This window comes from Fundidesulfovibrio agrisoli, from assembly GCF_022808715.1.
Lineage (GTDB): Bacteria > Desulfobacterota > Desulfovibrionia > Desulfovibrionales > Desulfovibrionaceae > Fundidesulfovibrio > Fundidesulfovibrio agrisoli.
Map to the genome: position 1 here is coordinate 1 of NZ_JAKZKX010000004.1, position 112,277 is coordinate 112,277.

Consider the following 112,277-nt stretch of genomic DNA (forward strand, 5'->3'; position numbering starts at 1 on the left):
CGAACTCGGAAGTTAAGCCCTCCTTCGCCGATGATACTGCCAGGACCGCTGGTGGGAAAGTAGGTCGCTGCCAGGATCCTTTTCCCAAACAGAAAGGCCCGTCGAAAGACGGGCCTTTCTGCGTTGGAGCGGCAAAATGAAGGCGCTGGCGCGGTGAAGGCCGCAGGCGGCCGGAACGCTCATGCCGGGTGGCAATGCGGCAGGGCGTCGCCTTTTCCGACCTGCGGGGGCCTTAGTTCGAGCCAACAAAAGTTGGCACCCGCCGCCGCAGGTTCGACAAGCCATTTGATTCCATCGCTACCCATTATTTTTTGTCTTTCTTGCGCTACGGCACCAATCAGAGAAGATTTTCCCGCTTTATCGCCGCCGCGATACTCCCCTTTCCCTTCCCGGGTTAGACGTCCACCATACAAACCCGCATCCGCGGTTCGACAGGAGGTGACGCATGGCCAACGGGTCCGTAGAGACCGTCAATTCGTGCAGGGGAGGGCTCGGGACCTACATATCCGAGAACCTCAGCCAGTGCGGGCAAAGCCCCCTGACCACCTGGGGCGGGTACGCCGCCGCCTGGGTCCTGTTCTTCCTCATCCAAAACGCGCTGCCGCTGCCCGAGGGTCTCAAGCCCGAGGGGATGTCCGTTCTGGCCATCCTGGTCTGGGCTTCCATCATGTGGGTCACGGAGGCCATGCCGGTCGGCATCACCGGCATCTCGATCCCAACGCTGCTGGTGCTCACCAAGGCCCTGCCCTGGAACAACGGCAACCCGCCAATGGGACAGGTGTTCTCGGGCTTCACCACCCATGAGGTCTGGCTGTGCCTGTTCGCCTTCTTCGCCGGGGCCATCATCCAGCTCTTGAGGATGGACAAACGCATCGCCCTGGCCATCCTGGACAAGATCAAGGCCTCCAACGTTGGCCGCATCATCTGGGGCATGTTCTGGGTGAACATCGTGCTGGCCTTCCTGATCCCGGCGGCCAACGCGCGCGCCGCCACGGTGATGCCCGTGGTCCAGGGCATCACCAACATCCTGGGCGACACCCCCCGCGAGCGCGAGGCCAAGAAGGCCATCGTGATCCAGTCCATGGTCTACGCCAGCATGATCTCGGGCATCTTCATCCTCACCGGTCACATGCCCAACCTCATCATGACCGGCCTCTTCGAGAAGAGCGGCTTCCGCAACCTGGGCTACTTCAACTGGATGCTCCTGCACCTGCCCTACATCGGCATGTTCGCCCTGACCCAGTGGTGGGTGCGCTTCCACTTCAAGACGGGCGGCGTGGTCATCGCTGGCGGCCATGAGGAAATCCACCGCCAGCACAAGGAACTCGGCCCCATGACCCGCTCCGAATGGGCCATGCTCGCGGTGTTCGGCCTGGTGGGCGTGCTGTTCATGACCGGCAAGGGCAGCCCCGTGGTGCTGCACGGCTACCAGTTGGGCGTGATCGGGCTGGTGGGCATCATGATCCTGTTCATCCCGGGCCTGTTCCCCTTCAAATGGAAGGCCGTGCAGGACCGCACCATCTGGGGCACTTTCCTGCTCCTCGGCGGCGCCATCACCATGACCGACGCCATGAGCAAATCCGGCCTGGCCGGATGGATGGCCGGGCACATCCACGTGATGGTGGAGGGCATGGGCTGGTGGCAGACGCTCCTGGTTATGATGCTCGGCACGCAGGTGCTGCGCATCGGCATGCTCTCCAACGTGGCCGCCGTGGCCATGCTCGCCCCCATCGTCTTCGCCATGGCCCCCAAGGTGGGGCTCCACCCTGTGGCCTTCACGCTGCTCATCTGCAACGTGGACACCTTCGCCTACCTGCTGCCCACGCAGATCACGGCCGCCGTCATCGCCTACGGCACCGGCACCTTCTCCACGGCGGACTACGCCAAGGCGGGCTGGGTGTGCATCCTGCTGGCCATCGCCTTCGGCATCTGCGTCATGGCCCCCTGGTACGCCCTGTTCGGGCTGCCCGTCTGGAACCCCAACGCCCCCTGGCCCTACTAGGAGGACCCACACATGCCACGCATGGTACAAAATCCCACCAACCTGGACGCCGTCGAAACCGTCCGGGTGGACTGCGACATCCTCATCATCGGCGGCGGCAACGCCGGGTGTTTCTCCGCCGTGGAGGCCGCCAAGATCGACCCCTCGCTCAAGGTTGTCATCATGGAGAAGGCCCAAATCATGCGCTCCGGCGCGTGCTCGGCGGGCATGGACGCCATCAACACCTACATCCCCGAAGGCAAGACCCCGGAGGACCTGGTGCGCTGGTGCCGCTCCCAGGTCGGGGGCGGCCCCATCCGGGAGGACCTGGCCCTCTCCAACGCCCGCGAGCTCAACGAGTCCGTTGACGACCTGGAGCGCTGGGGCCTGCCCATCCTGCGCGACGCCGAAGGCAAGATCCGCTACCGGGGCGGCTGGGACATCTCCATCCACGGCGAGCAGCTCAAGCCCATCATGGCCGAGAAGGCCATCGAGGCCGGAGCCGAGATCTACAACCGCGTGGCCTGCACCCAGCTGCTCATGGACGGCGGGCGCTGCGTTGGCGCGCTGGGCTTCGGCGTGCGCGACGGCAAGTTCTACGTGTTCAACGCCAAGGCCACCATCAACGCCACGGGCGGCGCCGCCGGGCTCTACAAGAGCTACACCGCCGACGCCACGGACAGCCACCACCAGATCTGGATGTGCCCCTACTGCGTGGGCACCGGCTACGCCGTGGGCATCCGCCAGGGCGCGGAGATGACCTCCATGGAGCAGCGCTGGGTCGCCACGCGCACCAAGGACTTCTGCGGCCCCGTGGACACCATCTCCGTGGGCTACAAGGCCCCCATCATCAACGCCAAGGGCGAGCGCATCATGAAGCAGCGCTACGCCCACCTGGGCGCGGACAAGGCCCCGCGCTACATCCGCGCCAACGCCCCCATGGAGGAGTGGCTGGCCGGGCGCGGCCCCACCTACTGCGACACGCGCGGCATGGCCCCCGAGTTGGCCCAGCAGATGATGACCGACTACCTCAACGAGCGCCCCAGCTTCGTGCTCTTCCTGGCCAGCCGCGGCCAGGACCCCGTGAAGGAGCCCATCGAGATCTACGGCTCCGACCCCTACATCGTGGGCGGGCACACCCAGTCCGGCTTCTGGGTGGACATGGAGCGCATGACCACCATCCCCGGCCTGTTCGCCGCGGGCGAGACCGCCGGGGGCAACCCCAACAAGTTCGTGGGCGGCTGCGCGGCCGAGGGCAAGCTGGCCCTGCGCGGTGCGGCGGCCTACATCAAGGGGCTCGAGCTGCCCGAGCCCGACTCCGCGCAGATCGAGGCCGAGAAGGCCCGCGTGTTCGGGCCGCTGCTGCACGGCGAAGGCTTCGACGGCCTGCGCGCCCTGGAGATGGAGGAGCGGTTGCAGCGGCTCATGGACGAGTACGCGGGCGGCACCAGCCAGTTCTACCGCACCAATGAGGAGCGGCTGGACTATGCGCTCAAGCACCTGGTCATGCTTCGAGAGCAGACGAAATACCTGGCGGCCACGGACCTGCACGACCTTATGAGCGTGCACGAGGTCATCGACCGTATCGACGTGGCCGAGGTGCTCTGCCACCACCTGAAGTTCCGCAAGGAGACCCGCTGGCAGGGCTGGCAGACCCGCGCCGACTACCCGGAGGTGGACCCCGCCTACGATTGCCACGTGGAGAGCCGCAGGAACATGGCCACGGGCGAGATAGAGACCTTCACCCGGCCCTACGAGCAGCTGGTGCCCGGCGACCGCTACAAGCCGTAGGAAGAGGAGAGCGGGGGCCAGCCCCCGCACCCCCGCCAGGGGGATGATCCCCCTGGACCCCGCAACAGGGGGCAATGCCACCCGGCGGTTCAGCGGGAGAACCGCGAGCCCAACCAACCGCCGGGGTCTAGGGGGAGGCACTCCCCCCAGCGGGGCATGGGGCGGAGCCCCATCTAGAAACTATCAAGGAGGACGCCATGCCGCCTATTGTCGATCCCAAGAAGTGCAACGGCTGCGAAGGCCGCGAGGAATCTTTCTGCGAGGAGGCCTGCCCGGGCGACCTGATGTACGTCGGGGCGGACGGCAAATCCCATTGCCACGCCAGCCGCGACTGCTGGGACTGCATGTCCTGCGTGAAGATGTGCCCGCGAAACGCCATCGAAACGCGCATCCCCTACCAGCTGGGCTACCACAAGGCCACGCTGAAACCCATCATGGGCAAGAACAGCATCACCTGGAAGTGCACGGACATCCACGGCCAGACCGTGACCTACAAGTACCGCAACCGCCTGGACATCGAGGACTGAGAACGGAAGGGGCCGCCTGCGGGCGGCCCCTTGACCTCCGCAGCGGCGGGACTATGCTTGGCGTATGCCCCCCGACACTCCCCATATGGACTGGCACCTGATAAAAGGCGGCTTCTTCGACGGCCTGGAGCGCGAGTTCGAGGCCTTCAGGGCCTTGGCCGCCACGCGGCGCGTGAAGAAGAACGACATCATCTTCTTCGAGAACGACCGCTGCACCCGCTGCTACTACCTGGACCAGGGCTCGGTGAAGATCTTCCGCATCTCCCTGCACGGCAAGGAGCCCACCTTCTTCATCCGTTCCCCGGGCGAGATGTTCGGCCTGGCCGAGATCGTGGGCGGGGAGACGCGCAAGTGCTCGGCCCAGGCCATCTCCGACGGCGTGATTCTTGAGATCGGCCGCAAGGAGTTCCTGGACCTGATGCTCGAGCACCCGTTGCTGGCCCGGCGCGCCATCGAGGTGCTGGGGCGGCGTATCCGCTACCTCACGGGGCAGCTGGAAAACCTGATGACCTGCGGCGTGGCCACCCGCCTGCTCAAGCTGCTGGTCTGCCTCTCCCACGACGAGATCGCCCAGGCCAAGGGCGGCCCCGTCGATGTGCCAGCCAAGCTCACCCAGGGGCAGATGGCCTCCATGACCGGCTCCTGCCAGCAGACCGTCAGCGAAACCCTCGCCTCTTTCGAGGAGCGCGGGCTCATCAAGGTCACGCGCCGCAGCATCACCCTCCTGGACCCCTCCGCCATCCTGGAGGAGCTCTCCCGCATGGAGAACTGAACCCCGCAAGCCGCTTCCGCCCGTTTCAGCTTCCTTCCCCTCGGGATCGAGACTTTTGCTTGCGCCCTGCCGCCGCGATGCTAGAAGCGGTATAGGTGTCAGGTCATCTTTCCAACAAATGGGGGAAATACCTATGAGCCAGAAGATGAAGGTGCTGTTCCTGTGCACCGGCAATTCCTGCCGGAGCCAGATGGCGGAAGGTTTCGCGCGGGCCTTGCGCGGCGAAGAGATCGAGCCCTGGTCCGCCGGGATCATGAAGCATGGAATGAACCCCAGGGCCGTCGCGGCCATGGCCGAGGCCGGGGTGGACATCTCCGGCCAGGCCTCCAAGACCGTGGAGGAGCTGCCCGTGAAGGAGTTCGATTTCGTGGTCACCCTGTGCGACCACGCCAAGGAGAACTGCCCCATCCTGCCCGGTGCGGGCAGGATCATGCACGCCCAGTTCGACGACCCGCCCTCCCTGGCCGCCGGGGCCTCCTCCGAGGAGGAGGTCATGGGCCACTACCGCCGCGTGCGCGACGAGATCAAGGAGTTCATCCTGAACTTCCCGCCCGCTGGTTGAACCAGGCACGGCCAGCCGTTTGAAAAGCCCCCGCCTCGGGGGCTTTTTCGTTCGGGGCAAGCGGGCCGGCGGCCCACCCCGGCCAGGAGGCCGGGAAAGCCTTGGCGCCGCGTCTTGCCCTGGGCGGTCAACTCCCGTAACAGCCCGGGAATGAGGCTCTTCCGGTCATGAGCACGCGCCCCCGCGCTTCGTCGCCCCGGGCGACCCTCGCCTGCGCCCTGCTGTGCGCCCTGCTGTGCTGCGGCTGCGTGGGGGGGGAGGCCCCGCCCAGAGCCAGCCAGGGCGTGCTGGATCTCTCGGGCCGGGGGCTGGTCGACGGTGAACCGCTCCGCCTGGACGGCGAGTGGGAGCTCTACTGGAACCAGCTGCTCACGCCGGGCGATTTCCGCGAGCGCCCCGCAGGCGCGGCCGCGCCCGCCCTCACGGGCTACCTGGAGCTGCCCTCGGCCTGGCACTCGTTCGAGCTGGACGGCAAGCCCCTGCCGTCGGCGGGCTGCGCCACCCTGCGCCTGGTCGTCCAATCCGGCGCGGCGGGGCGTGAGTTGGCCGTGCGCCTGGCCTCGGTCAATTCGGCGTTCTCCCTGTGGGTCAACGGCCGCCTGTGCGCGCAAAGCGGCGTGGTGGGCCGCAGTGCGGAGGCGGAAGTGGCCACCCCCTCCGTGCTCCTGGCCCCCCTTCCGGCGGAGGGCGGGCCGTTGGAGCTTGTGCTGCAGGTCTCCAACCACAGCTACCGCGAGGCCGGGGTGCTGGCCCCCGTCAGGGTCGGGCAGCGCGCGGCCATGGAGGCGGCTCAGACCAGGCAGTGGTGCGTGGCCCTGTTCTTCGTGGGCAGCCTGCTGGTGATGGGCGTCTACCATCTGGCGCTGTTCTGGTTCCGCCGCTCCAACCGCTCGCCCCTGTACTTCGGCTGCTACTGCCTGGCCTGGATGGTCAACTACGCCCAGTCTGACTCCAGCGGCTGGGTGGCCCGCCTGTTCCTGCCGGGCGTTTCCGCCACCTTGATGGACAGAATCTCCGTGATCGGCTTCATCGTCTCCGTGCCCATCGGCTTCACCTTCTTCCGCACCCTGTACCCTCGGGAGTTCCCGCGCCTGCCGCAACTGGCCAGCATCGCCCTGGCGGCCGTGTTCGCCCTGGCCACCGCCGCGCTGCCCATGATGGCCGCAAGCGCCGTGCTGCCGGCGTACTACTACGTGTCCATAGGGCTGATCCTCTATTGCCTCGGCAGGCTGTTCGCGGCCTGGCGCAGGGAGCGGGAGGGCGCGGCGTTCATTCTGGGGGGCTTTGTGGTGCTCGGTGCGGTGGGCATCAACGACATGCTCACGGACATGGGGCTCATCCGCAGCGTCTACCTGATCCCGGTGGGGATGTTCGTGTTCATCCTGTTCCAGGCCTTCGCCTTGTCGCTGCGGTTTTCGCGGGCTTTCGCCTCGGTGGAGAAACTCTCGGTGGAGCTTGAGCGCAAGAACGCCGCCGTGGAGCGGGAGATGGCCGAGCGCACCCGCCTGGAGCGGCGCATCGTGGACATCAGCGAGGAGGAGCGCAGGCGCCTCAGCCACGACCTGCACGACGGACTCTGCCAGCAGCTCACCGGGGCCAGGCTGCGCTGCGAGGTGCTCACGCGCAAGACCCCGGAGGGCGACGCCGCCATCCCGGAGCTCAGGCAGTTGGCCGGACTGCTTGAAGAATCCGTGAACCAGGCCTACGATCTCTCCAGCGGGCTGTGGCCCGTGGAGCACGGCCCAGGGTGCTCCGGCCCCTCCCTGGAGGAGCTGGTGCGCCGCGCGGCCGACTCCAGCGGCATCGCCATCGAGTTCAGCCAGCAACGCGGCTGCGAGGGGGGATGCCGCGAGGGGCTGGTCACCCAGCTCTACCGCATCGGGCAGGAGGCCATGGCCAACGCCGTGAAGCACGCCCGGCCCGGGCGCATTCAGGTCGATTTCACCTGCCGGAAGGGCGGCAGCGTCACCCTGGCCGTGCGCGACGACGGCATCGGCAGGCAGGCGGCCGCACGCGGCCAGGGCGGGCTGGGCATGGGCATCATGGCCCACAGGGCCCGGATCATCGGGGCGGAACTGACCATCGAGGACGCCCCCGGCGGGGGCACCCTGGTCCGCTGCACGGCCCCGTGCAGGGCGGCCGAAGCCGGGACCGGGGAATGAGCACCCCGGAGCACGTTCAAGAGGGAGCGCAGACGTGGAGATGAAAGCGGCCATGCGGGTCTTCCTGGTGGACGACCACCCCGCGGTGCGCCAGGGCCTGGCCCTGCTGCTGGGGCAGGCGCGGCACGCTGTCTGCGGCGAAGCCGGCGGACGCGCCGAGTATCTGGAGCGCATCGGGGAGTCAGGGGCGCAGGTGGCGCTGGTGGACCTCTCCCTGGGCGAGGAGAGCGGGCTGGCACTGCTGGAGGACCTGCGGCGGCGCGGCATCCCGGCACTGATCTACTCCATGCACGAGGACGCGGAGACCATCGAGCGGGCCTTCGCGGCCGGGGCGGGCGGCTACGTCACCAAGCGCGAGGTGTCGGGCGTGCTGCTGGACGCCCTGGCCGAAGTGGCGGCCGGGCGGCGCTACGTGAGCCCCCGCGCGGGCAGGAGCCTGGTGGAGCGGGTGGCCCCCGGCGGGGACGTCCGTGGCGCGGCCCAGGGCGGGTCCCAAAGTGTGGCCCAGAGTCTGGACGGACTCTCGGAGCGCGAGGGCCAGATCCTCGAACTGCTCGGCAGGGGCGAATCCACCCCCGACATCGCGGCCGCGCTCTCCATCAGCGCCCGCACCGTGGAGTCCTATTGCGCGCGCATCATGGATAAGCTCGGGCTGGGCGGCATGAAGGCCTTGAAGAAGCACGCCATCCAACGGACGAAATGACACTCCCCACCAGTTGAATCGCGCCGGCCCGACCGGCGTTCCGCATCGCCGTGCCGGGGAATACCCCTACGCGGTTCAGTGAATCCCCCCACATACGCGCCCCACGATTGGCGGTATAGCCCCCCGAGCCCGGGCGTTTCCGGAGCGGCGGGGGCTTGCACTCCTCTGCGTCCGAAAACCGGCGGGTCTGTTCGAAACCGCAACATCCGGAGGTTCCATGCGATCCAGTTCAGTCTTGAAAGCAACGGGCCGCGTGGCGGCGCTCCTGCTGCTGGCCTGCTGCCTCGCCGCCGGCTTCCAGGCCCCGGCGAAGGCGGCCTCGAAGATCCCCATCGAGCTCGATATCGACAGCTCCGGAACGGCCGCCGGGGATTTCGGCCAGCTCATAGAGCGCTACATCCGCTCCACCGATTTCTACGTGCTGGACAAGAAGCGGGTGCCCCGGGTGGGGGTCAGCGTCAACGCCAGCAGCAAAGGGGACAATCCCCTGGTCACATACTCCATCGTGCTCACCGTGAGCACGGGCAAGTGCCCGCAGGCCTTCGTGGGCACCATCTTCGGGGACAACACCGGGGAGGAACCCAAGGCCCTGCACATGAAGCTGGAAAAGGCCATCATGAGCATCGCCAAGGAATTCAACCTGTAGGTTGGACGGGGGCGCGCCCCAAATCTGTAACGTTTCGGGCCCGCGGGCGGGCGAGGCCCGGAAGGAGACGGCTGCATGTTCATCAGGTCCTTGTTCCTCACCCTCTGCATCGTGTTTTCGTCCTCGGCCTGCTTCGCCTACTCCGATGTGGTCAACTGGTTGCGGCAGCAGAGCTTCAACAAGTGCAAGAAGTACTACATGGGCCACATCGTGGACAATTTCCTGCAAAACCCCCGCTGGGAATCCGGCGAGACCGCGGACGGCGAAGTGGTGGTCAACGTGCGCGGCAAGATGGACTACGCCGGCAAGACGGTGAACGCCCTGCTGCAGTTCACCATCAATTCCCACAACCGCAGCTGGAACATGAACGCCCTGGAGTTCAACGGCGTCCCGCAGGACAAGGACATGCGCACGGCCCTGGTCGAGGCCATGTGCGAATCCCGTTAGGGGCGGCTTGGCGTTCTCGGGCTGAAGACCGGGCTGATAGCTCCTCGGCGGAAGTCCGGCAGGCCCGGCCCAACCGGCCGCGTCCGCCAGGATAGGGCCGGGGGGGGCCATGGCCGGGCCAGAACCGGGCGGAAAGTACCTGAATAATCAGGGCGGCCAGCGCCCCGCGCACGGCTCGTCGCCCCCTTCAGGATGAAGGGGGCAGCCGCTCTGGCGACGGAGTGCCGTCTCCGATCGTCATTTCCACGGGCAGCAGCCGTGGGTTCGGCAGCGGTGCGCGCCGCGCCGCGTTCCAGGCGAGCCTCCCGCCCGGAGCGCGGCGCACAGCGCGCTCCCGCGGGCGATGGCCGGGGCTGCCGCATGCGCTCTCCCTGGTGCCCCAACCGGGGCGGGCATGCGGGTTTATCGTTTTTTGTTCCCATCTCACTGGATTCGTACTGGAATATCCGCTCTTCTTGCGGCAAGGTGGCATCTTGAGCATGATTCCGCCATTCGCGAGGAGGAAGCGGGCATGGACCATACAAGAGCGACTGAACCCGCGCAGGCGGGCGGGGGCAGGCCGGGCCGGGTGGCCGCACTCATCCTGGCCGCCGGGTTCTCCACGCGCATGGACGGATTCAAGCCGCTGCTGCCCCTGGGCGGGGTCAGCGTGCTGCGCCGTTGCGCGGGCCTGTTCTTCCATGCCGGGGTGGAGCGCATCATGGTTGTGGCCGGGCACCGCGCGGACGAAGTGCTGGCCGAGGCCACGCGCTTCGGCATCGAGGGCGTGCGCAACCCCAACCCGGAGCAGGGCATGTTCAGCTCCGTGCAGGCTGGGGTGGCGGCCCTTCCTGACGATACCGAGGCCTTCTTCCTGCTCCCGGTGGACATCCCCCTGGTGCGCGTCTCCACGGTGAAGACGCTGCTCTCCCGCTGGCGTCCCGATGGCCCCGGCGTGCTCCATCCGGCCGTCAACGGCAGGCGCGGGCACCCTCCGCTGATCTCCATGGGCCACGCCCAGCGCATTCTGAACTGGCGCAAGGGCGGCGGCCTGCGCGCCATCCTCGAGGGGCTCCCCGGGGTGGACGTGCCCGTGCCCGACATCAACATCTTAAGCGACATGGACACCGGGGAGGACTACCGGGCCGCCCAGATCAGGCTGCGGCGCTCGGGCATCGCCACCCTGGAGGAGGCCAACGCCCTGTTGGACATCCTGGGCATGGGCGAGCGCGGCAGGGTCCACGGGGAGGCCGTGGCCAAGGTGGCCCTGTGCTTCACCAAGGCCCTCAACACCGCCGGGCGCACCCTGGACCCGGAGCTCGTCCGCACAGCGGCCCTGCTGCACGACGTGGCCAAGGGCAAGCCCGACCACGAGCGCGAGGGGGGCGTCCTGCTGCGCGGCTACGGCTTCAACGATACCGCGGCCATCGTGGCGGCGCACCGCGACGTGTCCTTGCCCGAGGGCGAGCTGCTGGGCGAGCGGGAGGTGGTCTACCTGGCGGACAAGCACGTGCGCGGCGGGAGCCTGATCCCCCTGGAGGCCCGCTTCCAGGAGAAGCTGGACGAATACGCCGGGGACGAGGCCGCCGTTGCCGCCATCACCCGGCGACTGAACAACGCCAGGAGCGTGCTGGCGGCCCTGGAGGCAGAGGCCGGGCGCGGCGTGGACGACATCCTGGCCGAATGCGGGGTAGGCTCTTAAGGGGAACCGACACTTTCACCCGCCGCATCAAGACCGCCTTGACCCTGGCCCTGACCCTGGAGGCCCGTGCCTGCCCGCCCCTCCGGGCAACCCCGATTTCACTCCGTCTGTACGCTCCTCCGGTCTCACGCGCATGGCGGAGCCCTGAGTTCAGATCCAGCCCCGCTTCCCGGTTGCCTGCCCGGCCCCGCTTGGCTACACCTTGGCCATGCGGATTCTGTGCATCGACGGACACTTCTTCCTGCGGGCCTTCCGCGAACTGGGGCACGAGGTGCTGGGCATCGGCCCATCCTGCCTCATGGACGTGCCGGTTGACCGCGTGCTCTCGCTGAAGGACCTGCACGACATCCTGGACGCCCGGGGCTTCACCCCCGACGCCGTGCTCTGGGCCGACACCTGCAAGCCGCCCCTGGTGGCCGGGCTGGAGACCCTGCCCTGGCCCACCCTGGCCTACTCCATCGACCAGTACCTCAACCCCTGGCATCAGTCCTATTCGGCGGGGTTCGACGCCGTGTTCGTGGCCCAGAAGGACTACCTGCCCATGTTCCAGGCCGAGCACCCCCGCCCGGCCGTGTGGTTGCCGCTGTTCTGCGACCCTTCCGTTCTGGCGGGCCTGGAGCAGGGGGAGCGCGACATCCCCGTGGCCTTCGTGGGCACGCCCGACCCCGGGGCCAACCCGGCGCGCAGGCCCTTCCTGGAGGCCTTCGAGCGCCTGGTTCCGCTCGCCAGGGTCTGCGGGGAGTACGCCCCGGTGTTCGCGCGCAGCAGGCTGGTGCTGAACCAGTCCGCCGCCGGGGAGCTCAACTTCAGGGTGTTCGAGGCCATGTGTTGCGGGGCCGTTGTGCTCACCGAGGATATCGGCAACGGCCTGCGGGAGCTTTTCACTCCGGGGGAGGATCTGCTGCTCTATCCGCGCGGGGACGCGCCCGCCGCAGCCAACGCGGCGCTGGCGGCCCTGGCCGGGGACAAGCTGGAGGGGATCGCCCGTTCGGGCCGGGAGAAGGCGCTGCGCAGGCACACGGTGGAGGCCAGGGCCAAGACCATCCTGGCCTGGGCCGCACGGCTGGCCGCGCAGGGCGCGCCCGCACGCAGGCTGCGCGACATCGCATCCGTGCGTGCGCGCATGGCCAACGCCTACGCCATCCTGGCGCTGGATGAACACCTGCCCCTCACGCCGGAGCACCGTCAGTTCTACCTGGAACTGGCCGGGTCCAACCTGGGCTGAGACGGCCTGAATTCATATGCGCTTCCAAACAGCGGAGGGTTCATTGGCCGCCTGGGCATTCGTTGTCGTGGACCCAAGTCCTGGCTGGCCCTGGAGCGCCGGGCCTGCATTCAAACGCCAGTTTACCACCAGCACCCAGGCAGCCGCATCCCCATGGCCAACAAAACGCCCCGGAAGCACTTCACCGCGTCCGGGGCGCGCTTTTTCAAGCGGCGGAGCGCCGCGTCAGATCAGCGGATAAAGGAAGGACGATTGCATCACCAACGGTGCGGTGCGTGCGCGCACATCGCCCAGGGCCAGAATTGTGTGGTAGTGCAGGGCGATGTAGAGCCGCGCTGCCAACGATTGCTGGTCCCCCAGGTGGGAGGCCACCAGTTCGTGCAGGGCAGCGGCCTGCTGCGGGTCGGGCTCGGAACCGGCGGGGGATTCCAAGGGGTCGAGTCGGGCGACCGTGAGCAGCAGTTCGGCTGTATTGTCGTCCAGGGCGCCCTTGTTCAGGAGCACCTTGACCTCAGCCAGCACCTGGTTGGCAATGTCCTGGGACTGATAGGTCAGGGCCGAAACGGTCTCCAACAGTCTCACGTGCTCTGGTCTTTGAAACATGGTGGCCTCCGGTTGGCTAGGCATGGCGCAGGAACCTCCCTCCGATCGTCTTTGCATAGACCTCGGCGATGACGGCCTCGCCCAGGGGGGACATGTGGCAGAAGTCGAAGAAGTGGGTGTCCTCGGGACCCAGTTCCGCGAATACCCTGGGGAAGTCGATGAACTCATAGCTGCGGATGGTCACGTGCTGGGCGAAGAGGTCGTAGACGTTCTCGGTGGCCCTGATGCTTTGGGCAATGCCGTAGTGGGCGATGATCCGCTTGATTTCCGATGCCTCCAGCTCCGAGAGTGCCTTCTTGTTCCTGCTGATGGGCTGCAGGCCCCATATAACGTGGGCTCCGGCGGAGGCTGCATGATCTAGAAACTGCTTCTTACGCTCCACGTAGGCGTGGATGATGTTGTTTGGCAGGTTGAAATCCGCGAAGGCGACACTCTCCACAGAGGCCGGGCCGCAAACGCTGGGTCCATAGAGCCTCTGAGGCCAGGATTCCATGACGTAGGGGTGCGTCATGCGGTGTTCGCGCAGCAGGTAGGTGTCCGTGACCAGACCGTTGTAGAAATCGTTGAAACCGTCGTGCCCGATGACAACGTCAGGGCGTATCTTCTCGCAGAAAAGCAGGTAGAAGATGTGCTGGTTGAGCACCACTGCGTTGTGGATGCCAAAGTTGAGCACGATGAACTCTGTTATTTCCCCGCGCTCTTGGCTGGCCTGGTTGAGCAGTAGTTCCAACTGGTGGCAGAATGTCTCGTGGTGCATCACAGTGGTGCCCCAGGTTGAGGAACCGCCGAACACCGCCACGACCTTCTGATGGGACTCCCGGGTGCGGAGGGCGTTCACGTCCCGGTCGATGCGGAAGCCGAAGGCGTCTGTGGGTCCGCTGCCCACGGGCTGGGAGTAGGCATAGCCCACGGGCATGAAGGCGAAGCCCGAGTGGGGCGAGGCCAAGAGCTGCCTGCCAAAGGTGTGGCTGGCCAGGGCCGGGGTGTCCTCAGGGTGGGGCTTGCGGTCGGCATGCTCCAGGGTGGCCCGGGTGATGTTGGAGATAATGAAGCACTGGGCCTTGGTCTCTATCTCCAGACCCTCGTCGGGCTGGATCACCACCACGTGGCCGAAGTCCATGCCCGTCGCCTCTTCCAGGCTGGTCAAGGGGTAGGCTGCGGGCAAGTTGCGGTGGATCGCCCGGGTAGTCGGGGTGACGACGAACGTTGCGCCATCCACGGGCATGGCGTAGGCGCAACGCCGCACGATCCGTTCCAGTTCCCCAGGGCTGACCGGGCACGTGGGCATGATGAAGGCTACAGACATATCACGTCTCCTCTACGCAGGAGGAACGGCCCGACCGCGAGGTAGTCGAGGTGGCTCCACGTGAAGGTTCTGATGGCGTCGTAGGGCGTTGCCACGATGGGCTCACCCCGCAGGTTGAAGGACGTGTTGAGCAGCACGGCCACGCCGGTGAGCTCGAAAAAGCGCGAGATGAGCTTATGGAACAAGGGGTTGGTCTGACTACGTACGAACTGCGGCCTGGCCGAGTTGTCCACATGGGTCACGGCCTCTAGCATCCTGCGCCCGTAATCGTTGACGGGCACCACGGCCAGCATGAAGTCCTGCAGGGGCAGCACGTCCAGGCCCTCGGGCAGGTCGAAGTACCTGTGGGCTTCCTCGGCCAAGCAGGCAGGAGCGAATGGCCGGAACGGCTCGCGGTACTTGATCTTCATGTTCACGAACTCCTGCATGCGTTTGCGCCTGGGGTCCGCCAGTATGCTGCGGCAGCCCAGCGCCCGCGGGCCCCACTCGAAGCGGCCCTGTGCCCAGCCGATGGCGTTCTCCTTGGCGAGCAGTCCGGCCACGCAGTCCACCATGTCGTCTTCGCGGGCGAACTCCTTGTAGACCTCGTAACCAGCCTTCTTGATAGCCTCGGCTGCCTCGGACTTGCCGTACTCCAGGCCCAGATAGGCCGAACGCTGGAAGCCGGTGCGCCCGATTCCAAGTATGCCGAAGGCGTGCCACATGGCCGCGCCCAGGGCTCCGCCGGAATCCCCCGCTGCAGGCTGGATGTAGATCCTGCCTTTGAGTGCGCGCTGGAGCTTGCCGTTGGCGCTGCTGTTGAGGGCCACGCCGCCGGCCATGCACAGGTTGGCGGCGCCCGTCTTCTCCAGAGCGGCCATGGCCAAGCGGGAGATGGCCTCCTCCGCCACCAATTGGATGCTGGCCGCCAGGTCAGCATAGCGCTTGCAGCGCTCGGCCCCCGGCCCGCTGACGGAGAAGGGCTCCTCTGGCCTGCGCGGCGTTCCGAACAGTTCCAAAAAGAGTTCCGTCACAGGCAGGTCGCGCCCTGAGGTGAAGTCGAAGTAGCGGGTGTCAAGCTGGAAGGTGCCGTCAGGGTTGTAACGGATGAGCGTGCGTACCGTGTCCGAGAAAGAGGGCTCACCGAAGGCTGCCATGCCCATGACCTTGTATTCGCCCTCGTTGACCTCGAAGCCCAGGAAGGCAGTGAAGGCGGAGTAGAGCAGGCCGATGGAGTGGGGAAAGCGTACGCTGTAGAGCTTCTCAATGCGCGAGCCCCTGCCGGAGTAGACGGCCATGGTCTCGTATTCGCCGATGCCGTCGATGGTCAGGATTGCCGCCTCCTGGAAGGGCGAGGCGAAAAAGGCGCTGGCTGCGTGGGCCTCGTGGTGCTGGCAGAAGTGGATTTTATCCGGCGCGATGCCTAGGTGCCGCCGGACCTTGAGCGCGGGCAGCAACTTGCCGCGTGAAAGCCAAGTGGCCAGTGCGGCTGTGCCGTATGGCCTGTTGGGGTTGTCGGCCACGTAGGTTTCCAGGATGCGGTTCATCTTGCGCAGGGGGTCCTCGTAGAAGACCACGGCGCCCAGCCGCTCCGGCCCAATGCCTGCGATGCGGAGGCAGGCGTCCACGGCATTTTGGGGGTATGAGGAGTCGTTCTTCTTTCGGGTGAAGCGTTCCTCCTCGCAGGCGGCCACGATCTCCCCGCCTCGCAGCAGGGCCGCGGCAGAGTTGTGGTAGTCGAAGGAGAGTCCGAGGATGTAGGTGTTCTCGCTCACGTATGGCTCCCTGTGCTGTTGGCTGCGTGCCGCCGTTTCCGCGGTCCGCTCACGAGGCGGAGGCATCGCCCGCAGCGTCCTGGGCCTCCAACTCCGCCCGGCGCTCACAGAAGTGCTTCTCGTAATCGAAACCGGGTATGTAGAAGTCGATGCCCTGCTGTTCGGTAATCTCCCAGAAGAGCCGCTCCAGGCTCTCGAAGAGGATCTCCGACTTGGCGGTCACCTCCTCGCACTCTTTGATAAGTGGGAAGGTGTCCGGTGGCAGGGTGCTGTAGAGCGCGAAGGTGCGCACCAGACCCATGATCTCCTCGTTGGTGATCTGGGGCATCTTGAGGGTCGGCTGCCAGGAGAGCCTGCCGTCTCGGATGAATCCCGGGTCCAGGTAGCCCTTCTCCACGCAAAGCCTGCGCAACTCAGTGCCCCGGTAGGGGGCGAAGACGTTCACGTTCAGGCTCTTGGCATGACAGCGCCTGGCCAGTTCGATGGTGGCGAAGATGTCGCTGCGGGCCTCATAGGGCACGCCCACGATGATGTTGCCCGAGGTGCGGATGCCGTACTTGTGCATGATCCTGAAGGCCTTGATGGTGGCGTCGCGGGAGGTGCGGCGCTTGTAGACCTCACTCAGGATGCGCTCGCTGCCCGTCTCGATGCCCACGGAGATGGACACACACCCGGCCTCGCGCATGATCCTGATTTTTTCGTCCGTGATGTTGTTGGCCTCGGCCTGGCACCAGAAGGGTACATTGACGCGCTCCAGGTAGAGCTTCTTGAAGAGGGTGAGTTCCTCCACGTTTCGCAGGGTGAAATCGTCGTCAGTGAACTGGAAGAAATTGAATCCGTAAGTGTTCTTCAGATGCTCCAACTCGTCGATGAGCCGCCCGATGCTCTTCTTGCGCAGGTAGTGCTTGATGTGCTTCTTGTAGGCGTCCAGAAACAGCTGGTTGCAGCAGTAGGTGCACCGCCTCGGGCAGCCGCGCTGGCCCTCCACGAAGGTCATTTTGTAGACGTTGCCGCCCATGGGACTGTAGAAATGGCGGTGGTCGATCCCGGAGAGGTCCGGGAAGGGGATGGAGTCCAGGTCCGTGGGCGGAGCCACCTCCCGGCGGATGAAGGATCCATCCGGGGCCTTGAACCAGAATCCGTCCACGTCGTGGAACGCCTCGGCCTTCTGCAGGCGGGCCAGCAGTTCGGGGAAGCAGTTTTCGCCCTCACCGATACAGACCGCATCCAGCGCGGGCTGAGAGAGCACAAGCTCCGGCTCGGTCATACAGAAGACGCCACCCGCGACGAAAAAGGCCTCCTTGGCCGCTTCCCGTGCGGTCTGGAGGCACTCGAAGCCGAAGAGGGAGGTGTCCTCCGTAAGGGTGATGGCCACCACGTCCGGCCTGAACTCCTCGGCCCTGCTGCGCAGGCGGGCCTGGGCCTCGACCTGGCTTACGTGCTCATGCTTTACGCCCCAGGGCTCCAGGTCCAGCTGGCGGAAGTTGAGCAGTTTGCCCCGGATGTTGATGTCGTGCTTCTCTATGTCGATGCCGAAAAACGTCATGTCGAAAAGTTCAACAGTATGCCCGAGCTGCTTGAGGATGGTCAGCAGATAGACGCAGCCGAGTGGAACTTTTTGGTTGCCGGTGTTGTTGGGGTAGACGAAGAGTATGCGCATGTGTCTCTCCTAGTTGAGACCGGTGATGCAGTCGAGGGTGCGTTCCAGGGCGTTGCCGTCGTTGAAGGCGTTGTAGAGTTCCAGGTTGCCGAGCATGCCCACGGCCTTGCGCCGCAGTTCGGAATCGGTGACGAGCAGGCCGATCATCTCCACGCATTCCGCGGGGCTGGAGGCCCCCAGGCAGAGCCCGTCCGCAACGAAATCGATGGGGCAGGGCGCGCCCGAATAGTTGAAGCACAGGGAAAGCTTGCCCATGGCCGCGCCCTCCACGATCAGGTTGCTGCCGAGCGTCACCAGCAGGTCCGAAGTATTTAGAAGGGCCAATACGTCGCATTTGTCAACAACGACTATGTGCTTAGGGTTACCTGCGCGCTGCAGGGCGGGGGCCACCAACTCAGGCGTGTCGGCCGGGTGCAGCTTCACCACCACGAAGAGGTCGTCCCGGCGGGCCAGGGCTTCCAGAGTGGGGTTGATCTCCAGGAGTTGCCGGGGCCTGTGTTCGGTGGCGATGACCACCAGGGGCCGCCCGTCGCGGTCCGGCAGCAAACGCCCGGTGTATTCTCGGTCTGCCTGGGCGTCGCGGGCGGTGCTCCGGTCGAAATAATAGGAGCCAACGTGGCGGATTGACTGCGGCTCCACTCCTGCGCGTATCATCAACTGGGCGTGCTGCGTGCCGTAGGCCAGATGCAGCGCAGTGGGGAACAAGCGGCAGGTGGGGTGATCCATGAGCAGAATCGTGGGCACACCCACTGTGCGCAGGCCTGCTGCCTCTCCGATGCTGGAGACAGCCGAGCATACAGACAGAGATTCGTTGACGCAGGCCGCCGTGGTGACTCCCAAGGCCGCCGCCGTGTGAGCGGCCTTGGCAATCTGGTGGAAAATCGCAAAATAATTGCAGATTGTTGCAACACATGCCAGGGCCACGAGGCCCAGAAACTGTGCTTGCGAGCCCACCAGAGCGTCCGCAGGGGCACTCCAGGGGCCGGGGGGCACGAGCCCACGCCCGGATGCGTCCGCCAGGCTGTCCCGCAGCACCCGCACAGTGTTGGCCTGGGCCAGCACAAAAGCCGCCTGCCCCAGTGCGTGGCCGGGGTCCACGGGGCAGGCCAGCACGCCGATGTCTTCCGGGAAGGGTGAGGGCCGCCCCACCAGGGAGAGGATCAGCACCTTGAAGCCCCGCCGCCTGAGCCCCAGGATCAGGGCCTCGGCCACAGTGCTATTCACGCCCGAACCAGAGTCGTCGTAGCAAACCATTACGGTGCTGCGGTCGCAGAAGCGGGCCAGGGCTTCCGTGGCAGGCGAGGGAGCCTCCTCGGGGCGAAGGTGCGTTGTGGCCTCCCGCAACAGGGCGGGGGGAATGTCCCATATGGAGCGGAATTTCTCGAGGCTCTGCCGCTCGACGGGGAGGATCAGGAGGAGGTCCTCCCCGGGGAAGGCCTCCAGGCAGGCGCCGTGGATGAAATGCAGCATGAACAACGAGGCCACATCGTGGTGCAGGCCGTGGAACGAGCAGCGCGTCAACCCGTCGGCCCCGCAGTGCGCCAGGGTGGTCAGGGCCATGTCGTAGGCGGGTTCCCAATAAGCCTTCTCCTGTTCCTGGGAGAAGATGTCCCGGTGGAAGAGGTGCTCGAACCCCGCTTGGACACCCCTGAAGCCCTCATGGAGGTTGATCACGCGGGCCCGGGGCCGCGCGGCAAGCACCACAGCCGCGTCCTTGAGGACACGGCCGATGGGTTGATTGCCCGCCACCCAGAATGTCTCCGCCATGTAATGCTCCATTCTTGGCTATCACCGGTTCCCGGCGCGTATCGTCAAATTATTGACGTCACCCGGATTGGGCCGCCCAGGTCTATGCAAAAAACGGTGCAGTGTTTGTTTATAATTCGAAATCGCAGGATAAAGGAAAGTGGGGTCTCATACTCAGCATGACCTGAGGCTGCCGCCGAGCAGCAGCCGGGCGGGGGCCAGGCGGCGTGCGGAGACGTTACGCAGCACGTAGCCGAACTCCCGTTCCAGCGCTTCGCTGACCACGGCCACGCCCGGACCCTCGAGGGTTTCATACAGCCCGTAAACGCCCGTGTCGCTCGGCCCCTTGAAGGGCACGTCCACGGCCACCAGGGCGAAGCGGCCCGTGGGATAGAGCGCGGCCAGGGCCTGGGCGCAGGCTTCTGCGTCTCCGGGCAGGCCCAGCACGGGGAGCGGCTCCCCGGCCTGGATGCGGGCGTGGGCCAGGGCGACGCCCAAGGCCCGGCGCAAGGCTTCGGCCCAGGCGCGCAGGGTGTCCGCGAGCCCGGCCAGCATGGCGGATTCGGATTCCAGGTGGAAATATCTGTCCAGCTCGCCGGTGCGGCGAAGCGACTGGGCCAACCCTTCGAGTTCCGGCACGGGCCGCCCGCGCTCCTCGGCCTCGCGGGCAATGCTGGCGGCCGTCTCCACGTCGCGCAGGCGCTCACGCAGGGCCTGGGCCAACTCAGCTGCGCGTACGGGCGGGACGGCCCCGGCGGCTGAGGCGAAATGTTCCCGAAAGGCGGCGCGGTCCAGGTCCGGCAGGGCGGCAAGGGCCTCCAGGCCGCCGGGCAAGAACACGGAGGCGTCCAGGATGCCGGTGTCCGAGAGGCGGTGGAAGCGCATGCCGCGCTCACGGCCCAACTGGCGGGCCACATCCTCAAGTTCGGCGGCGATGCCGAAATAGTTGAAGCGTGTCCAGACCTTGCGCCCGCTCATGTCCGCGATGGGGAATACGGCGTTGGGCTCCAGCAGGTCGGCGTCCAGGCGGTGGCTGCACACCAGGGGCACATCCCGGTGCTCATCCGCTGGGGCCGCCTGCCCAGTGGCTTCGGGCGAATAGTACAGCTCCGCCGAGGCCTCGCCCGGCCAGGAGTGGTCCACCCCGGCCAGGAACACGTCCGGAGCGCCCAGGCACTCGGCCAGCCCCAGGCAGGCGATGGCGCAGCCCGTCCAGGATTCGCGCAGCCGGTAGGGGTCGGGCAGCAGCGAGGTGTTGAAGGCCTCCATGAAGAAGACTCCGGCGTAGTCCCCGGCGGCGTCGGAGATGTTGGCCCCGGAGAGGCTCACCAGCCAGGTGTTCTCGAGCTTGCGGCCCGGGCGAAGCAGGTGCGGGTAGCGGAAATCGGTGTCCAGCTGGAGCACGAAGTCCGGCTCCACGCCGTTTTCCAGGCAGAAGCCCAGCGAGAGCGAGATGCAGCCGATGAGGCAGGTGCGCTTGAGTTCCTCCAGCGCGGGCAGCACCAGGGGCAGGCTGGGCGAGGGGAAGAGCCAGGCCAGGGGCGCGCCCGCCCCCTTGCCTTCCAAGGTGCGGCACAGGGGCCAGCGCAGGTGCAGGGGATGGTTCCGGGCCAGGGCGATCTCGCGGTAGAGCAGCGCCGGGGCGTCGCCCTGGGGGCGCACGCCGAGCTCGTCCGGCACGGAGGGGCTGGTCTGGGGCAGGTAGACGTACTTGAGGTAGCGCCAGGCCAGGTTCTTCTGGATGGCCTCCACCCAGGCCGGGTGGCTGTCGTAGGCCTCGTCTCCCACCACCAGGGTCACGCCGCTCGCCAGCAGGGCGGGGTCCAGCCCGCGAACGGCCTCGAACACGGCCTCGTTGGCGCTCGGGAACCACAGCCGCCGTTCGCGCGGCACGGCCTTGTCCGGCGCGGTCCCCAGAAACACCACCAGGGAGCGGTCCCCCGGGCGCAGGTGGTAGCCGCCTTGCTGCGTGAGGAACATGCGGCCCTAGTTCCCGGACTTGTCGAACACGCGGTAGTAGTCGGTGTGGGCGCGGTCGAAGTCGGGGCGCTGGCCGATGTCCAGCCAGTACTCGTGCACCGGGAACACCGAGGGCTGGTCGCCCTGGGAGAGCAGGGCCTGGAACAGGTCCGGCATGTCGTAGGGCATGCCCCTGGGCACCAGCTCGATGAGCTCCGGGCGCAGGATGTAGATGCCCGCGCTGACGAAGAAGCTCTGCAGCGGCTTCTCGTCCAGTGAGACCATGCGCGTGCCGTCCTTGATGCGCACCACGCCGTAGGGCACCTGGAAGGAGTACTCCTTCACGGCCATGGTGGCAGCGGCGCGCTGCTGCTCGTGGAAGTCGAGCATGTGCCGGAAGTTGACGCGCGTCAGGATGTCGCCGTTCATGACCACCAGGGAGTGCTGGGGCTTCTCCGGCAGCAGGGAGAGCGCCCCGGCGGTGCCCAGGCGCTGCGTCTCCCAGATGTAGTGGATGCTCACGCCCCAGCGGGAGCCGTCCCCGAAATATTCCTTAATCATCTCGCCCTTGTAGTTGAGCGAGATATAGAATCGCTTGAACCCGTACTCGATGAAGTTCTCCAGGATGATCTCCAGGATGGGCTTGGGGCCGACGTTGAGCAGGGGCTTGGGGCAGTCCCGGGTGAGGTCGCCCAGACGGGTGCCCAGCCCCCCGGCCATGAGCAGCACGGAGTTGGGCATCAGGTTCAAGTGCAAAAGGTCCGAGAGGGTCTCCAGGCCGATGAGGGTGCCGTCCTGGTCCACCACGGGGATGTGGCGGATGAGCTTCTCCTTCATCTTGAGCAGCGCGGCCAGGCGGCCTTCATCCTTGAGGATGGTGGTGGGCGAGCCTTCCATGACGCGGCTCACCGGGCTGTCCAGCGGGATGTTGGAGAGGATGGCCCGGCGCACGTCCCCGTCGGACACCGTGCCCATGAGCCTGCCGCTGCCGTCCACCACCAGGGCGATCTGCTGCGCGCCGGACTCGATCTTGCGGATGGCCTCCAGGAAGGGCAGGTCCGGGGCGATGGCCAGGGCGCGCCAGTCGAACGGGATTCTTTCTTGTTCGGGCATCATGGGCTGCATGGGGGGCCTCCGCTCACAGGTCGTGAAAGGTCTTGAATCCGCGCGGGGCTGCGAGCCAGGCCTTCATGGCGGCCAGCATCAGGGCCACGCCGCCCTCGCGGTGATAGGGGTTTTGCACGTTCCGGGCCAATTCGCGCATCTCGGGGCTCGTGGCCCGGCGCAGGGCGCTCTCGATCTGGGTGCGCTCCGGTTCGCAGTGGATCACGTTCTCCGGCCGGATGCGCCCGAGCTGCCGGTTGCCGATGTCCACGGCGGGCACGCCCATGGAGGGCGACTCCAGCAGCCCGCTGGAGGAGTTGCCCGCCACGGCCAGGCAGCAGCGCATGGCCGAGAGGTAGCGCAGACGCCCCAGCGAGGCGAAATGCCGCCAGTTGGCCGGGTGCGCGGCCACGCGCTCCGCGATGAGTCGGGCGTGCTCGCGGCCGTGGGCGTCGGCGTTGACCCCGGTGAAGACCACAGCCAGATCAGGGGCCAGCTCCGGCAAAGCCTCCAGGGCGTCCAGCAGGGCCTCGCACTGCGCGGCGGAGCTGTGCCCCTCCTGCGTGACGGGGTGGAAGGTGACCAGCAGGAAGGGCTGATTCTCCCCGATGTCCAGGGTCTTGGCCACCTCGGCGCGGGTGAGCAGGCTCTCGGGGCGCAGGCCGTCCAGGCCGGGGTCGCCCGTGGTGAACACCGTGTCCGGGTGCTCGCCCATCTGGATCACCCTCCGCCGGTAGGGCTCGGCGCTGACGAAGTGCAGGCGGGAGAGTTTGGTGATGGCGTGGCGGAAGGCGTCGTCCGTGGCCCCGTAGGTCAGCTCGCCCCCGGCGATGTGCGCCACGGGCACGCCCATGACCACGGCGGCGGCCGCGGCGCAGAGCGCCTCGTAGCGGTCGCCCAGCACCACCAGCAGGTCAGGGGCCAGGCGGCCGAGCGCCGGGCCGTAGCCCGCCAGGGCCAAGCCCATGCCCGCGCACACGGCCTCGGGGCTGTCGGCCTCCCCGAGCATCTCCACGCATTCGTCCGGCTCGAAGCCGTCGGCTCGTATCTCGGAGACGGTCATGCCGTGCGCCGGGGAAAGATGGCTGCCGCTGACCAGCAGGCGCAGGGCGCAGTCCGGGTCGGCGCGCAGGGCCTCCAGCAGCGGTTTCAGCAAGCCGTAGTCGGCCCTGGTGCCGGTGAAGACGCAGACGGTGTGCTTGGCGGCGTTCACGGCAGCTCGATCTGTTCGTCGGGTCGGTAGTCCCTGGAGGCCGCGCGCCCGATGACCTCGTCCCAGCGCATGGGGGAGAGGCCCGTGCCGGGGCGCTTGGCGGTCAGGTTCTCCTCCGTGAAGGCCTCGCCCGCGAGGATGGCCCTGGCTGCCACGATGCTCTTGCGGGCCACGGCGCGGTTGGGCAGCTCCGAGGCGGTGGGGCGCTTGCGCCCGTCGCCCATCGCTCGCTCGATGTTGCGGATGGCGCACACCATGGACGCAAGCTCCTGCGGCTCCAGGCTGGCGGCGTGGTCCGGGCCGGGCAGGAACCTGTCCAGGGTGAAGTGCTTCTCGATCACCGTGGCGCCCAGGGCCACGGCCGCGATGGGCACCTCGATGCCTTTCGTATGGTCGGAGTAGCCCACGTTGACCCCGGGGAAGGCGCTGGCGATGGTGTTCATGGCCCGCAGGTTCACCTCGTCCATGGGGGTGGGGTACTGGGTGGTGCAGTGCAGCACGGTGATGCGCGAGAGCTCCACGCCCCGGGCTTCAAACACGGCCAGGGCGGCCTCGACGTCGCCCAGGTCCGCCATGCCCGTGGAGAGCAGCACCGGCAGCCCGGCGTCCGCGACGGCCCGCAGATAGGGCAGGTTGGTGATCTCGCCCGAGGGCACCTTGAAGATTGGCGAGCCCAGGCGGCGCAGCAGGTCCACGCTCTCCAGGTCGAACGGGGAGGAGAGGAAGGCCACCCCGCGCAGGGTGCAGCGCTCGATCAGGGTCTCGTGGGCGGCCACGTCCAGCTCCAGCTTTTTGAGCATCTCCAGCTGGGATTCGCCGGAGCCGGTGCGCTCCTTCTGGTAGGCGGCCTTGGGCGCGGACGCCGCGGCCAGGCGCTCGGCCTTGAAGGTCTGGAACTTGATGACGTCCGCCCCGGCCTCGGCGGCGGCGTCCACCATGTCCAGGGCGCGGGCTATGTCCCCGTTGTGGTTGACCCCGGCCTCGGCGATGACCAGCACGCGGCGGGCAGGGCTGGCAGGCGTGTTCATGACGGCCCCCGGCAGGTTGTGGGCGTGAGGCGGGTTCCGGGCGAAAGCGGGGCGAGCACCTTCTCGCCCATGCCCACGAAGCAGCCCGCGCCGATGGAAATGTTGTCGCGGCAGACCGCGCCGCTGCCGATGAAGCAGCCCTCGCCCACGCGCGTGCCGCCGTTGAGCACCGCACCGGTGGAGATGTGGCAGAAGTCGCCCACATGGGCGTCGTGCTCTATGAGCGCCCTGGTGTTCACGATGCAGTGCGCGCCCACCGTGGCTCCGGCGTTGACCACCGCGAAATGGTGCACCACCGTGCCTTCGCCCAGGCTGGCGTGGGGCGAGACCCTGGCCAGGGGCGAGACCACGGCCGGAAGGGTGAAACCCAGTTCCTTCAAGCGTTCCGCCAGCCATCTGCGGGGCTCGGGGCTGGCGACCTGGCCGATGGTCAAGAGGGCGTTGGGGCACTCGCGAACCAGCCGGGGCAGATCCTCGTCCGTTCCGAGCAGCGGATGGCCCAGGACGTCGGAAAAGCCGCAGCCGGGCCTGTCCACCACGCCTCGGATGCGCCAGCCCGCCGCCTCCAGCACGTCGATGACGGAGCGGCAATGGCCGCCGCCGCCTACGAGCAGGATGGCTTCCGGGTCCGGGGTCATGGCTGGTCCGTTCAAGGTGTTATGTTGCGGAAACTGCTGGGAATGTTCACCAGCCTGTCCGCGATGTCCAGGGAAATGTCCAGGGGGCCGCGCGGGGCCTGGGCGTACATGGGCAGGGTGTGCAGCGGCTCCCAGACGGGGCGCGTCATCACGCCTGAATCGTTGGAGAACTCCAGGAATGCGTCGCGCTGGTCACGGTCCTCCAGGAAGAGGGCGTTGAGCCAGAAGTTGGGCGTGGTGCCCTCACGGGCGTCCACGAAGGCCAGGGGCAGGCCTTTGAAGGCCTCAGCGTATTCGCTAGCCAGGGCGCGTTTGTCCGCCAGGAAGCCGGGCAGGCGCTCCAGTTGGGCGCAGCCCAGGGCGGCGTTCAGGTTGGGCAGGCGGTAGTTGAAGCCCAGCTCGTCGTGGCGGTAGAGCCAGCGGTGCGGCACCTTGGCCGTGGTGGTGACGTGCTTGGCGCGGCGGCCCAGGGCCTCGTCATTGGTCAGGATGGCCCCGCCGCCCCCGCAGGTGACGATCTTGTTGCCGTTGAAGCTGAGCGTGCCCATGAGCCCGAAGGTGCCGGTATGCCGCCCGCCCGAGGCCGAGCCCAGGGACTCGGCGGCGTCCTCCACCAGGGGGATTCCCCAGGCGGCGCAGATTTCCGCGATGGCCTCGATGCGGCAGGGGTGGCCGAAGGTGTGCATGGGCACGCAGGCCGCCACGCGCCGCCCGCTTGCTTTCTCGCGCACCTGGCCGCCCGCGCGTTCGCAGTTGGTTTCCAGAAAATCCCGCAGGGCGTCGGGGGAGAGCCCCAGGGTGTCGGCGTCCACGTCCGCGAAGGCCGGGGAGGCCCCGCAGTAGGCGACGGCGTTGCAGGTGGCCGCGAAACTGAGCGTCTGGGTGAGCACGAGGTCGCCCGGCTCCACGCCCGCCAGGCGTAGGGCCGCGTGCAGGGCCGCCGTGCCGTTGACCGTGGCCACGGCGCAGGCCGCGCCGGTGATGTCGCGCAGCATGGCCTCGAAGCGGTCCACGAAGGCCCCCACGGAGGAGACGAAGGTGGAGTCGATAGTTTGCTGCACGTAGGCCCCCTCGTTGCCCCCGAAAACCGGGGCGTGCAGGGGGACGAAGCCCTCCGGGGCGCGGTGCGCGGCCCGGACGATGCGGACGATCTGCTCGAAGGAGTCCATGGTGTATTCTGTGCGAAACCTTTTGTGTTTGAGGCTTCCGCCCCTGCCTTCGCCGCGCCGGGGACGTGGATATATTTGAAGAATATCCCCGCTCCCGGCGCGGCGAAGGCAGGAGCGGAACCCGGCAAGGTTCACGGCGGGGGCATGGCCCGGCCTTCATGAACGCTTGTGCTGAAATATCCGGCTGTGGGCGCGAAGCGGAATGGGATTCCAAAGGGAGGAACTCCCTTTGGCCGCCGGAGGCATCCCTTTCACCCATCTCATCCCCTAAATATTGTACCTGTCCGCCTTGTAGAGCCGCAGGTTCTCCGGGTCGGTGAACCAGGCCGCGGTCTCGGCCAGGCCGCGCCGGAAGCCCTCCAGCCCGCCGTATTCCGGCTGCCAACCCGCCACGCGCAGGGCCTTGGCGTTGTCCGCCCAGAGGCGCTCCACCTCGCTCTTGGCCGGGCGCAGGCGCTCCTGGTCGCAGAGCACCTCCACGTCCGCGCCCATGACCTCGGCGATCAGGCGCACGGTGTCCCCGATGGAGACCTCGAAATTGGAGCCCACGTTGACCACCTCGCCCACGGCCGCGTCCGCCTGGGCCACGGCCACGAACCCGCCCACGGTGTCGGCCACGAAGTTGAAGTCCCTGGTGGGGTGCAGCGCGCCGAGCTTGATGGATCGGCTGCCGCCCGCGATCTGGGTGATGACGGTGGGGATCACCGCCCTGGCCGACTGGCGCGGGCCGTAGGTGTTGAAGGGCCGGATCACGCTCACCGGGGTCTCGAAGGAGGAATAAAACGACAGGGCGATCTGGTCCGCCCCGATCTTGGAGGCCGAATAGGGCGACTGGCCCTGGAGGGGATGCTCCTCGGTGATGGGCACGAAGCGGGCCGTGCCGTAGACCTCGCTGGTTGAGGTGTGCACCACGCGGGCGACGCCCAGGTCCCGCGCGGCCTGGACCACGTTGAGCGTGCCCTTCACGTTGGTGTCCACGTAGGTGTCGGGCGAATGGTAGGAGTAGGGGATGGCGATGAGCGCGGCCAGGTGCAGCACCACGTCGCAGCCGCGCATGGCGGTGCGCACGCCGTTGGGGTCGCGGATGTCGCCCGCGAACACGTCCAGGCTCCTGCGGATCTCGGCGGGCGAGGAGTCCAGCCAGCCCCAGGAGTTGAAGGAGTTGTAGAGCACGAAGGCCCGCACGTCGCAGCCCATGCGCACCAGGCGCTCGGTGAGGTGCGAGCCGATGAAGCCGTCGGCCCCGGTGACCAGGATTTTCTTGCCAGCAAGCTGCATACGCGTCCCGCCCGTTTTGTGGCCGCCCCCGCGTCCCCGGAGTTCGCCCCAGGGGGATGCGTGCGCCATGAAGACCGTTGAGGGTGATTCCCGCGCTAAAGGGTCCAGCCGTCGTCCACCACGATGTTCTGCCCGTTCACGTAGGCCGAGGCATCGGACAGCAGGTATACGATAGTGCCCATGATGTCATCGGGGTCGAGCATGCCCTTGCTCATGCCGTGGCGGTTGTAGGCCGCCAGGAATGCCTCGGGTTGGGCGTCCAGGATGCCGCCGGGGCTCAGGCAGTTGTAGCGGATACCGTTGCCCCTGAAATACTTGGCGAAGTATTTCGCCAGATGCTGGAGCGCCGCCTTGATGGCCGCGTATTCCACGGGCATGGTCATGGGCGTGCCGTCGTAGATTTCGAAGCGCGGGGCCATCACCCCGTAAATCGAGGAGAGGAACACCACGTTGCCCCCGCCCTGGGCCTTGAAGGCCAGGCTGAAGCGCTGCGCCGCCAGGAAGTAGCCCCCCAGGTGCAGGGAGACGTTCTCGCTGAAGTCGGCGTAGGTGACGTCCTCCAGCTTGCGGCCGTAGTTCTTGTTGCGGGGGTAGGCTGTGCAGACCAGGGCGTCGATGCGCCCGCGCAGGCCTGTGACCTGGGCGACGGCCTCGTCCAGGGAGGTGGCGCTGGTCATGTCCACCTGATGGCAGGAAATTTTGTCCGCTGGAAACTCAGCTGCGACAGCCTCGGCCCGGGCCAGGTCGAAGTCGGCGATGGCCGCGTTGCCGCCTTCGCCCAGCACGGCCGCGACGATCCTGCGGCCCAGAAGGCCCGCGCCGCCCAGCACCACCACGGTCTTGTCCTTGAGCATCATATTGAATCCTTGCTTCGTCTCACGCCGTCCGGCGGAAATTTTACGTATCATGGGCCGAAGGCTCTTTCGGAGCGGTTTGCAACCCCACCCACCGGTTTCGGATTCTTGTTCAGCCGAGCATCACGCGGGACGGGCTCGCGTTCTTGTCCAGCCGCCCCGCCGCTATGAGCCACAGCAGGTCAGGCCATCACGTGGGGCGACTTAGCGTTCTTGTTCAGCCGACCTGCCGCCGTGAACCGCGCTGGCTCCGCTCTGGGCCTGCTCCGGGCCGGGCATGACGATATTCTTCAAATATATCGGCTTGCCCGGCCCGGAGCAGGCCCAGGGCGGAGCCTACAACCAACGGAAGCATCTGCGGTTCCGGTACGGCGAAATAAGTCATCCCGGCGCTGCGGAGGCCCGGCCCGGAGACTACAGCCAACGGGAAGCCTCCGGCGGCCAACGGGCTGCGCCCTTTGGAATCCCAATATATGCCCCGGGGGGCGCGTGCGGCCCCCGGGGCAATAGAAAACCTAGGTCAGCCGCTTGAACCCGGCCTGGATCACCCCGCCCTTGAGGCGCTTCTCCAGGCTGCCGTCCTGCTGGGCGGCGCGCAGCTCCGCGAACACGATGGCCGAGTCGGCCACGAAGCGGTCGATGATGGCCTCGTCGTAGGCGTTGGTCATGTAGACCGCCGCGCCCAGCAGATAGCCCTTCTCAAGCATCTGCTGGGTGTAGAAGGTCTGCGCCGCCGGAGCCTCCGGGCAGGTGAACCCGATGTGCGTCAGCGGCGGGATGCCGTCGATGTGCACGCCCACGCCGGTCTCGGCGGCGATGCGCTCCCAGCCCGCATTGAGCCTGAGCCCCAGCTCCGTCAGCCGCGCGGGCACGTTCAGCCTCTCCATCTTCTCCAGGGTGGCCAGGGCGGCGGTGTAGCCCACGCGCTCCGTCCACATGGTGGAGCTGATGAAGCTGGACTGCGCCGCGTCCATGGCCTTGCGCCTGCCGATGATGGCCGCGATGGGGTAGCCGTTGCCCAGGGCCTTGCCGAACACGGCGATGTCCGGCTCCACGCCGTAGGTCAGGTGGATGCCGCCCATGTTCACGCGGAAACCCGACGTCACTTCGTCGAAGATCAGCACCGCGCCGATGCGGTCGGCGATGGCCCGCACGCCCTCCAGGAAGCCGGGGGCCGGGGCGTTGCCGCGCTGGGGCTCCATGATGATGACGCCGATGTCGTCGTGGCGCTTGGTCAGGGCTTCCAGCTCGTCCAGGCGGTTGTAGTTGAAGGGGAGGTTGCTCTCCTTGAGGCCCCGGAACAGGCCCGTGGGGGAGAGGCCGGGCAGCAGCTGGCCGTCCAGGTTGCTCTCGTCGCCGATGTTGGCGGCCAGGTACCAGTCGTGCCAGCCGTGGTAGCCGCAGAAGGCCACGCGGCCCTTGCCCGTGGCGGCGCGCCCGATGCGCACGGCCACGGCGCAGGCCTCGCCCCCGGTGCGGGCGAAGCGCGCCTGCTCGGCCCAGGGGTGCAGCCCGATGAGCCGCTTGGCCAGGGCCACCTCCTCCGGGGCGTTCAGGGTGCACATGCTGCCCTTGTTCACGGCCTCGATCACGGCGGCGTTCACGTCGTCGTCGGCGTAGCCCAGCACGCAGGCGCCCACGCCCATCTGGGCGAAGTCGTAGTAGTGGTTGCCGTCCAGGTCCCAGACTTCGCAGCCCTTGGCCCGGTCGTAGTAGGCGGGCCACAGCCCGGGGAGGAAGCGCTCCGCGCGCTTGGAGAGCAGCTGGTTGCCCCCGGGGATGATCTGCTTGGCTTCCTGCCAGAGTTTCTGTCCTGTGTTCATGGCTTTATGCCTTCTCGGCGGAGCTCGCGCTTTCCTGTTCGCGTTCGCTGTTGAAGTTGGCCCAGTATTCCTCCACGCGCGTGGCGTTGAGGCGGGTGAGGCCGCCCGCGAGCATGTGCCCCACGATCTCGGCGGCGGTGGCCTTGGCCACGCACGGCCCCATGCCCTCGATCACGGCGCGGAAGAGGTCGGCGTCCTCGGCGTAGTCCAGGGTGAGGCGCACGGCGTCGCTGTTGCCGGGCACGGTGAAGGTGACGGTCTCGAAGCGGTCGAAGTCGAAGATGCGGCCCCAGCCGGTCTCAAGCTGCTCGCCGTGGTGGCCCTCCAGGCTGTCGGCCAGCATGCCGGCCGCGTAGCCCCAGGCGTTCATGCCGAAGGGCAGGCCCTCGGTCTTCACGCCGGGCGCGCCCTGGGCCAGGCCGTCGTACACGGCGCGCATGGCCTCGGGCGCGCAGAGCACGTCGTCGCCGTCCACGGAGACTATCGCCGAGAGCTTCAGGGCCTGGGCCGCCTGCAGGTGGCGCAGGGGGATGTTGCCCTTGCTGCCCGCGAACACCGTGACGCCCTGGGCCTCGAAGGCCTTGAGGGCCTCGTTGTCGGGCTCCGGCGTGGTGGCGATGACCACTACGGCCCGGCCCGTGGCCAGCTCGGAGGCGAACTCCCCCTGGATGCGCCAGAGCAGCCAGTGCAGGAAGGGGCGGCCCCCGGCCTCCAGCAGGTGCTTGCGCTTGAGCCGGGTGGAGCCCAGCCTGGCAGTGACCAGAATGCCGATGGTGCCGGTATTCATGGCTCAGCCCGCGAAGTCGATGGGCACGAAGCGGGATTCCCGGTCGGCCTGTTCGATGGCGAAGAGGGTCTTGAGCACCTGGTGGTCGCGCTCCATGGTGTTCACGAAGGAGCCTTCGCCGCGCACGGCCTTGAGGAAGCAGGCCACCTCGTCGATGTACATGTTCTCGCCGATGTTGGCGTTGTAGCCTTCCTGGGCCTTGCCCATGCTGTAGGGGATGGTCTCCCAGGCGTTGGCGGCGGGGTCGAAGATCTTGATGGCGTTCTCGTCCCAGTCCCAGCGGAGCTGCTTGGCCTCGCCGTTGATGACCATGCGCCTGGTGGCCGCGCGGGAGACAACGTCCACGCAGAGGTTCAGCATGAAGTCGCCGTAGTCCAGCAGGGCGTTGTAGGTGTCGTCGATGCCCTCGGCCCCCTCGATCTCGATGGTCTTGCGGAACATGCCCGCCACGCGCTTGGGGAAGCCCAGCACGTCAACCAACCAGGTCAGCTCGAAGGGCACGATCTCGCGCCCGCCGCCCGTGGCCGGGTTGGAGACGTAGTACTCTCGCACGTGCTCGTAGGTGTGCCAGTCCGGCAGGTACTGGCCGGAGTGGTAGAGGATGTTGGAGATCTTTCCGAGCTTCCCCTCGCGGATGATGGCGGCCACGGTCTGGATGGCGGGGTGGAAGTACAGCGTGGAGGACGGCGCGGCCACGATGCCCGCCTGGTTGCACAGGGCGATGACCTCCTCCATGTCGGTGTCCACCACGCTGGCCTCCACGAAGAAGGGCAGGCGCAAGGCGGCGGCCTTCTTCATGTAGATGTGGTGCGCGTCGGGCGGCACGGAGATGATGAGGGCGTCGGGCTTGTGGGCGGCCACGGCCTTGTCGAAGTCGTCGTAGGTGGCGACGCCGTGCAGGGAGGCGGCCTCCTCGCGGCGGTCCTGGCGGGTGTCGAAGCCGGCGATGTCCGCCGGGGCGAAGTCGAGGGCCTTGAGGCAGCGGATGCGGCGTTTGCCCATGGACCCCAGTCCGATGACGAGCGCTTTCATGGAAATATCCTCCCTCACGCGGGGTGTGGCGTAAGCGTCGCGTCAGTTGGCGGCGCGACCGCACATGGTGTCGTACACGTTCATGCGCCTGGCCTGCTCCTCGATGGTGCAGAAATCCTCCAGGCGGCCTTCCAGAAAATTGCGGACCTCCAGGTAGAGGCCGGGCTTGAATTCGGTGTCCAGGGCGTCGTCGATCTCCACGCGGTTCACGGCCACGGAGCCGATCTCCTGCACGTGGAGCTGCTCCATGGGACGGAAGATGTAGCGCCGTTTGGCCGTGAGCACCTCCACGCCCCAGCGGCCGGGAGCCGCCCAGTTGGCGTGGTAGGAGAAGGGCGCGCCGCCCTTGGCCAGGCCCGCGCCTGCGAACACGGCGCAGTCCGGGTGCCAGTCCAGCGTGCCGGAGGTGAAGCAGGCGATCTTCTCGGGCGCGCCGCCCAGGAAAAAGGCCGTGTCCACCACGTGGGAGGAGTTGGCCAGGAACCAGTTGGCCATCACCTCGGCGGGCTTCTTGAGGGTTGCGATCACGTGGCTCCACTCGGTGAACTCGAACATGAAAGAGGTGGGGCCGCCGTCCTCCGCGATCATCCTGCGCGCGGCCAGCACCGGGGCGTAGAAGCGCCGGTTGTAGCCCAGCACCACGTCGGCCCGCAGGCTCGCGGCCAGGGCCGCCACCTCGCGCACCTGGGCGGAGTCCACTCCGCCGGGCTTTTCCAGCAGAATCTTGCGCACGCCCGCGCGCAGCAGGGCCTTGGCCGTGGGGGCAAGCTGCTCCACTCCCACGCTCACCACGGCGGCGTCCGGCAGCTTGGCGCCCGAGGCGATATGGGCATCCAGCCCGCCCTGGACCACGGGCACGCCCGTGGCCTCCTCGAAGGCCTTGGCCGAGGCCGCGCCGCGCCCCACCACCGTGGTGGGGGCCTCCAGGGCCTTGAGGGCCTTCATGTAGTCCTGGGCCATGAGGCCCGAACCGATAAGCCATATGGACATGGTGGTTTCCTTCTCGATCAGGTGATGGGGCAGCTCAGGGTGGAGCGGCCGCATTTGCGCAGGTGGCCCAGCAGGGCGTCCAGCATGCCGGTGTGCAGCAAGGCCGAGGCCTCGTAGTCCGGCAGCTCGCAGCGGCCCTCGGCCAGGATCAGTTCCAGGAACAGGTGGGAGAGCTCGCTCTGGTAGGGCAGGCGCACCTCCAGGGCTTCGGGCTTCCAGCCGTTCTCCGCCCGGCGGACCGTGCCGCTGGCGTAAATCTCGTCGATGACGGCCGAGGCGCGCTCGCCCAGGATGTTCAGCACCGGCGGCGCGGAGGAGCCCGCCCGCGCGTGCAGCGCGACCTCGGTGCCCCCGGCGCTTTGGGCCGTGAGCGTGCCGGAGAATTCGATGTAGCCCTTGCGGGAGCTTTCGTGGATCCGGCAATCCAGCCCGGAGGCGTCCCAGGTGAAGCGGGTCTCGCCGGAGAGGTAGGCTGCCAGGTCCGCGAAATGCACGGCGTTGCAGCCCAGGCCCCACATGCCGCCTTGCTGCGCCACGCGCACCGGCCCGCCCAGTATGGGCCTCAGCTCCTTGTAGAGCGGGTACATGCGGCGCGGGCAGTTGACCCAGGCCGGGATTTGCCTGGAGGCCAGCAGCTCGCCCACGGAGGCGTAGTCCTCGATGCGGGTGAAGAGCACCTTCTCGAATACGACGGCCCCCACGCCGCAGCGGGCGAGCAGCTCGCTCGCGACGGCCGCGCGCGGCCCGGAGGAGGTGGCGATCACGGCGGCCTCGTAGTCCTTCCCGGCGGGGATATCCGGCAGGAAATTCGCCTTGGAGGCGCTGGAGGCGGCCACCTCCTGGAAGCGCGAACGGGCCACGTCCAGGGATTCGGGGGAGGGGTCCACCACGTCTATGTCCAGCGCGCGGGCGGAGCGCGCCAGGCCTTGCAGATGCCTGCTGCCCAACTGGCCCGCGCCGATGAGGATTATTTTGTGCGCCATGTATGTGATTCCTGTGTGCTTTCGTTTCGTGAGGAGTGTCAGGCGGCCCCGCCGGTGAATTCCTCGGCCACGGCCTTGAGGCGCTTCAGATAGCCCGGCTCGGTGTGGCCGATCATGGCGGTCAGATAGCGTTGCAGGCGCTTCTGGCCCATGGCCTTGAAACCGGGGGCAAGGGCGCGGGTCAGGGCCTGGTCGAAGTCGTCGCCCCAGCCCAGCATGACGGCGGGGCTTAAGTCGAAAAAGGGGTGGTCGATGGGCGGGTCGCGCAGGATGAGCGCGGGCAGCCCGACCATCATGGCCTTGAGCGAGGTGTAGGACATCACGGAGATGGTGGCGTCCGAGGCGGCCAGCATTTCCTCGTCGGACTCGCCCGGCAGGGAGAGCTTGGCGTTGGGGTGGCGCAGCAGCCCGGCCATGTCCCAGGACTTGTGGCGCGGGTGCGGCTTCACCGCGAAGACGGTGCCGGGGTTGTTCCGCACGGTCTTCTGGATGAGCTGCGCGAACCTGAGCCCGGTCTCCTCGTCGTGGGGCAGGAAGATGGAGACCACCGGGGCTTCCTGGCCCATGCCGGCCCGCTCGCGGAGCTTGGCGGCGAGCTCCTGCCTGCGCTCCATGACCGCCTGCATGCGGTCGAAATCGTAGCAGCCCACAACGCGCATTTCGGCCTTGGAGCCGTTGCGGCGGCAGATGTCGGCCCAGAACTCGCTCCAGACCGCCAGCACGTCGCAGGACTCGGCACCGTAGATCTTGGGGCGCTCCCCTGGGAAGCCCTCGTGCAGGTTCAGGAAGGCGGGCTGCACCGTGAGCAGCTTGATGCCGTATTTCTTGGCCGCTGCCGCGGCGATGATGTGCACGTCCAGGGCGTCGGAGGGCGAAATGAGGATTTCGGGGCGCACGGTGGCCAGGTAGCGGTCCAGCTCGACAAAGAGGGCCTCGGTGTCGTCCATGCCCCTGTAGACGGTGTTCGCTGTATAGAGCGAAGCGCTTGGGTATTCGCCGGGGGGATAGTCCCAGGAGGTGTGGATGCTCGTATCCCGGATGACCAGATAATGACAGGCCACGTCGGTCCATTGGCGGGCCATGTCCACGAACAGCTTGTGGGAAAAGTAGTCGTAGGTGGGTATGAAGGCGACGGTTTTCAAAGTGACCTCGGTGCTTTTCCCTTGGCGGGCCTGCGGCGCTCCCTGTGTGCCCCTGGCCCGTGCCTGTTTACTGGACAAACGGTATCGAATTCATGTGATACAAATAACATGCCAGCGCACGCCAATTCTGGGTCGGGCCGCGCCGGGCTTTGTCCTCAGCCCTTGGGGGCGAACATGCTGCGTGCGTTTTTGAGGTCCTCGTCGAAGTCCACCTCGATGCAGCGGTAGTCGGAGACGTCCATGGGCACGAAGGTCACGCCGCGCTCGATCACCAGCTCCATGCCGCGCTCGAAGTAGTCCTTGTCGCCGCACTCGCGCAGGGCTTGGCGGAAGGCCTCCAGGTGGTGCGCGCCGATGGTGTTGATGCCCACGGCCTCGCCCAGGGGCTCGGCCACGGTCTTGGAGATCTCCACGATGCGCCCGCGCTCGTCGGTGCGGTACTTCACTTCCTCGTCGCCGCACTTCTTGCGGTCCACGGCCACCACGTTGCCGCCCCGGGCCATGATGTCGGCGATGATCTGCTCGTCGAAGACCACGTCGCCGTTCAGCCAGAGGGTGTCCTCGCGCTCGATGTGCTCGAGCGCGCAGAGCAGGCTCTTGGAGGTGTTGGTCAGGTAGAACTCGGGGTTGTACTTGAAGAGGACGCTGGGGAAGTATTCCATGAGGATGGCCATCTTGAAGCCCACCACCACGATGATCTCCCGCAGGCCCTGCTCGCGCAGGATGCGGATCTGCCTGCCCATGATGGTTTCGCCCGTGGGCAGCTCGGAGAGCGCCTTGGGGAAGGGCCTGCCCAGCCTGCTGCCGACGCCCGCTGCGAGAATGACCGCTTTCATAGTTGCCTCGCGAGTTTATGGTTGGAAAATTGGTTCCACGCCGCCGCTCCGGTTCAAGGAGAACGGCTGGAGAAACGGAAGCACTCTGCGATAATGGGGGATTCCAAAGGGCGCAGCCCTTTGGCCGCCGGAGGCCCCCAACTCCTTCATGCTTTCACGTCCTTCCCCGCGAGTTCGCGGGAAAGATCCGTCAGCGCCTCGCACAGCCTGGCCCCGGCCTCGGCGTCGCGGTGGCTGAAGGCCACTTCCGCCAGCTTGGCGCGCTCGGCGGCGTGGGCGTCCTGCCCGGAGAGCAGGGCCTCCATGGCCGCCAGCAGCGAGGGGGTGTCGCGCACCTTGGGGCCGGGGGTGAAGGCCTCGTAATTGTAGAGCAGCTCGCGGTTTCGCGCGACGTAGTTCTCCAGGTCGTAGGGGAAGAACAGCAGCGGCTTGCCCGTGAGCAGGAAGTCGAAATATATGGAGGAGTAATCCGTAATCAGCAGGTCCGCCAGGCGCAGCAGCGGGTAGGGGTCGGACTTGGAGTCGCAGAAGCGCAGGCTGGGCACGTTGCTGCCGGCCTTGATGTCCTCGTAGGGGTGGAACTTGCACACCAGGATGATGTTGCGCTCCTGGGCGAAGGCGGAGAGCTTGCGCAGGTCCAGCGCGCCGTCGCTGACGGCGTTGCCGCCCACGTCGCGGAAGGTGGGCATGTAGAAGGCCACGCGCGCGCCGTTTTTCTTGGCGCGCTTGAGTTCGCTGTACAGGGCCGCGTCCACGTTTATCATGTCCAGCTTGTCCGGGGCGCGCAGCAGGGCGTCGTTGCGGGGGTAGCCCAGCTCCCAGAAGGCATCGGCCCGGAAGGCGCGGGCGAAGGCCGTGCGCGTGAAGAAGGGGGAAGTGGAGAGCACCGCGTTGTACCCGGAGTAGGCCTCCGTGAGCTCCCGGGCCTTGTCCGGGTTCATGTTCACGGAGGACTCGATCTCGGGGAAGCCGATGGCCTTGAGCGGGATGCCGTGCCAGAGCTGCACCAGGAAAGCCCCGTGGGCGATGGCCCCGGCGGGAGTCCGCGTCTTCCACCAGAAGTCGTCGGAGACCACGATGGAGGCCTTGGCCAGGCGGGAGGGGCCGTCCGGGTCCTCGAAGCAGAAGGCGGGCAGGCCGTGTCCTTGCAACTCGCGGGCTTCGGGGCGGTTGAGTGTCATGAAGGTGCTGCTCAGGTGCGGGGCGTGCCTGTGGGCGTGCAGGAAGGCGTATTTGACGTTGTCGATGAACAGGCCCTTGGCCCGGCCCACGAAGACGACGTTGCCCGGCTCCTTGGGCAAGTTGGCTACAACGCTCGTCAGACGTTCCATTGCTGTGGTCTCGGACATGGGCATGTTCCTGTGCGTGCGGCTTTATGGTCGTCAAAATTCCAACGCCGCCGGTGTCGGGCGCTGTTTGGCCGATGCCGTGCAAATGCCGGGCCGAGCGAGATTCTGACAGCCTCCGGGAAGGCGCGGATGCAAAGATCGGCCGAATGCCGTACTGGCCGCTCGGGTCTGTATCGGGCAAGGGCCCCTGCGGCCGCGTCCTAGCGTGGCCCCTTGCGGGCCGCATCGAGGTAGACCTGGGCCAGCGGGGTGTCGGCCAGGGCCTGGCTCCAATGCAGGTAGAGCGGTTTGAGCACCTGGGCGTGGATGGCCCTGGCCTCCCTTCTGCGGCGTTCGAGCAGCTCCGGGGCGGGCTGGCCCGCCAGCCAGGCCGCGAAGGCCGCGGCGCGGTTGCGGGCGCGGTGCAGGGCGTCCACCTTGGCCTGGCCGGCGGCGGCCACGCGCTCGCGCAGGGGGGCGTCGGCCAGCAGGCGCTCCGCCAGGGCGCACAGGCCCTCGAAGTCGCCGGGATCGTAGAGGAAGAGCTCCTCGCCGTGGGTGAACATATCCACCAGGCCGTGCCCGATGCGCGGCGTGAGCAGGCAACTGCGGCAGGCCAGGGCCTCGAAGATGCGGAAGTTCATATCCCCGTGGTCGGAGTAGTTGAACACCAGCCTGGCCGTGGGGAACATGGCGCGGTAGTTGCCGGTGGCGCAGCAAAAACCGGGGAATCGCCGCCGCAGTTCGGCCAGCACGGCGCTGCGCCCGGGCGTGAGCAGGGGGTCGTCCTTGCCCACGAAGATCATGTCCAGGGTCTTTTCGGCGGGTATGAATTCGTCCTCGTCCCAGGCGAAGGGCGGAGACCAGAGCACCCGGGAGGCGTCCAGCCGGGGGCCGAGGAATTGGGGCAGGTGGTCGCGCAGGTTCACCGTGCAGAGGTCGAAGGCCTGGGCGTAAAGCGGATACCAGGAGTGCACGTGCGAATCCACGCAGGCGAACACGGTCAGGCACGGGTAGGATTCCAGCCCCAGCAGCGCGGGCGGGGAGCTGTTGTCCCCGAAGACGAGCACGTCCGGCTGGAACCCGGCCAGGGCGGTGACGTCCTCCCAGGCGAGGATGCGCGGCTTGTGGAACGTGACTACCGTGGTCTCGAATTCGCGCGGTTCGGGCAGGCGGTTGACGATGCTGCCGAAGAGGGGGTTGCCCAGCCAGAGCAGGCGCTTCATGCCGGACACTAGCCGCGCGGCGCGAACAATGTCAAATGTGCCGGCAGCTAATGGCCCGATACTTGCTTTGAGCGGGGGCAATGTGCACGGTGAGCGGGCCGCCATCCAGATTCAGGCCCATGCAGGAGGAGTCAGGCTCATGTCCGGGACGAACAGAACCAAGGCCAACCGCACGGACCGCGAACTCGCCTCGCTGGATGCGGAGGGCGCCTGCAATTACTATCTGAATTTCATCAACAACTTTCAGAACAGCAATGAGATGGCAGCGGCCTTCTACAACCGCGTACTGGCCGATCCGGCGGCCCGGGGGGCCGAGTTTCCGCAGAGCCTGGCGGGGCACGCCCACAAGTGGTGCTCCTGCTTGACCCCGCTGGACGAGGGCGTGCTGGCAGCCCAGGCCTCGCTTGGGGTGCGCCAGGCCCAGATCGCGCTGGAAATCTGCAGGGCCACCAATTCCGATCCGCAATCCCTGGAGGAATTGCGGAGCGCGAATTACAGGCTCCAGGCCGACGAGATACGCGACATCGCCGTCAAGCTGCTCTCGCAGGGTCCGATGAACGTGCTGCTCGCGGACCTGCTCCTGAACCTGGACTTCTGCCAGGGACACCACCCCGACGGTTGGCTGGGGGGCTTCAAGTGCCCCAAGGCCATACAGCCCCTATGGAACGTGCGCCTGTTCCAGCATTACGCCGGGTTGGGGGCGACGGAGCAGGCCATGCGCTTCTGGGACGAGGCCTACGTTGACCGAGAGGACCCCGTGACCCTGAACCTGGCGGCGGAACTCTTCCGCAGGGCCGGGGACACCGGGCGCTGCCTGGGCCTGTACGAGCGCTCCCTGGCCCTGGACCCCCTGCAATACCCGGTGGAGCTGCGCCTACGCGAGCTGCGCGAGCCCTTCCGCCCGTCGCACCGGCTGGTGAGCGAGAAACAAGTCTGCATCTATCTGTACTGCTACAACAAGGCCCGCTCCCTGGCGGAGACCCTGGAAAGCCTGGCCGCATGCGACATCGGGGCCGCGAAGATCAAGATACTGCTCAACGGCTGCACGGACGACAGCGCCGCGTCGGCCGCCAGGGCGACTGAACTCTTCCCCAACAACGAGGTGGAGGTCATCACCCTGCCCGTGAATATCGGCGCTCCGGCGGCCAGGAACTGGCTCATCAGCCAGCCCGCCACCTGGGAGTCGGACTATGTGGCCTTCCTGGATGACGATGTGGAGCTTCAGCCCGACTGGCTGGCCCATTTCCTGACCGTGGCCGAGGCGGACCCCAGCGTGGCCAACGTGGGCTGCAAGGTGGTGTTCCCCGGCGAGCACAGAATGATCCAGTACCTCTACCGGTATGTGTCCGTGGCCAATTCGCAGATGGTGCGCGTGAGCATCCCCACGCCAGGCGTTGTCTTCGATGTCGGCCTGTACGACGTGGTGCGCCCCACGCGGGTGGTGATGGGTTGCCAGCACATGATGCGCGTTTCCGCCCTGAAGGAGGTCCCCTGGTTCGACATCCGCTATTCGCCCTCCCAGGTGGACGACACGGACCACGACCTGCAATTCTGCCTCAAGGGCTATTCCGTGGCCTACTGCGGCACTGTTACCTGCGTGCACAAGCACAGCTCGGGCGTGTCCATGCGCAGCGGACTGGACTATGACCGCCAGGGCAACGTGAACGGCAACGACGTGAAGTTCTTCTATAAATATCTCGGCAGGCTCGCCGAGATGTCCCGGCTGGACAGCCTGAGCCTCAACCGCTGAGCCCGGCGGCCCCGGGCGGGACGCCCAGCGCCGCCCTGACAGCCCCGGTGGGGTCCTCCCGTTCGAGCGCAGCCAGGAAGCGGGCCTCGGCCCCCGAGGCGGCGGCGCATCCGTGGGCCAGTTGAAGCTCCTCCAGCCCTTCCCGAAGCCGGAAGGCGCGCAGGTTGACCAGGCCCAGGCGCAGGCCAAGGCGCCAGTTGTGCCTGTCGTGCAGGGAAAGCTCCGAGAGCAGGGCCAGGCGCGTCTCCTCCACCCCGGAGTAGCCGCCCAGGATCGAATCCACGGCGCGCACCAGGGCCAGGTCCTTGGGGGCGAGGGTGTGGGCGAGCATCAGGGCCTCGAACGCGGACTGGGGCGCGTGGCGCGAGCTGTCGTAGACCATGCCCAGGCGGATCTCGCGGCCGGTGCGGGCCCAGGCGGCCGCCCAGGAGCGCGCCAGCCCGGCCGGATCCTCCAGAAGGGCCGGGGGCTGCCCCGTGGCGCGGCGGTGGCGGTGCCAGAACAGCCGGGCCATGTCCCACTTGCCCAGGGCCAGTGCGGCCAGCGAGGCCGAGGCCTCCACCTCCTGATTACCGGCGAAGCGCTCCCCGGCCAGAATTCCCTCCAGCAGGCTCGAGAGCCCGGCCCTGTCTCCGAAATAATAATGCAGGCGCATGAGCCCCACCGCCGCCTCGGGCATGTCCTGCAGGGCGAGGAGCCCGGAGGCCACGGCCTGGGCGGACAGCTCCAGGCGTTCGGCCTCCAGCAGGTCGAGCAGGGTCAGGTGGAACATCAGCGCGGCCGTGCTCCCCTGGGCGGCTGTGCGCTTAAGGTCCTCCACGCGGCGCATGAGCTCCCGGGCGCGATGGACAGGCAGGTGGCAGGCCAGCACGCGCTCCCGGGCCTGAAGGCCCATGCGCTCCATCTCAGCCGGGCGGGCCAGCCAGTGGCGCAGCCTGTCGTCGAGCTCCAACACGTTGGAGTAGGTCTCCACCTCGCGCCCGGGCTCGAACAGGGTCTCCAGCCCCTCGCAGCGCGGGTTGAGCACCACGCTGCCGTGGGACGCGGCCTCGAAGAGCCTGAAGTTGATCTCGCCGGCGATGGACTCGTTGGGCACGATGCGCGTGTCCCCGAACAGGGCGAGCATCTGCTCGTAGGGCAGGTTCTCCTCCAGGCGGGCCGCAAAGCGTTCGTGCAGGAAATCGGCGAACTGGCGGCGCAGGGGGCGGCTTGGGCCGATGCGCCCGCAGAAGGAAACGTCGTGCCCGCGCGCGGCGAACGGCTTGAACGGCGCGATGCTGCCGAACCAGGGCAGGGGGAACACCTGGGGCAGGCCAAGAGCGCCCAGCCGGTGGACCCAGGCGGGCTGCGTGGTGGCCACGGCGTCGAAGAGCCTGCCGTAGTGGGCGTGCCAGAAGGCGTTGAGGTGGGAGTCGATGGACCAGAAGACCTTGATGCAGTCCAGGTGCTCAAGCCCCGCCAGGATCACCCGTGCCCCCAGCACCTCGGTCTGCACCAGGAGGTCGGGGCGGAAGCCGGACGGCTCCAGGGCCGTGCGGACGTCCGTCACCCCGGGCGCGGGCAGCACCTCCAGCACCTCGTGCCCGAGGTCCCTCAGGCTTGGCCCCAACTGGCCGTTTATCAGGCAGATGCGCATGCGTTGAACCCGTTTGGCGGCGTGGCGTTTCGCACGGGCTTATCGGCCGGACGGCCTGCGGCTTTAGACGCCCGCGCGCCCGTCCAGGTTGGACGGGACGCGCGGGTGAAGTCAAGCGTTTCGGCGGCTAGGCGCGCTCGCCGGTCATCAGGAATATGGTGAAGGTCCGCTCCGCGCCGCTGTCGGTCTTCTTGGCCAGGCGGTGGGCTTCCTGAAAGGCGATGGAAGTGAACCCGGCCTGCTCGAACACGGCCTTCAGGGCCGCGCGCTCGAACCCGGGGTGATGGGCGTGCATGGCCGAGCCGTGGAACTCCCCGCCGTCGGAGTCCAAATCCGCGAAGGCGATGCGCCCGCCGGGCTTGAGCAGGGCGTGGAAGGCCTTGGCCGCCGCCGGTACGTCGGCCACGTGGTGCAGCACCATGGAGCCGGTGATCACGTCGAAGGCGGGCAGGGCGTCCGTGGGCTGGTCAACGCTCCAGCGCACGGGGCGCACATTGGCCGCGCCCGTGGCCGCGATCTTGGCGCGCAGCACCGAGAGCATGCCCTCGGATTCGTCGGCCGCCGTCACGCTGCCCACGTGCGGGGCCAGGGCCAGGCTGACCAGCCCGGTGCCCGCGCCGTAGTCCAGCAGGCTCATGGAACGATCCAGCGGCAGGGCCCGGATCATGGCTGTGGCGATGGCGGCGGCCACGGCGGCCTTGCGCGGGTCTTCGTCCCAGGTGGCGGCTTTGGCGTCGAAATCCGAGGGCATGGGGTTCTCCCCGAAGGCTAGTGGTTGTGGCACTCGTGGCCGTGGGCCATGCACAGCTCCTGGCGGTCCTTGAGCTTGCCGTCAACCCAGGCCGCAACGGCCTCGCGCACGGGGCCGCTGGCGCCGCGCACCACGGCGATGCCGCTCTGGCGCAGCTTCATCACCGCGCCCTCGCCCATGTTCCCCGCGATGAGCTGCTTGACGCCCATGGACGAGAGGGTGCCCACCAGGTTCGACTTGCAGCCGCACTGCGGGGGCGGGGTGAAGCGCTCCTCGGCGGTGATGGCCCCGGTGTCGTCCAGGGTGATGATGGTGAAGGATTCGCAGTGGCCGAAATGTTCGTCCACCATGCCCCCACGGGTGGGGATCGCGACGATGTTCATGGGTTGCCTCCGTTGCAACGTTTGTGTGGCTGTCACAGTTGCCCGTCCTCCCGCCGCTTGGCGCAACAGCCCTGAGCCTTGCTCATGGCGCAGCGAGGGCAGCGCGCCGCCCGGCAGCCCGACTCGGGCGCGGGCCCGGCTATGCGCAGGGTCAGGCCGCGCACCAATGCCTCCGCCACCTTGGACCGGCCGGACGCCACGATGCGCCCGAAGGTCTGGCGGGAGACGCCCATCCTTGCGGCGGCCTCCTCCTGGTAGAGCCCTTCGTGGTCGGCCAGGCGGATGGCCTCGAATTCGTCCGGGGAGAGCAGGGGGCCGTCCGCTGTGGCGGCGGCTTCCTCCACTGGGCCGAAGGCGGCGCAGGCGGACCTCCCTGTGATTCTGCGGCAGCAGCGTGGGCGCGGCATGTGTGCTCCTTGAACGCCAATTATGAGCATATGCCCATAATAGTCAAGGGCGCGCTTGTGTGAACCTTTTGTCACACTCTTTCCATAAGGGTGCGCTGCCTATTCCCCGGCGTTTCGCTTCGTGCTAGAGGGGGGCGTGTCGGAAAAGGAGGCTGCATGAGGTCTTTTCTGGCGGCATGTCTTGTGTTTGGCTTGGCGGGCGCGGCCTGCGCCCAGGGCGGTGACGCCATCGTCGGCGGTGCGGCCTCCGCGCACGGCTACAGGCTCTACGGCAACGACGGCACGTATCGTGGCCGCATCGAATCAGGCAGAATCTACGGCGCGGACGGCACCTACCGTGGCCGCATCGAATCCGGCGCGATCTACGGCGGCGACGGCACCCGGCAGGACAGCCTGCGCCTGACCAGCCGGAGCGCTGCCCAGCCCGGCCCCTCGGGCCAGCAGCAGGGGCGGATCACTCCCGCCATGGGCCGCTAGCGGCCCGGCCATCTCCACGGCCCGGCAACGGCCCGACATCCTTATCCTTAGCCCGCTGGCGGCCCGAAATCCTTCCCATGGCCCGGTACGGCCTGTTTATCCTCCATAGCCTGCTGACGGCCGGGTTTCTGCCCGGAGCCCGCCGGAGGCCCGGCATCTCGTCCTTCCCGGTTCAATCCTCCTCATCCGCATGCGGGTGCGCCATGGCGTAGGCGTCCACCAGCCGGTCGAACTCCTCCTCGTTCACGAAGCCCAGCTCCAGGGCCGCATGCTTCAGGGCGACGCCGCGCGTGTGGGCGTGGTGCGCCACCTGCGCGGCCTTGTCGTAGCCGATGCTGGGCGAGAGCGCGGTGACCAGCATGAGCGAATCCTTGAGGAAGGAGTCGATCCTCGCCCTGTTGGGCTCCAGCCCGTCCACGCAGTATCGGGCGAAGTTGAGGCAGCAGTCCGCGAGTACGGCGATGCTCTGCATCACGTTGTATATCATCAGGGGCTTGTAGAGGTTGATCTCCAGGATGCCGCCCGCCCCGGCGGCGGCCACGGCCGCGTCGTGGCCCATGCACTGCAGGGCGGCCATGGTCACGGCCTCGCACTGCGTGGGGTTGACCTTGCCCGGCATGATGGAGGAGCCCGGCTCGTTGGCGGGGAGGATGATCTCGAAAAGGCCCGCGCGCGGCCCGCTGCCCAGAAGGCGCACGTCCCCGGCGATCTTGCACAGCGACACCGCCAGGGTGCGTATCGCCCCGCTGGCCATCACCAGAGCGTCGTGCGCGCCCATGGCCGCGAACAGGTTCGGGGCCACGCTGAAGGGGTGGTCCGTGAGGGCCGCGATCTCCGCCACGGCCAGCCGGGCATAGCCCGGCGGGGTGTTGAGCCCGGTGCCCACGGCCGAGCCGCCCAGGGCCAGGCGGCCCAACCCCGGCAGCACGGAGCGCAGGCGTTCGGAGGCCTCGGCCAGCATGGCCGCGTAGCCCGAGAACTCCTGCCCCAGGGTCATGGGCACGGCGTCCTGCAGGTGGGTGCGCCCGATCTTCACGATGCCCCCCCATTGGGCCGCCTTTGCCGCCAGCGAGGCCCGCAGGCGCTCCACGGCGGGCAGCAGCCCGCGCTCCAGGCCCAGGGCCGCCGCCATGTACATGGCCGCCGGGAAGGCGTCGTTGGTGGAGTGGGACATGTTCACGTGGTCGTTGGGGTGCACGGGCGCCTTGGAGCCCAGCGGCTTGCCCGCAAGCTCGGAGCAGCGGTTGGCGATCACCTCGTTGACGTTCATGTTGGTCTGGGTGCCGCTGCCGGTCTGGTAGATGCGCAGGGGGAAGTGCTCGTCGAACATCCCTTCCGCCACCTCTTTCGCGGCCCGCTCGATGAGCTCCGCGCGGGCCGCGTCCAGCTTGCCCAGGGCGCGGTTGGCCCGGGCCGAGGCCAGCTTGACCAGGGCCAGGGCGTGGACCACCTCCAGGGGCATGCGTTCCCGGCCGATGCTGAAGTGCTCCAGCGAGCGCTGCGTCTGCGCGCCCCAGTAACGGTCCTCGGGCACTTCCACGCTGCCCATGCTGTCCGATTCGATGCGCGTCGCGGCCATGCGGCTGACCTCCGTGGCGGGATTCCGGTCCATGCCCGCCTTGTCGTCCGGGGCGGGGTTTTCGTCAAGCAGCGCGCGGCGCAGTTGCTTCTTGGGTTCGCCGGGAAAATGGGGTAACAATGCCTGAAAACCGGCCCGACCGGACGGCGGAGGCCGGAGCACCCGAAACGGCAATCCAAGCACAGGAGCGAGCACATGGCGGATAGGGAAGCACGCAAGCAGAAGGTGATCGAGGCGCTGAACACGGCCAGGGCCATGGAGCTCTTCGCCATCACCCAGTACATGAACCAGCACTACAACCTGGACAACATGGATTACGGCGAACTGGCCATGAACATGAAGCTCATCGCCATCGACGAGATGCGCCACGCCGAGCGTTTCGCCGAGCGCATCAAGGAACTGGGCGGCGAACCGTGCAGCTCCTTCGACGCCGTGGTGAACAAGGGGCAGGAGGTTCGCGCCATCTACCCCTTCGACTCCAACCTGGAGGACGACACCATCGACGCCTACAACGGCTTCCTGGCCGTGTGCCGCGAGATGGGCGACAACGTGAGCGTGAAGCTGTTCGACGCCATCATCGAGGAAGAGCAGCTGCACTACAATTACTTCGACAACATCAACACCCACATCGCCACCCTGGGCGACACCTACCTCTCCAAGATCGCGGGCACGCCTTCCTCCACGGGCCCCTCCAACAAGGGGTTCGTGCTGAACCAGGGCGCGGCCTAGCGCCAGCGAGACTGACCCGCCTTGAACCGCAGCCCGGCGCAGCCCGCAAATGCGGGGCGGCGCCGGGCGCGTCTTTTTCAATCGTGGAGACGCGCCGCCGGGGCGCAACGCCCCCAGGCCCGGTTTTCAGGCTGGATTTCGGGTGGCGTATTGGCTATGCCTTGGGAAGAATTTCGCATGGCATTCGGACTACTTCTCGAGGCTTGGAAACCGGTTGCGGCGAATCCGCATCCGCCTGTGTCATACAGCTGTCCCAGGATTCATGATGTTCCGAACCGGCCGTATCGCCTCCATGACCCGCCGTACTCTGCTGACGGGGCACATCGGCCGAGGGCTCTACCTCGTGGCGGCCGTGGCCGCTGCTCCTGCCTTGTTCCTCCTCTTTCTCATCTCCATTGAACAGGTCGAATATTTCACTCAGGATACCCTGCAGGATCTGTATAACGTCTCGGAAGCGGTCGTCGTGATGCAGCGGCAGATGTCCGACAAGACAAAGCATCTGCTCACAGCTATCGACTCCATCCTGAAGTCCGTCGACCCGGACGACGTGGAGCAGCAGAACCAGGTGCTGCGCGAGTTCCTGCAATCCAACAACGAATACCTGACGTTCGCCGTGGCGGACAAGGACGGCATCCTGCGGGCGGGCGCCAAGCCGGTGCCGCAGGGAGCCTCTGTGGCCGAGCGGCTCTACTGGACAACCCTGCGCGAGACCATGGGGTTCAGCGCGGGCGAGTTCGCCTACAGCATGAGCACCAGCCAGCCCTCCTTCCATTTCGCGCTGCCGCGCTTCGACAAGGAAGGGCGCTTCAACGGGGCGGTCATCGCCACGCTGCGCATGGTCCTGCCCGAGCAGTACCTCGACCGCATCCAGCTGCCCAAAGGCACGGCGGTGGTCCTTGTGGACAACAAGGGCATCCGGCTCATGCGCCGCCCGGCCCTGCCCAACCTGCCCGAGGGCACCCCCATCGCGGCCAACATCATCGCCCGGCTGGACCAGGGGGGCTTTTCCGGCGAATTCACGGAGATCGGCGCGGACAACAAGCTCCGCCGCTTCTTCTTCAGACGGCTCTCCCTCACCGACACCGGCCCCTTCTACGCCACGCTCATCCTGGCCATCCCCGAGGCCGACCTGCTGGAGCGCAGCGAGCGCAGCTTCCTGCGCAACCTGACGTTCCTGGCCTGCGCGGCGGCGGTCTCGCTGGCATTGGCCTTCGTGCTGGGACGCTACAGCCTGGGCGGCCCGGCCTCCAGGCTGGTGGGCGCGGCCAGGCGTCTGGGCGGGGGCGACCTCTCGGCCCGCACCGGGCTGGACACCCTCGGCGGCGAACTGGGCGTGCTGGCCGGCACCTTCGACGAGATGGCCGGGAACCTGCTTCGCCGCGACAGCGAGCGCCGGGCGGCGGAAGCTGCCCTGCGCGAGAGCGAACAGAAATTCCGCACCATGTTCGACCACTCCCTGGAGCTTTTCGGGCTGCTCAGCCCCGACGGCAGGCTGATCGCCGCCAACCCCGCCGCGCTGGCCGCGGCCGGGGTGAGCCTGGACGACGTGCGCGGCCAGTACTTCTGGAACACCCCCTGGTGGAGCGACGACCCCAAGAAACAGCTCCAGATGCGCCAGGCCGTCAAGGAGGCCGCCGCCGGCGACCTCGTGCGCTTCGAGACGAGCCATACAGGCCCCGGGGGCAGGCTCCTGCAGGTGGACTTCACCCTCAAGGCCGTCATGAACGACGCGGACGAGCCCGTGCTCTTCATCGCCGAGGGGCGCGACATCACGGAGCGCAACGCCATGGAGGAGCGCCTGCGCCACATGGCCCTGCACGACCCCCTGACCGGGCTCGCCAACCGGACACTGCTGCTGGACCGCATCGGGCAGGCCCTGGCCTGGTGCAAGCGCAACCCCGGGGAGCGCTTCGCAGTGCTCTTCGTGGACCTCAACCGCTTCAAGGTCATCAACGACAGCCTGGGGCACGCCGCCGGGGACGCAATCCTGAAGGAGGTCTCCGCCCGGTTCCGGGAGATACTCCGCGAAGGGGACACCCTGGCCCGCTACGGCGGAGACGAATTCATCGTGCTGGTGCGGGGCATCGCCTCCGCGCGGGAGGCCGTGCGTCTGGCCTTCCGGCTGTTCAACGCCCTGGACGCCCCGGTGCGGGTGGACGGCATGACCGTCTCCACCAGCGCCTCCATCGGCATCGAGATCAACCCCGGGCCGCGCTCCACCCCGGACGAGCTGATCCGCAACGCCAACCTGGCCATGCACAACGCCAAGGAGTCGCGCAAGAAGTGGCCCAAGGTGTTCACCAAGCGCCTGCTGGAGAACATCAACGCCGTGCGCTTCCTTGAGCAGGAGCTGCCCCTGGCCCTGGCAGAGGGCCAGATGCGCCTAGCCTTCCAGCCCATCGTGGACGCGGGCCGGGCCGACCGCGTGGTGGGCTTCGAGGTGCTCTGCCGCTGGCGGCACCCCGAACGCGGCGACATCTCTCCCGCCGAGTTCATCCGCACCGCCGAGGAGACGGGGCTCATCGTCAAGCTGGGGCGCTGGGTGCTGGAGACGGCCTGCGGCACACTGGCCCAGTGGCGCGGCTCGCTGCCGGCCAGCGAGGAGGTCTTCCTCTCCGTGAACGTGTCCCCCAGGCAGTTGGGCGACCCGGGCTTCTTCGGCCTGGTCCGGGAGGTGATCGACCGCTACGGCCTCAAGCCGGGCCAGCTGCACCTGGAGATCACCGAGACCGCCATCATGGACAGCAGCCCCCAGGCGGTGGAGCGCCTGCGGGAGCTCTCCCGCATGGGGGTGCGGCTCTCCATCGACGATTTCGGCACGGGCTACTCCAACCTGGCGCTCATGACGCGCCTGCCCGTCTCCGACCTGAAGATCGACCTCTCCATCGTCATGTCCATGGAGCAGAGCCCGGCCAACCTGGCGGTGGTCAAGGCCATCGTGACCATGTCCCAGGCCTTGGGGCTGGACGTGGTGGCCGAGGGAGTGGAGACGCGCCGCCAGAGCGAGCTGCTGGTGGAATTGGGTTGCGGGCTGCAACAGGGCTACCTGCACGCCAGGCCCCTGGAGCAGGCCAGCGCGCAGGACATTCTGGCAGGGATGGCCGGGTAGGGCTTGGCAGCCTGTTGAAAAATCCTCGCTGGCTGTGTTGCCGCAAAAAAGCCAAACCCTCACGTATGCCAACTACGCTTCGGCCTTGGCTTTTTCTTGCGCCTTGCCAGCGATTTCATTGAACAGGCTGCAAGAATCGGCTTTTGCAGCGGGCTGTTAGCTGGCGGGGGATTGGGAGGAGCGGAACCTGCCCCCCAGCAGGTAGTAGACCGTCTTGGGGAACTCCAGCATCACCATCCGGGCGGACTCCTGCCCGCTCCACCAGGCGGTGCGCAGCGCCTCCTGCGGGGCTCCGGCCACGCGGATCTCCCAGCCGGGAAGCACATCCTTGAAGATCATGCGCGCCCGCCGCACGTGCCAGGGCGAGGTGACGACCAGCAGCTTGCCCGGGCCGGGGCCTATCTGCGCCTGGAGGGCTTCGGCCTCCTGCACGGTGGAGAGCAGGTCGTCCCCATAGTATTCGATGGCCGTGGCGGGCACGCCCTTCTTGCGCAGCACCGCGCGGTAGACCTCCTCCTCGCGGGGGTAGGCCACCAGGTTCTGGTCCAGGGCGCGCTCGCCCGGCTTGCGGTGGGTGCGCCCCACGTAGACCTTGTCCGCCATGCCCAGTTGGTAGAGCTCCGCCGCGTAGATGGGGCGCAGGAAGTCGCCGCCGAGAACCACCATGGCGTCCGAGTGTTCGGGCGTGTCCCCGGCCTGGAGCCAGTACCCGGCGGTGAGCAGCAGGGCCACGGCGGCGATGGCGCCCGCCAGCAGCAGGTGCTCCGCCACGTGGAATACCGCTCGCAGGGCCGGGCGCTTCACTCGGTCCCTCCGCCGAAAACGCCACGCCAGTGCGCGTGGTAGGCCTCGAAGCCGCCCTGGGCGATGGCCTCGCGCGCGCCGCGCGTGAGTTCCAGGAAGAAGTGCACGTTGTGGATGGAGTTGAGCCGGTAGCTCAAAAGCTCCTGGGCCACGAACAGGTGGCGCAGGTACGCGCGGGAGAAGGTGCGGCAGGTGTAGCAGGAGCACTGGGGGTCCAGGGGGGAGTCGTCCTCCTTGAACTCGGCGCGCTTGATGTTGAGTTGGCCCTGGCTGGTGAACAGCGTGCCCGTGCGGGCGTTGCGCGTTGGCAGCACGCAGTCGAACATGTCGATGCCGTTGGCGATGCCCTCCAGGATGTCCAGGGGCTTGCCCACGCCCATGAGGTAGCGGGGCTTTTCGGCCGGCAGCAGCGGAGCGGTGTGGGCCATGAGCTCGTACATCTCGGCCGTGGATTCGCCCACCGAGAGCCCGCCGATGGCGTGGCCCTCGAAGCCCATGGAGCAGATGGCCTCGGCGGAGCGCTCGCGCAGGTCCTTGAAGAAGCCGCCCTGCACGATGCCGAAGAGCAGCTGCCCGTTGCGGCCGGGCTCGTGGTTCTCGCGGGAGCGTTTGGCCCAGGCGTGGGTCAGGTCCAGGGATTTTTCGGTGTAGGCGTGGTCCGCGCCGTAGGGCACGCACTCGTCCAGCACCATCATGATGTCCGAGCCCAGGTTGCGCTGGATGTCCAGCACCTTCTCGGGGGAGAAGAAGTGCTTGGAGCCGTCCAGGTGGGAGCGGAACTCCACCCCGTCCGGGGTCAGTTTGCGCAGCGAGGAGAGCGAGAACACTTGGAACCCGCCCGAGTCGGTGAGGATGGGGCCGTCCCAGCGCATGAACTTATGCAGGCCGCCGCGCCGGGCCACCAGCTCGTCGCCGGGCCGCAGGTAGAGGTGGTAGGTGTTGCCCAGGATGATCTGGGAGCCCGCCTCCCGCAGGTCCTGCGGGCAGAGGGATTTCACGGTGCCGAGTGTGCCCACGGGCATGAAGGCCGGGGTGCGCACCACGCCGTGGGCGGTGTGCAGCTCGCCCAGGCGGGCGGGGCCGTCCTGGGCGTTGACGGTGAAGGTTCCGGGTGTGCTCATGAATATCGCTATTTGGGGTTCACGCCGTTTTTCGGGCAGATGTCGTTGAGTTCACAGGCGGGGCATTTTGGCTTGCGCGCGTCGCAGACCTCCCGTCCGAAATAGACCAGCAGGTGGTTGATCTCGCCCCAGTGCTCGCGGGGGTAGAGGGGCATCAGGTCGCGCTCGATCTTCACCGGGTCGTCGGACTTGGTCAGGCCCAGGCGGAAGGCCAGCCGCGTCACGTGGGTGTCCACCGCGATGCCCTCGTGGATGCCGAAGCTGTTGGAGAGCACGATGTTGGCCGTCTTGCGGGCCACGCCGGGCAGGGTGGTGAGCTCGGCCATGCTGCGGGGGACTTCCCCGCCGAAGTGCTCGGTGACGCGCTTGCCCGCGGCGATCAGGTTCTTGGCCTTGTTGCGGAAGAAGCCCGTGGAGCGAACGACCTCCTCCACATCCTCCTGGCTGGCGGCTGCGATGTCCGCCGGGCCGGGCCAGCGCGAGAAGAGCACCGGGGTGACCATGTTCACGCGGGCGTCGGTGCACTGGGCGGCCAGCACCGTGGCCACCAGCAGCTCCCAGGCGTTGTGATGGTCCAGCGCCGGGACGGTGGAGGGGTAGCGAACGCGCAGGCGCTCGAAAATAATGGGGGCGCGTTGTTTGGCCGTCATGGGGGAGGGGATACCCAAAACCCGGCGCGGGGGCAATGGAGGTTACTTCTGGGGAGAGTTGGCCATTTTAATTGGAAAGCATAGCAGATATGCAGTACCTCTTCGCCGAATAGCGAAGGCGAAATGTCTGACTTGCTTTGGAGGAGGATGACATGGGTAAAGAGCTAATAAGATTGAAAAAGAGGAAATTACTTCAGAAGCAAATGGCCGATATGTTGGGGCAGTCGGATCACGTATTAATTGTGCACTACTCGTGTGAGAGTTTCTATGAAAAAGTTGACGGTGTGTCCCCGCGAGTGACAGCCATAGCTGTGAGGAACTTTGGATCAGGGCAGACGGTTTCTTTTTCATTAACGCTCATCGCAGAGGAAGAACATATTGATTTTTCGTCTATAGATTCTGAATATGACAAGCTTGAAAAGGAGCTACTGCGTAGATTTTATGAATTCATTAAGACGCATCAGCATTGTCAGTGGGTACACTGGAATATGAGAGACGTCGGCTATGGTTTTGCAGCTTTAGAGCTTAGATATAGGGTTCTTGGTGGGGTTCCAGAGCTTGTCGCAGAAGAAAAGAAATTTGATTTGGCTCGCGCAATGGTGAGCTTATATGGAGCTAATTATGTTCAGCATCCAAGGCTGAATTCAATAATTTCATTGAACGACATCACGACAAAAGATTACTTGTCTGGAGCAGAAGAAGCAGAGGCATTTGAGCGGCGAGAATTTGTTAAACTTCATCTCTCAACGCTTCGTAAAGTAGATACCCTCGCTAACTTGTTTGAGCGTGCCGTGAATGGAACATTGAAAACAAATACATCATGGTTCCAACACCATGGATTTACTCCGGAGGTGCTTGTCGAGCTTGTCAAGGATCACTGGATTTACTCGCTGTCTGGCATTGTTCTTCTTGTCTTGTCGTTGTTTATAAAATTCGAAGAGCTGTTTGGTATTATCAAGAAGATGTTGTAGGCTGAATGGAGAGTGTTTCTGAGCCGGGTACCTATTTACATAGTTAACCCTTCCCCCACTTCCGGCGTCAAGAACACCCCTTCCTCCACCCCATGCTTTTTAAGCGCCGCCCGCAAATCCACCAGCGGCTGGCCGATCCCTTCGTCGGTGAGCTTGAACACCCCGTGGTGCAGGGCGATCGCCCGCCTCGCGCCCAGGTCCCGCATGGCCAGCACGGCCTCCTCCGGGTTCATGTGCGCCCCGGACATGAACCATCGGGGCTCGTAGGCCCCAATGGGCAGGAGCGCCAGCCGCACATCCCCGAACCTCTCCCGTATCAGTCTAAATGCCTGGCCCTCGCCGTAGCCCGTGTCCCCGAAGAAGACGAGCGGCCCGCCCGGGGCCTCGATCACGAAGGAGCCCCACAGGGCGTCGCGCCGATCCAGTATGCCCCTGGCTGACCAATGGTGCGCGGGCGCGGCGTGCACCCGCACCCCGGGGGCAAGCTCCACACCCCGCCACCAGTCCAGCTCGGTGCAGTCCATGCCGCCGCTCCCCTGCGCCATGAGCCCGCAGTTGCCCAGCGGCGCGATGAAGCGCGGGGCGTGCAGGCGCTGCAAGGCCGCCAAAGTTTTCAGGTCCAGGTGGTCGTAGTGGTTGTGGGTGACGAGCACCGCGTCGATGGGCGGCAGCGCCTCCAGGGGCAGGCCCGGTTCGCGCGTGCGTTTAGGCCCGAACACGCCCAGCGGCCCGGCGTGCTCCGACCAGACCGGGTCCGTGAGGATGTTCACCCCGCCTGTCTGGATGAGCACGGTGGCGTGGCCCACCACTGTGACGCGCAGGCCCTCACCGTGCACGCGCTCAGGCGGGACGTGCCGCACCCGGACGGGCACCCGCGCAGGCCACGGCACGGACCCGCGCGAGAACATCCAGCGCAGCAGGTCCGGGAAGGAGCGCTCGGCGTCCCCCCAGGGGTTGCGGAAGCGTTTGCCGTCGAAGTGGTCCGTGACGGGCCCGGGCTGGCCGCCCGCACATGAACCGGCCTTGGCCGTGCCGTTCTGGGCCGGGGCCGGGCCGGGCTGGCCGCCCGCACCCGAGCCGGTCTTGGGCGTTCCGCCCTGGGCCGGAGCTTTGGGGCGCTTCAGCCTCCCGAACGGGGTCAGCCGCCCCAGGCGGGCCAGGGCGACCCAGGCGGCGTTCAGCAGGCAGAGGGCGGTTTTCATGGCTGCGCGCTCCAAACGAAAACGCCCCGCGTGTGCGGGGCGTCGTCGTTTAATGGGTTGCCCGAGCCTAGGGCAGGAAGACCACCGCGGAGATGGTAGTGGTCCACATGCCGCTCCTGCCCTGCGTGACGCTGGGCAGCGAGGTGGATTCGATGATCTTGCCGGACATCATGTAGATCTCGCGGCGTTCGTCATAGGCGGACTCGGGGTCGAAGTCGATGCCCATGGTGGTGGCCAGCATGGTGGAGGCCAGATCCTCGGCGAAGTCGCCGATTTCCTTCTCTTCCTTGCCGAAGGCGGTGTGCTCGGAGATGTAGCCGTAGTGGTCCTTGCTGGCGGGGAAGGCCATACCCACGGCGGAGCCGACCAGGCGTCCCTTCTCGTCGGTGGCGTTGCGGGCCATGACGCAGAAGGTGATCTGGCCAGGGTTGAGCAGCGTCACGCCCTCTTCCATGGTCAAAAGGGTGCAGTTGGGCGGGTATATGCTCGACACATAGACCAGGTTCAGTTTTTCGATGCCCGCGTCGCGCAGGGCCAGCTCGAAAGACTGCAGCTTATTTTTGTGACGGCCAATGCCCTTGGTGAAAAAAGCCTTGGTCGGGACAAACGTTTGTCCGAACATTCATCGTCCTCCATGGGAGAGCCTCCCCGCTAGCGGGGGAGCCGTCTCATAAGTTTTTTTTCTCGCGAAGTATAGGCTTTTTTGCGCCCGCCTTATCCAGGGAGGATTTGATCTCGGACTCGGTGCCCTTGAGCGTCGCAACCACCCGCCAGACGGTCTTTCCGCCCACGTGGGCCTCCTGCACGGAGGCCTTCAGGCCCTTCTTGGCGAAGCGGTCGGCTTCCTCCTGGGCCTGGCTCTTCTTATCCATGGAGGCCAGCTGGTAGACGCAGCGCAGCGTTCCGCCCTCGGCCTTGGCGGCCTTCTCGTCCTTGCCCTTGGCCTTCTCGTCCTTGCCCTTCGAGGGCTTCTCGTCCTTGGCCTTGCCGGCCTTCTCATCCTTGTGCTTGCCCGCGTCCATGGGGGCGGCCTTCTTGTCCGGTTGGGCCGGGGCCGTGGCCACCTGTCCCTTGGGCAGGGGGGCGGGGGTCTTCTCCAGGGTGGAGGGCGTGGGCGCTACTCCCGGAGCCTGCGCGGCCGGGGGCTGCGCGGGCTGTTCCGGGCCCTTCTTGGTGGAGTCCACCGTGACGGTCTCGGGCGGCTTCTTGCCCTGGAGGCTGTCCATGAAGCCCAGCTCCTCGGGCTTGAGCACCTGCGGCGGCTCCTTGTTCTCGGGCTGCTGGGCCTGGGGCTGGGCCGAAGGCATGATCTGGGCCACCTGCGGCACGGCGTTCTCCGGCTTGTAGCCGCGCCCCACCAAGACGCCCAGGATGAACACCCAGATGATGCCCAGCCCGGCGACCACACCATAGGACACCAGGCTCGATACCGTGAATTCCTTGACGAATTTGCGGGGGCCTTCGTCCTGGGACTTCTGGGCCTTCATGCGGTCGACGACCTTCATGCAATGCTCCGTCTACATTTTTTCCGGGGCGGCCACGCCAAGCAGATCAAGGCCGTTGCGCACGACCTGGGCCACCGCCGCCAGGATGAGCATCCTCGCGGCCATGAGCTCCTGGTCGGGAGCGGCCAGTACCGGGTGGGCCGTGTAGTATCTGTGCAGCAGGCCGGCCAGCTCGCGCAGGTAGAAGCTCACCACGTGGGGGCTCATGGTCTGGGCGGCGCTGGCCAGGGTGTCGGGATACTGCTCCAGCATGCGCAGCAGGTCAAGGTCTTCGGGGGTGTCCAGCCGGGCCAGCAGCTCCGGGGCGGGTTTGGGCATGGCCACGCCGCGCTCTTCGGCCTTGGCGAACAGCGAGCAGATGCGGGCGTGGGCGTACTGCACGTAGTAGACGGGGTTGTCCATGGTGCGCTGCTTGACCAGCTCCAGGTCGAAGTCCAGGTGGCTGTCTGACTTGCGGGAGAGGAACATGAAGCGCGCGGCGTCCACGCCCGTCTCGGCGCAGACGTCGGCCAGGGTCTCGAACTGGCCCGCGCGCGTGGACATGGCGATCTGCTCGCCCCCGCGCAGCAGGTTGACGAGCTGCACCAGGATCACCTTGAGGTCTTCGGGGTCGCGGCCCATGGCCTGCACGGCGGCCTTCATGCGGGGCACGTAGCCGTGGTGGTCCGCGCCCCAGATGTCCACCACGGTGTCGAAGCCCCGGCGGTACTTGTTGGCGTGGTAGGCGATGTCGGAGGCGAAATAGGTCAGCTCCCCGGTGGACTTGCGCAGCACGCGGTCCTTGTCGTCGCCGAACCGGGAGGTGGCCATCCAGAGCGCGCCCTCCTGGTCGTAGGCCAGGCCCTTCTCGTGCAGTTCGGCCAGGGTGGACTCCACCTCGCCCCCGGCCACCAGGGACTTCTCGGAGAACCAGACCTGATGCTCCACGCGGAACTCGGCCAGATCCTTCTTGATGCCGTCCAGGATGGACTTCATGCCGTACTCGTAGCAGATGTCCTGGGCCTTCTCGGGGTCCATGTCCGCGATGGAGGGCCCGTGCAGGGCGATGACCTCGCGGGCCAGGTCGATGATGTAGCCGCCCTTGTACCAGTCCTCGGGGTAGGTGACGGGCTTCTCCAGCACTTCCAGCAGGCGAACCCAGATGGACATGCCGAGCAGGCGCATCTGGCGGCCCGCGTCGTTGATGTAATATTCGGTGGAGACCTCGTGCCCGGTGGCCCGCAGCAGCCTGGCCAAACTGTCGCCCACGGCCGCGCCGCGCCCGTGCCCGATGTGCAGGGGGCCGGTGGGGTTGGCGGAGACGTACTCCACCTGCACCTTGCGGCCCTTGCCCGTATCCTGCTTGCCGTAGGCGTCTGCTTCCCCGAGGATCTGCGTCACCGTGCTATGCCAGAAGGCGGGGGCGAAGGTGACGTTCAAGAAGCCCGGCCCGGCCACCTCCACCTTGGAGAGCGAGGGGTCGGCCGCCAGCAGGGCCGCGCGCAGCTCCTCGGCAAGGTCGCGGGGCTTTTTGTTAAGCTTCCCCGCCGTGAGCATGGCCACGTTGCAGGCCATGTCGCCGAACTTCTTGTCCTTGGGGGGCTCGATGCTGGCTTTCTCGGGCCAGGCGGCGCCCATTTCGGAGAGAATGGATTCCAGAAGCGACTTGAGATGGGTGATTGCGCGCATGGTGCTCGGTGTCTCGTTGTATGCCCGCGGGGGCGCTCACGTTGTGCGCGCGGCGGGAGCGTTGGCTCCGGCCGCGCGCGGGGCTGCGGTCAATTCCGGGCTGGGCCGCCTCAGCAGGGCTGGTAGGCCTGCGCGGCCTCCAGGCCGGCCACGGAGACGGCGCTGAAGTCGTCCTTGCCCTCCAGGTTGGGCTTGACCATCTTGGTCAGCACGCCCTTGGGGCCGATCTCCACGAAGTGGCGCGCGCCGTCCGCGTAGAGGGCGCCCACGGTGTCGATCCAGCGCACGGAGGAGGTCATCTGGCGGGAAAGCAGGCCCTTGAGCGCCATGGGGTCGGCCTCGGCCGCGCCCGTGACGTTGCAGTACACCGGCACGGAGGGGGCGCGCCAGTCGGCCTTCTCCAGCACCTTGGCCAGCTCGGCGGCGGCCTCGGCCATCATGGGGGAGTGGAACGCGCCGCTCACCGCCAGGGGGATGGCCCGGCCCTTCACTTCCTTGCAGAGCCCGGCGGCCTGGTCCACTGCGTCCTTGCGGCCGGAGATCACGTACTGCCCGGGGGTGTTGTAGTTGGCCACCAGCAGGGTGCCGCCCGTGGCTTCGGCGGCGCGGGCCACGATGGACTCCACGTCGGCCAGCGACACCTTGAGGATGGCGGCCATGGCCCCGTCAGCGCCCCCGGCCTCGGCCATGAGCCTGCCGCGCAGGCTGACCAGCTCCAGCACCTGGGCGGCGGGCAGCGCACCGGCTGCGGCCAGGGCGGCGTATTCGCCCAGGCTGTGCCCGGCCATGCCCATGGGGGAAATCTTCTTGGCCACCGCGCGCCAGAGGTTCAGGGTCGTCACCGTCATGGCTGGCTGGAGGTTGCGGGTGTCGGCCATGGAGGCGTCGTCGCCGTCCCAGTATATGTCGCGCAGCTTCAGGCCGGAGACCTTCTCGGCGGTCTTCCAGAGCTCCATGCTGTCGGCGTCGGCCTCGGCCAGGTCGCGGCCCATGCCTTTTTCCTGGGAACCCTGTCCGGGGAAGAGAACTGCGGTAGCGCAGGGGGTGGTGGTCACGGTTGCAAGCTCCTTGCAGGCGGTGTCGGTCCGCCGCGTTGGTAGAGCATCCTTTGACGGGCGTCAATTCTTGGGCCATACCCCGGCGCATGCAGCATGGCAATCCCGACCCCAGGCAAGTGGCCCAGGCCGCCCAGGAACTGGGCCGTACCCTGGACGAAGCCCAGGCTCAGGCCCTGGCCGCGTATCTCGGCCTTCTGGAGAAATGGAACGCCCGCACCAACCTGGTGGGCCCGCGCACCTGGCGGGCCATGCTGGAGGAGCTGGTGGCGGACAGCTGGCACCTGGCGGATCTGCTGGCCGGGCTCGACCTGCCCGAGAACCCCGTGACCCTGGATTTCGGGGCCGGGGCTGGCATCCCGGGGGTGCCGCTGCGCGTGTTCTGGCAGGCGGGGAGCTATGTGCTCATCGAGCCCAGGGCCAAGCGCGTGGCCTTCCTGCGGCAGTGCCTGGCCATGCTGCGCCTGCCGCGCACCGAGGTGTTCGAGGGGCGCTGCGAGGCCCTGCACCGCGAGGCGGACGTGTGCCTCTCCAGGGCCTTCCAACCCTGGCCGGAGTTCCTGGGCACGGCCGCGCGGCACGCGCGCGGCGGGAAGCTCCCCCTGGTGGTGGTCTTCTCCAATGAGGAAACACCGGACGGCCCGATCCCCCACGGGTACGGGCTGGCCTTGTCGCGGGCCTATCCCAGCCGTGGGCGCACGGGCTACTGCTGGGTCTTCTCGCCGAACATCTCCTGAAGGGAATCCTTGAAGATGAGCTTGGTGGCCAGCACGTCTGCCTGGTCGGCCAGGTTCATGAGCTTTTCCAGGAAATCCAGGATGCGCCCGCGTTTTTCCTCGTCGGCGTATTCGAAATCCATCTCCAGGTCGCCCGAGGCGAAGTAGGCCTCCAGCTTGTCCAGATATTTCGTGTCGAACATGGGCATGGCTGCGTGTCCTTATTCGTGCTTATTTGTGCCTAATCGTGCCTAGTCGTGCCTAGTCGTGATGGTACGGGTGTTTGGCCAATATGGTCATGCCCCGGTAGAGCTGCTCCAGAAGGACCACGCGGGCCAGGTCGTGGGGCAGGGTGTAGGGGCCCAGGCTCATGGTTTCGTCGAAGCGCTCGCGCACCTCGGGGCTGAAGCCGAAGGGGCCTCCCACAACGAAGCAGGGGGCGCGGCCCGGGTCCTCCAGCCAGGTGGAGAGCTTGGCCGAGAGCCCTTTGGAGCCGTGGGCCCTGCCGCCCTCGTCCAGGCCGATCACCCGGTCGCGCGCGGTGACGGATGCGAGCAGGGCCTGGCCCTCGCGGCGCATGCGCTGGGTCTTGTCCTTGGCGTCCTTGACGTCGCGGGTGCAGACCACCTCGCAACGCACGTAGCGGTTGAGGGCCTCGAGGTAGTGGCGGGCGGCTTCGGCGGCCCAAGGGGCCTTGGCCTCGCCCACGAACAAAAGTTTCAAGCGATTCATCGTGTTCAGGCAGGCTATCGCCGCCGATGGCTGTTGTCAAAGCCCGGCCCATGCGCTAGGCAAAGTGGGGGCGATTGCGCCAGAGAAAACCGCGGGAATGTCCATGCGCCGAATCGTGCTGTTCCTCTTCATGCTCATGGTGTCCGGGCTCGCCGCCTGGCCCGTGACGGCGCACGCGCAGCGCATCACGCTCACCAACCTGGTGGTGGACAACCAGGAAGGCCGCGTGAAGGTGCGCTTCGGGCTGGACATCAAGGCCGAGGAGGCCGTGCGCGAGGCCCTCACGCGCGGCGAGGTGCTGGCCCTGGAGTGCAAGGCGGTGCTTGGCCGCAAGCGCGATTACGTCTGGAACAAGGACGTGGCCCGGGCGGAAATGTCCAGCGAACTGGTGCTGCACGAGGGCGGCCCCTACCAGATCGTGCTGCCATCCAGAAGGCAGGAGCACTATCGCGGGCGCGACGTGGGCCTGCTCATGAAGGAGGCCTGGGGCACCCTCTCCATGGACCTGGGCGAGTGGAGCCAGATGGAGCGCGGCTTCACCTATTCGCTCTCCCTGGAGATCCGGCTGGTGCGCCGCGAGGTGCCCGAGTGGGTGAAGAGCACGGTCTTCTTCTGGAATTTCGACGTGGTTCCGCCGGTGAAGTACCAGCTCGACTTCTCCTATTGAGCATCCGGCCCCGAGGGCCGGGCGAGGCGTGGAGGGGCACGGACATGGATGCGAGTTCGAAACGCGTGATCGTAGCCGGCGGCAGCGGCTTCATCGGCCGCGCCCTGTGCGCTGCGCTTGCGGCCTCCGGCTGGCGGGTGCAGGTGCTCACGCGGGGGGCGTCGCGCCCCGCCTCGACCGGCCGCCCGGAATTCGTCACCTGGGACGGGCTCACCGCGAACGGCTGGGGGCATCTGGCGGACGGTGCGGCCGCCCTGGTGAACCTCACCGGCGAGAACGTGGCCGCGGGCCCCTGGACGGCCAAACGCAGGAAGTCCATCCTGGAGAGCAGGGTGAACGCGGGCCGGGCCATGCTCCAGGCCGCGGAGCATGTGAAGCGCGCCTCGGGCGTGCTGCCCGGCGTGCTGGTTCAGGCCTCGGCAGTGGGCTACTACGGCGACACGCGCGATGCGGCGGTGGACGAGTCCCACCCTTCGGGGGGCGGCTTCCTGGCGGAGGTCTGCCGCCAGTGGGAGGCCGCGAGCGCGCCAGTGGAGGCGCTGGGCGTGCGCCGCGCCGTGATCCGCTCCGGGCTGGTGCTCGGGCGCGGCGGCGGCATCCTGGCCAAGATGCTGCCGCAGTTCAGATTTTTCGCCGGGGGGCCGCTTGGCGACGGGAGCCAGGGCTTCCCCTGGATCCACCTCGAGGACGAGGTCCGCGCGATCATGTTCCTGATGGAGCGCGAAGAGGCCTCCGGCCCCTTCAACCTCGCCGCGCCGCGGACCGTCAGCAACCTGGAGTTCTGCCGGGCTCTCGGGGCCGCGCTCTCCAGGCCGTGCTGGCTGCCCGCACCCGCGCCGCTCTTGCGCCTGGTGTTCGGCGAAATGGCCGACGACGTTTTTCTGGCCGGATGCAGGGCCGTGCCCGCGCGGCTCTCGGAACTGGGCTTCACGTTCAAGCATCCGGACCTTGCCCGGGCGCTTAGGGAACTTGCAGGCTAGGAGGCAAAATGGGCAACAGGCGCATCCTGGTCGTCGAGGACGAGGCCATCGTGGCCCTGGACATCCGCAACAGGCTGACACACCTGGGCTATCAGGTGGTGGCCATGGTGGGCACCGGGGAAGAGGCGGTGGCCCGCTCGGGCGACATGCGTCCGGATCTGGTTCTCATGGACATCATGCTTCCCGGCGGCATGGACGGCATAGAAGCCGCGACCCTCATCCGCGAGAATTTCGACATTCCGGTGGTCTACCTCACGGCCTACGCCGATCAGCAGACCCTGAGCCGGGCCAAGATCACCAACCCCTTCGGCTACATCATCAAGCCCTTCGAGGACCGCGAGCTCCAGACCACCATCGAGATGGCGGTCTACAAGTACGAGACGGACTGCAAGCTGATGCTCTCCGAGCGTTGGCTGGGCACCACGCTCAAAAGCCTGGGCGACGCGGTGGTCACCACCGGCCCGGCCGGGCTGGTGCAGTACATCAATCCCGTGGCCGAGCAGATGCTCGGCACCACGCTGGAGCAGGCCGTGGGCAAGTCCGTGCCGGAGCTTTTCAGGCAGGAGGACTGCGCCCTGACCGCCACGGGCAGCCACACCTGCACGCTGAGCTGCGTGGACGGGGCGGAGCTGCCCATAGAGGCCACGGTCTCCCCCATCCTGGACGACTGGGGCGCGCGCATCGGCACGGTCATGGTCTGCCGCGACATCTCCGAAAGGGTTCGCGCCGAGCATAAGATGCACGAGTACGTGGCCTCGCTCAACCGCACGCTGGAGGCCACGGTCTCGGCGCTGGCCGTCACGGCCGAGAAGCGCGACCCCTACACCGCGGGCCACCAGCAGCGCGTCTCCGCACTGGCCTGCGCCATAGCGCAGGAGATGGGGCTCGCGGAGGAGAAGGTGCATGGCCTGCGTGTGGCGGGGCTGCTGCACGACATCGGGAAAATCTACATCCCTGCGGAAATACTGGCGAAGCCCTCGACGCTCACCTCCATCGAGATGGGCCTGATAAAGACCCACGCCGAGGTGGGGCACGAAATCCTGGAACACATCCCCTTTCCCTGGCCCGTGGCCCGCATGGTTCTGGAGCACCACGAGCGCATCAACGGCACCGGCTACCCCTTCGGCCTGCGCGCGGACCAACTGCTCCCCGAGTCCAAGATCCTCTCCGTGGCCGACGTGGTGGAGGCCATGAGCTCGCACAGGCCCTACCGCGCAGCCCTGGGCCTGAACCGCGCCTTGGGCGAGATCCGCGCCAACAGGGGCGAACTCTACGACCCCGAGGCGGTGGACGTCTGCGTGCGGCTCTTCGAAGAGAAGGGCTACACCTTCGACACCGAGGCCGGATGATCGCGCCCGCCGCGCCGTTCGAGCGGGCCTCGGCCCTGTTGCGCGCCGCCCTGGAGCAGGGCGTGCTGGACGGGGAAGACTCCGCCGTCCTGCTCTACGACCTGGACGGCCTGGACGCCCGCCTCCAGGAGCTGGACCTGGCCTTCCCCGCCTCCACCCTGCACGCGGTGGCCGTGAAGGCCGCCCCCTTCCCCTGGCTGCTGGACCGCCTGGCCGACGCCGGCGCGGGCCTGGAGGCCGCCTCCCTGCCGGAGCTGCGCATCGCCCTGGCCAGCGGCTGCCCGCCGGAGCGGGTGGTGTTCGACTCCCCGGCCAAGACCGTGGCCGAGATCAGGGAGGCCCTGGAGCTGGGCGTGGGCCTCAACGCGGACAACTTTCAGGAACTTGCGCGCCTGGACGCGCTGCTGGCGGGCGCGAAGCCCAGGGGAGCCGTGGGGCTGCGCGTGAACCCGCAGGTGGGGCAGGGGGCCATAGCGGCCACCAGCGTGGCCGGGCACTATTCCAAGTTCGGGGAACCCATCGAGAAACGGGCCGAGATCGTGCAAACCTACGCGGACCGGCCCTGGCTCACGGCCCTGCACCTGCATGTGGGCTCGCAGGGCTGCCCGCTCGAACTGATGGCCTCGGGCGTGCGCGCCGTGCTGGACCTGCGCGCGGACATCGAGGCGGTCTGCGGCCAGGGGCGCATCCGCCGCTTCGACATCGGCGGGGGCCTCCCCGCCACCTACCGCCCGGAAAACCCCGCGCCCGGCTTCGCGGACTACGCCGCCCTGCTGCGGCAGCGCTGCCCGGAGCTGTTCACCGGCGAGATGGAGCTGGTCACGGAGTTCGGGCGGGCCGTGTTCGCCGCCGCCGGAGTGGCCGCGAGCCGCGTGGAGTACGCCAAGCGCCAGCCCGGGCACCGCACCGCGGTGATCCACCTGGGCGCGGACATGTTCCTGCGGCCCTGCTATGCCCCTGATACCTGGCATCACGAGATGGCCGCCGCCAACCCGGACGGCTCGCTCAAATCCGGCCCCGTGGAGGACTGGCACGTGGCAGGGCCGCTGTGCTTCTCCGGGGATTTTCCGTCCCGCCTGGCCCCGCTGGCGGAGGTGGAGCCGGGAGACTTCATCCTCATCCGCGACACCGGGGCCTACACCCTGGGCATGTGGTCGCGCTACAACAGCCGCCAGATGCCCAAGGTCGTGGGCGTGGAGGGCGGCAGGGCGCGCGTGCTCAGGGAGCGCGAGACCCCGGAGAAGGTCGTCACATTCTGGAGTTGAGCCTTACGGGCAACCGGCCCCCCCGGCGTCTCCGGATGAAAGGCGAAACCCTCGCGTGCTCCATGCCCGCGAGGGTTTCGCCGTTGCGGCATCAGGCCGGGAGATCCGCAGAAGCCTTTGCGGCTATTTCGAGGGGTTGGCCAGGGCCTGCCTGATGTCCCCCTCCAGTTCCGCCAGTATCTCCGCCAGGGCCGTGTTGTAGGCCCGGGCCAGGGCCGCGGCGTCGTTTCCGCCCGGCTGGAAGGCCACCGTCCTGGAATAATCCTTCTCGAAAAGCACCGTGTAGGCCTCCCCCTTGTTGCTCACCAGGAAGAACTGGATCTCCAGCACGGCCTTGGGGGCGCCCTGGTCCGTGAAGTCGCCGTAGAGGGCGTTGACCATGCCCTCCAGCAGGTGCGTGTCCGCCACCTGGCTGGTGGAATCCACCACGTTGCCGAACAGGCCCGCGCGGCCCAGCCACTGGCGCGCCTGCCCCGTGAGGTTCTGCGCGGGCTGGGTGAAGAAGGTGTTGTAGTAGTCCGAGTCGAAGCGCGAATCGCCCAGGCGGTAGACCATCTCCTTGCCCTGGAAGGCCGGGTTGATCTGCAGGGGGCGCACCTTGAGCACGGTTGAGGCTTTGGGGGCCGGAGCCGTTTCGGGGCGCTGGGCCGAGATGTTGAAGAGCCTGCGGTCCGGGGCAGGGCGGGAAAGGGGCGAAGCCGCGCAGGCCGCGAGCGTCGCGGCCGCCAGGCACAGGATCAGGGCTTTGAGCGGCGTTCTCATCGCTTCTCCGGGTGCACCTTGGCCGGCGGGGCCCCGAAGATCAGGCGCGAGGGGTTGCGCTTGGCGTCGCCGGTGAGGTCGTTGAGGTTTTCCATCATGCGCTTGCCCTGCTGCAGCAGCTCCTGCACCTCGTCGCGCTGGCTGCCCATGAGCAGGCCCAGCTCCCGCAGGAAGCGGCGCAGGTCGGAAACGGCCTGGGGCAGGTTCTGGGTGGAGACGTTCAGGTTGTTGAGCAGCTGCCCCAGGTTGGCCAGGGATTCGCGGGCCTCCTTGCTTTCGATCAGGGCCGCGAGCTGCTGGTTGGTGCCGCGCAGGTCCTGGATGAGCGAGTTGACGTTGCCGGTGAGCCCGGGGACGTTGGCGTCCTTCACGGCCTCGCGCAGCACCACCAGCAGGGAGTTGATGTTGCCCACGGCCTGGTCCACCCCGGCCTCGTCGATCTTGCGCAAGAGCTTGGAGAAGGTCTCGAAGGTCTCCTCCAGGCGGGCGATGGTGCTGGGGGAAGAGGGCACGTAGGGGTATTGCGGGATCCAGTCGATGGGCAGGGGCTTGCTCGCCCCGCTCCTGGCGTAGTCCATCTCCAGGTAGGCGGTGCCCGTGAGCCCCTGGGGCGCGATGCGGATGCGCAGCCCGTTGGCCACCTCGCGATCCAGGGCCTCGCGCAGGTTGGAAGCCCCCCCCGCGGCCAGCGGGGTGCCGGGGTCCAGGGCCATTTCCACCAGCACGTAGCGGAAGGGCACGTCCTTGATGTCGTGGTACTTGTTGAACACGAAGCGCACCCGCTCGATGGAGCCGATCTTCACGCCCTTGAATTTCAGGGGGGAGCCCACGTCGATGCCCTGCACGGACTCGTTGAAGTAGGTCTCCAGCATGATCTTGTCCTGGCGTAGCGCGCCGATCCCGAAGAAAATCAGGGCCAGGACCAGCAGCGTGACCGAGCCTATGACGAACAGGCCCAGTTTGAAGTAGTTGGACGGGGCGCTCATGCTCTCCTCACGGCTCCGGGGTCGGCGTGCGGTTGAAGAATTGACGGACTTTGGGGTTGGCGGACGTGTCGCGCAGCAGCGCCGGAGGCCCCTGGGCGATGACGCCCTTGGCCTGGGCGTCGAGCATGACGGCCTGGTCCGCGATGGCGAAAATGCTGGCCAGCTCGTGGCTGACGATGACGAAGGTGATGCCCAGGTTGCGCGACAGCGAGAGGATCAGCTCGTCCAGCCCGGCCGAGGTCACGGGATCGAGCCCGGCCTGGGGCTCGTCCAGAAAGAGGATGGCCGGGTCCAGGGCCATGGCCCGGGCGATGGCCGCGCGCTTCTGCATGCCGCCCGAAAGCTCCGAAGGCAGCTTGTGCTCCGCCCCGGAAAGCCCCACCTGGGCCAGCTTCACCCGGGCCACGGCCTCGCGGGCGGCCAGGGGCAGGCGGGTGAACTCCTCCAGGGGCAGGCAGACGTTCTCCATGAGGGTCAGCGAGCCGAACAGCGCGCCGGACTGGTAGGTCACGCCGAAGCTGCGCAGGATGCGCTTGCGCTCGCGCCCCCTGGCCGTGGTGATGTCGCGCCCTTCAATGAACACGTGCCCGCTCAGGGGCTGGTGCAGCCCGATCATGTGCTTGAGCAGGGTGCTCTTGCCGCAGCCCGACCCGCCCAGAATCACGGTCACCTCGCCGCGCGCGGCCTCGAAGCTCACATCGCGCAACACGGCTTCGCCGCCGTAGCCGGCGTACAGGTTGGAGACGACGACGGCGGGCGCTTCCATCACCAGCCCAGGGAGTAGAAGGTCACGGCGAACACGCCGTCGGCCACGGCCACCAGGATGATGCCCGCCACCACGGCGCTGGTGGTGGCGCTGCCCACGGAGCTGGCCCCGCCGCTGGTGCGCAGCCCGCGCTGGCAGCCGATGGCGCAGACCAGCAGGCTGAACGCGCAGGACTTGAACAGCCCCCCCATCAAATCGGGGAGATGCACGGACATCTGCACCTGGTTGACGAAGGCCGCCAGGGGATAGCCCAGGGAGAGCATCACCAGGGCTCCGCCGATGAGCCCGGCCAGGTTGAAGAACAGGGTCAGCAGCGGTGTGACGGCCATGGCCGCGCCCACCCGGGTGACCACCAGGAAGCGCACCGGGTCCAGCCCCATGGTCTTGAGGGCGCTGATCTCCTCGTTGACGTTCATGGTGCCCAGCTCGGCCGCGAAGGCCGAGCCGGAGCGCCCGGCCAGGATGATGGCCGTGACCAGGGGGCCGAGCTCCCGCAGCATGGAGAGCCCCAGCAGGTTGGCCACGAAGATCTCCGCGCCGAAGCGGCGCAGGGGCATGGCGGACTGGAAGGCCATGATGAGGCCCATGAGGAAGCCGATGAGCACGATGATGGGCAGGGCGTTGGCACCGGCGGTTTCGGCCACGTGAATGGCGTCGCGCCAGCGCACCCGGCGCGGGTTGGCCAGGGCGGCGGCGAAGGCCGCGCAGAACTCGCCCACGAAGGCCACGATGGAGGCCATGTCCTCCAGGAGCACGGCGGTCTTGCGGCCCACCTCCTCGGCCAGGCCTGGACGCTGGCGCGGGGTCGGCGGCGGCGCCACGTCCGCTGGTGAGAACTGGTCGAACAGGATGCGGAAGCGCCGCTCCAGGCCGGTCAGGGTGAAGGAGGCGCCGTGCAGTTCGGCCTGGCGGCGCAGCTCCAGCAGCAGGGCCAGGCCGGAGCCGTCGCAGAAGTTCACCTCGCTGGCGTCGACGCGCATGACAGAGCCCGGTCCGGCGGCCGCCTGCGCGGCTTTGGTCCAGAGCCGGGCAACGCCGGTTGCGTCCAGGCGGCCTGAAAGCCGCAGCTCGACGCCGCCCGGGATGGCCGCGTGCGTCATGGTGGCGGAGAGGTTCTGGACTGGCATGGGAGGGCTCGGTGGGTGGAAGCGCTGTCACAGGCTTGTACGCCAGGGGCACAGGCCGGTCAATTGAGGAGTCCCCGCCGGGGGCGATTTGCCGCGTGGAATAGTGCTTGCCGCCGGGGGCTAAATTGTGCAGATATTGAAGGTAGTCCCCTCAAACACTCTCTCAGGAGGAACCCGCATGAGAAGCAGATCCATCATCCTGTTGTTCGTGCTGGCCGTTTGCGTGTGCGCCGCGCCAGCGTTCGCCGCCAAGAAGAAGGGCACGATGTCCGAGCAGCAGCAGATGAGCTCGGATTACGCCAAGGCAGTGGAGCTGGTGAACGCCCGCAAGTGGAAGGCTGGCATTGAAGCCATGACCGCCATCATCGACAACCCCAAGACCAGCAAGGACATCCTGCCCAACGCCTACGCCGACAGGGGATCCTGCTACGCCAACACCAAGATGCCCGAAGAGGCCGTGAAGGATTTCGACAAGTCACTGGAGCTGCGCCCGGACGTGGCGAACACGCTGTACAACCGCGCCCGCGCCCTGGCCATGCTCAACAAGCATGACGCCGCCATCAAGGACCTGACCAAGGCCATCGAACTGTCCCAGCCGAGCATCATCCAGGCCGGATACCTCTACAACCGGGGCGTGAGCTACATGGCCGTGGACAAGACCGCCGAGGCCAAGGCCGACTTCAAGGCCGCCAAGAAGCTCAACCCCAAGCTGAAGATCCCCATGAAGGCCAAGGACACCATGTAGGCTCGACCGGGCCCCTCCTGAGAATGGGGGAAGCCGCGCATCAACGAGGCTCCCGCGCCATGCGCCGGGAGCCTTTTTCATTGTCTGGCCTCCCTTTGCCCCGACACGGTCCGGTTTGACCGCCGGAGAAATTTTCGCTCCAGCCTCGAAAAATCCCACCAACGAAAACTGGAGCCCGGTCCCGAGGGAGGCCCCCGGGCTCGGCCGGGCCAGGATTCGGGTTCGCCTCCAACCTGCCGCGAATGCGAAAGGTTCCTGGAGATGCGGCGGCCCGGGCATGGCTTCGCCCGACAATCCATGAAGGGCTCTCTCCAAACATTGGAGGGAGAAGGCCGGAACAATCGCGCAATTCGTTGCGCGATATGGATAATTAATATGTTATTATAGTGTGTTGGTAGTCTCCAGGGGTGCTTGGCATGATGGGTGCTTCATGCCGCTCGTCACCCGGCGGCGGGACTCAGGGCGCGGCGGCGGCACAACCGCCAGCCCTCGGACCCGGAAAGGACCGCCGGTGACGGACTTCATGCCTGTGCCTCTGGAGGTTTCTTATGTTCTCATCCCCCGCCCCCCGCCTGTTGAAGCTCTGCCGCAAAGCCCTGCTCCCCGCCTCGATGATGGTCGCGGTTCTGTTGTTCGGCACCCCCGCCTCCGCGACGGCCATCAGCTACACTTACGACGCCGCCAGCCGGGTGGCCAAGGTCGTCTACGAAGACGGTATCAGCAAGAGCATCGTGTTCGACAGAGAGGGCAATATCGCCAGTTCCACCACCCAGGCGACGAGCGTGCTGCTCCCGGGCATGATGGCCCTGTTGCTGCCCGGCCAGGGGCAAGCCAGCCCCCAGGAGCAGGGTCTGCAGTCTTCATTGCTGCAGTAGCCGCCTCCAGAGAGATACAATACGCATAACGGGCGAAGAGGCCTGAACGACCGCGCCGCCGCCGCCGGATCATCCGGCGGCGGCGGCGCGTTTATTTTCTCGGGAGCCGGCAGGGGCGCGGGCTTCAGCTTGGGGCCTGCTTGCGGCAGGTGACGTAGAAGTTGGTCTTGTCGCCGCTCATGTTGTGCAGGGAATAGACGCCGTCCAGAAAGAGCCTCGCCGGGAGGCTCGATGTGGCCTTCCTGGAATCGTAGTTCTCCTGCACGAGGGCCTCGATGGCGAACCCGGACTGTTCGATGTAGCGTTTTATAGCCAGCTTATTGAAATAATACAGATGGTAGGGGGGGTGAAGCTTGGCCAGCGGGCCGCTCACACCCGCTCTGTGCAGCAGCATGCCCACCCGGTCCAGCACGTTGTCCGTGCTGACGGTGCTCAGGAACAGCAGGCCGTCCGGGGCCAGCACGCGCCAGATCTCCCGCAGGAGGGCCATGGGGTCGCGCACGTGCTCCAGCAGGTCGAAGGCGGCCACCACCTGGAAACTTCCGTCTGGCAGGCCGCATTCCTCAATGGGCTCCTCCAGGACGGCGCAGCCGAATTTCTCCCGGATGGCTTGGGCCAGCGGCTGCGAGAACTCGATGGCCTCCACCCTGAGCCCCCGGGTGGAGCAGAATTCAAGGAAGTGCCCCACGCCCGGCCCGATCTCCAGCACGCTGCCGCCGGGAAAGCGCCGCGAGGCGGTTTCCGCCGCCTGGAGCATGTGCTGGTAATGGTTGGTCTGGAGGTCGTCCTCAAGGCTGAAGTATTCCGCGGCGACATATTCCTGCGCGGCGTAGAGGCTTTTGAGTTCGGCTTTCGTTGGGGTGGGGTCGTACCAGCGCATGCCGCACCCGCCGCAACGCAGCAGGTCGCGTCCGTGCAGCCGGGCCATGAGGTGCTGGTCGCGCCCGCCGCAGAGGTTGCAAGACGAAGGTTTCATACTTGGCCCTGTGGTAAGGTGTGTGCGGTGGCCGCTAGATGTGCTGCAGCAGCTCCACGGGGTGGTCGATGAACACGCGCTGGCCCGCGGCCTCCAGGTCCGCCCGGGGGCGGAAGCCCCAGGTCACGCCGACGCAGGCCATGCCGGAGTTCTTGGCGCAGAGCACGTCCATGGGCGTATCGCCCACCAGCACCATGTCGGCTGTATCGAGCCCGAGGCGGGCAGCAAGTGCCAGGGCTCCGGCGGGGTCGGGCTTCTTGGGGTATTCGCCCTCGCCCAGGACCACGGACCAGCTCCAGCGGCCCAACAGATCGCGCACCACCAGGCGGGTGAAGTCGTCGGGCTTGTTGGAGAGCACGGCCAGGGGCAGGCCCCGGGCGGTGAGCTTGTCCAGCAGTTCGGGGATGCCGGGATAGGGGCGGCTCTTCTCCTTCCAGTTGCGGTCGTATTCGCGGCGCATGTGCTCCACGGCCTCGTCCAGGCGGTGCAGGGCTTCCTGGGGCAGGGCGCGCTGCATCATGGTGCGGATGCCGTCTCCCACGAAGATTTTGTAGCTTTCCAGCGGATGGGCGGGCAGCCCCATGGTTTCAAGGGCCGCGTTGGAGGCGTCGGCGAGGTCCTCCAGGGAGTCGATGAGGGTTCCGTCCAGGTCGAAGACAACAGCGCGTACAGACATCACTCACTCCATATGAACCGGAAGCGGCAGCGCGAGCCCCCGTTGCCCAGGGTCTCGGGCCGTTCCATGCTGATGTGTGGGGAATAGGCGCGCGCGAAGGGCAGGTCGCGCGCGCAGGAGATCAGGCCCGCCAGCTCCTCCGGCAGGCCCATGGCCTTGTAGCGTTCCACGTAGTCGCAGCGCGTCACGTCGAAACGCAGCTCGCGTTCGGATTGCTCCACGTTCTCGATGGCGAGCGCCCCCGAACCGCGCCACAGCCCGAGCACGGTGCAGAAATGACCGAAACTCGGGCCGCCCGGAGCAAGGGCCGCGAACTCGCGCCCGGCCTGGGCCGCGAGGGATTCCACGGCCCCGCGCACGGCCTCGAGGGCCTGGGCCTGGTCCATGCGGGCCAGCAGGCTCCGGTACATGGCCAGAAAGATGCCCGCCTCCACGGCGCGACGGTCCAGCAACGGGATGTTCATGGGGGCTCCGATACGGTGCGGGGGCCTTGCGGCCCCCGTTCGTCGGCTTATTTGTAGTACAGCTTGATCTGGTTTGTGAAGCGCTCGGTCTGGCCCGGAGTGGGCTGGCCCGAGGTGATGACCACCGATTCGCCCGGCGCGAAGTCCGGGCTCTCGGCCACGAAGCGCTCCGCCCTGCGGGAGTGGCTCTCGGCCGAGGCCTCGATCAGCCGCGGCACCACGCCCCAGACGAAGTTGAGGTTGTGGATGATCTTCTCGTCGGGCGTCAGGGCGTAGATGGGCAGCGCGGGCCTGCGGGAGGAGAGCAGCCGCGCCGTGACCCCTGAGGTCGAATGGCTGACCAGGGCCTTGGATTCGGCGTTGTCCGCCAGGATGCAGGCGGAGTAGGCCAGGTATTTCGAGGGGTTCTTCTCCTTCTTGGGAGGGTAGGGCCCCTGGATGCGCTCCAGGTAGTACTGCACGGCGTTGTCGGAGATCTCGCGCATGTACTCCACGGCCTTGACCGGGTGGTCGCCCACGGCGGTCTCCTCCGAGAGCATCACGCAGTCGGCCCCGTCCATGATGGCGTTTGCCACGTCGGTGGACTCCGCCCGCGTGGGGATGGGGTTCTTGACCATGGAGAGAAGCATCTGCGTGGCCACGATGGCGGGCTTCTGGGCGTGGCGGCAGGCCCGGATGATGCGCTTCTGGATGATGGGCAGCTGCGAGATGGGGCACTCAAGCCCCAGGTCGCCGCGCGCCACCATGACGATGTCGGTCAGGGCCAGTATCTCGTCCAGGCGGTCCACCGCGTTCTGGCGCTCCAGCTTGGCCACAACGGGAATCCAGACGCCGTGGCGGGCGATTTCGTCCTTGATGTGGCGGATGTCGTCGCCGTTCTGCACGAAGGAGAGGGCCACCGCGTTGAGCCCGGCGTCGATGCCCTCGTGCAGGTCCACGATGTCCTTGGCGGTGAGCGCCGGCAGGGCGTGGTGCTTGCCCGGGAAGGCGATGCCCTTGCGCGAGGCCAGCATCCCGGCGTTGTGGGCCTGGATCTCGTAGAGCCGGTCGTTCTTGACGGTCCTGGTCACGGTGAACTGGAGCATCCCGTCGGAGAGGTTCACGGGCATGCCCGGCTGCAGGCCCTCCAACAGGGGGGGCACGTCCAGGGGGATGAACAGCTTGTCGCCGCCGGGGTTCTCGTCCGGCAGGCCCAGCAGCAGGGTCTGGCCCTTGTTCACCTGGCGGGGGGCGTTTTCGATCTCGCCGATGCGGGTCTTGGGGCCGCAGAGGTCGCCCAGGGCGGTGAGCGGCAGGCCAAGCTCGGACTCCACCTCGCGGATGGCCTTGATGACCGGCACGAAATCGGCGGCCACGGAGTGGGAGAAGTTCAGGCGGAAGATGGTGGCCCCGGCCAGGGCCAGCTCCTTGATGGACTGCTTGGACATGGAGGCCGGGCCAAGGGTGGCGATGATTTTGGTGGTGGTCATGTGCGCTCCTGGTCGGCGGGGTTCTGTGGCGGAAAGCTACCTCAAGCCCCGCTGAAAGTGTACCGTTAATTGCCTGTTTCCGCCCACTTGGCAAAATGGGTGCAATGGACGGCGCTTTGTTGTAAAAGCCGCCCCAGCGAGGACGCAAGAATGCTCAACAAACCGAGACTGCTGACGCCGGGCCCCACGCCGCTTCCGGAGGAAGTGCGGCTGGCCATGGCCCGCGACATGATCCACCACCGCAAGCCCAACTTCCTGCCCGTGATGGAGGATGTGCGCTCGGGGCTGAAATATCTCTTCCAGACCACCCAGGAGGTCATGCCCCTGGCGGCATCCGGCACCGGGGCCATGGCCGCCGCCGTGACCAACCTTTTCGCCCCTGGCGAGAAGATCCTCTGCATCGAGGGCGGCAAGTTCGGCGAACGCTGGGGCGAAATCGCCGACATGCACGGCCAGGTGCCCGTGCGCCTGCAGGTGGAGTGGGGCCACGCCGTGGACCCCGCCGCCGTCGCGGCCGCCCTGGACGCCGACCCGGAAATCAAGGGCGTGTGCGTGCAGGCCTCCGAGACCTCCACGGGCGTGCTGCACCCCATCAGACAGCTGGCCCAGGTCACCGCCGGGCGCGACGTGCTCCTGGTGGCGGACGGCATCTCCGCCGTGGGCATCTCCCCCTGCCCCATGGACGCCTGGGGCATCGACTGCCTGCTCACCGGCTCCCAGAAGGGGCTGATGCTGCCGCCCGGCCTGGCCTTCGTGGCCTTCTCAGACAAGGCCTGGGCCAAGTGCGACACGGTGCGGCCCTCCAACTTCTATTTCCAGCTGAAGGGCGAGCGGGCCAAGATCGCCGCCAACCAGACCATGTTCACCTCCGCCGTGGGGCTGCTGGTGGGCCTGCGCGAGAGCCTGCGCCTGTTCAGGGAGTTCGGCCTGGAGAACATGATGCGCAAGCAGTGGGCCCTGACCATGATGGCCCGCGCCGGAGCCAGGGCCATGGGCCTGGAACTGCTTGCCAAGACGGACTTCACCTGGGGCCTGACCGCAATCAAGATGCCCCTGGGTGTTGAAAGCTCCGCCGTGCTCAAGTCCGCCTCGGCCGATTTCGGCGTGGTGCTGGCCGGGGGCCAGGGCCACATGAAGAACCAGGTGGTGCGCCTGGGTCACATGGGCTACGTGGATTTCGGCGACGTTCTGGCCGGGCTTGCGGCCCTGCGCGCCGCGTTCACCGCCTCGGGCGGATACGTTGGCTGCACTGACCCGCTGGAGCAGGCCATGGCCGCCTATTCCGAAGCCCTGGCCCAGGGTCCCGCGCTCTGATAGCGCTTACGTGTAAGGAGCATACCCCATGACTCAGGACAACAAGTGCTCGGGCTGCCCCGACGGCCACGCCGATTACGAGGGCATTTGCCTGCCCCAGGTGGATTTCATCACCTTCGCCTACTCCATGGCCTCCGCCGCCATGGTGCACCTGGGCGAAATGCCCGACCCGGAGACGGGGGGCAGCAGCCTGAACAAGCCGCTGGCCAAGCACACCATCGACACGCTCTCCATGCTTGAGGAGAAGACCCGGGGCAACCTGACCCCGGAGGAGTCGAGCCAGCTCACGCAGATGCTCGGCCACCTGAAGATGCTCTACGTGCGAAAAGCCGGGTAGGGCCGGGCCGCACGGCCCGCCCCGCCCGGACGCCACGATGCGCGGCGCCGCCCGCCCCGGCGGAGGCGCGCCCTTTTGTTTCCCACACACTTCGGCCATGAGCGCGGGGCCCGAGCGCCCGCGAGGAGGAAGGACATGTCGCGGATACCTGTCGGCCTGGTCGGCGTCACCGGCTATACGGGCATGGAGCTGGCCAGGATGCTGGCCATGCACCCCGGATTGGAGCTCACGCGGGCCACGTCCCGCGCGGAGGCGGGCAAAAGCCTGGCACAGATATATCCCTTCGTGCGCGGCACGCGCCTGGACGGGCTGACCATCACCGAGCCCGACCCCGCGGACCTGGCCGAGGCCTGCGAGCTGGTCTTCCTGGCGGTGCCCCACGGCGCGGCCATGGACACGGCGGCCAAGCTGCTGGAGGCGGGGCTGCGCGTGGTGGACCTCTCGGCGGACTTCCGGCTGCGCGACCCGGCCGTGTACGCCAAATGGTACGCCCTGGAGCACCGCCACCCCGGCCTCATCGAGGACGCCGTCTACGGCCTGCCCGAGCGCTACGCCGACAAGATCGCCAAGGCCCGGCTGGTTGCCAACCCCGGCTGCTACCCCACCTCGGTGATCCTGGGGCTTTGGCCCGCGCTGGAAGCCGGGCTCATCTCCCCGCAGGACATCGTCTGCGACTCCAAGTCCGGCACCTCCGGGGCCGGGCGCAAGGCCGCCGTGGGCACGCTGTTCTGCGAGGTCTCGGACACCTTCCGGGCCTACAACCTGGGCAAGCACCGCCACACCCCCGAGATCGAGCAGGAGCTCGGCGCCGTGGCCGGGGAGGAGATGGTCGTCTCCTTCAACCCGCACCTGCTGCCCATCAACAGGGGCATCCACTCCACCATCTACGCCAAGCCCAAGGGCCAGATAACGGCGGAGCAGGTGCAGGCCCTCTACGAGAATCACTACGCCGCCCACCCCTGGGTGCGCGTGCTGCCCCAGGGCAGCCTGCCCGAAACCCGCCACGTGCGCGGGACCATGTTCTGCGACATCGGCCTGGTGCACGACCCCAGGACCAACCGCCTCATCGTCTGCAGCGCCATCGACAACCTGTGCAGGGGCGCTTCCGGCCAGGCCCTGGCCTGCGCCAACCTCATGCTCGGGCTCGAGCTGCGCGCCGGGCTCGACCTGGCCCCGCTGATGCCCTGAGCGCTTCCTTCCGTCCGCGCGTCGCCGGGGGGAGGGGCCTGCCCCTCCCCCCCCCCCGCGCAGGGCGCGGCTTTCTCCAGGCCAACAGGAACACACCCGAATTGTCCCTCCTCCGCCCGCACCGGGCGCCGCTTCAGGGAGCCTCCTGGGGGAGAGCGCGCCCTGTGAGCCTGGGCCGGAGTTGCCCAAGCGGCAGTTCAGGCGTAGGCTCACATCGGGCAGACGATCAACAGCCCCTGTGAGCGTATGCAAAAGAACGAGGAACCCGAAACGTCACCCGCCGAGTTGGAGCAGGTATTCGTCGCGCGCCAGCCCATTTTCGACCGCGAGATGAAGGTCTGGGGCTACGAGCTGCTCTACAGGCGTGCCGATGATTCGGCCGAGGCTGGCGTCAACGACGACGCCCTGGCCACCTCCGCGGTCATCGCCGACGGAGTCACCCTGGGCCGCGCCGGCCTTGACCCCCAGGAAAAGACCCTGGTCAATTTCCCGGTGGGCCTGCTCTGCCAGGGCGCCGGGTTCGCCCTGCCCAGGGAGAGCTGCGTCATCGAGATTCTCGAAACCGTCCCCCCCAGCCCCGAGGTGCTCAAGGCCCTGCACGCGCTCAAACGGGCGGGCTACACCCTGGCCCTGGACGACTTCGTGGGCCAGCCCGAGTTGGAGGCCTTCCTGCCCCTGGCGGACATCGTCAAGGTGGACGTGCTGGCCCTGCCCGAGTCGGAGGCGGCCGGGCTGGTGAAGCGCCTGCGCGGCGGCGGGCGAATGCTCCTGGCCGAGAAGGTCGAGGACGAGGCCATGCGCGCCAGGACCCTGCAAATGGGCTTCGAGCTGTTTCAGGGCTTCTTCTTCCAGCGCCCGGAGATCGTCTCGGGCAGCAAGATGTCCACTTCGCAGCTGACGCGGGTCAAACTGCTGGGCGAACTCTCCGACGAGGACTTCGACCCCGGCAGGATTTCCAGGATCATCGAGACGGACCTTTCGCTCTCCTACCGACTGCTGCGCTACATCAACTCCGCCACGTTCGGCAGGCGCGACACGGTGGACTCCATCCGTCAGGCGGGCATGATCCTCGGGCAGCGCAACCTGTCCAAGTGGCTCCAGGCGGTGCTCATGGCGGACATCAACCCCACGCCCAAGGGCCGGGAACTGGTGTTCCAGTCGGTGCGGCGGGCCAAGTTCCTGGAGCTGCTGGGCAAGAACATCGAGCGGCCGCCCGTGCGGCCCGACTCGCTCTTCGTGCTGGGGCTGTTCTCCCTGCTTGATTCGCTGCTGGGCATGCCCATGGACGAGGTGATCTCCGGCCTGCCCCTCGCCCCGGCCCTGAACCAGGCGCTTCTGGGCTTCGACGGCCAGGCCAGGGACCTGCTGCTCCTCGCGGAGGAGATGGAGCAGGCCGACTGGCGAAGCGCGGGGCAGTACCTCACGGAGCTGAAGCTGCCCGCCTCGGCCGCCACCATGCTCAACGCCGACGCCCTGCGCTTCGCCGGGGAGCTCGTGCGCGAGATTCAGGTGCTTCCCCCCAAGGGCCAGGTCCGCCGCTGAGCGGGCCCGTCCCTCGCCCCCGGGCGGAGCGGGGTTGTTTTCCTCAGGGCTTTTGGCTAGTTGCATTATTTGGAAACGTGGTCGGTCAGGGAAGTGCCATCTCTCACATCCAAGCTGCGGGGCGCGGCATGGGAATGAAGACGATCATCACCGCCAGCGTGCTCGCCTGCGTGCTGCTGGCGGCCGGGGCGTATTACCTCAACACCCCGGTGGTCATCGGGTTCAGCGGGCAGCTCACGGGCACCTTCTCGGACCTGGGCGTGCAGGGCCGCAACGGGGCCATGCTGGCCGTGGAGCTCGTCAACGCCGCGGGCGGCATCAACGGCCGCAAACTCAAGCTCCTGGTCCGGGATGATGGCAACACCCCCGAAAAGGCCCTGGCGGCCGACCTAGAGCTCCTGGCCGCCGGCGCCGTGGCCATCGTGGGCCACATGACCACCTCCCAGACGTTGGCCGTGCTCCCCGAACTCAGGTTCGCCGACGCCGTGCTGGTCTCGCCAACCACCGCCAGCCCCAAACTCACCGGCCTGGACGACAACTTCTTCCGCGTCATCCCCGACAACACCAGCTGGGCCCGCACCCTGGCGGGCTACGCCTTCGACGGCCCCGGGCTCCGGAAGGTCCTGCTCCTGGGGGATTCCGACAACGTCGGCTACACCGACACCTTCCTGGAAGGCTTCCGCAAGAGCTTCACCGCACTCGGGGGCGAGGTGCTTGGCGAGGTGGCCTTCTCCTCCCGTTTGAAGCCGGATTGGGGCAGGCTGGCCGCCGACGCAGCCGCCTCGGGGGCGCAGGCCGTCGTGCTGGCGGCCTCCGCGCGGGACGTGGCCGCCTTCGCCCAGGCCCAGGTGCGCGGGGGCTTCCGGCTGCCGATCCTCTGCCCGACCTGGCCCTACACCCGGGAGATCCTCACTGCCGGAGGCTCCAACGTGGAAGGCATCGTCTTCTCCACCAGCTACACCGAGCAGAACGACTATCCCGGGTTCGAGGCGTTCCGCCAGGCCTACCGCAACCGCTTCGGCTGGGACCCGAGCTTCGCCGCGGCATACTCCTACGAGGCCGTCCTGCTCCTGGCCAAGGCCCTGGACGCCACCGGCGGAAAGCGCAAGGGGCTGGAGGCGGCCCTGGCGGGCGCGGGCATCATCCATGGCGCCATCGGCGACTTCCGCCTGGACGCCAACGGCGACGTGGAGCGCGGCAACTTCATCGTGACCATCCGCGACGGCAGGTTCGTCACCGTGCCCCAAGGGGGAGAATGACATGATCCCGGGCTCCATCGCGGTCATCCTCCAGCGCGGGCTCATGCGGCGAACGCTGCTCCCGGCGGTGATCTGCCTGGTGGTCATGGCCCTGGTCATGGCCAAGGGGCAGGAGCAGATGCTGGGCCGCCAGAACGAGGAGCTGGCCAAACGCCTGGCGCACTACGTGGAGCACTACATGGACGGCGTCTGGCGGGGGCTGGAGCACTTCGTCGATACCTCCCCGAAGCCCGGTCATGCGGTGCGCAGGGAGGCCCTGGGAGAAATGCTCGGCCTTGCGGCCCAGTTGGAGCGCGTGTTGCTGGTGGATAGCTCCAACACCGTGGTGGCCAGCGTGCCCCCCGCGCCCGAAGGAGTGGACTTCCCCATCCGCTTCGACGAGGCCTCCGGCCGCAGGCTGCTGCTCTCAAGGCCCATATATTCAGCCCAGACCGCCAAGACCACGGTGTTCATCGGGGTCAGGGCCCTCAGCGGCGAGACCCTGGTGGCCGAGCTGGACCTCTCGGAAATGACGGCCAACATCGAGACGATGGCCGCTCTGGGTCTCGGGGAGGTCGTGGTCTGCGACGCCTACGGCAACGTCATCTCCCACCCGGACGCGCGCCAGGTGGCCACGCAGGCCAACCTGGGCGGGGACCGGCTTTTCGGGATGGACCTCGGCTCCGCCGGATACGCGATCTTCGAGCAGGACGAGGGCATCTATCTTGGCGCGCGCGCCCCCGTGAAGGTGCTGGGCTGGAAGGTGATGGTCAGCACCCCCGTGGGGGAGGCCCTGGCCCCGCTGCTCGCGCCGGTGGTGGGCGCGGCTTCGCTCATGGGCGTGGTCTTCCTGGTGCTTACGCTCATGCTGCGCAGGGAGCTGCACCGCAGGATCGTCCGGCCCATGGCGGCGGTGGTGCACGGCCTGGACGGCCTGACCCCGGGGGCGCAATACCAGCCCAGCGAGAATCCGGCCTTCTCCGAGCTGGCCCGCTTCGAGAAGGCCATCGTGGCCATGGGCGAACGCATCCAGGAGGGCGAGGCCATCCTGCGCGAGAACGAGCGCCGCTTCCGCGCCCTGTTCGAACAGGCCGCCGTGGGCCTCACCCAGTGCACCCTGGAAGGGCGCTACCTGCGCGCCAACAGGCGCTTCCAGCAGATAGTCGGCTACACCATGGACGAGCTCCGGCGCATGACCTTCCGGGACATCACGGACCCGTCCGACATCCCCGCCGAGGAACAGGGCCTGGAGGCACTCCAACGGTCCGGTGAGGCTTTCTTCGAGCAGGAGAAGCGCTACGTGCGCAAGGACGGGGGCCTGATCTGGGTGCATCTGAGCATGTCGGCCGTGCGCGGGGAGGAGGGGCGCATCCTGTATTTCATCGGCGTGGCCGAGGACATCACCGCCAGGAAGACGGCCGAGCAGGCCCTGCTCGCCTCCCTGGCGGAAAAGGAGGTGCTGCTGCGCGAGATACACCACCGGGTCAAGAACAACCTCCAGGTCATCTCCAGCCTGCTCTATCTCCAGTCCGACCACCTGCAGGACCCGGAGGCCCTGGCCATGTTCCAGGAGAGCCGCAACCGCATAGGCTCCATGGCCCTCGTGCACGAGGAGCTCTACCGCTCCGGCGACCTCTCCAGCGTGCCGGTGGAGCCCTACCTGCAGCGCCTTGTGCCGCGCCTGCTGGCGGCCTCCTGCGACGGCAGGGACATTTCCTGCAAGCTCGACGTCGACGACGTGCAGCTCGTGGTGGACCAGGCCATCCCCTTCGGGCTGATCGTCAACGAACTGGTCACCAACTCGCTCAAGCACGCCTTCAAGGGCAGGGAGCGGGGCGAAGTGGCCGTGTCAGTGCGCCTGAAGGGCGGCGAGATCACGTTGCGCGTCGAGGACGACGGTGTCGGGCTCCCGCCGGATTTCGATCTGGAAGGCACGGCCACCCTGGGCATGCAGCTTGTTGTTCAGCTTGCCATGCAACTGCGAGGCAGGTTATGCGTAAGGCAAGGATCCGGCGCCGCCTTCGAGTGCGTCTTTCAGGCTAAGGAGCCAAGTCGTAATGAGTCCCGCGAATGTGTTGATCGTTGAAGACGAGGCGATAGCCGCCATGGCTACCGCCGCCATGCTGCGCAAACTCGGTTTCACTGTCTGCGGCAAGGCCGCCTCCGGCGAGGAGGCCCTGCTCCTGCTCGACGACAAATGCCCTGACCTCATCATCATGGACATCCGCCTCGAAGGCGAGCTGGACGGCATCGAAACCACCCGCCGCCTCAAGATGCATCGCGACGTGCCCGTGATCTTCGTGACCGCCTACACCGACGAAACCACCCGCTCCCGCGCGCAGGAGACCAAGCCCCTGGCCTTCATCAACAAGCCCCTGGACATCACCATGCTGCAGAAGGCCCTGGCCGCCCTGCCCAACTGACCCGCGCCGCATACCGCGCCGCACAATCCCGCCAGGTGGAGCGGGCAAGCCTGCTTTCTCGCCAGAAGGCCCGCGCCGCGTTCCTCTCGCCGCAAACCCTACCTGCCTGATTCCACAAGCTCTTTCTTGGCTTGGCCCCGCTTCTGCCGTACAATGCACGGCACACCCCAGCAAGGAGCCATGCCATGCCGCAGCACGTCGTCATAATCGGCGCGGTGGCGCTCGGCCCGAAGGCCGCCTGCCGCTTCAAGCGCCTCGAACCCGATTCGAAAGTCACCATGATCGACCGCGATTCCATCGTCTCCTACGGTGGATGCGGCATCCCCTATTTCATCTCCGGCGACGTGTCCGACCTGCGGGAGCTGCGCACCACCAGCTTCAAGCTGGTGCGCGACGAGGCCTTCTTCCGCGACTGCAAGGACATCGAGGTGCTCACCCGCACCGAGGCCCTCTCCATCGACCGGGCGGCCAAGCGCGTGCGCCTGCGCAACCTTGACACCGGGCAGGAGTCGGAGCTGGCCTACGACAAGCTGGTGCTCTCCACCGGGGCGTCCGCCCGCAGGCTGAACATCCCCGGGGAGGATCTGCCCGGCGTGCACAGCGTGGGCAACCTGCACGACGCCTCCGCCGTGAAGGACCTCATCAGCGGCGGCCACGCGGGCAAGGCCGTGGTGGTGGGCTCCGGCTTCATCGGGCTGGAGGTGGCCGAGGCCCTGGCGGACATGTGGGGGCTCGAAGTCTCCATCGTCGAGATCCAGGACAGGCTCCTGCCCCGCAACATAAGCCCGCTCCTGGCCCGCATGGCTTCCGAACACCTGACGGAGAAGGACGTGGCCCTGCACTTCGGCGAGAAGGTGCTGGCCATCGAGGGCGAGGGCCGGGTGGAGCGCGTCATCACGGACAAACGCACCATCGAGGCCGAGCTGGTCGTCATGGCCGCGGGCGTGATTCCCAACGGGCAGCTGGCCCGCGAGGCCGGGCTGGCGGTGAGCCCGCGCGGGGCCGTGGTCGTGGACGAAACCATGCGCACCTCCGACCCGGACATCTTCGCGGGCGGGGACTGCGTGGAGGTGCCCAACCTGGCCGCCGGGGGCACGCTGCACCTGCCGCTGGGCTCCATGGCCAACCGTCAGGGCCGCGTGATCGGCACCAACCTGGCCGGAGGGGATGACCGCTTCCCGGGCGCGGTGGGCTCCTTCGCGGTGAAGATCTTCGAGCGCGCCATCTCCGGCGCGGGCCTGACCCTCGAACAGGCCAAACAGGCAGGGTTCGACGCCATTTCCGCCACGGCCATCCAGTTTGACCGGGCGCACTTCTTCCCCGGCAAGGAACTCATGACCCTCGAGGCCACCATCGACCGCAAGACCCGCAGGGTGCTCGGAGTGCAGGGCTTCGGCCCATCCGGCGACGCCCTGGTGGGCCGCGTGGGGGCCGTGGCCGCGCTCATGCAGAAGGGCTGCACCGTGGAGGACCTCTGCCTGCTGGAGTACCCCTATTCCCCGCCCTTCGCCTCGGCCATGGACATCGTGAACACCCTGGGCACCGTGGCGGACAACATGCTCGCGGGCAAGAACCAGGGGCTGGACCCCGCCAGCTTCTGCGAACTGTTCGACGCCGACAGCCAGGAGCACTACTTCCTGGACTGCCGCGAGCCCGACAACGCCGCCCCCTACCTGGAGAAGCACCCCGGCAAGTGGCACAACATCCCTCAGGGACAGCTGCGCAGCAGGCTGGACGAGGTGCCGCGAGACAAGACCGTGGTGCTGGTCTGCAACACGGGCATCCGCTCCTACGAGGCCCAGATCACCCTGGAGCAGGCCGGGTTCAAGGGCGTGCTCAACCTTCACGGCGGCATGGCCGCGCTCAAGCAGAGCGGGGCCGATCCGTTGAAGAAGTAGCAGAAAGAGAAGAGCGGGGCGCCGCCCCGCACCCCGCCAGGGGGATGATCCCCCTGGACCCCGCAATTAAGCCCGGGAAGGCTACGCCTTCCCGGGCTTTTATTATTACAGGGCCACATTGCCTGCGCTCGTGAACGCGAAGCAATTGGGGGTGCAGGGGCATCATGCCCCTGCCGGTGGGGTTCGGGGAGGCAGCGCCTCCCCGAGGCTGTTGTCCGTGTGCGTGGCGCGCTCAGGGGCGCGGCGGCAGCTCCAGCTCGAACTGCCGGATGGGCATGATGCCGGCCTGGGCGGCGTCCACGGAGGCCTCCAGCGTGTGGCCGCCGGTGGTCTTGTCCTGGCTGACGAAGTGGAAGTGCCACCCGGCCACCCAGGCCCCGGTGGGCTGGTCGGGCGCGCGCAGGGCGATGAGGGTGCCGCGCGCGTTCAGCAGTTCCTTCTTGTTCTGCTTGAGCAGGGCCTGCCCCAGGTCCGGGTAGGGCGGCTGGGAGATGGGAACGCTGCGGATGAGCAGGCGGGAGAACGTGCCCTCGATGCGCACGGCCGCGAAGCCGTCCTTGGGCAGCCGGGCGTCCAGGGCCTGGCCCAGCTCCTTGAGGGTGGCGACGCCGGAGAGGTCCAGCGTGGAGGCGGGCTTGAAGAACACCAGGTCCGCAAAGGGGGAGAGCGTGGCCCCGGCCGGACGCGAGAGGCTCAAATTCGCGTCGGCCCGGTAGATCACGCCGTCCAGCACGATCATCTCGCCGTCCAAACCGTGGAAGGTGCCCAAGCCGAAGTCTCCGTGGGCGCGCAGGGCGTCCAGGCTGATGCTGCCCGCGTATTCGCCCGCCGCGAAGGAGTCGAATACGGCGTACTGGTAAAGCGCGGGCGTGGTCTGCTTGGGGGCGCAGGCCGCCAGCAGGAGCAGCAGGACGGGGAGGAGAAGGCGGCGGGCGGATGTCACGGGGCCTCCAGGGGAAGAGGTTGCAGGGGAGGGGCCTCCGGCGGCCGACGGGCTACGCCCTTTGGAATCCCGTCCGGCTCCGCGGGATCATCAGATGATTACGGTCCCGGTAAGCACGGTTGAGCGGCTGGACGCATCTGTGGAATTCCCGCCCAGGCCGTTCCGTTCACTCCGCCGGCCCGGGCCGGGATGGTCAGTCTCACAGCGACCTCTCGGAACAGCAACGGCCCGAAATTCGTCCGCGCAGGCGGTGCTCCAAAGCCTTCCGCACCATATCCCCGCCCTGAGACGGGCTGTCTCCGCCCAGGAGGGCCCCCGGCGGAGACTCCAACACGACGTTCTTTCTTGCCCTATCCGATGGGGTCGCCCTTGGCGAAGCTCGGCTCATGGATCGGCAGCAGGATGTCCGCCATGTCGCGGCATTCCAGCACGATATCGTAGGCCTTCTTCAGGTCCACGCAGGTGGAGGGCGGAATGACCTCCATGCCCAGCCCCTTCACTTCCTTGGGCGGGTAGAAATTCTCCATGATGCAGCAGAACCCGGTGATGAGCGCCTTGCCCTTGGCCGTATCCACCAGCACGCTCATGGTGCCCTCGGTGTGGGCCGGGGTGTGGATCATCTTCACGCCGGGCGCGACCTCGGTGTCCTCCTTGAGGGGGACGATCTGCCCGTTCTCCTCCACGTCCAGGATGAAGTCCTCCTGGTAGCGGTAGTCCAGCGGATGCGGGTCGTGCACCAGCTCCAGCTCCTTCTCGTGCACGTAGAACACGGCGTTCTCGAACTTGTAGTCGTTCTCGCAGTGGTCGCGGTGCAGGTGGGTGTGGATCACGATGTCGATGTCCGCCGGGGTCAGGTTGAAGCGGCCCAGGGCCTCCTCGATGGTTTCGATCTTGCCGCCGATGAACTCCTCGCGGTCGGGGGAGACGATGGGCTTAAGCTCCCCCGTATCCACCAGGATCTTCTTGTCGCCGCCCAGGATCAGCCAGGCGTACAGCGGAATCACGTAGGGCGTGCCCATCTGCTGCTGATAGGTCATGAAGCCTTTCTCGAAACGCTTGCTCCCCACCACGAGGGGGTGGATGGTGTATGTGGCGGACATATCTTTCTCCCGGGGAATTCAAACTGTGTTCACGGCAGGATAGCCACGCCGAGGGCCTGTGGCAAGGCCGGGGCGGGGCTCACAACAGGCCCAGCTGTTTCTCCTTGCGCAGGGTCTTGGCCACCAGGTGCGAACGGCTGGCCTCAACCAAGTCGAGCTTCTTGAGGAAACGGCTGGGCTTGAGCATCAGGAGCCTGCCGTACAGCTCGCGCTTCTCGGCGTGGCTCAGGTACAGGCGGGTCTTGGCGCGGGTCAGGCCCACATAGAGCAGGCGCTCCTCCTCGCGTTCGTCCACGGGGGCGTCCGCCGGGGAGGGCTTGCCGGTGAGGATGCCCGCGCCCGCGTAGGGCAGGATGCCGTCCTCCAGTGCGGGCATGAAGACCACCTCGAACTCCAACCCCTTGGAGGCGTGCAGGGTCATGATCCGCACCTTCTCCGCCCTTCGGCCCACCAGCTCCAGCTCGCTCTGGGCGTTCACGAAGGAGAGCAGCCCGGCCCAGCCCCGGTGCTCCTTGTAGGCGGCGCACAGGGCGCGGAACTCCGGCCCCTGCCAGAAGAGGTGGTCGAAGGGCGGCACGTCGCGCAGGTAGAAGGCGATCTCCTTGGGGCCGCTGGCCAGCACGCGGTCCGGGCAGGCCAGGGCGGCCGCGCCCTCGATGCCCGCCATGCCCAGGAAGCGCCCTGCGGCGTTGAGGATGGCCGTGACCCTTGGGTCGGCCCAGAAGGCCTCGGCCTCGGGCACGGAGCAGGGCACCCCGAAGCGGGTGAGCACCTTGGCGATGGGCTCCATCAGGCCCTTGAAGCGCACCAGGATGGCGATGTCGCCCGGCGAGAGCGCGTGCCCCTGGCCCTTGGTCAGGGTGAGCGAGGTGGGGCCGAGCAGCTTGCGGATCTTTTCGCCGATCCAGGAAATCTCGCGCAGGCCCTGGGGCGCGGTGAACTCCGTGATCTCGCCCTGCCCGGCCGGGCGGACGGCCTCCAGCTTGGGCGAATCGGGGAAGAGGCCGTGGGCCAGGTCCAGGATGCGTTGGCTGGAGCGGTAGTTCTCCAACAGGCCCACGGTCTGCAGGTCGCGCCAGAAGCCCTCCAGGGTGCGCCGCACGCCCTGCACCGCGCCCCGGAACCCGTAGATGGACTGGTTGGGGTCGCCTATGGCGAAGAAGCTGCGCGTGGAGCCGTCGGCCAGGGCGCGGATGATGGCAAGTTGCAGGGGGGAGAGGTCCTGCACCTCGTCCACCAGCACGTGCTTGAAATCGTTCCGGTAGATGCCCGCGTCGATCTTCTCCAGCCAGAATTCCAGCAGGTCGGTGTAGTCGGCCAGGTTCCAGGAGGCCTTCTGGCGGGCGAAGCGCGCGGCGTGGTCCTCGGGCGTGGGGTCGGCGGGCTTGGCGGCCTCGGGCGGCTGGCCCGGGGCCTTGGGCCACACGGGCAGAGGGCGGCGCAGCATGCGCTCGCGGTCGATGCCGAGCTGCTGCCAGGCCTGCTTGAGCTTGGGGCCGGCCAGCTCCGGGTTCACCTCGGCGTAGAGCCTGCGGGCGGCGTCCTCGCTCAAGAGCACGGGCTTCTCGCCGTAGGCCTCGGTCCAGTATTCGTAGGCCAGGGCGTGCAGGGTGTCGGCGCGCACCCCGGCCTGGCCTTCTTTATCGCCCAGGCGCTCCCGCAGCTCCTGGGCGGCGCGCCGGGTGAAGGTGAGCACCAGGATCTCGCCCGGGTCGGCCCCGCCGCCGGTCAGGTGGCGGATGCGGGCCATGAGCGTGTGCGTCTTGCCCGTGCCCGGCCCGGCCAGCACGAGCATGCGGCGGGAGGGGCTGGTGGCGGCGTAGCGCTGGTGTTCGTTGAGGGAGTTCGGCGGAGTCTCGTTCGGGACGGCGGGGGCTGTGGACGGCTGCTGAATCTCGGCGGGGGCGGCTGCGGGCCTCCTGGCGGCGGCGCCCCCCGGCGGGCTGACCAGGGCGGCCCCGCGCACGATGCGGGTGAGCTCCTCCGGGCTGAAGACCCGGATGCGCCCGTACTGCCCGTCGAAGCCGGGTTCGCGGAACACCTTGCCCTGGCGCATGCGCGCGATGGCCTCGGCCAGCACCGGCGAATCCTTGGCCAGGTCCTCCTGGGGGACCTCGGAGAGGATGTGCATCTCCGGCCCCAGGCGGGAGAGCAGCCTGGCCATGTGCTTCTTGACCTTGCCCGTGCCCGCGCCCACGCCGTCGATCTCGCCGAGCACCTCGCCAAGCGGGATCAGCGAGACGAACCCCGGCTGCCCCGGCGGGTTCAGGGGCTGCTCGCGGTCGGCCAGCTCCATGACGCGGTGCAGCACGCCGATGGTCAGCGGCTTGCCGCATACCGGGCAGAGCCCGCCCTTGGCGCGGGTCTCGTGGGGGTCCATGACCACGCCGCAGTCCGCGTGGCCGTCCATGTGGTACTTGCCCTCTTCGGGGAAGAACTCCACCGTGCCCAGGAAGTCGTGCCCCACGCCTTCTCCGCGCAGGGCGCGGTAGATGCCCTCGTAGGAGACCTCGCCCGAGAACAGGTTGGCCTCGCGCCCCAGCTTCTCGCCGGAGTGGGCGTCGGAGTTGGAGATCAGGCGGAAGCGGTCCAGCCCGGAGAGCAGGCGGTTCATGTCCGGGTCGGAGGAGAGCCCCGTCTCCAGGGCGAAGATATGCTGGGAGTAGGCCCCGTAGCACTCCTCCACGGTGTCGAACCCCGACTTGGAGCCGAACAGCGAGAACCACGGCGTCCAGATGTGGGCGGGCACCAGGAAGGCCAGCGGGTCCGTCTCCAGGACCATCTCCAGCAGGTGGCGGCTGTCCAGGCCCAGGATGGGCCGTCCGTCCGAGGCCAGGTTGCCCACGCGCTCGAGCTTGGCGTTGAGCTTGCGGGCCGCCTCGAAGCTGGGCGCGTAGACAAGGTTGTGCACCTTGCGGACTTTTCCGCCGCGTTTGTAGATGGAGCTGATTTCGGCCGAGAGCAGGAAGCGGGTGCGCCCCGGCAGGTGGGAGCCGTCCAGCCAGGGGATTTCGGCCTCCAGGCCGGAGTTGTCCTTGAGGTGGAGGAGGCCGTCGCCGCCGGGGGCGAGCTGCTCCTCGAGTTCGGCCAGCCAGCCGGGGTGCGTGAAATCCCCTGTGGCGACCACGTCCAGGCCTTTGGCCCTGGCCCAGGCGGCGAGGTGGCGGGGCGTCAGCCCTTTGCTGGTCGCCCTGGAAAACCTGGAGTGGACGTGGAGGTCGGCCCGATACTGATCCATCTCGCCCCGTGGGGCGGCTGCGCTGGCGGCCCCGGTCTGTGGCGGCGCTTATCATGAGGAGCGCCCGCCATGGTTTCCGGAGCAGTCTAGCGGGTTCAGGCGTGGGGGGCAATACCCGCCGCGAAACGTTCAAAGTCCCTCAATGCCTGGGACTGGGCCTCCAGGCGCAGGCCGTCGAAGTCGCGTCCGCGCCCGATCAGGGCTGAGGTGACGCTGTGGTCCAGGGCTCCCTCCGCGCAGGAGTTGCCGATGATGGTGGTGATCTGGCCCAGGTCCATACCCTTGCGGTAGGGCCGGTCCTCGGCGAGGGCGGTGAAGATGTCGGCCACGGCCAGCACGCGGGAGGCCAGGTCGATCTGCGAGGCGCCCACCCTGCCGGGGTAGCCCTTGCCGTCGAGGCGTTCGTGGTGCTGGCCCACCCAACGGGCCACGTCCGAGAGCCCGGGCACGCCCGAGAGGGCGTTGAAGCCGTGCTCGGCGTGCTGGCGCATGGTCGCCATTTCGCCGGTATCCAGCGCCCCGGGTTTGAGGATGATCTCCGCGGGCACGGCGAGCTTGCCCAGGTCGTGCAGCTGGCCGGCGATCTCGAGCTGCTCCAGATCCTCCTGGGACATTCCCAGCTCCTTGCCGAGCGCCACGGCGATGGCCGTGACCCCGCGCGAGTGCGTGGCGGTGAACCGGCAGCGGAAGTCGATGATCTGGCTGAAGACCCGCGACAGCGCGGAAACCTCGCCGAAGCTGAGCACGGGGTTGCACTCCGGGGCGATGCCCCATCGGGCGCATTTCGCCGGGCGCTCGGCCATCTCCTCCCAGAATTCGGGGCTTGCGGCCAGGTCCTCGAAGGCGTCCACCCATTCGGGATTGAACATCTTGTTCTTGCCGGAGCGGATGCGCTCGACGACGCCGTCGGGGTCCAGGGGTTGGTCAGGGGAGCGGGGCAGCAGGGTGTCCACCCGGTCCACCAAATAGACCAGGTTGCCCAGCGCCTTGCCGGGGCCGGGGGGGCCGTAGCTGGTGCGCATCCAGGCCCAGGGGGTGTGGTGGGCCTGCACCATCTCCGCCGCGGCCTGGAAGCCGGGGTAGCAGCGCAGCAGGCGGAAGCCCGTTTCTGGGTGGGAGGTGTCGTTGGAGTCGAAGGAGAGGGCGTCCAGCCTGTCCTTGAGGGCGAAGGCGCCCACGTCGTGGAGCATACCTGCAAGACCCAGGTCGGCGATCTGCTGGTTCTCGAGCCCGGCGGCGCGGCCCAGCCTGGCGGCCAGGGCGCCCACCCGGCAGTGATGGCCCACCACGGCGGGGCTGATGAGGTCAAGGGAACCCGAAAGACACTCTGCGAGATCGAACAACCTGATGGTCACGACGTACTCCTGAAACGACCGGTTCAAAAATAAAAGAGTACGGACCGTCTTGCAAGGGGGGACGGGGCTTAAAATCCCGATTTGGTATGAATTGTTTCGTCGGCACCTATCAATGGATCGGGGAGCCGGGCCAAAACGCCGGCCCCCTTCCATCAGGCCCTCGGCCCAGGCACGGAGCGGTTTCAGCGAGCCCGGCTCAGGCCTGGCCGCAGTCGCCGGGGTCGCCGTGTGATTTCTCAAGGGCGTGCTGCATGGCCGGGAGCACGGCGGCCAGGGTCTCGCGCACGCCCTTGGGGGAGCCGGGCAGGTTCACGATCAGGCTGTTGCCGAGGAAGCCCGCCACCGCCCGGGAGATCACCGCGCGCGGCGTGGCCTTGAGCCCGGCCAGGTGCATGGCCGTCTCGAAGCCGGGCAGCCGTTTCTCGAGGACGGCCAGCGTGGCTTCGGGGGTGATGTCGCGCGGGGCCACGCCCGTGCCGCCTGTGGTGACGATGATGTCGAAGCGCTGGGTCAGGGCGAGGTCCATGAGCATGGCTTTGAGCTTGTCCGTGTCGTCGGGCAGGATGTGCCCCTGGATGCAGGAGAGTTCAAGCTCGGCCGCCACCATGTCCCCGATGAGGGGGCCGGAGCTGTCCTGGCGCAGGCCCGCCGCGCCCTTGTCCGAGAGGGTCACCCAGGCCAGGCTGTAGCCGCCAGTCCAGGCGGCGAAGGTGGCCGCGCCCGTGGGCAGGTAGACCTCGTCCAGGGCGTCGGCCAGGAGCACGTCCAGGGCCGGGGCCGCCCCGCCCTGGGGCCAGCGCATGCGGCCAGCCACCTGGAACAGCGGCGTGGAGCGCTGCCTGCCCAGATACGCGCCAACGCCCAGCTCCGGCAGGGCTCCCACCACGGTGAGCAGGGGGGATGCTCCGCCCGCCTCCGCGCCGGAGGCCATGAGCACGCGTTGCCCGGGTTGGATGGTCGTGTCCTGGGCCACGGCGAGCAGCACGGAGTCGGTCATACGCGAAACCACCTTGACTGTTGCAATTTTGGAGGGCATGGGCCACAAAACCTGATTGAAACTCCACTTCCGAGGAAGCGCATGAAAGGCATCATCCTGGCCGGCGGCTCCGGCACGAGACTCTATCCCATCACCAGAGTGGTCAGCAAGCAGCTCCTGCCGGTGTACGACAAGCCCATGATCTACTACCCGTTGTCCGTGCTCATGCTGGCGGGCATCCGGGACATCATGATCATCTCCACCCCGCACGACCTGCCCCGCTTCGAGGAGATGCTCGGCGACGGCTCCTGGCTGGGCCTCAATTTCCATTACAAGGTGCAGCCCAAGCCCGAGGGCCTGGCCCAGGCCTTCGTGCTGGCCGAGGACTTCATCGGCAAGGACAAGGTATGCCTCGTGCTCGGCGACAACATCTTCTACGGCCAGGGCATGGCCAGCGTGCTGCAGCGCTGCGCCCAGCTCGACAGCGGCGGCGTGGTCTTCGGCTACAAGGTGCGCGACCCCGAGCGCTACGGCGTGGTGGAGTTCGACGAGGCCCACAACGTCATCTCCATCGAGGAGAAACCGAAGCAGCCCAAGAGCAAGTTCGCCGTCACCGGCTTGTACTTCTACGACAACCAGGTGGTGGAGATCGCCCGCAACCTCAAGCCCTCCCCGCGCGGCGAGCTCGAGATCACGGACGTCAACAACGAGTACCTCAAGCGCAAGCAGCTCAAGGTGGAGTTCCTGGGCCGCGGCTTCGCCTGGCTGGATACGGGCACCCACGAGTCCCTGCATCAGGCCGCCGGGTTCGTGCAGGCCATCCAGGACCGTCAGGGCCTCAAGGTCTCCTGCCTGGAGGAGATCGCCTTCCGCATGGGCTACATCACCGACGCCGACCTGGAGCACCTCGCCCAGGACATGCTCAAGAACTCCTACGGCCAGTACCTCATGGACGTGGTCCGCGAAGCCAGAGGGGAGGGTTGAACCATGACCAAAGCCGTTCCCGTTCCCAAGGGATATTCCTTCGCCGCCCATGATTCGGGCTTCCGCTACCAGGGGCGCGACGACGTGGCCCTCATCGTTTCCGACCGCCCCGCCGCCGGCGCGGGCGTGTTCACCAAGAACCTGTTCCAGGCCGCGCCCGTCACCGTGGCGCGCCAGAACCTGCAAAGCGGCGAGACCATCCGGGCCTTCCTGGCCAACGCCGGGCAGGCCAACGCCTGCACCGGGGCCCAGGGCATCGCCAACTGCAAGGAGACCCTGGACCTGGTGGCCGAGCGCCTGGGCCTGGAGCCGGAGGACATCCTCCCCGCCTCCACGGGCGTCATCGGCCCGCAGCTGAAGATGGACATCTGGCGCGCCCAGGTTCCCGCCCTGGCGGGCAAGCTGGGCCAGTGCTCGCCCATCCAGGCGGCCAAGGCCATCATGACCACCGACGCCTTCCCCAAGATGGCCTGGGGCTCCGTGGAGTACGACGGCGGCGAGGTCCGCCTGTTCGGCATGGCCAAGGGCGCGGGCATGATCTGCCCCAACATGGGCACCATGCTCTGCTTCATCGTCTGCGACGCCCAGGTGGACACCGAGCGCTGGCAGGAGATGCTGGCCTCCGCCGTGGACGCCAGCTTCAACGCCGTCACCGTGGACGGCGACACCTCCACCAACGACTGCGTGCTGGCCATGGCCAACGGTGCCTCGGGCGTGCGGGTGCAGACCGAAGGCGAACTCGCCGCGCTCTCCGAAGCGTTGCGCGAAGTCTGCCAGGCCCTGGCCTACATGGTGGTGGAGGACGCCGAGGGCGGCACGCGCATCATCCGCGTGCACGTCACCGGCGCGGAGGACAACATGCAGGCCGAGACCTGCGCCCGCGCCGTGGGGCACTCGCCCCTGGTCAAGACCGCCATGTTCGGCCGCGACGCCAACTGGGGCCGCATCGTGGCGGCGGTTGGCCGCAGCGGAGCGGACTTCGACCCGGAGAATGTGACCGTGGCCATCGGCGGCATCCCGGTGTTCGCCGAGGGCCAGCCAGTGGAGGGCGACCTGGACGCCCTGCTGGCCCCGCACATGCGGCGGACCGAGGTGGCCGTGGATATCGACCTGGGCGCCGGGGACGGCGAATACCTGCTCCTGGCTGCGGACCTGGGCTACGAGTACGTGAAGATCAACGGGGACTACCGCTCATAGCGGAGAGAACCGGAACCGAGACGAATAAGGCCCGGGCGCGTGAGCGCCCGGGCCTTTTTTCATTCACGGGGCAGGGATTGCGCGATGGCAAGCGTCCGCCTCCCCGCCCCCTCCGGCGGCTCCCGCAGCAGCGCCTCCAGGTCCTCCACAGTGTCCAGGTCCGCCAGCGGGGGCAGTTGGGCTGGTTCCAGCGGCGTAAGCACCCGCTTGGTGGCCTCGAACACCTCCGGCGTGCTCCAGGGGATGTTATCGAACGCCACGGGCAGGTAACGCGCGGCCTTAAAGCCCACGGTCCAGTAGCCGCCGTCGGGGCTTGGCCCGATGAGCGCCGGTTCCGAGCGCAACAGGCGGCAGAGTTGCGACGCCCTGCGCGCCGTGAGACCGGGCAGGTCCGACCCCAGGGCCGCGGCCGACGCATAGCCTTGCGCGAAGGCCCAGGCGAAGGCGTTGTGCAGGCGCCGGCCCAGATCCGTCCCTTCCTGCGGGATCACCCGTGAGAGCGACGGCAGCCAGCGGCGGACCTCCTCCAGGGCGTCCGCCGGGTCCACGAAGCCGATGACATCCGCGCCGCAGCCGTGCAGCGCCTCCAGCATGTCCTCCACGCAGGCGCGGTACAGGGCCAGCGCGGCTTCGTCCCCCAGATGGGCGGCCAGGCGGGTCTTCACGCAACCTAAACGCGGGGCGCGCAGCATGAAGATGATGCAGAGAGGAGAAGAGGGAGAGGAAGTCAGAAGATGCCTCCGGCGGCCAAAGGAACTTCGTTCCTTTGGAATCCTGTATTGCTTCGCGTTCACGGCGCGAGCGTGTCGCAGGATAGAGAAACGCTGGAATGTATCAAGTCCTGACCGGGCCGAGAGGATGCGGGCTTTGCCTTCAGTCAGCGGGCCGCAGATATTTGCCCCGAGTCAGCGCATCCAATCCTTCGGCAAGCTATCAAAGCGCAGCTTTTCCGGTCGGCCAAGCCCAGACACGCCGCGCGCCTGTCGCCGGTGCGGCACGGCCCGGGCTGTCTTGCGCTGGCGCTTGCGCCAGAGGGCCGAAGGCCAGGCAGCTTGGACAGCCCGGCCGGGCCGCACCGGCGACAGGCGTGGTACAACCCGATTTCTTGCCCGATTTCTTGCCCGATTTCTTGCCCGTTGCTCTTGCCCGGCAGCTTGGGCAGCCCGGCCGGGCCGCACCGGCGACAGGCGTGGTACAACCCAATTATGTGCCCACTGCTCCGGCCAAGCTGTTTGGCCAGCCCCGGGGCGCACCGGCCAGGTGCGCCTCGTCAACGAGTGTTAAGCCAACGCGCCCTTGCAGCTCGACCCTGCCCCGGCGGTGCAGCCCAGGCAGTGCGGCCCCGTGACCACCACGCGTCCGGCCAGGGCGTCCCTGTCGAAAGCGTCGATGTGGTCCGGCGCGCCGTGGTTTATCCGCAGCCCCAGGGCCTGGTTGAAGTCGCAATCGTACAGCGCCCCGTCCCAGCCCACGTTCACCTGGCTGCGGCACATCAGCCCGCCAAGCGTGTCCGGGTTGAACTTCTCGCGCAGCAGGCTCCAATAATCCTTGTCCTGCCCCTTGCTCTCCAACTCCTCCAGGTAGCGGCCCAGGGGCATGTTGGTGATTGTCCGCAGGTTGGAGAACGCCACCCCGTGCAGGCTGAGCGCCTTGCGGTAGTCGCCCTCCAGGGCTTTTTCATCCGGCGGCAGGTAAGGGCCGAGGGGATGGTTGAAGACCAGATCCAGGGCCGGGCCGCCCGGCTGGGCGTAGCCCAGGGCGTTGAGTCTGCGCATGGCCTCGATCACCCTGGAGTGCACGCCCGCGCCGCGCATGGGGTCCACGTTTTCGGCCAGATAGCAGGGCAGGGAGGCCACCAGGCCAATGCCCAGCCCGGCGTACAGCTCATAGTAGTGCTCGAAGCCGGGCTCCGTGAGGATGGCCAGGTTGGTGCGCACCTGCACGGCGAGCCCGGCCCCGCGCAGGGTGCGCAGGAAGCCGGGCAAGCCGGGATTCAGCTCCGGGGAGCCGCCCGTGACGTCCACCAGCGCGGGGCGGACCTCCAGCGCGGCCCGGGCCACCTTGTCCAGGGTGGCCTCGTCCATCACCTCGGTGCGGTGCGGCCCGGCCTCCAGGTGGCAGTGCGTGCAGGCCAGGTTGCACTTGAGGCCCACGTTCACCTGGAGCACGTCCAGGCCCGAGGCCTGAAGCTCGCCCCCGGCCAGTTGTTCGAAAGCGTTCATGAATTCTCCTTCAACGGCCCAGCGGCCCGGTGCAGCGGCGCGAGCCTCTCCGGCGGCACGCCCAGCATATATAATAGGATGATATACCAGTTCAGAAAAGTCCTGCGCCAGATGCCCTCGGCCTCCCAGCGCCTGGACGAGGCCAGGGTGCGCCCCTTGGCGAAGCCGATGCGCAGGCCCGCCCGCCGGGCGCGGACCATGATGTCCACATCCTCCAGGATGGGCATGTCCGCGAAGCCGCCCAGCGCGTCGAAGGCGGCGCGGGTGAAGAATTGGGCCTGGTCGCCGTAGGGGGCCAGGGTCAGCCGGGAGCGCAGGCTGGCCATCCAGGCGATGAGCCGCAGGGACCACTTGTCCGAGCGGATGCCCAGGTCGAAGGCTCCGGCCTGGCGGCTTCCATCGGCCAGCAACTCGTCCATGGCCTCGAAGGCCCCGCCCGGCAGGGCGCAGTCCGCGTGCAGAAAGACCAGCACCTCGCCCACGGCGTGGCGCGCGGCGGCGTTCATCTGCCTGGCCCGTCCGCGCGGCGCGGGCACTGCCAGCACGCCGGGGCGCTCCAATGCGGCCAGGGTGGTGCGCTGCGGGTGGCCGTCCGCCACGAGGATCTCCACGCGCCGCCCGTAGCCCACAGTGCGGATGTGGTCCACCAGGGCGTTGATGCGCTCCTCTTCCCCCAGCACGGGAACGATGACCGAATACGAAAGGGACATGGCTCACGCTGCATAACAGGCCCTGAGCCTTCCCGCAAACGTTGGCTTGGTTGCCTCTTGACGTATTTGCGAAAGCGGTCCAACTCCCTGCCGAGGAGTCTCATATGCTGATCAGAACGTTCGAGCACGAGCCCTTCGAGGGCCCGGCCAACATAGAGGCCTGGGCCGCCAAGCGCGGCCACACCATGGTGAGGACCTTCCTGCACGCCGGGGACGCCCTGCCCCAGGCGCCCGACTACGACATGCTGGTGGTCATGGGCGGCGGCATGAGCGTGCACGACGAGCTTCAGTTCCCCTGGATGCGCGAGGAGAAGGAGTGCCTCAAGCAGGCCGTTGCCAGGGGCCGCAGCGTGCTGGGCGTGTGCCTGGGCGCGCAGATGCTCTCCGAGGCGCTCGGCGGGTTCGTGACTCCAGGCCTTCACCGGGAGATCGGCTGGCACCCCGTGCGGCTGACGCCCTGGGCCGCGGGGAGCCCCGCCTTCGCCGGGCTGCCCAAAAGTTTCATGGGCTTCCACTGGCACGGGGAGACGTTCTCAATCCCGCGCGGGGCCACGTTGCTGGCCGAGAGCGACGCCTGCGCGCATCAGGCCTTCGCCGTGGGGGCCAAGCTGGTGGGGGTGCAGTTCCACTTCGAGACCACGCTTGCGAGCATGGAGCAGTTTCTGGCCGGAGCCGGGGACGACCTGGGCCAGGGCGGCTATGTGCAGACCGCGGAACAGATGCGTGAAGGCGCTGCGCTGCACATGGCCGCGCTGGAGGCGATGCTGTTCAGGCTGCTGGACAACATGGCCCGGGAGATTTGAGGGGAGTTCGGATTTGTTTGGGTTGTAGTCTCTCCGGGAGCGCCCTCCGGCGCGGGACAGGACGATATATTTGAAGAATATCGCCCTGTCCCGGCCCGGAGGGCGCTCCCGGAGAGACAGCCCGTCGCAGCGCGGAATATTTGCGACGATAAACCGTGTATCCCTCCGTGCAACGCGAAGCCGGAAGGGAGTCCAGAGGGCCGAAGGTCCTTTGGCCGCCGGAGGCATCCGGGCGATCCCGTCTCAGCGCGGGAGTGTGGCGGCAAAGAGCCGTAGCGGTCGCCGTGAACGCGAAGCCGAGAGGGAGTCCAGAGGGCCGAAGGCCCTTTGGCCGCCGGAGGCCATCTTCAACCATTTAACGTCCAACAGGAGTCGTCAGTGCGCAAGGCGGAACGCGAGATCAAGGATTTCAAGCTGGTGGAGGCGCTCCTGCAGCGCGCCGAGTACGTCCATATGGCCCTGTGGGACGGCGCCAGCCCCTACGTGATCCCCGTGAGCTTCGGCTACAAGGACCGGGTGCTCTACTTCCACAGCGCGCTCAAAGGCCGCAAGGCCGAGTGCCTGCGCACCTGCGACCGGGTGAGCTTCGACGCGGTGCTGGAGTACGAGCTGTGCCGCCAGTTGAAGTCCTGCGGGTACACGGCGCACTTCAAGTCCGTGGTGGGCGTGGGCCGGGCCAGCCTCATCGAGGACAAGGACGCCAAGCGCGCCGCGCTGGACATCATCATGTCGCACTACGACGGCCCCACGGGCCACTACCCCGACGAGGTGCTGGACGTGACCGCGGTGGTCCGGGTGGACATCGAGGAGCTGACGGGCAAGTCCAACCCGCCCTGGCAGGGCGACGAGGCGCTGGAAGTGGTGGAAACTGTGGGCGGCGAGGGCGAGCGCCTGTCCTCAGCGGACTAGACCGGTTAAAGTTGAGTTTCAACGCCCCGCGACGCGCGTCGCGGGGCGTTTTCGTTTTAGATGCCTTCCAGCTCGGCCACGCACTCCACGTGCGGGGTGTGGGGGAAGAGGTCCACGGGGGTGACTCGGCGCACGGCGTACTTTTCGGCCAGCCGGGCCAGGTCGCGGGCCAGGGTGGAGGGGTTGCAGGAGACGTAGACCATCCGCTTGGCGGCCGAGGCCAGGAGCGTGTCCACGGTCTCGGGGTGCAGGCCGGAGCGGGGCGGGTCCAGCACGATGACGTCCGGGGCGGCCTGTTCGCGGGCCAGGGAGTCCTTGAGGTCGCCGGGCACGAAGGCGCAGTTGAGCAGGTTGTTGGCCGAGGCGTTCTCCCGGGCGTCCTCCACGGCTTCGTCGTTGACCTCGAACCCGGTGACGGCCCGGGCCTTGCGGGCCATGTACAGGGAGAGGCCCCCCGCGCCGCTGTAGAGGTCCCACACGGTCTCCTGCCCGGTGAGGCGCGCGGCCTCCACGGCCTTGGCGTAGAGCAGGGCGGCGGCGCCGGTGTTGGTCTGGAAGAAGGCCTCGGCGCTCACGCCGAAGCGCAGTCCGTCCATCTCCTCCTCAAGGAAGCCGTCGCCCAGGGTCCAGGCGCGGCTCTCGGGGATGGCGTAGTCGCCCCGGTCGCGGCGGATGCCCAGCACCACGCCGGTGAGCTCGTCCGGGAAGCGGTCCATGAGCTCCTTGCCCAGGCCCTGCAGCTTGCCCACGGGGGAGCGCGGCCCCACGATGATCATGGCCAGCCACTTGCCCGAGCTTTCGGAGCGGCGAAGCACCAGGTGCCGCCAGACGCCCGTGCCGGTCTTGAAGTAGAAGGGCGGCAGGGTGGTGCGGGCGGCCAGCTCGCGCACGGCCGCCAGGATGCGCATGGCGGTCTCGGGCATGAGGAAGCACTGGGTGACCTCCTCCACGCGGCCCGGCTCGAAGCGGCGGCGCAGGCCGATGCGCGGTCCGGGGGCGAAGGAGAACTCCATCTTGTTGCGGTAGCGGCGCTCCAGCGGCGAGGCGATGACGGGCTCGACCTCGATCTCGATGCGGCCCAGGCGGCGCAGCTGCTCCTGGACGATCTCGCGCTTCCAGGCCAGCTGGGCCTCGTAGGAGGCGTCCTGCCAGGTGCAGCCGCCGCAGACGCCGAAGTGCGGGCAGAAGGGCTGCACGGCGTGGGGAGAGGGTTCGATCACGCGGGTGGCCACGGCGTGCAGGCAGCTCTTTTCGGTCTTGACCACGCGGGCTTCAACAAGGGAGCCGGGGAGGCCGCCTTCGACGAACACGACGCGCCCGTCCTGGCGGGCCAGGCCGGCCCCGCCGAACGCCGGACGCTCGATACGGATTTCCATGGTTTCTGTCATGCGCAGAGCATGCACACGGAATGGGCGTCTGGCAAGGGCCGGAGAGGCAAACCAGAGTCTTGCGGGCGGGAAGAGTTGGATGTATGGCGGCCCCGGGAGGAACCGCGATGAAACCTATTTTGGCCGCGCTGCTGCTGGCCCTCACGGCTCTGCCCGCCCTGGCCCAGGAGTGGCAGGTGCGCGGCATCTGCGACATGCGCCGAAACCCCGGCCCCGGGCGCGGGGGGGAGTGCGTCCAACTGGCCACGGAGGTGCTCATGCTCCTGCCGGACAAGGCCGGGCCGGACAACTACGCCGTCATCGCGGACCTCGCCGACAATTTCGAGAAGTCCTCCGTCACCTGGGATGCTCCCTGCCCGGACCCAAAGCACTGCCCCGAAGCCGCCTACACCATCCGCTACACCTCTGTTTCAAAGAAAGTGCTGAAGCTGGCCAAAGACCAGATTTACACCGCCTTCGTCTGCCGGGAGAACCTCTCGGATGCGGCGCCGGACGAGGCCGCCTGCAGGCTCAAGCTGCTCAAGGTGGTGCGCGAGCTGGTGAACAGGGCCCGCAAGGAGGGGGCGCTGCTGGCCCTCATCAAGTGCGGCGGGCAGGAGAGCGAGGCCATCCGGCCGGACGGCGCGGGCGCGCGCGGCTACGAGCTGATGTACGCCTTCGTGCAGTTGCCGGACCTGCTGCCCATCGCCGGGGACGACCCCAAGTCCGCGGCCAGACAGGCCATGAACCAACTGGTGGAGCCGGATAAGGGACAGGCCAAGGCTGCGGTGCAGCCCGTATCCAAGCCCACGCCGGCGGGCCAGGGAGTGAAGGCGGCGCCCGCTTCCGCACCGGCTTCCGCCAGCGGCGCCGCGGCAGGCGCGGCCACGGGGTCCGCCGGATCGGCCGGGTTCACCACGATAGGCACCGTGACGGCCGGGCCGGGCGAGATCGTGCTGCAGGTGGCCTCGCTGCCCAACCTGGTGCAGGCCGAAACCCTGGCGGACCGGCTCTCCCGGGCGGGCATCGAGTCAGGGTTCGAGCACGCCGAGGTCAACGGCCGGGAAGTGTACCGGGTGCTGGCCAAGGGCAGGGGTGCCCCCGAAGCGTTCCGCCAGAGGCTGGCGGAGATGGGTTTCCCCGGGGCGATCCAGAGAAGATAGACCTGCCGGGCCGCGTTCGCGGCCGGTTCATGCCCGCTACGGCCCGTCCGCGTTCGCGGCAAGACGCCGGGCATCCCTCCCCTCGTCCACGACAGTCATGATGGAAAAAGACCTGTAGGCCACGGTCAGGAGCCTTGGATCGTCCGGGGCGAATTTCATGTTGCGCCCGTTCCATTCCGAATACTGCACCTCGATGATGTTCAGTCCCTGTTCACCATCGAACTCGAAAGAATGGTCCTGGGCGCACATGGTACAGTCTTTCCCGGGCGGATTATAAACGCTCGCCTGCAAACCGTTGACGACGTATCTGATGGAAAGCCCGGGAATGGGGCTTTCGAATGATGCCAACATTCGCAATTTTGTCCGTTGCTGCAAGTTGACGCAAATGACACTAGTGGGGCCGATGCCCCATAAGAATGGTGTCTTGTTGCGGCCGTCCAGCTCTACAACTCCAAATCCAGCTGTTTTGTATCCTGGCTCCGCCCGTTGTTCTTTGAACAGGTCGATGACCGTTCTGGAATACATTCTGTCGGTAATCGCATGGAAATTTATGGCGAGCAGGGCCACGGCGACAACGAGCGGGGCAATGGCGAAGGTGCGCGCCCATACGGGAGAACGGAACATTGCGGTGATTTCCGCGACGGCCGCCGCCATCAATTCCTTCGAGGGTCTTACCGTCCAATTTCCCTGCCGTATGGCCCTCCTGACTTGCTCCACGGGTTCCTGAATGAAATGGTTGAGGGCAATGGATAGGATGATCGACAGCAGTACGGAGACAACGCCGTATGCATTATGTTGCTGGAGTATTTTTGCGATTGGAAATTGCACGATTATGTTGGCTACCAACATGTGGCAAATGTAGATGGGGTAGGAGAGTTCCCCGATGGCCCTGTCAAACACCAAGTTTTTTGAATGGCGGAATGCGAACGGAAGCGAGATTATGAATATGGTCAAATAGGCAGAGTACAAGGTCTGTCTGCCAACAGGGAGGGTGCAGAGCCAGAGGGTCGCTGCGATCAGGAGTATGGAGCAGAATTTTGAAATTGTGTCCAGCAGCGCGCTCTCCTTTGTCAGGTATGCCCTATAGAACCTGTAGAGCAGGCCGCCTGTGACGAAGAAGATGAGTTCCGAAGGAAAGAAACGTTGGTCCCAGACGTCGCCGTGCAACCCCGACCAGGAGACCGCCGCCCGGGCGAGCAGCGATAGTGCGGCTATGGCGGCCAGGGTCGCGACGCCCTTTCTCGCGAACAGCGGCACGATCAGGTAGAAGGAATATTCAAGGCCCAAACTCCACCCCTGCGGGACCATTAGAAAATTGGCCGCCAGGGGGGCCGGCAGGTCGGGTGAGAAGAAAAGCCTGCCTGTGTCCGGGGCGATGCTGAGAAACAGCCCGACGTCAATGAAAAGCGCAGTGAGGTTAGAAACAGCGAGATAGAGTTTGGTTACAATGTCGAATTTGGTCCACTGTGAAACCTCCGCTGCCATGACGATGCCGTATTTCGAATAGATGACGGCGCTGGCCAGGGCGACAGTGAAGTAGATCGGCAGAAGCCTCAGAAATCTGTTGAGGTAGAACGAACCCGGGGTCGAGTATCCTCCCTCAAGGATCATGAACATGTAAAAGCCCGAGATGATGAAGAAGGCTTCCACCGCCAGCCCGCCGTCGACACCGTTGATTCCCGGAATGCCCTGTGTATGGCTGATAACCACACATATGGCCAATATCGATCTGAGGAGGCCAAGCCCGAACGGAAAGGTGCGTGACATGCGCGGTGATCTCATGTGGCGAAGGGTATTGGTGCTCTTGTGATGCCTTCAAAAAACTGCCGGTTTTGACCGCGCCGGGCGTGCGAGGCCCTCCGTCGGGGATGCGGTCAGCTAGCCGAGCCCGGCCGAAACTGTCAACGGGTGCGAAAAAACGCGGCCGTTTCCGGCCGCGTTTTCATTTGCTGACTGGCGAGTTCGAGAACCCTATCCCTTGGCCCCGCAGCACTTCTTGTACTTCTTGCCGCTGCCGCAGGGGCAGGGGTCGTTGCGGCCGACCTTGGGCGCGGCGCGCTTCTTGGGCTGGGGCTTCTTCTCGGTGCCGTCGTCCGCGCCGGAGTAGTTGACGTCCGCCGGGACCTCGCGGTGGGTGAACTCCTCCTCGCGCAGCTCCGCCTTGATCTGCAGGCGGGAGAGCTGCTTCACGGTGGACTCCGCGATCATGTCGAGCATGCCCCGGAACAGCTCGAAGCCCTCGCGCTTGTACTCCTGCTTGGGGTCCTTCTGGCCGTAGCCGCGCAGGCCGATGCCGTCGCGCAGGTGGTCCATGTTGAGCAGGTGCTCCTTCCAGTGCCGGTCCAACGCCTCAAGCAGGAAGTAGCGCAGGATCTCGGTGTACTGCTCCGGCGCGACGGCCTGCAGGGCCTCGAAGCGGCCCATGATGGCCTTGCGCAGCTCTTCCTGGGTGGGGAAGCCCTGGGCCACGTCCACGCGCAGGGCGAAGGTCTCCTCCAGGCGGGCGGCGGCGATCTCGATGGATTCGGGGTCCGGGCCCTGCTTGGAGAGGGTCAGGGGCTGGTAGATGTCGTCGAGCAGGTCGTCCACGAACTCCTCCAGGGACTCCTGGGGGGAGACGGCCTCCATGTAGTGGCGGCGGCGGGAGTAGATGACCTCGCGCTGCTGGTTCATGACGTTGTCGAAGTCCAGTAGCTGCTTGCGCACCTCGAAGTTGTGGCCTTCCACGCGCTTCTGGGCGTTCTCGATGGCCTTGGAGACCATGCGGTTCTCGATGGCCTCGCCTTCCTCCATGCCCAGGCGCTCCATGATGCCCTTGAGCCTGTCGGAGCCGAAGAGGCGCATGAGGTCGTCGTCCAGGGCCAGGTAGAAGCGGGATTCGCCCGGGTCGCCCTGGCGGCCGGAGCGGCCGCGCAACTGGTTGTCGATGCGCCGCGACTCGTGGCGCTCCGTGCCCAGGATGAACAGGCCGCCCAGGTCCGTGACGCCCTCGCCCAGCTTGATGTCCGTGCCGCGGCCGGCCATGTTGGTGGCGATGGTCACGCGGCCCTTCTGGCCGGCCTCGGCCACGATCTGGGCCTCGCGCTCGTGCTGCTTGGCGTTGAGCACCTCGTGGGGCACCCCGGCCTTCTTGAGCATCTGCGAGAGCATCTCCGACTTCTCGATGGAGATGGTGCCCACCAGCACGGGCTGGCCCTTGGCGTGGAGGGCCTTCACGTCCTGCACGATGGCGTCGTACTTCTCTTTCTGGGTCTTGTAGATCATGTCGGCGTGGTCCTTGCGCACCATGGGGCGGTGCGTGGGGATCACGGACACGGTGAGGTTGTAGATCTGCCGGAACTCGACCGCTTCGGTGTCGGCCGTGCCGGTCATGCCGGAGAGCTTCTTGTACATGCGGAAGTAGTTCTGGAAGGTGATGGAGGCGAGCGTCTGGTTCTCGCTCTCCACCGTGACGCCCTCCTTGGCCTCCAGGGACTGGTGCAGGCCGTCGGAGTAGCGGCGGCCGGGCATCAGGCGGCCGGTGAACTCGTCCACGATGACCACCTGGCCTTCCTTGACGATGTAGTCCACGTCGCGGGCGTAGAGGTGGTGGGCGCGCAGGCCCTGGAGCACGTGGTGCTGCAGCGAGATGTTGGCCGGGTCGTAGAGGTTGTCGACCTTGAAGATGTCTTCGCAGCGGGCCACGCCCTCGTCGGTGAGCATGATGGTCTTGGCCTTCTCGTCCACGGTGAAGTGCTCGTCGCGCTTGAGCATGGGGATGAGCGCGCTCACGCGGGAGTACAGGGCGGTGGACTCCTCGGCCGGGCCCGAGATGATGAGCGGGGTGCGCGCCTCGTCGATGAGGATGGAGTCCACCTCGTCCACGATGGCGAAGTTGAGTTCGCGCTGGACCAGCTGCTCCTTGTAGAACTTCATGTTGTCGCGCAGGTAGTCGAAGCCGAACTCGTTGTTGGTGCCGTAGGTGATGTCGGCGCCGTAGGCGGCCTGGCGCTCCTCGTCGGTGAGGCCGTGCACGATGGTGCCCACGGTGAGGCCCAGGTAGTTGTAGATGTGGCCCATCCAGGCGGCGTCGCGCTTGGCCAGGTAGTCGTTGACGGTGATGAGGTGCACGCCCTTGCCGGAGATGGCGTTGAGCACGGCGGGCAGGGTGGCCACCAGGGTCTTGCCTTCACCGGTCTTCATTTCGGCGATGCGGCCCTGGTGCAGAACCATGCCGCCCACCAGCTGCACGTCGAAGTGGCGCATGTCCAGCGTGCGCTTGCCCGCCTCGCGCACCATGGCGAACACCTCGGGGAGCATCTCGTCCAGGGGCGTGCCGTTCGCGGCCTCCTGCTTGAGCTCGGCGATGCGCGCGACCATCTGCTCCTGCGTGAGGGCCTGCATCTGGGGCTCCATGGCGTTGATCTTGTCCACGGTGCGGGCCAGACCCTTGAGGTAGCGTTCGTTGCTGGAACCCACGATCATCTTGATGATGCTTGAAAACATGCTGTCTCCTTACTGACGTCGGGGGCGCGCGGTGCGCGCCGGGCGGGGGCCTGGGCCCCCTCGGGCGGTATGGGCCCGTTCTAGGAAATGATCTCCAGCCAGTGTCCCACGCCGATTCCGGCCGGGGCTCCGGCCCGCAGTTGGATCACGCAGCCCGCGCAGCCGGAGAGCATCAGCTCCCCCTGCTCGGGCGCGTAGAATTCGAGGCAGCGCTTGGCCACCTGGTCGGACAGCTCGGGGGCGGAGAGCTTGAGCGATCCGCCGAAGCCGCAGCAGAGGTTCTTCTTGCCGCGCGTGGAGAGCCTCTTGCCCAGGAGCCCGCTCAGGAACTTCTGGTCCTGCCCGGCGCCCGCGCCGTGGCAGGGCGCGTGGTAGTGCACCTTGTCCGGGGCGTTGTCCCGCACTTCGTACACGGCCTTGCCCGCCAGGGAGGAGAGCGGGGTCAGCGCGTGGACCCAGCGCTCGCGCTCGCCCAGCTCCCAGCCGAGCTCCGCGTCGGCGTAGCCCTTGAGGCCGCATCGGCAGGTGGCGCAGAAGACCACGATCTCGGGGCGCCCAGCATCGCGCCAGGCCTGCACGTTCTTGAGCTGCATCTGGCGCTGCGGCTCCTTGAGCCCGGCGTGGCCCAGGGTGCAGGCGCAGCAGGTGAAGCCGGGGTTGGGCAGCAGGTCGAAGCCCATGCCGCGCAGCATCTTCCCGGCCGTCTCGTTCCACTGCGGGCGCACGTGGCTGGCCACGCAGCCGGGGAACACTACGGCCTTGCGCCCCCGGCCGCAAGCCTCGAAAGAAACGGCCTTGACCCACGGCTCGGCGGCCTTTCCGGCGTCCAGGGCCTTGAGGCCCGAGAGCATGGATTCCAGCCTGCCGTAGCGGAAATGCGGGGCGAAGCGCGAGAGCGTGGCCATCATGGGCCAGAGCACCTTGGCCTGGCCCACCCACAGGCCCCAGAGCACGGAGCGGATGTTGGGGTTGGCGGCGCGCATCTCCGTCACCAGCCTGGGGGCGCAGAGCTTGTTGGGGCAGGCCTTCTCGCACTTGCCGCAGCTCAGGCACTTGCCGGTGAGACGCAGGGCGGCCTTGGCCGCGATGTCGTGGTCGGGGTCGTCCAGGGCGGTGTTCAGGGCGAACTTGGCGCGGGGGCTCAGTTCCTCTTTTCCGGTGGCGGCGAAAAGGGGGCAGACTTCCAGGCAGCGCCCGCAGAAGACGCACTTGGGCTCGCGCGGGGCCTGGGAGGCGGTGGTGTCGGTGCTCATTTAGTATCCCTTGCCCGGGTTCATGATCCCCAGGGGGTCCAGGGCGGCCTTGACCGCGTGCATGGCGGCCAGGGCGTCGGGGCCGACCTTGCGGGCGATCCAGCCCATCTTGGAGAGGCCCACGCCGTGCTCGCCGGTGATGGTGCCGCCCAGCGACAGCGTCAGCTCCAGCACCTGGGCCTTGGCGTCCTTGATGCGCCTGCTCTCGTCCTGATCGGAGGCGTCGAACACGTAGTTGACGTGGATGTTGCCGTCGCCCAGGTGGCCGTAGGTGATGATCTTCACGTTCAGGTTCCTGGCGATCTCGCTGATGCGCTTCACCGTTTCGCCCACGCGGCCGCGCGGCACGGCGATGTCGTCGGAGCTCTTGTCCGGCCCGTAGACGAACACGGCCTGGTTCACCTGGCGGCGGTGGCTCCAGAGGGCGTCCTCCTCTTCGGGGGTGCTGGCCTGCTCCAGCAGGGAGGGCGCGTTGGGCTCCACGGCTCGGCGCACGCGCTCCAGGTCGTGCTTGAGGGCCTCGCGCGAGCCGTCGATGGAGATGAGCAGCGCGGCCTTCGATCCCTCCGGCCAGGGCACGGAGCCGAGGCGGCCCAGGGCCCAGAGCACGTCGCCGGACATGAACTCCATGGCAGTGGGCAGGATGCCCGCCCGGAACACGTCGCGCATGGCGGCCAGGGCCTGGTCGTCGTTGGGGAACACGGCCAGCAGCGTCGCCTGGGATTCGGGCAGGGGCAGAAGTTTGAGCGTGGCCTCGGTGATGAGGCCCAGGGTGCCTTCGGAGCCCACGAACAGGCGGGCCAGGTCCAGCCCGGCAACGTCCTTGTGGCAGCGCGAGCCCAGGCGCAGCACCGTGCCGCCGGGCATCACCGCCTCCACGCCAAGGACCCAGTCCCGGGTGCAGCCGTACTTCACGGCGCGCAGGCCGCCCGCGTTCATGGCGATGTTGCCCGCGATGGAGGAGAACTGGGCGCTGGCCGGGTCCGGCGCGTAGAGCAGGCCCTTGGCCTTGGCGGCCTCCTGCAGTTCGCCGGTGACCACGCCTGGCTGGCACACGGCCACGAAGTCGTCGCCGTCGATATCCAGGATTTTGGCCATGCGCGCCGTGCTGACCACGATGCCCGGGGTGGTGGGCACGCAGCCGCCGACAACGTTGGTGGCCCTGCCGCGCGCGTAGATGGGCACGCGCCACTCCTGCGCGAGGCGCAGCAGCTCGGAGCACTGTTCGGTATTTTCGGGGCGCACCACGGCCAGGGGCTGGGCGAACTTGCGGCTGGCGTCCTTGCCGAAGGTGAGGGTCTCCTCCTGGCCGAGGATCAGGGCGTCGCCTGGGAATACGGCCTGCAGCGAGCGCAGGAGCGAATGGGGCAGGGTGGACATGCTCGGTGGGCCTGTAATCTCTTGTGGATGTTGGGAATTTGTCCGGGAACGGCTGGGGAGGGCGCGCGCCTGGAGCGGCCCCCGGGCGGCCGCCGTATTTTTTCAGGATCACTTACATCAGAAATCCCGCTAGTCAAGGCCGCAGGAGCCCGAAAAGCGTGGCTGGCCCTTGCCGCAAACGCCTTGCGGGGGTATCGGGAAGGTTGGCCCGGGAGGGCCGGAACCGGAGTCCGGCGAGGGGGAGGGTGTTATGAAGCCTTTCGTGCGATTCGTGCTCATCATCGTGCTCACGGGAGCCTATTTCTGGCTGGCCGTGCTGGGTTGGGGCGGGGCCGGGGCGTTCTTCGCGCAACCGGCCATGTGGGCGCTGGCGGCGGTCACGATGTCGCTGGCCGTGGCCTCCTGCTTCGCGGGCGGCAACGTGAGCCCGGGCGTGAAGGAGGACAAGGGCAACCGCTGGGTGCTCTGGGCCTTCATGGTGCTCGGGCTGCTGGACGGCTACCTGCCCGCGCTCACGGACAGGCTGGATGTGCTGACCCTGGGCGGCGACGGCGTGCGCTGGCTCGGCCTGGCGCTGTACTGCGCGGGCGGGGCGCTGCGGCTCTGGCCGGTGTTCGTGCTGGGGGACCGCTTCAGCGGGCTGGTGGCCATCCAGCCAGGGCACAGGCTGATGACGGGAGGGATTTACAGGGTGATCCGCAACCCCAGCTACCTGGGGCTGCTGTTGAACACTCTGGGCTGGGGGCTGGCGTTCCGCTCAGGCGTTGGCGTGATGATATCGGCGCTGATCGCGGTCCCGCTGCTGGCCAGAATCAAGGCCGAGGAAAGGCTGCTGGCCGAGACCTTCGGCGAGGAGTACGAGGCGTACCGCAAGCGGACGTGGCGGCTGGTGCCGGGGGTGTATTGAGCGGGGCTAAAACCTATCCATCTCCCTCGCCGCCTCTCTATCCAAATCCCTTTCCTTCAGCGCATCTCTCCTGTCGTGCACGTTCTTGCCGCGCGCCAGCGAGATCTCCAGCTTCACCCGTCCGTGCTTCAGATACAGCTTCACGGGCACCACGGTGAGGCCCTTCTGCTCCACCTTGGCTTTCCAGGCTCTGATCTCATGCGTGTGCAGCAGGAGCTTCCGCTCCCGCTCGGGGTCGTGCTGGGCGTAGCCCGCGTTTTCATAAGGGCTGATGTGCACGCCGCACAGGTAGGCCTCGAACGACGAGGTGAACTTCACGTAGCCGTCCTTGAAGTTGACCTTGCCCGCGCGCAGGCTTTTGACTTCCGACCCGGTGAGGGCCAGGCCCGCCTCCATGGAGCCAAGCAGCTCGTAGAAGTGGCGGGCTTTCTTGTTGATGGCGATGATCTTGACGGCTTCGCCGGATTTGGCGCTCACTGCGATGGGCCCTCCTCGGAATCCAGCAGGGAGAAGAAGAACGACAGCTGGTCCGGGAATTTCTGGAAGATGGTTTCGCGCACAAGCTGGTTGGTGCGGGCCACGGTGGGGCTTTCAAGCACCTGCTTGAGCAGGTTCTTGCAGTCGTCCATGGTGGTCTGGCGCACGATGTGCTTGATGCCGGGGATGGTCTGGGGGTTGAGGCTCACGGCGTCGATCTGCATCCCCATGAGGATGGGCATGCAGAACGGGTCGGAGGCCATCTCGCCGCAGAGGTTGCATTCGATGCCGGCCTGGTGGGCGGCGTCCACCACGTGCTTGATGGAGCGCACCACGGCCGGGTGCAGGGGCTGGTACAGGTAGGAAACGTGCCTGTTGGTGCGGTCGATGCCCAGGGTGTACTGGATGAGGTCGTTGGTGCCGATGGAGAAGAAGTCCACCTCGCGGGCCAGGGTCTCTGCGGTCATCACGGCGGAGGGCAGCTCCACCATGATGCCCACGGGCATGTCCGGGTCGTAGGGCAGGCCCTGGCTGCGCAGCTCCTGCTGGCACTGGCGCAAAAGCGTCATGGACTGGCGCAGCTCCTTGAGGCCGGAGATCATGGGGAACATCATGGAGATGTTGCCCACCACCGAGGCCCGCAGGATGGCCCGCAACTGGGTGCGGAACAGCTCCTTGTTGCGCAGGCAGAAGCGCACGGCGCGCAGGCCCATGGCCGGGTTCTGCTCCTCCAGGCGGCCGAAGTGGGCCATGAACTTGTCCGCACCAAGGTCCAGGGTGCGCAGCGTCACCCGCTGGGGCGAGAGGATGTCCGCCAGGTCGCGGTAATGCTCGAAAAGTTCGTCCTCCGTGGGCAGGGCGGTGCGGTTGAGGTAGGTGTACTCCGTGCGGAACAGGCCGATGCCGTCCCCGCCGTTATCGATGACCTGGGCCACCTCCTCGTAGAGCTCTATGTTGGCCTTCACCTTGATGCGGTAGCCGTCCAGCGTCTCTCCGGGCAGGTGGCAGTTGCGGATGATGGCCCCCCGGTAGGACTCGAACTGGTATTTGAGGTCGCCGTAGCGGGCCAGCTCCTCCTCGTCGGGCTCCACGATCACCTGGCCCTTGAGGCCGTCCACCACCACCAGGTGGCCGTCCTGCACGGCGGCCTCCATGCCGCCCACGCCCACCACGGCCGGGATGCCCAGGGACTTGGCCAAAATGCCCGCGTGGGAGGTCTTGCCGCCCTGCACGGTGGCGAAGCCCATGATCTTGTCCACCTGGAGCTCCACCGTGTCGGCCGGGGTCAGGTCGTTGGCCATGAGCACGGCGCGGCTGCCCAGGGTCTTGAAGTCGACCTTCTGGCCCATGAGCTTGCCGCGCACGCGGTCGGCCACGAGGCGCACGTCCTGCAGGCGCTCGCGGAAATAGGGGTCGTCCAGGGCGTTGAAGGCCTCCTCCAGGTCGGCCACGGCCTTCTCCAGGGCCCATTCGGCGTTGATGCGCAGGCCCGTGAGGTGCGTAAGCGCCGAGCCCATGAGCTTGGGGTCGCTCATGATCATCAGGTGGGAGTCGATGATCAGGGCGTGGTCCTTGAGTTCGGCGGGCACGCGCTCGCGGATGGCCGCCAGCTCGCGCTTGGCCTGCTCGAAGGCGTCGCGCAGGCGCTGGGCCTCCGGCTCGACCTGCTCGCCCGGCAGGGCCAGACGGGGCACCTGCCCGAACTGGGAGCGGTTGAGGAAGAAGGCCTTGCCGATGGCGATGCCTGCGGAGATTGGTATGCCCGTGAGGGTGGCGAGGGCCATGGGGGCGCCTTATTGTTGGAAGCGTTTCTTGAACATGTCCGCCAGGCAGTCCAGGGCCTCCCGGGCGTCGTCGCCTTTGGCGCGCAGCTCCAGGTTGGCCCCGTGCCGGGCGGCGAGGGTGAGGATGTCCAGGATGGACTTGGCGTCCACCTGCTGGCCGCCCTGGATGATGGAGATGTCCGCGGAGAACTTCTGCGCCTCCTGCGCCAGACGGGCCGCCGGGCGGGCGTGAAGGCCCTGCTCGTTGAGCACGCAGACGATGCGCACGTAACCGTCCGTGGAGGCGTCGGATTCGGGAAGAGATTGTGTGTCGGACATGTTGTTCACCGGTTAAAACCAATCCATTATAAACGAATCCACAAAAAAAACAAACCCGCGGCTATTCCCGCCCCCACGAGAATCTCCCGGTTTATCCTCAGCCGTCCGGCCCCGTAGGCCAGGCCCAGCACCATGAGCACGCCGCTCGTCCAGGCCATGGGGTCGGTCTCCCTGGGCCAGACGATGGCCCAGAGCAGCACCAAGAGCGCCCCGTTGAGCACCTTGAGCCGCCGGGCCCAGTTCACCAGGTCCCAGCCCTTGATGCGCGTGAGCGCGGCGAAGCCGTGGCGGTAGCCCATGATGAAGGTCGCCAGTTTGAAGGCGTTGAGCGCCGTGAACAGCGCCAGGGCCAGCAGAAAAGCCCCCACGGGCTGGCCCGAGGCCAGCAGGCAGGCGGTGGAGAGCGCCCAGAAGCCGATCAGGCTGCTGCCGAAGAACGAGTCGCCCACGGCCGAGAGCGTGAAGACCACGGTGCTCTTCACCTGCTCCAGCATGGCCTCGGGAAACTGCTTGCGCGCGATGCGCGACTCCAGGGCCAGGAACACCCCCACCAGGAACGGCGTCCAGAAGGGGTGGGTGTTGTAGAGGCTGGTGTAGCGCTTCCAGGCGTGGCGCAGCTCCACGGGGTCGGGGTAGATGGCGTTGAGCCCGGGCTCCATGGCCAGGGCGAGGCCGACCGTCTGGAGCCCGCGCGTGTTGAAGGCCGCCCCGACGAAGTAGGTGCGCAAGAAGGTTCGGATGAGCAACGACGCGTTGAGCGTGCCTGGGGTAGCCATAGTGTGCGTCCGGCGGAAGCTCGCGGGCCTCCGTCCCGTCGTTTGTGGCAAATGCCGAGGGAAATGACAAGCACGGCCAGCGGGCTTGCCCTGCACGATGTACCGGCCTATAGTGAATTTTATTGCCATTTTCCTGCAGGAGCTGAGCATGAGCGGGGCGAGCGCCAAGTCGGTCAAGGAAGACATTGCACGAGCCGTCGGGTACTCCAGGCGGTTCATGGCCACCAAGGCCCTGGCTGCGGGCAGCAAGGCCTTCGAGGCCTACGCCACCAGCACGGCGATCATGGGCAGGGCCAAGTTCGAGCTGGAGATCCTCCTGGCCGACATGCTGCGTGAGATGGAGCTCGTGCCCGACATCAAGGCTCAGTTGCGCGGGCCCTTCATCTACAAGCGCGGCAGCGAGAAGCAGTTCTCGCAGGCTTTGGCCGGGTTGTGCGCCCACCTGGAGAAGCTGGAGCAGGCCGCGGCCGAGAAAGTGCTGAGCGACCGGCAGGACCGCATCGCCACCTTCTTCGAGAAGGCCGCCGAGGCCCTGAGGGAGAAAAACCTGCCCGCCACCAGGCGCCTGCTCAACAACGTCTGCGAACAGTATCCGGACGAGCCGGGCATCTTCAGCCGGGCCGCCAGGATGCTCGCGGACGCCAAGCTGCCGAGCGACGTGATCCCCTTCACGGAGCGCGCC

The 112,277-nt window shown here is 67.2% G+C and carries 100 protein-coding genes (1 of these 100 running past the window's edge); 38 read left to right on the forward strand and 62 right to left on the reverse strand.

The window, feature by feature from the left end; translation table 11 throughout:
• Positions 1-445: 445 nt before the first annotated feature.
• From MLE27_RS03975 to MLE27_RS04025, 11 genes are all read left to right on the forward strand, one after another.
• Complete coding sequence (locus tag MLE27_RS03975) at positions 446-2,002, forward strand: SLC13 family permease (RefSeq protein WP_243310591.1); 1,557 nt, start codon at positions 446-448, stop codon at positions 2,000-2,002.
• Positions 2,003-2,014: 12 nt separating this feature from the next.
• Positions 2,015-3,772: an adenylyl-sulfate reductase subunit alpha gene (locus MLE27_RS03980; RefSeq protein WP_243310592.1), complete on the forward strand. Its 1,758-nt coding sequence runs from the start codon at positions 2,015-2,017 to the stop codon at positions 3,770-3,772.
• Positions 3,773-3,969: 197 nt separating this feature from the next.
• Complete coding sequence (locus MLE27_RS03985; RefSeq protein ID WP_243310593.1) at positions 3,970-4,299, forward strand: 4Fe-4S binding protein; 330 nt, start codon at positions 3,970-3,972, stop codon at positions 4,297-4,299.
• 85 nt (positions 4,300-4,384) lie between these two features.
• Positions 4,385-5,071 carry a Crp/Fnr family transcriptional regulator gene (locus tag MLE27_RS03990; protein WP_243310594.1) on the forward strand — a complete coding sequence of 229 codons (687 nt, stop codon included), beginning with the start codon at positions 4,385-4,387 and terminating at the stop codon, positions 5,069-5,071.
• Between the two features lie 133 nt (positions 5,072-5,204).
• On the forward strand, positions 5,205-5,633 hold the full coding sequence (locus tag MLE27_RS03995; protein WP_243310595.1) for an arsenate reductase ArsC: 429 nt from the start codon (positions 5,205-5,207) through the stop codon (positions 5,631-5,633).
• A 167-nt stretch (positions 5,634-5,800) separates the two neighbouring features.
• Positions 5,801-7,795, forward strand: a complete 1,995-nt coding sequence (locus MLE27_RS04000) for a sensor histidine kinase (protein WP_243310596.1) — start codon at positions 5,801-5,803, stop codon at positions 7,793-7,795.
• A 40-nt stretch (positions 7,796-7,835) separates the two neighbouring features.
• Positions 7,836-8,498, forward strand: coding sequence for a response regulator transcription factor (locus MLE27_RS04005; RefSeq protein WP_243310790.1), 663 nt, complete (start codon positions 7,836-7,838; stop codon positions 8,496-8,498).
• Between the two features lie 217 nt (positions 8,499-8,715).
• Positions 8,716-9,144, forward strand: a complete 429-nt coding sequence (locus MLE27_RS04010; RefSeq protein WP_243310597.1) for a hypothetical protein — start codon at positions 8,716-8,718, stop codon at positions 9,142-9,144.
• Positions 9,145-9,219: 75 nt separating this feature from the next.
• Positions 9,220-9,591 carry a hypothetical protein gene (locus MLE27_RS04015; protein WP_243310598.1) on the forward strand — a complete coding sequence of 124 codons (372 nt, stop codon included), beginning with the start codon at positions 9,220-9,222 and terminating at the stop codon, positions 9,589-9,591.
• A gap of 511 nt (positions 9,592-10,102) precedes the next feature.
• Positions 10,103-11,272: a DVU_1551 family NTP transferase gene (locus tag MLE27_RS04020; RefSeq protein WP_243310599.1), complete on the forward strand. Its 1,170-nt coding sequence runs from the start codon at positions 10,103-10,105 to the stop codon at positions 11,270-11,272.
• 208 nt (positions 11,273-11,480) lie between these two features.
• Positions 11,481-12,497 carry a glycosyltransferase family protein gene (locus tag MLE27_RS04025; protein ID WP_243310791.1) on the forward strand — a complete coding sequence of 339 codons (1,017 nt, stop codon included), beginning with the start codon at positions 11,481-11,483 and terminating at the stop codon, positions 12,495-12,497.
• A 225-nt stretch (positions 12,498-12,722) separates the two neighbouring features.
• Here the strand turns inward: MLE27_RS04025 and MLE27_RS04030 are convergent, their stop codons facing one another.
• From MLE27_RS04030 to MLE27_RS04135, 22 genes are all read right to left on the reverse strand, one after another.
• Complete coding sequence (locus MLE27_RS04030) at positions 12,723-13,100, reverse strand: hypothetical protein (protein WP_243310600.1); 378 nt, start codon at positions 13,098-13,100, stop codon at positions 12,723-12,725.
• Between the two features lie 16 nt (positions 13,101-13,116).
• The gene (locus MLE27_RS04035; protein WP_243310601.1) at positions 13,117-14,406 is read right to left on the reverse strand and encodes a hypothetical protein; all 1,290 of its coding nucleotides are present in this window, start codon (positions 14,404-14,406) and stop codon (positions 13,117-13,119) included.
• Positions 14,397-16,160, reverse strand: a complete 1,764-nt coding sequence (locus MLE27_RS04040) for a carbamoyltransferase family protein (RefSeq protein WP_243310602.1) — start codon at positions 16,158-16,160, stop codon at positions 14,397-14,399. The genes MLE27_RS04035 and MLE27_RS04040 overlap by 10 nt, the downstream gene beginning before the upstream one ends.
• A 49-nt stretch (positions 16,161-16,209) precedes the next feature.
• Complete coding sequence (locus MLE27_RS04045; RefSeq protein ID WP_243310603.1) at positions 16,210-17,820, reverse strand: B12-binding domain-containing radical SAM protein; 1,611 nt, start codon at positions 17,818-17,820, stop codon at positions 16,210-16,212.
• Positions 17,821-17,829: 9 nt separating this feature from the next.
• Positions 17,830-19,587 (reverse strand): UDP-N-acetylglucosamine 2-epimerase, encoded by a 1,758-nt coding sequence (locus MLE27_RS04050; protein ID WP_243310604.1) that lies wholly within the window; start codon positions 19,585-19,587, stop codon positions 17,830-17,832.
• Positions 19,588-19,740: 153 nt separating this feature from the next.
• Entirely contained in the window at positions 19,741-21,546 is a 1,806-nt protein-coding gene (locus MLE27_RS04055; protein WP_243310605.1) for a 6-hydroxymethylpterin diphosphokinase MptE-like protein, read from the reverse strand.
• A gap of 6 nt (positions 21,547-21,552) precedes the next feature.
• Entirely contained in the window at positions 21,553-22,650 is a 1,098-nt protein-coding gene (locus MLE27_RS04060) for a nucleotidyltransferase family protein (RefSeq protein WP_243310606.1), read from the reverse strand.
• Positions 22,651-22,663: 13 nt separating this feature from the next.
• Complete coding sequence (neuC, locus tag MLE27_RS04065) at positions 22,664-23,842, reverse strand: UDP-N-acetylglucosamine 2-epimerase (protein ID WP_243310607.1); 1,179 nt, start codon at positions 23,840-23,842, stop codon at positions 22,664-22,666.
• A complete protein-coding gene (gene neuB / locus MLE27_RS04070; RefSeq protein WP_243310608.1) occupies positions 23,839-24,870 on the reverse strand; it encodes an N-acetylneuraminate synthase in 1,032 nt (343 codons plus the stop codon). Before neuB ends, neuC begins: the two co-directional genes overlap by 4 nt.
• Complete coding sequence (locus MLE27_RS04075) at positions 24,867-25,508, reverse strand: acetyltransferase (RefSeq protein WP_243310609.1); 642 nt, start codon at positions 25,506-25,508, stop codon at positions 24,867-24,869. Before MLE27_RS04075 ends, neuB begins: the two co-directional genes overlap by 4 nt.
• Before the next feature lie 11 nt (positions 25,509-25,519).
• Positions 25,520-26,677, reverse strand: coding sequence for a LegC family aminotransferase (locus tag MLE27_RS04080; RefSeq protein ID WP_243310610.1), 1,158 nt, complete (start codon positions 26,675-26,677; stop codon positions 25,520-25,522).
• Between the two features lie 267 nt (positions 26,678-26,944).
• On the reverse strand, positions 26,945-27,955 hold the full coding sequence (locus MLE27_RS04085; RefSeq protein ID WP_243310611.1) for an NAD-dependent 4,6-dehydratase LegB: 1,011 nt from the start codon (positions 27,953-27,955) through the stop codon (positions 26,945-26,947).
• 95 nt (positions 27,956-28,050) lie between these two features.
• Entirely contained in the window at positions 28,051-28,812 is a 762-nt protein-coding gene (locus tag MLE27_RS04090) for an oxidoreductase (RefSeq protein ID WP_243310612.1), read from the reverse strand.
• Positions 28,813-29,324: 512 nt separating this feature from the next.
• On the reverse strand, positions 29,325-30,632 hold the full coding sequence (locus tag MLE27_RS04095; RefSeq protein WP_243310613.1) for an aminotransferase class III-fold pyridoxal phosphate-dependent enzyme: 1,308 nt from the start codon (positions 30,630-30,632) through the stop codon (positions 29,325-29,327).
• A gap of 4 nt (positions 30,633-30,636) precedes the next feature.
• Positions 30,637-31,419: a cytidylyltransferase domain-containing protein gene (locus tag MLE27_RS04100; protein ID WP_243310614.1), complete on the reverse strand. Its 783-nt coding sequence runs from the start codon at positions 31,417-31,419 to the stop codon at positions 30,637-30,639.
• Between the two features lie 3 nt (positions 31,420-31,422).
• The gene (locus MLE27_RS04105) at positions 31,423-32,451 is read right to left on the reverse strand and encodes a Gfo/Idh/MocA family protein (protein WP_243310615.1); all 1,029 of its coding nucleotides are present in this window, start codon (positions 32,449-32,451) and stop codon (positions 31,423-31,425) included.
• Between the two features lie 42 nt (positions 32,452-32,493).
• Positions 32,494-33,441 carry a Gfo/Idh/MocA family oxidoreductase gene (locus MLE27_RS04110; RefSeq protein ID WP_243310616.1) on the reverse strand — a complete coding sequence of 316 codons (948 nt, stop codon included), beginning with the start codon at positions 33,439-33,441 and terminating at the stop codon, positions 32,494-32,496.
• Between the two features lie 17 nt (positions 33,442-33,458).
• Positions 33,459-34,424, reverse strand: a complete 966-nt coding sequence (locus MLE27_RS04115; protein ID WP_243310617.1) for a Gfo/Idh/MocA family oxidoreductase — start codon at positions 34,422-34,424, stop codon at positions 33,459-33,461.
• A gap of 38 nt (positions 34,425-34,462) precedes the next feature.
• Positions 34,463-35,566 carry a hypothetical protein gene (locus MLE27_RS04120; protein ID WP_243310618.1) on the reverse strand — a complete coding sequence of 368 codons (1,104 nt, stop codon included), beginning with the start codon at positions 35,564-35,566 and terminating at the stop codon, positions 34,463-34,465.
• 155 nt (positions 35,567-35,721) lie between these two features.
• Positions 35,722-36,402 carry a phosphocholine cytidylyltransferase family protein gene (locus MLE27_RS04125; RefSeq protein ID WP_243310619.1) on the reverse strand — a complete coding sequence of 227 codons (681 nt, stop codon included), beginning with the start codon at positions 36,400-36,402 and terminating at the stop codon, positions 35,722-35,724.
• Positions 36,403-36,548: 146 nt separating this feature from the next.
• Positions 36,549-37,733: a CDP-glycerol glycerophosphotransferase family protein gene (locus MLE27_RS04130; RefSeq protein ID WP_243310620.1), complete on the reverse strand. Its 1,185-nt coding sequence runs from the start codon at positions 37,731-37,733 to the stop codon at positions 36,549-36,551.
• A gap of 218 nt (positions 37,734-37,951) precedes the next feature.
• Positions 37,952-38,956 (reverse strand): glycosyltransferase family protein, encoded by a 1,005-nt coding sequence (locus MLE27_RS04135; RefSeq protein WP_243310621.1) that lies wholly within the window; start codon positions 38,954-38,956, stop codon positions 37,952-37,954.
• A 139-nt stretch (positions 38,957-39,095) separates the two neighbouring features.
• Here MLE27_RS04135 and MLE27_RS04140 point away from each other — a divergent pair, with 139 nt between their 5' ends.
• Positions 39,096-40,706: a glycosyltransferase gene (locus MLE27_RS04140; RefSeq protein WP_243310622.1), complete on the forward strand. Its 1,611-nt coding sequence runs from the start codon at positions 39,096-39,098 to the stop codon at positions 40,704-40,706.
• Here the strand turns inward: MLE27_RS04140 and MLE27_RS04145 are convergent.
• The 4 genes from MLE27_RS04145 to MLE27_RS04160 form a co-directional block, all read right to left on the reverse strand.
• Entirely contained in the window at positions 40,696-42,342 is a 1,647-nt protein-coding gene (locus MLE27_RS04145) for a CgeB family protein (protein WP_243310623.1), read from the reverse strand. The genes MLE27_RS04140 and MLE27_RS04145 overlap by 11 nt on opposite strands.
• A 127-nt stretch (positions 42,343-42,469) precedes the next feature.
• The gene (locus tag MLE27_RS04150; RefSeq protein ID WP_243310624.1) at positions 42,470-43,093 is read right to left on the reverse strand and encodes a class I SAM-dependent methyltransferase; all 624 of its coding nucleotides are present in this window, start codon (positions 43,091-43,093) and stop codon (positions 42,470-42,472) included.
• A gap of 17 nt (positions 43,094-43,110) precedes the next feature.
• Positions 43,111-43,476 (reverse strand): NifB/NifX family molybdenum-iron cluster-binding protein, encoded by a 366-nt coding sequence (locus MLE27_RS04155; protein WP_243310625.1) that lies wholly within the window; start codon positions 43,474-43,476, stop codon positions 43,111-43,113.
• 32 nt (positions 43,477-43,508) lie between these two features.
• Entirely contained in the window at positions 43,509-43,883 is a 375-nt protein-coding gene (locus tag MLE27_RS04160; protein WP_243310626.1) for a DUF134 domain-containing protein, read from the reverse strand.
• 156 nt (positions 43,884-44,039) lie between these two features.
• Here MLE27_RS04160 and MLE27_RS04165 point away from each other — a divergent pair, with 156 nt between their 5' ends.
• Positions 44,040-44,360 carry a hypothetical protein gene (locus MLE27_RS04165; protein ID WP_243310627.1) on the forward strand — a complete coding sequence of 107 codons (321 nt, stop codon included), beginning with the start codon at positions 44,040-44,042 and terminating at the stop codon, positions 44,358-44,360.
• A gap of 172 nt (positions 44,361-44,532) precedes the next feature.
• Here the strand turns inward: MLE27_RS04165 and fumC are convergent, their stop codons facing one another.
• The gene (fumC, locus tag MLE27_RS04170) at positions 44,533-45,939 is read right to left on the reverse strand and encodes a class II fumarate hydratase (RefSeq protein WP_243310792.1); all 1,407 of its coding nucleotides are present in this window, start codon (positions 45,937-45,939) and stop codon (positions 44,533-44,535) included.
• Between the two features lie 195 nt (positions 45,940-46,134).
• Here fumC and MLE27_RS04175 point away from each other — a divergent pair, with 195 nt between their 5' ends.
• Both MLE27_RS04175 and MLE27_RS04180 read left to right on the forward strand, forming a co-directional pair.
• Entirely contained in the window at positions 46,135-46,668 is a 534-nt protein-coding gene (locus MLE27_RS04175; protein WP_243310628.1) for a ferritin-like domain-containing protein, read from the forward strand.
• Positions 46,669-46,933: 265 nt separating this feature from the next.
• The gene (locus tag MLE27_RS04180; RefSeq protein WP_243310629.1) at positions 46,934-49,777 is read left to right on the forward strand and encodes a bifunctional diguanylate cyclase/phosphodiesterase; all 2,844 of its coding nucleotides are present in this window, start codon (positions 46,934-46,936) and stop codon (positions 49,775-49,777) included.
• A gap of 156 nt (positions 49,778-49,933) precedes the next feature.
• Here MLE27_RS04180 and MLE27_RS04185 read toward each other — a convergent pair whose 3' ends face one another.
• Genes MLE27_RS04185 through nth form a run of 3 tightly spaced genes read right to left on the reverse strand, consistent with a single transcriptional unit; the run spans position 49,934 to position 52,352 of the window.
• Positions 49,934-50,581, reverse strand: coding sequence for a YdcF family protein (locus tag MLE27_RS04185; RefSeq protein ID WP_243310630.1), 648 nt, complete (start codon positions 50,579-50,581; stop codon positions 49,934-49,936).
• Positions 50,578-51,702 (reverse strand): tRNA guanosine(34) transglycosylase Tgt, encoded by a 1,125-nt coding sequence (tgt, locus tag MLE27_RS04190; protein ID WP_243310631.1) that lies wholly within the window; start codon positions 51,700-51,702, stop codon positions 50,578-50,580. The genes MLE27_RS04185 and tgt overlap by 4 nt, the downstream gene beginning before the upstream one ends.
• 8 nt (positions 51,703-51,710) lie before the next feature.
• Complete coding sequence (gene nth / locus MLE27_RS04195) at positions 51,711-52,352, reverse strand: endonuclease III (RefSeq protein WP_243310632.1); 642 nt, start codon at positions 52,350-52,352, stop codon at positions 51,711-51,713.
• A gap of 152 nt (positions 52,353-52,504) precedes the next feature.
• Here nth and MLE27_RS04200 point away from each other — a divergent pair, with 152 nt between their 5' ends.
• The gene (locus MLE27_RS04200) at positions 52,505-53,323 is read left to right on the forward strand and encodes a hypothetical protein (RefSeq protein ID WP_243310633.1); all 819 of its coding nucleotides are present in this window, start codon (positions 52,505-52,507) and stop codon (positions 53,321-53,323) included.
• A gap of 35 nt (positions 53,324-53,358) precedes the next feature.
• Here the strand turns inward: MLE27_RS04200 and MLE27_RS04205 are convergent, their stop codons facing one another.
• The 5 genes from MLE27_RS04205 to MLE27_RS04225 all read right to left on the reverse strand — a co-directional run bounded on the left by MLE27_RS04205 (position 53,359) and on the right by MLE27_RS04225 (position 58,753).
• Positions 53,359-54,525, reverse strand: coding sequence for an MBL fold metallo-hydrolase (locus MLE27_RS04205; RefSeq protein WP_243310634.1), 1,167 nt, complete (start codon positions 54,523-54,525; stop codon positions 53,359-53,361).
• Between the two features lie 67 nt (positions 54,526-54,592).
• Complete coding sequence (locus tag MLE27_RS04210; RefSeq protein WP_243310635.1) at positions 54,593-55,147, reverse strand: pyruvoyl-dependent arginine decarboxylase; 555 nt, start codon at positions 55,145-55,147, stop codon at positions 54,593-54,595.
• Between the two features lie 46 nt (positions 55,148-55,193).
• Positions 55,194-56,030 carry an SPOR domain-containing protein gene (locus MLE27_RS04215; protein ID WP_243310636.1) on the reverse strand — a complete coding sequence of 279 codons (837 nt, stop codon included), beginning with the start codon at positions 56,028-56,030 and terminating at the stop codon, positions 55,194-55,196.
• Between the two features lie 12 nt (positions 56,031-56,042).
• Complete coding sequence (argS, locus tag MLE27_RS04220) at positions 56,043-57,698, reverse strand: arginine--tRNA ligase (RefSeq protein ID WP_243310637.1); 1,656 nt, start codon at positions 57,696-57,698, stop codon at positions 56,043-56,045.
• A gap of 110 nt (positions 57,699-57,808) precedes the next feature.
• Positions 57,809-58,753: an ACP S-malonyltransferase gene (locus tag MLE27_RS04225; RefSeq protein WP_341482499.1), complete on the reverse strand. Its 945-nt coding sequence runs from the start codon at positions 58,751-58,753 to the stop codon at positions 57,809-57,811.
• Between the two features lie 89 nt (positions 58,754-58,842).
• Here MLE27_RS04225 and MLE27_RS04230 point away from each other — a divergent pair, with 89 nt between their 5' ends.
• Complete coding sequence (locus tag MLE27_RS04230) at positions 58,843-59,490, forward strand: 16S rRNA (guanine(527)-N(7))-methyltransferase RsmG (RefSeq protein ID WP_243310638.1); 648 nt, start codon at positions 58,843-58,845, stop codon at positions 59,488-59,490.
• On the opposite strand, the gene MLE27_RS04235 is transcribed toward MLE27_RS04230, so the two are convergent.
• Positions 59,457-59,678, reverse strand: a complete 222-nt coding sequence (locus MLE27_RS04235; protein ID WP_336605582.1) for a hypothetical protein — start codon at positions 59,676-59,678, stop codon at positions 59,457-59,459. The two genes, MLE27_RS04230 and MLE27_RS04235, sit on opposite strands and share 34 nt — an antisense overlap.
• A gap of 52 nt (positions 59,679-59,730) precedes the next feature.
• Complete coding sequence (locus tag MLE27_RS04240; protein WP_243310639.1) at positions 59,731-60,201, reverse strand: 23S rRNA (pseudouridine(1915)-N(3))-methyltransferase RlmH; 471 nt, start codon at positions 60,199-60,201, stop codon at positions 59,731-59,733.
• A gap of 97 nt (positions 60,202-60,298) precedes the next feature.
• On the opposite strand from MLE27_RS04240, the gene MLE27_RS04245 reads away from it, so the two are divergent.
• Genes MLE27_RS04245 through MLE27_RS04260 form a run of 4 tightly spaced genes read left to right on the forward strand, consistent with a single transcriptional unit; the run spans position 60,299 to position 64,462 of the window.
• Positions 60,299-60,868, forward strand: coding sequence for a DUF4390 domain-containing protein (locus tag MLE27_RS04245; RefSeq protein ID WP_243310640.1), 570 nt, complete (start codon positions 60,299-60,301; stop codon positions 60,866-60,868).
• A 44-nt stretch (positions 60,869-60,912) separates the two neighbouring features.
• On the forward strand, positions 60,913-61,848 hold the full coding sequence (locus MLE27_RS04250; RefSeq protein WP_243310641.1) for a TIGR01777 family oxidoreductase: 936 nt from the start codon (positions 60,913-60,915) through the stop codon (positions 61,846-61,848).
• Positions 61,849-61,856: 8 nt separating this feature from the next.
• On the forward strand, positions 61,857-63,197 hold the full coding sequence (locus tag MLE27_RS04255) for an HD domain-containing phosphohydrolase (protein ID WP_243310642.1): 1,341 nt from the start codon (positions 61,857-61,859) through the stop codon (positions 63,195-63,197).
• A complete protein-coding gene (locus MLE27_RS04260) occupies positions 63,194-64,462 on the forward strand; it encodes a type III PLP-dependent enzyme domain-containing protein (RefSeq protein WP_243310643.1) in 1,269 nt (422 codons plus the stop codon). The genes MLE27_RS04255 and MLE27_RS04260 overlap by 4 nt, the downstream gene beginning before the upstream one ends.
• A 123-nt stretch (positions 64,463-64,585) precedes the next feature.
• On the opposite strand, the gene MLE27_RS04265 is transcribed toward MLE27_RS04260, so the two are convergent.
• Genes MLE27_RS04265 through MLE27_RS04280 form a run of 4 tightly spaced genes read right to left on the reverse strand, consistent with a single transcriptional unit; the run spans position 64,586 to position 68,103 of the window.
• A complete protein-coding gene (locus MLE27_RS04265) occupies positions 64,586-65,224 on the reverse strand; it encodes an ABC-type transport auxiliary lipoprotein family protein (protein ID WP_243310644.1) in 639 nt (212 codons plus the stop codon).
• Entirely contained in the window at positions 65,221-66,210 is a 990-nt protein-coding gene (locus MLE27_RS04270; RefSeq protein WP_243310645.1) for an MlaD family protein, read from the reverse strand. The genes MLE27_RS04265 and MLE27_RS04270 overlap by 4 nt, the downstream gene beginning before the upstream one ends.
• A 7-nt stretch (positions 66,211-66,217) precedes the next feature.
• Positions 66,218-66,976: an ABC transporter ATP-binding protein gene (locus tag MLE27_RS04275; protein WP_243310646.1), complete on the reverse strand. Its 759-nt coding sequence runs from the start codon at positions 66,974-66,976 to the stop codon at positions 66,218-66,220.
• Entirely contained in the window at positions 66,976-68,103 is a 1,128-nt protein-coding gene (locus MLE27_RS04280; protein WP_243310647.1) for an ABC transporter permease, read from the reverse strand. Before MLE27_RS04280 ends, MLE27_RS04275 begins: the two co-directional genes overlap by 1 nt.
• A gap of 178 nt (positions 68,104-68,281) precedes the next feature.
• Here MLE27_RS04280 and MLE27_RS04285 point away from each other — a divergent pair, with 178 nt between their 5' ends.
• Both MLE27_RS04285 and MLE27_RS04290 read left to right on the forward strand, forming a co-directional pair.
• The gene (locus tag MLE27_RS04285) at positions 68,282-68,848 is read left to right on the forward strand and encodes a tetratricopeptide repeat protein (RefSeq protein WP_243310648.1); all 567 of its coding nucleotides are present in this window, start codon (positions 68,282-68,284) and stop codon (positions 68,846-68,848) included.
• Positions 68,849-69,396: 548 nt separating this feature from the next.
• A complete protein-coding gene (locus tag MLE27_RS04290) occupies positions 69,397-69,723 on the forward strand; it encodes a hypothetical protein (RefSeq protein ID WP_243310649.1) in 327 nt (108 codons plus the stop codon).
• A gap of 124 nt (positions 69,724-69,847) precedes the next feature.
• Here the strand turns inward: MLE27_RS04290 and MLE27_RS04295 are convergent, their stop codons facing one another.
• The 4 genes from MLE27_RS04295 to pyk are packed head-to-tail and all read right to left on the reverse strand — an operon-like array spanning position 69,848 to position 73,308.
• Positions 69,848-70,699, reverse strand: a complete 852-nt coding sequence (locus MLE27_RS04295; RefSeq protein WP_243310650.1) for a class I SAM-dependent methyltransferase — start codon at positions 70,697-70,699, stop codon at positions 69,848-69,850.
• A gap of 34 nt (positions 70,700-70,733) precedes the next feature.
• The gene (locus MLE27_RS04300; protein ID WP_243310651.1) at positions 70,734-71,375 is read right to left on the reverse strand and encodes an HAD family hydrolase; all 642 of its coding nucleotides are present in this window, start codon (positions 71,373-71,375) and stop codon (positions 70,734-70,736) included.
• On the reverse strand, positions 71,375-71,839 hold the full coding sequence (locus tag MLE27_RS04305) for an L-2-amino-thiazoline-4-carboxylic acid hydrolase (protein WP_243310652.1): 465 nt from the start codon (positions 71,837-71,839) through the stop codon (positions 71,375-71,377). The genes MLE27_RS04300 and MLE27_RS04305 overlap by 1 nt, the downstream gene beginning before the upstream one ends.
• A gap of 47 nt (positions 71,840-71,886) precedes the next feature.
• Positions 71,887-73,308: a pyruvate kinase gene (gene pyk / locus MLE27_RS04310; protein WP_243310653.1), complete on the reverse strand. Its 1,422-nt coding sequence runs from the start codon at positions 73,306-73,308 to the stop codon at positions 71,887-71,889.
• A gap of 150 nt (positions 73,309-73,458) precedes the next feature.
• On the opposite strand from pyk, the gene MLE27_RS04315 reads away from it, so the two are divergent.
• The 8 genes from MLE27_RS04315 to MLE27_RS04350 all read left to right on the forward strand — a co-directional run bounded on the left by MLE27_RS04315 (position 73,459) and on the right by MLE27_RS04350 (position 83,248).
• Positions 73,459-74,622 carry a pyridoxal-phosphate-dependent aminotransferase family protein gene (locus tag MLE27_RS04315; protein ID WP_243310654.1) on the forward strand — a complete coding sequence of 388 codons (1,164 nt, stop codon included), beginning with the start codon at positions 73,459-73,461 and terminating at the stop codon, positions 74,620-74,622.
• Positions 74,623-74,650: 28 nt separating this feature from the next.
• Positions 74,651-74,959: a DUF1844 domain-containing protein gene (locus MLE27_RS04320; RefSeq protein WP_243310655.1), complete on the forward strand. Its 309-nt coding sequence runs from the start codon at positions 74,651-74,653 to the stop codon at positions 74,957-74,959.
• A gap of 135 nt (positions 74,960-75,094) precedes the next feature.
• The gene (argC, locus tag MLE27_RS04325; protein ID WP_243310656.1) at positions 75,095-76,147 is read left to right on the forward strand and encodes an N-acetyl-gamma-glutamyl-phosphate reductase; all 1,053 of its coding nucleotides are present in this window, start codon (positions 75,095-75,097) and stop codon (positions 76,145-76,147) included.
• Between the two features lie 246 nt (positions 76,148-76,393).
• Positions 76,394-77,689 (forward strand): EAL and HDOD domain-containing protein, encoded by a 1,296-nt coding sequence (locus MLE27_RS04330; protein ID WP_243310657.1) that lies wholly within the window; start codon positions 76,394-76,396, stop codon positions 77,687-77,689.
• A 128-nt stretch (positions 77,690-77,817) separates the two neighbouring features.
• Positions 77,818-78,948 (forward strand): ABC transporter substrate-binding protein, encoded by a 1,131-nt coding sequence (locus tag MLE27_RS04335; RefSeq protein ID WP_243310658.1) that lies wholly within the window; start codon positions 77,818-77,820, stop codon positions 78,946-78,948.
• 1 nt (position 78,949) lies between these two features.
• Positions 78,950-81,013, forward strand: coding sequence for a sensor histidine kinase (locus MLE27_RS04340; RefSeq protein WP_243310659.1), 2,064 nt, complete (start codon positions 78,950-78,952; stop codon positions 81,011-81,013).
• A 19-nt stretch (positions 81,014-81,032) separates the two neighbouring features.
• Complete coding sequence (locus tag MLE27_RS04345) at positions 81,033-81,350, forward strand: response regulator (RefSeq protein ID WP_243310660.1); 318 nt, start codon at positions 81,033-81,035, stop codon at positions 81,348-81,350.
• Between the two features lie 185 nt (positions 81,351-81,535).
• A complete protein-coding gene (locus MLE27_RS04350) occupies positions 81,536-83,248 on the forward strand; it encodes an FAD-dependent oxidoreductase (RefSeq protein ID WP_243310661.1) in 1,713 nt (570 codons plus the stop codon).
• Positions 83,249-83,480: 232 nt separating this feature from the next.
• Here MLE27_RS04350 and MLE27_RS04355 read toward each other — a convergent pair whose 3' ends face one another.
• From MLE27_RS04355 to MLE27_RS04375, 5 genes are all read right to left on the reverse strand, one after another.
• Positions 83,481-84,191 (reverse strand): acetolactate decarboxylase, encoded by a 711-nt coding sequence (locus tag MLE27_RS04355; protein ID WP_243310662.1) that lies wholly within the window; start codon positions 84,189-84,191, stop codon positions 83,481-83,483.
• Positions 84,192-84,541: 350 nt separating this feature from the next.
• Positions 84,542-85,291, reverse strand: a complete 750-nt coding sequence (locus tag MLE27_RS04360; protein ID WP_243310663.1) for an N-acyl homoserine lactonase family protein — start codon at positions 85,289-85,291, stop codon at positions 84,542-84,544.
• Between the two features lie 79 nt (positions 85,292-85,370).
• Positions 85,371-88,529 carry a UvrD-helicase domain-containing protein gene (locus MLE27_RS04365; protein ID WP_243310664.1) on the reverse strand — a complete coding sequence of 1,053 codons (3,159 nt, stop codon included), beginning with the start codon at positions 88,527-88,529 and terminating at the stop codon, positions 85,371-85,373.
• 95 nt (positions 88,530-88,624) lie between these two features.
• Entirely contained in the window at positions 88,625-89,884 is a 1,260-nt protein-coding gene (locus MLE27_RS04370; protein WP_243310665.1) for an HD-GYP domain-containing protein, read from the reverse strand.
• 196 nt (positions 89,885-90,080) lie between these two features.
• Positions 90,081-90,881 (reverse strand): MogA/MoaB family molybdenum cofactor biosynthesis protein, encoded by an 801-nt coding sequence (locus tag MLE27_RS04375; RefSeq protein WP_243310666.1) that lies wholly within the window; start codon positions 90,879-90,881, stop codon positions 90,081-90,083.
• Positions 90,882-90,962: 81 nt separating this feature from the next.
• Here MLE27_RS04375 and rfbA point away from each other — a divergent pair, with 81 nt between their 5' ends.
• Positions 90,963-91,844: a glucose-1-phosphate thymidylyltransferase RfbA gene (gene rfbA, locus MLE27_RS04380; RefSeq protein WP_243310667.1), complete on the forward strand. Its 882-nt coding sequence runs from the start codon at positions 90,963-90,965 to the stop codon at positions 91,842-91,844.
• 3 nt (positions 91,845-91,847) lie between these two features.
• The gene (gene argJ / locus MLE27_RS04385; protein WP_243310668.1) at positions 91,848-93,041 is read left to right on the forward strand and encodes a bifunctional glutamate N-acetyltransferase/amino-acid acetyltransferase ArgJ; all 1,194 of its coding nucleotides are present in this window, start codon (positions 91,848-91,850) and stop codon (positions 93,039-93,041) included.
• Between the two features lie 59 nt (positions 93,042-93,100).
• Here the strand turns inward: argJ and MLE27_RS04390 are convergent, their stop codons facing one another.
• The 3 genes from MLE27_RS04390 to MLE27_RS04400 all read right to left on the reverse strand — a co-directional run bounded on the left by MLE27_RS04390 (position 93,101) and on the right by MLE27_RS04400 (position 95,973).
• Complete coding sequence (locus MLE27_RS04390) at positions 93,101-93,733, reverse strand: TIGR04282 family arsenosugar biosynthesis glycosyltransferase (protein ID WP_243310669.1); 633 nt, start codon at positions 93,731-93,733, stop codon at positions 93,101-93,103.
• Positions 93,734-94,321: 588 nt separating this feature from the next.
• Entirely contained in the window at positions 94,322-95,263 is a 942-nt protein-coding gene (gene arsS, locus MLE27_RS04395) for an arsenosugar biosynthesis radical SAM (seleno)protein ArsS (RefSeq protein WP_243310670.1), read from the reverse strand.
• On the reverse strand, positions 95,260-95,973 hold the full coding sequence (locus MLE27_RS04400) for a TIGR04283 family arsenosugar biosynthesis glycosyltransferase (protein WP_243310671.1): 714 nt from the start codon (positions 95,971-95,973) through the stop codon (positions 95,260-95,262). Before MLE27_RS04400 ends, arsS begins: the two co-directional genes overlap by 4 nt.
• Before the next feature lie 104 nt (positions 95,974-96,077).
• Between MLE27_RS04400 and MLE27_RS04405 the strand changes: the two genes are divergently transcribed.
• Both MLE27_RS04405 and MLE27_RS04410 read left to right on the forward strand, forming a co-directional pair.
• Positions 96,078-96,776 (forward strand): type 1 glutamine amidotransferase, encoded by a 699-nt coding sequence (locus MLE27_RS04405; protein WP_243310672.1) that lies wholly within the window; start codon positions 96,078-96,080, stop codon positions 96,774-96,776.
• 378 nt (positions 96,777-97,154) lie between these two features.
• The gene (locus MLE27_RS04410) at positions 97,155-97,685 is read left to right on the forward strand and encodes a pyridoxamine 5'-phosphate oxidase family protein (protein ID WP_243310673.1); all 531 of its coding nucleotides are present in this window, start codon (positions 97,155-97,157) and stop codon (positions 97,683-97,685) included.
• Positions 97,686-97,741: 56 nt separating this feature from the next.
• On the opposite strand, the gene rlmD is transcribed toward MLE27_RS04410, so the two are convergent.
• The gene (gene rlmD / locus MLE27_RS04415; RefSeq protein WP_243310674.1) at positions 97,742-99,061 is read right to left on the reverse strand and encodes a 23S rRNA (uracil(1939)-C(5))-methyltransferase RlmD; all 1,320 of its coding nucleotides are present in this window, start codon (positions 99,059-99,061) and stop codon (positions 97,742-97,744) included.
• Between the two features lie 119 nt (positions 99,062-99,180).
• Between rlmD and MLE27_RS04420 the strand changes: the two genes are divergently transcribed.
• Positions 99,181-100,215, forward strand: coding sequence for an SPOR domain-containing protein (locus MLE27_RS04420; RefSeq protein ID WP_243310675.1), 1,035 nt, complete (start codon positions 99,181-99,183; stop codon positions 100,213-100,215).
• 36 nt (positions 100,216-100,251) lie between these two features.
• On the opposite strand, the gene MLE27_RS04425 is transcribed toward MLE27_RS04420, so the two are convergent.
• The 4 genes from MLE27_RS04425 to MLE27_RS04440 form a co-directional block, all read right to left on the reverse strand.
• Positions 100,252-101,982 carry an acyltransferase family protein gene (locus MLE27_RS04425; protein ID WP_243310676.1) on the reverse strand — a complete coding sequence of 577 codons (1,731 nt, stop codon included), beginning with the start codon at positions 101,980-101,982 and terminating at the stop codon, positions 100,252-100,254.
• A 204-nt stretch (positions 101,983-102,186) separates the two neighbouring features.
• A complete protein-coding gene (gene secA, locus MLE27_RS04430; RefSeq protein ID WP_243310677.1) occupies positions 102,187-104,700 on the reverse strand; it encodes a preprotein translocase subunit SecA in 2,514 nt (837 codons plus the stop codon).
• 80 nt (positions 104,701-104,780) lie between these two features.
• Positions 104,781-105,953, reverse strand: a complete 1,173-nt coding sequence (locus tag MLE27_RS04435; protein ID WP_243310678.1) for a (Fe-S)-binding protein — start codon at positions 105,951-105,953, stop codon at positions 104,781-104,783.
• Positions 105,954-107,333, reverse strand: a complete 1,380-nt coding sequence (locus MLE27_RS04440; RefSeq protein WP_243310679.1) for an FAD-binding oxidoreductase — start codon at positions 107,331-107,333, stop codon at positions 105,954-105,956.
• 250 nt (positions 107,334-107,583) lie between these two features.
• Between MLE27_RS04440 and MLE27_RS04445 the strand changes: the two genes are divergently transcribed.
• On the forward strand, positions 107,584-108,240 hold the full coding sequence (locus MLE27_RS04445; RefSeq protein ID WP_243310680.1) for a methyltransferase family protein: 657 nt from the start codon (positions 107,584-107,586) through the stop codon (positions 108,238-108,240).
• A gap of 6 nt (positions 108,241-108,246) precedes the next feature.
• Here the strand turns inward: MLE27_RS04445 and smpB are convergent, their stop codons facing one another.
• Genes smpB through MLE27_RS04465 form a run of 4 tightly spaced genes read right to left on the reverse strand, consistent with a single transcriptional unit; the run spans position 108,247 to position 111,595 of the window.
• Complete coding sequence (gene smpB, locus MLE27_RS04450) at positions 108,247-108,717, reverse strand: SsrA-binding protein SmpB (protein WP_243310681.1); 471 nt, start codon at positions 108,715-108,717, stop codon at positions 108,247-108,249.
• A complete protein-coding gene (ptsP, locus tag MLE27_RS04455) occupies positions 108,714-110,501 on the reverse strand; it encodes a phosphoenolpyruvate--protein phosphotransferase (RefSeq protein WP_243310682.1) in 1,788 nt (595 codons plus the stop codon). The genes smpB and ptsP overlap by 4 nt, the downstream gene beginning before the upstream one ends.
• 9 nt (positions 110,502-110,510) lie before the next feature.
• Positions 110,511-110,819: an HPr family phosphocarrier protein gene (locus MLE27_RS04460; RefSeq protein ID WP_243310683.1), complete on the reverse strand. Its 309-nt coding sequence runs from the start codon at positions 110,817-110,819 to the stop codon at positions 110,511-110,513.
• Between the two features lie 26 nt (positions 110,820-110,845).
• On the reverse strand, positions 110,846-111,595 hold the full coding sequence (locus MLE27_RS04465) for a PTS system mannose/fructose/sorbose family transporter subunit IID (protein WP_243310684.1): 750 nt from the start codon (positions 111,593-111,595) through the stop codon (positions 110,846-110,848).
• Between the two features lie 148 nt (positions 111,596-111,743).
• On the opposite strand from MLE27_RS04465, the gene MLE27_RS04470 reads away from it, so the two are divergent.
• Positions 111,744-112,277 carry the 5' portion of a tetratricopeptide repeat protein gene (locus MLE27_RS04470; protein WP_243310685.1) on the forward strand. The gene runs 276 nt beyond the window's last position, so only the first 534 of its 810 coding nucleotides appear in the window; the start codon lies at positions 111,744-111,746; the stop codon falls past the right edge of the window.

Excerpts from the sequence above, each read along its gene's own strand:
- MLE27_RS03975 (WP_243310591.1), top strand. The coding sequence starts at position 446 with ATGGCCAACGGGTCCGTAGAGACCGTCAATTCGTGCAGGGGAGGGCTC.
- MLE27_RS03980 (WP_243310592.1), top strand. The coding sequence starts at position 2,015 with ATGCCACGCATGGTACAAAATCCCACCAACCTGGACGCCGTCGAAACC.
- MLE27_RS03985 (WP_243310593.1), top strand. The coding sequence starts at position 3,970 with ATGCCGCCTATTGTCGATCCCAAGAAGTGCAACGGCTGCGAAGGCCGC.
- MLE27_RS03990 (WP_243310594.1), top strand. The coding sequence starts at position 4,385 with ATGGACTGGCACCTGATAAAAGGCGGCTTCTTCGACGGCCTGGAGCGC.
- MLE27_RS03995 (WP_243310595.1), top strand. The coding sequence starts at position 5,205 with ATGAGCCAGAAGATGAAGGTGCTGTTCCTGTGCACCGGCAATTCCTGC.
- MLE27_RS04000 (WP_243310596.1), top strand. The coding sequence starts at position 5,801 with ATGAGCACGCGCCCCCGCGCTTCGTCGCCCCGGGCGACCCTCGCCTGC.
- MLE27_RS04005 (WP_243310790.1), top strand. The coding sequence starts at position 7,836 with ATGAAAGCGGCCATGCGGGTCTTCCTGGTGGACGACCACCCCGCGGTG.
- MLE27_RS04010 (WP_243310597.1), top strand. The coding sequence starts at position 8,716 with ATGCGATCCAGTTCAGTCTTGAAAGCAACGGGCCGCGTGGCGGCGCTC.
- MLE27_RS04015 (WP_243310598.1), top strand. The coding sequence starts at position 9,220 with ATGTTCATCAGGTCCTTGTTCCTCACCCTCTGCATCGTGTTTTCGTCC.
- MLE27_RS04020 (WP_243310599.1), top strand. The coding sequence starts at position 10,103 with ATGGACCATACAAGAGCGACTGAACCCGCGCAGGCGGGCGGGGGCAGG.
- MLE27_RS04025 (WP_243310791.1), top strand. The coding sequence starts at position 11,481 with ATGCGGATTCTGTGCATCGACGGACACTTCTTCCTGCGGGCCTTCCGC.
- MLE27_RS04030 (WP_243310600.1), bottom strand. The coding sequence starts at position 13,100 with ATGTTTCAAAGACCAGAGCACGTGAGACTGTTGGAGACCGTTTCGGCC.
- MLE27_RS04035 (WP_243310601.1), bottom strand. The coding sequence starts at position 14,406 with ATGTCTGTAGCCTTCATCATGCCCACGTGCCCGGTCAGCCCTGGGGAA.
- MLE27_RS04045 (WP_243310603.1), bottom strand. The coding sequence starts at position 17,820 with ATGCGCATACTCTTCGTCTACCCCAACAACACCGGCAACCAAAAAGTT.
- MLE27_RS04050 (WP_243310604.1), bottom strand. The coding sequence starts at position 19,587 with ATGGCGGAGACATTCTGGGTGGCGGGCAATCAACCCATCGGCCGTGTC.
- MLE27_RS04055 (WP_243310605.1), bottom strand. The coding sequence starts at position 21,546 with ATGTTCCTCACGCAGCAAGGCGGCTACCACCTGCGCCCGGGGGACCGC.
- MLE27_RS04060 (WP_243310606.1), bottom strand. The coding sequence starts at position 22,650 with ATGCAGCCCATGATGCCCGAACAAGAAAGAATCCCGTTCGACTGGCGC.
- neuB (WP_243310608.1), bottom strand. The coding sequence starts at position 24,870 with ATGAACACGCCTGCCAGCCCTGCCCGCCGCGTGCTGGTCATCGCCGAG.
- MLE27_RS04075 (WP_243310609.1), bottom strand. The coding sequence starts at position 25,508 with ATGACCCCGGACCCGGAAGCCATCCTGCTCGTAGGCGGCGGCGGCCAT.
- MLE27_RS04080 (WP_243310610.1), bottom strand. The coding sequence starts at position 26,677 with ATGGACTCCTTCGAGCAGATCGTCCGCATCGTCCGGGCCGCGCACCGC.
- MLE27_RS04085 (WP_243310611.1), bottom strand. The coding sequence starts at position 27,955 with ATGCAGCTTGCTGGCAAGAAAATCCTGGTCACCGGGGCCGACGGCTTC.
- MLE27_RS04090 (WP_243310612.1), bottom strand. The coding sequence starts at position 28,812 with ATGATGCTCAAGGACAAGACCGTGGTGGTGCTGGGCGGCGCGGGCCTT.
- MLE27_RS04095 (WP_243310613.1), bottom strand. The coding sequence starts at position 30,632 with ATGAACACAGGACAGAAACTCTGGCAGGAAGCCAAGCAGATCATCCCC.
- MLE27_RS04100 (WP_243310614.1), bottom strand. The coding sequence starts at position 31,419 with ATGAATACCGGCACCATCGGCATTCTGGTCACTGCCAGGCTGGGCTCC.
- MLE27_RS04105 (WP_243310615.1), bottom strand. The coding sequence starts at position 32,451 with ATGAAAGCGCTCGTCATCGGACTGGGGTCCATGGGCAAACGCCGCATC.
- MLE27_RS04110 (WP_243310616.1), bottom strand. The coding sequence starts at position 33,441 with ATGTCCATATGGCTTATCGGTTCGGGCCTCATGGCCCAGGACTACATG.
- MLE27_RS04115 (WP_243310617.1), bottom strand. The coding sequence starts at position 34,424 with ATGGCGCACAAAATAATCCTCATCGGCGCGGGCCAGTTGGGCAGCAGG.
- MLE27_RS04125 (WP_243310619.1), bottom strand. The coding sequence starts at position 36,402 with ATGAAAGCGGTCATTCTCGCAGCGGGCGTCGGCAGCAGGCTGGGCAGG.
- MLE27_RS04130 (WP_243310620.1), bottom strand. The coding sequence starts at position 37,733 with ATGGAACGTCTGACGAGCGTTGTAGCCAACTTGCCCAAGGAGCCGGGC.
- MLE27_RS04135 (WP_243310621.1), bottom strand. The coding sequence starts at position 38,956 with ATGAAGCGCCTGCTCTGGCTGGGCAACCCCCTCTTCGGCAGCATCGTC.
- MLE27_RS04140 (WP_243310622.1), top strand. The coding sequence starts at position 39,096 with ATGTCCGGGACGAACAGAACCAAGGCCAACCGCACGGACCGCGAACTC.
- MLE27_RS04145 (WP_243310623.1), bottom strand. The coding sequence starts at position 42,342 with ATGCGCATCTGCCTGATAAACGGCCAGTTGGGGCCAAGCCTGAGGGAC.
- MLE27_RS04150 (WP_243310624.1), bottom strand. The coding sequence starts at position 43,093 with ATGCCCTCGGATTTCGACGCCAAAGCCGCCACCTGGGACGAAGACCCG.
- MLE27_RS04155 (WP_243310625.1), bottom strand. The coding sequence starts at position 43,476 with ATGAACATCGTCGCGATCCCCACCCGTGGGGGCATGGTGGACGAACAT.
- MLE27_RS04160 (WP_243310626.1), bottom strand. The coding sequence starts at position 43,883 with ATGCCGCGCCCACGCTGCTGCCGCAGAATCACAGGGAGGTCCGCCTGC.
- MLE27_RS04165 (WP_243310627.1), top strand. The coding sequence starts at position 44,040 with ATGAGGTCTTTTCTGGCGGCATGTCTTGTGTTTGGCTTGGCGGGCGCG.
- fumC (WP_243310792.1), bottom strand. The coding sequence starts at position 45,939 with ATGGCCGCGACGCGCATCGAATCGGACAGCATGGGCAGCGTGGAAGTG.
- MLE27_RS04175 (WP_243310628.1), top strand. The coding sequence starts at position 46,135 with ATGGCGGATAGGGAAGCACGCAAGCAGAAGGTGATCGAGGCGCTGAAC.
- MLE27_RS04180 (WP_243310629.1), top strand. The coding sequence starts at position 46,934 with ATGTTCCGAACCGGCCGTATCGCCTCCATGACCCGCCGTACTCTGCTG.
- tgt (WP_243310631.1), bottom strand. The coding sequence starts at position 51,702 with ATGAGCACACCCGGAACCTTCACCGTCAACGCCCAGGACGGCCCCGCC.
- nth (WP_243310632.1), bottom strand. The coding sequence starts at position 52,352 with ATGACGGCCAAACAACGCGCCCCCATTATTTTCGAGCGCCTGCGCGTT.
- MLE27_RS04200 (WP_243310633.1), top strand. The coding sequence starts at position 52,505 with ATGGGTAAAGAGCTAATAAGATTGAAAAAGAGGAAATTACTTCAGAAG.
- MLE27_RS04205 (WP_243310634.1), bottom strand. The coding sequence starts at position 54,525 with ATGAAAACCGCCCTCTGCCTGCTGAACGCCGCCTGGGTCGCCCTGGCC.
- MLE27_RS04210 (WP_243310635.1), bottom strand. The coding sequence starts at position 55,147 with ATGTTCGGACAAACGTTTGTCCCGACCAAGGCTTTTTTCACCAAGGGC.
- MLE27_RS04215 (WP_243310636.1), bottom strand. The coding sequence starts at position 56,030 with ATGAAGGTCGTCGACCGCATGAAGGCCCAGAAGTCCCAGGACGAAGGC.
- argS (WP_243310637.1), bottom strand. The coding sequence starts at position 57,698 with ATGCGCGCAATCACCCATCTCAAGTCGCTTCTGGAATCCATTCTCTCC.
- MLE27_RS04230 (WP_243310638.1), top strand. The coding sequence starts at position 58,843 with ATGCAGCATGGCAATCCCGACCCCAGGCAAGTGGCCCAGGCCGCCCAG.
- MLE27_RS04235 (WP_336605582.1), bottom strand. The coding sequence starts at position 59,678 with ATGCCCATGTTCGACACGAAATATCTGGACAAGCTGGAGGCCTACTTC.
- MLE27_RS04240 (WP_243310639.1), bottom strand. The coding sequence starts at position 60,201 with ATGAATCGCTTGAAACTTTTGTTCGTGGGCGAGGCCAAGGCCCCTTGG.
- MLE27_RS04245 (WP_243310640.1), top strand. The coding sequence starts at position 60,299 with ATGTCCATGCGCCGAATCGTGCTGTTCCTCTTCATGCTCATGGTGTCC.
- MLE27_RS04250 (WP_243310641.1), top strand. The coding sequence starts at position 60,913 with ATGGATGCGAGTTCGAAACGCGTGATCGTAGCCGGCGGCAGCGGCTTC.
- MLE27_RS04255 (WP_243310642.1), top strand. The coding sequence starts at position 61,857 with ATGGGCAACAGGCGCATCCTGGTCGTCGAGGACGAGGCCATCGTGGCC.
- MLE27_RS04260 (WP_243310643.1), top strand. The coding sequence starts at position 63,194 with ATGATCGCGCCCGCCGCGCCGTTCGAGCGGGCCTCGGCCCTGTTGCGC.
- MLE27_RS04265 (WP_243310644.1), bottom strand. The coding sequence starts at position 65,224 with ATGAGAACGCCGCTCAAAGCCCTGATCCTGTGCCTGGCGGCCGCGACG.
- MLE27_RS04270 (WP_243310645.1), bottom strand. The coding sequence starts at position 66,210 with ATGAGCGCCCCGTCCAACTACTTCAAACTGGGCCTGTTCGTCATAGGC.
- MLE27_RS04275 (WP_243310646.1), bottom strand. The coding sequence starts at position 66,976 with ATGGAAGCGCCCGCCGTCGTCGTCTCCAACCTGTACGCCGGCTACGGC.
- MLE27_RS04280 (WP_243310647.1), bottom strand. The coding sequence starts at position 68,103 with ATGCCAGTCCAGAACCTCTCCGCCACCATGACGCACGCGGCCATCCCG.
- MLE27_RS04285 (WP_243310648.1), top strand. The coding sequence starts at position 68,282 with ATGAGAAGCAGATCCATCATCCTGTTGTTCGTGCTGGCCGTTTGCGTG.
- MLE27_RS04290 (WP_243310649.1), top strand. The coding sequence starts at position 69,397 with ATGTTCTCATCCCCCGCCCCCCGCCTGTTGAAGCTCTGCCGCAAAGCC.
- MLE27_RS04295 (WP_243310650.1), bottom strand. The coding sequence starts at position 70,699 with ATGAAACCTTCGTCTTGCAACCTCTGCGGCGGGCGCGACCAGCACCTC.
- MLE27_RS04300 (WP_243310651.1), bottom strand. The coding sequence starts at position 71,375 with ATGTCTGTACGCGCTGTTGTCTTCGACCTGGACGGAACCCTCATCGAC.
- MLE27_RS04305 (WP_243310652.1), bottom strand. The coding sequence starts at position 71,839 with ATGAACATCCCGTTGCTGGACCGTCGCGCCGTGGAGGCGGGCATCTTT.
- pyk (WP_243310653.1), bottom strand. The coding sequence starts at position 73,308 with ATGACCACCACCAAAATCATCGCCACCCTTGGCCCGGCCTCCATGTCC.
- MLE27_RS04315 (WP_243310654.1), top strand. The coding sequence starts at position 73,459 with ATGCTCAACAAACCGAGACTGCTGACGCCGGGCCCCACGCCGCTTCCG.
- MLE27_RS04320 (WP_243310655.1), top strand. The coding sequence starts at position 74,651 with ATGACTCAGGACAACAAGTGCTCGGGCTGCCCCGACGGCCACGCCGAT.
- argC (WP_243310656.1), top strand. The coding sequence starts at position 75,095 with ATGTCGCGGATACCTGTCGGCCTGGTCGGCGTCACCGGCTATACGGGC.
- MLE27_RS04330 (WP_243310657.1), top strand. The coding sequence starts at position 76,394 with ATGCAAAAGAACGAGGAACCCGAAACGTCACCCGCCGAGTTGGAGCAG.
- MLE27_RS04335 (WP_243310658.1), top strand. The coding sequence starts at position 77,818 with ATGGGAATGAAGACGATCATCACCGCCAGCGTGCTCGCCTGCGTGCTG.
- MLE27_RS04340 (WP_243310659.1), top strand. The coding sequence starts at position 78,950 with ATGATCCCGGGCTCCATCGCGGTCATCCTCCAGCGCGGGCTCATGCGG.
- MLE27_RS04345 (WP_243310660.1), top strand. The coding sequence starts at position 81,033 with ATGGCTACCGCCGCCATGCTGCGCAAACTCGGTTTCACTGTCTGCGGC.
- MLE27_RS04350 (WP_243310661.1), top strand. The coding sequence starts at position 81,536 with ATGCCGCAGCACGTCGTCATAATCGGCGCGGTGGCGCTCGGCCCGAAG.
- MLE27_RS04360 (WP_243310663.1), bottom strand. The coding sequence starts at position 85,291 with ATGTCCGCCACATACACCATCCACCCCCTCGTGGTGGGGAGCAAGCGT.
- MLE27_RS04365 (WP_243310664.1), bottom strand. The coding sequence starts at position 88,529 with ATGGATCAGTATCGGGCCGACCTCCACGTCCACTCCAGGTTTTCCAGG.
- MLE27_RS04375 (WP_243310666.1), bottom strand. The coding sequence starts at position 90,881 with ATGACCGACTCCGTGCTGCTCGCCGTGGCCCAGGACACGACCATCCAA.
- rfbA (WP_243310667.1), top strand. The coding sequence starts at position 90,963 with ATGAAAGGCATCATCCTGGCCGGCGGCTCCGGCACGAGACTCTATCCC.
- argJ (WP_243310668.1), top strand. The coding sequence starts at position 91,848 with ATGACCAAAGCCGTTCCCGTTCCCAAGGGATATTCCTTCGCCGCCCAT.
- MLE27_RS04390 (WP_243310669.1), bottom strand. The coding sequence starts at position 93,733 with ATGCTGCGCGCCCCGCGTTTAGGTTGCGTGAAGACCCGCCTGGCCGCC.
- arsS (WP_243310670.1), bottom strand. The coding sequence starts at position 95,263 with ATGAACGCTTTCGAACAACTGGCCGGGGGCGAGCTTCAGGCCTCGGGC.
- MLE27_RS04400 (WP_243310671.1), bottom strand. The coding sequence starts at position 95,973 with ATGTCCCTTTCGTATTCGGTCATCGTTCCCGTGCTGGGGGAAGAGGAG.
- MLE27_RS04405 (WP_243310672.1), top strand. The coding sequence starts at position 96,078 with ATGCTGATCAGAACGTTCGAGCACGAGCCCTTCGAGGGCCCGGCCAAC.
- rlmD (WP_243310674.1), bottom strand. The coding sequence starts at position 99,061 with ATGGAAATCCGTATCGAGCGTCCGGCGTTCGGCGGGGCCGGCCTGGCC.
- MLE27_RS04420 (WP_243310675.1), top strand. The coding sequence starts at position 99,181 with ATGAAACCTATTTTGGCCGCGCTGCTGCTGGCCCTCACGGCTCTGCCC.
- MLE27_RS04425 (WP_243310676.1), bottom strand. The coding sequence starts at position 101,982 with ATGTCACGCACCTTTCCGTTCGGGCTTGGCCTCCTCAGATCGATATTG.
- secA (WP_243310677.1), bottom strand. The coding sequence starts at position 104,700 with ATGTTTTCAAGCATCATCAAGATGATCGTGGGTTCCAGCAACGAACGC.
- MLE27_RS04435 (WP_243310678.1), bottom strand. The coding sequence starts at position 105,953 with ATGAGCACCGACACCACCGCCTCCCAGGCCCCGCGCGAGCCCAAGTGC.
- MLE27_RS04440 (WP_243310679.1), bottom strand. The coding sequence starts at position 107,333 with ATGTCCACCCTGCCCCATTCGCTCCTGCGCTCGCTGCAGGCCGTATTC.
- MLE27_RS04445 (WP_243310680.1), top strand. The coding sequence starts at position 107,584 with ATGAAGCCTTTCGTGCGATTCGTGCTCATCATCGTGCTCACGGGAGCC.
- ptsP (WP_243310682.1), bottom strand. The coding sequence starts at position 110,501 with ATGGCCCTCGCCACCCTCACGGGCATACCAATCTCCGCAGGCATCGCC.
- MLE27_RS04460 (WP_243310683.1), bottom strand. The coding sequence starts at position 110,819 with ATGTCCGACACACAATCTCTTCCCGAATCCGACGCCTCCACGGACGGT.
- MLE27_RS04465 (WP_243310684.1), bottom strand. The coding sequence starts at position 111,595 with ATGGCTACCCCAGGCACGCTCAACGCGTCGTTGCTCATCCGAACCTTC.